Origin of the sequence: Prevotella sp. Sow4_E9_plate, from assembly GCF_052116205.1 — a bacterium.
Taxonomy (GTDB): Bacteria; Bacteroidota; Bacteroidia; order Bacteroidales; family Bacteroidaceae; genus Prevotella.
On record NZ_JBQKLN010000007.1, the window covers coordinates 1 to 115,343 of the forward strand.

Genomic DNA, 115,343 nt, shown 5'->3' on the forward strand with positions numbered 1-115,343 from the left:
CTGTCTTTTTAAACATAGTCATTCTTTTAATTGATGGTGTAAAGATACGAAAAATATTCCAGATAACAGCATAAAGCAGAGATTATTTTCGTGAAATATAAACATTTTAAAAAGTCATTTTTGATAATTCCTCCAAAAGTAACCATCTGATAATCAAATGGGGTTATAGAAAAAAGAACCAAAAACTACTTTTTAAAGTGGACTCAGTTATTTTTCCTTGCCGAACAGCAATTCATAGTCGCGCTGGGCAGCAGGCTTGGTCCATGCTTCCGGTACGAACTTCCAGTTGTTGTTGGCTTTAGCCTCGATAGTGCCCATCTTTTCGATAGCTTCCATCAGGTAGTAGCGCTGGTCGCGCTTGCTGCGGTAGATGATTCGACTGTCCAGACTGTCCTTTGGAATTCCGGCGCCACGAGTGAGAAGCTCTCCGCCACCATTGCCACGATAGCTATTTACGGCTACATTGTACCATTTCTTCTCATCGAAAGGCTGACCGTTGCTCATGCGCAGAATCTTCACCTTCTCTCCGTCTGGCTTCGTAACATCCACCTCATAGTCGATTCCTGCAGCACTGTCAAAGTTGAAGGAGAGATTCTTGAAGCCCAGGCGCTGCTGATCGCCCTTGGTCTGGGTGTCGAGCAGAAGCAGATGATCATCAGGACTCTTCATGGTGTTCACCCAAAGGTCATAACTCATCTCCAGATGCTTGCGAATCTCTTCACCGGTGAGGCGCATCACGTAGAGCTGATTCTCATATTTATAGAGGTTGAACATATCGCTCACGTAGACAGGACCAGCGTTGATGGTGGAATTGAATTGGAGCGGAGCGTTGAAGGAAATGTCAGCCTTGGTCATTTCGAGCTGCAGGTTGAGGATGAAATCATTGAAGGCGCAGCTTCCGAAGAACGATTCACGGCTGTGGATGGTGTTCTTGAAAGTACCAATCTGCTTGCCCACATATTGGTTGATTTCTGCAATCTGAGGCTCGAAAGCCTTCATGAATTCCTCGTCGATAGGACATTTTGTCACATCGGCAAGGTTTCCTACCACTTTCTTGTCAGTCACTACATATTGCTTCTTACCGTTCACCTTCTTCTTGTTGAGGGTCAGAGTAATCTCTGCATCAGCTACGGAGAGGGCGTTATTGGCAGGGTCGAGACAAATAACAGGCTTGCCTTCCACATTGGTAACAGTCTCGTTGCATCGAGTGTGGTCATGACCAAAGAGTACTAGGTCGAAACCTGGCACATCCTTTGCAACTCTGAGCGAAGCATCCTCTTCATATTCAGGGGTAACGATTCCACCGTCCTTACCACTATGGAAGACGCCGATTACCACGTCCGGCTTCTCGTTCTCCAGGATGTGCTTCATCCATTTCCGGGCACTGGTCACCATGTTCTCGAAATGGAGACCGCTCCAGAGATTCTCTGTCAGCCAGTTAGGAATGGCTGGAGTCAGCAAGCCGAGCACGGCAACCTTCACACCCTCGCGGTTCAGGATGATGTAAGGCTTGACGTAAGGCTCTCCAGTCTTGGTGTCGATGATGTTGGCTCCCAAAACAGGGCAGTTCAACTCCTTGATCCATTTGTCGTAAACAGGATGACCGGTCTCAACATCATGGTTACCGAACGCCTGCGCATCATACTTCATATAGTTGACCACATCCGAAGCCACGTTGCGAGCCTGGGTGTTCACATAATTATAATAGTAGCAGGTGGGCTGTCCCTGGAGAATGTCGCCATTCTCCAGGAGAATAACATTGTCCTTATACGTCTTTCGAAGGTCGTTGACGTAGGAAGAAACTCTAGCCAGAGTACCTGCCTTTGGCTTCCGGTTGATGAAATCGTAAGGGAAGAAGGAACCGTGGACGTCACTCGTTTCGATCACTCTCAGTTTTACGGTACGTTGCTGTGCCATAGCGGGTGAGTTGATGGTAAGCGCCAGCAAGAGCGCTGCAAATACTAGTTTCATATTACTAAAAAGTTATTATTACTCTGCAAAAGTACAAAAAAGTTGGCAATTACGGCATACTTTTTGTTGGATAATTCAAAAAATAATTAAAAATAGGAGGTATAAGAATATGGCATTCGTAGATTATTACAAAATTCTTGGTGTTGACAAGAACATTCCTCAGAAGGATGTTCGAGCAGCCTATCGTAAGAGAGCTAAGCAGTTTCATCCTGACTTGCACCCTAACGACCCGAAGGCTAAGGCTAAGTTCCAGGCTTTGAACGAGGCGTATGAGGTGTTGTCAGATCCAGATAAACGTGCCAAATACGATCAGTTTGGCGAGAACTGGAAGAACGCCGGTGGCTTCGGTGGTGGTGGATTTGGTGGCGGCAGTGCCGGTGGCGCTGGCGGCAATCCGTTTGAGGGCTTCGACTTCAGCAGTTTCGGAAGTGGCGGAGGTGGATTCTCCAGCTTCTTCGAAAATCTCTTTGGCGGCGGCCGTTCCCGCAGCAGCCAGGGCGGTGCTGGTTTCGGCGGCTTCGGAGGCGGCGCTGGAACTGGCGGCTTTGGTGGCTTTGGCGGTTTCGGTGGAGCCAATGCCGGTTATGGCGCAGGTGCTGACTTCGGTACTGGCGGTTGCAACGGCGGCTGCGGCGGTCAGCAAGGTGCTCGAACCAACAATGGCGAAATGAACATGAACGTGAACATCGACATGTATACTGCCTTGCTGGGTGGTGAAGGAATCATCACGCTGAGCAACGGTTCGAAGATTAAGTTGAAGATCAAGCCTGAGACTCAGAACGGAACGAAGGTTCGTGTTCGTGGCAAGGGTTACGACCGTGGCGATGGAACCTTCGGTGATCTGATGATCACCTATAATGTGAAGTTGCCAACCGGCTTGAATGACAGACAGAAAGAGTTGCTTCGCCAGATGAAGGACGCAAAGTAGAAGTCAGATGCAATAAACAAAATCACCCTGTAAGGGCAAAAGCTTTAAAATAAGTCATTGAAACTTGAATGCTTTTGTTCTTACAGGGCGTTTTTATTTTCCCATATTTTATTTTCCCATATTTTTTATTGAGCAGGAGTTACCTTCGACATATTGAATGATGAAATCTTCAGGTCAGGAGAAACGGTGCTCGAAATCTTGAACAACTGTTCGTGCTTGGAACCGTCAGTCTTGTCAACCACCTGCTTGGCGGTGAACACTACCTGATATTCATATTCGCTGTCGCCAATCTCACGTTTCTTGATCTGATAATCATTGTTGATGTGCCAGTTCATGTTGGCAACATCCTCCTTATAGAGCTTGTCCATAAAGGTAACGACATCCGATTTCGGTGCAGAATTCTTGCCCAGCAGTGAAGAGAGAATGTCTTCGCAGTTGGCGAGCAACCCATCACCATCATGAGCGTTGATGCTCTGGAAGAACTGGCGATAGAGACTAGAGATAAATTCTTTCTCTTCCGGCTGCAGGTCACGCCCCTTCACTTTCTTCAGGGCATTCTCAGCCTCTTCGATGTGCGAACCGTCTCTGTGGTCATCCAGGTAGGTCTGATAAGCATCAGCCGTATCCGCATTCTTAGCCACATTCCAGTCGATGGAATCAATCTTGTTGATGGCTTCCTGCTTATGAATGCTGTTCGGATATTTCTCCAGATAAGCCTGCAGCGCATCTTTAGAACCGCTTACCACGGCATTGGTCCAGTCCTGATCCGTCTGCTTCAAACGGTCAAGATGGGCTGTAATCGAATCGCGGTGGGCTTCGTCTGCGTCCTTGTAGGTGTCCAGATAACTCTGCAGAACCATCGGGTCAGTACTCTGCATGGCGTATTCGTAAGCTTCCTTCTCCTTGTTCTTGTTGGCATTGTCATAGAAGTAATACAGGATTCCGCAGACGAGAACAGAGAAGATGAGCGAGATGATCAGAATGCTTCTGGTTCCCTTCTTCTTTTCTGGTTCCTTGTTTGCCGGATTCTGCTCGCCTCCGTTTCCGTTAGCTGCCGTTGGGCGTACTGGTGGAGGTGGAGGAGTTGCAGGCATTCCCGGATTTGCCGGTCTTGCTGGCTGCTGCATGGTTTGTCTTGCTGGCTGCTGAACTGGAGCAACCGGTTCCACTGGCTGTGCAGGCTGCACCGGTGCAGAAGGAGCAGGAGAGAATCCGCCTCTGCCACCTACCAATGTCGGATTGGGAGTCTGGCAGTTAGGACACATTTCAAGATAATTGAAATATACCTCTCCGCAGTTAGGGCATTTGGTGATTTTGCCCGCAATCTCTACACCGCAGCTTGGACATGTTGGTGCTTTATCGCTAATTTGGCGTCCACATTCTGGACATTTTATAATTGCCATAGTTTTATTTAAAGTTTATTGATTTACATATTTTAATTTCCAGATATCATTGATTTTCTAACCTCAAGCCCACACTTTTACCCCCTGAAGCTAATCATAAAGTTCAAAGCTCCAAGTTCAAAGTAACGAAGTTCAAAGTCATCGATGTCTGAATCTGATTTCTCTCAGTCTATGCCTTCCCATGAAGCGGCTTTTGTCAACATAACCATTGATTCCGTTCAGTCTGCCTTTACCTGTATACTGCCACATCTCGAAGTCTCTGCCGTCTGCCAATACGGGTTCCCGCTTGGAGTATTGGGCAATCATGAGCTTGTAGCTGTCCAGCTTGCCCAGCAGATAATGGTCGTAGAAGTTGGCTCCAGTATAGATGAGCGGCTTCTGTCTGTAGGCTTTTTCTACCAGATGCAGGAACTTGAACAGCGAGTCGCAGAACTCTTCAGTTTTCAGTCCGCTCTTGGTCTCCACGTCTATCATCGGCAGCAGGTCCTGATCCCCAGGTCGGCATTGTGCCATGAAATTCTCCAGCTGCGTCTGCTGCGGAATCCTGGCGCGGTAGAAGTGGTAGGATCCTACCTTGAGCCCGTACCGGTGAGCCAGGTCAATGTTCTTCTTATACTTGGCGTCTACGTTGGTTCCGCCTTCAGTAGCTTTCAGATAGACATAAGCCATCTTGGAATTATCACCTACAGTTTCCCAAAAGACATTCCCTTGGTAATGGCTGAGGTCAATACCATGTACATGACTGCAGGTATCTTCACATTGCACTTGAGCATGAAGCCCAAGGGTAAAAATAATGGTAATTATTGTTATGATACTTCTTTTCATAACTGCAAAGATACGAAAAACGTCCGATATATGCATCAGACGTGTTCGTTTTTTATATAAATTTATATTTCACTATTCTTCGATTTCCGAAAGTGAACGGAAGAAGTTGTTCATGAAATTGCTCATAGTCTCTATCGGAGCATACTGCAGGAAGCGCATGCTTCGGCGCAGATTCTTGCGCATGGTGCCTCCAGTAGTATGTACGAAGCCGGCATTGTTCTGTTCAAACTGGATGTCCTGATGCTCCGTAATGTTGTAATAGAGCGAGCGCAGCGTATGCTTGTATGCGCCAGGCTCTACGTGGCGAACAAACGGGATTTCGTCCTGTTCAAAGTCAAAGAAGGTGATGAGCACGCTTCCTTCCAGCTGTGCGATGCGCTGGATGCGAAGTTTGGTAAGCCATTTCTCCAGTTTCACGAAGTCTACCTTGTCGCCTTTCGTGCGCAGGTAGTTGCCCAGCTGGATGATTCCCTTCAGATTGATTCCGCTCTTCAGGATGCTGTTCACATTGCCCACGATGATGCGCAGCAGGTAGACGGTTTCTATCGAGGTGTCGATAGCATGGCGTTCGTCATCTTGTATCTTGGTAAGACGGCGATTCAGAAAACTGTTGTTCATGCGAACTTCTCCCTCTGGAATGTCGCTGAGGTTCTTCATCATCTGGGCAATCTTCTGCATCTTGAAGGTTGTCATTGGTTCCAGTTCTTCATCGGTTCCGAAATTCTCGGAACGCAGCTTGATGAAAAGGTTTCTCTGTAAAAAGTTCATATCGCCTGATTTTTAAATGATATTTTTCTGTTTAATAATATCGCTTCGGATAGCGGAAGATGATTGCGAGGAATGCGGCAATACCGATGGCTACCGGATAGTAGAGATAGGGCAGAATGTCCATCGGACTGATTCCTGCCAGACCGGCTGCCAGAAGCATCTGAACTCCGTAAGGAATCATTCCCTGCACCATACACGAGAAGGTGTCGAGGATACTGGCTGCCTTGCGGTTGTCTACGCCAAACTTATCACCTATCTTCTTTGCGATATTTCCTACAGTCAGGATTGCCACCGTGTTGTTGGCTGTGCAGATATTCACCAGCGATACGAGCGCAGCAATGGAGAGTTCGGCTCCACGCTTGCCGTGAACACGGGCGGTAATCTTGTCGATGATATAGTTGATTCCTCCGTTTTCCCGGATGATTTCCAGCATTCCACCTGCCATCATGGCGATAATCACCAGCTCGCCCATGCCCGTGATTCCATTGCCCATTGCCGAGAACCAGCCAAACAAGTCGTAGGAGAGGGGAGAACCGAGATAGTAGCTTGCCACGCCGATGAAGCCACAGAGTATCGTGCCCATTGCCAGAACAGCCATCACGTTCATGCCGGCTATGGCGCAGACGAGTACTAATATATAAGGTAATACCTTGACGTATTCCACGTCTGCAATGTCGGTTGGAGCCTGAAGACCGATTCCCATCACGGCATAGACGCCGAGGATGATGAGGGCTGCAGGACCCACGATGAGCGAATTCACCCTGAACTTATCGCTCATCCGGCAACCTTGCGTTTGGGTTGCCACCACCGTCGTATCAGAGATGAACGAAAGGTTGTCGCCAAAATAGGCGCCACCCACGATGATGGCGGTCATCATACCCACATTGCCGTGCATGGAACTAGCCAGTCCGGCTGCAATAGGAACCAGCGCCACCACCGTTCCTACGCTGGTACCGATGGAGACGGAGATGAAGCAAGCCGCCAGGAAGAGTCCTGGAAGAATCATGCTGGCAGGCAGAACGCTCAGCGCCAGGTTCACGGTGGCGTCTACAGCCCCCATCGCCTTTGCCGATGCTGCGAACGCACCTGCCAGTACGTATATCCACAACATGAGCATCAGGTTGTTGGCACCAGCACCTTTACTGTAGGTATCTACTCGCTTCTTGATGGGCATTCCACCCGAAATCGCCACGGCATAGATACTGGATATCATGAATGCCACGGTGAGCGACAAGCTGGTGTCCTTGTGAGTCGCATCCGTAGAATAGACGGTGAAAACTGCGATGAGGACAATCAGCAGAAATAACGGCGATAGCGCCAGCAAACCTTTTTTATTACTCATGTTTTATATTTAATGTTACAATGTTACTCCATTCTTGAAAATGGAGATTTCGCTGTAGCCGTTCTTCTCATTGCGGGCTTCCTCGCCATTGGCTACGGCGATAATCTTATCGATAAACTTACGTACAAGATCCTTCATCTCAGTACCCTCTACCAGTTCACCAGCATTGAAGTCAATCCAGTTTGGCTTGTTCTTTGCCAGATTGCTGTTGGTAGAAATCTTCATGGTTGGTACGAAGGTGCCGAATGGCGTTCCACGACCGGTGGTGAAGAGTACGAGCTGGCAACCTGCAGAAGCCAGTGCTGTGGCTGCTACGAGGTCATTGCCTGGAGCTGAAAGGAGGTTGAGACCGGTAGTCTCCAGACGATCACCATACTGCAATACGCCGCTGACCGGAGCACGGCCGCACTTCTGTGTACAGCCCAGCGCCTTGTCTTCGAGGGTAGAGATTCCACCAGCCTTATTGCCTGGAGAAGGATTCTCGCCAACTGGTTCACCGTGGCTGAGGAAGTACTCCTTGAAGTCGTTGATGAGGTGAACAGTCTTGTCGAAGAGTTCCTTGTTTTCACAACGGTTCATCAGGATGGTCTCTGCACCAAACATCTCAGGCACCTCGGTGAGGATAGATGTTCCGCCCTGAGCAACCAGCCAGTCAGAGAATTCACCTACCAATGGATTGGCTGTGATTCCGCTGAAGCCGTCAGAACCGCCACACTTCAAACCTACGCGGAGCTTGCTTACCGGCACGTCCTCGCGCTTGTCTTCCTTAGCCTTCTGATAGAGGTCACGGAGCAGCTTCATGCCTTCCTCCAGCTCATCGCCTTCAACCTTTTGTGTTACAAGAAGTTTGATGCGGTCCTTATCGTAGTCGCCAAGCATCTCCATGAAAGCGTCAGCCTGATTGTTCTCACAGCCGAGAGAGAGTACGAGCACAGCGCCAGCATTTGGATGAAGGCAGATGTCTCGCAACACCTTACGGGTGTTCTCATGGTCGCCTGAAAGCTGAGAACAGCCATAGTTATGGTGCCATGCGTGGATGGCGTCGATTCCCTCGCAGTTGGTCTCCTTCTTCAGGAGTTCAACAAGCTTCTCTGCGATTCCGTTCACGCAGCCCACAGTAGGGACCACCCAAATCTCGTTTCTTACACCTACTTCGCCGTTCTTGCGAACGAATCCCTTGAAGGTGCGGTACTCCTGTGCGATGCTCAACTGCTCGTCTACTGGGTTGTAGGTGTACTCCAGAGTTCCGGCAAGATTGGTCTTGAGATTATTCTCGTTCACCCATTCGCCCTGCTTCAGGTCCTTCTTGGCGTGGCCGATTGGATAACCATACTTGATGATGTCCTTTCCTTCGGCAGCATCGTCGATGAGCACCTTATGTCCAGCAGGAGTATCCTGCAACAGGGTGATGGTCTTACCATCTACCTCAATCTCTTCGCCCTTCTTCATTGGGCGCAAGCAAACCACTACCGAGTCGGCAGGGTTAATCTTGATAAAGCTTGATAGTTTCATTCTGTAGTTGTTTTTATATATTTATAATTATGTATATATTCAAATACTTATTTCCTTCAATCAGAATCATTTTAGATTTGCGTTCTGCGATAAAAGTCTACGTTCTCCTTCATCAGCAGCTCGATAGGCATGTAGTTCACGGTGGCCACCTTCTTCTTCAGCACGATTGCCCGGAAGAGGGTGTCTACACAGTAGTAACCCTGCATGTAGGCGTGCTGTGCGATGAGGAACGAGATGCTTCCCTCGCGCAGACAGTGGGCATTCTTCTCCACCATGTCATAGCCCATGATCTGAACATTACGGCGGTTGGTTTTCAGGAGGAAGTCGCCCACGATATGTGCCTTCGATGTCATGGTGATGCAGTGATGCGTATCCGGATGCTCGGCAAAATATCTCTCCAACATCTTCACGTATTCGTTTCGGGTTCCGTTGAGCGGCAGGTCGAGTACCTTGATTTCCACCTGTGGGAAGTGATCGTGCATGTAGTGGCGGAAACCTACCTCTCGGTTGTCCTGCTGCTTGCTGACCACCTTTCCGTCCTTGGTCTGTCTCATCAGCATGATTTCCTTTTCGCCACTGGCAATCATCATCAGCACCTTGGCTGAGAAGAAGCCAGAGCAGAACGAATCCTGACCGAAGAATGAGAGCGGACGCAGGTCGGGCATGTATGAGTCGAGGAGGATGAAGGGGATGCTTTTATGATGCAGCTGTTCGGTCAACTCCCGTGTTACGGCGAGCGAAGACGGAACCACGATGACGCCCTCAGGCTGTGCTTCCAGAATCTCTTTCGACATATCACGGAACGAATCCTCATTGGAGCGCTCGTAAAATCTGATTTCTACGTCGATATGGAAATCGCGGCGCACCTCTTCACACTTCTTTGCACCTTCCTCTATCTCTTCCCAGTAAGCTTCCGATTCGTGCTTAGGGAGGAGCAGATAGAAGGTGTACGATTTGTTGTACGCCAATGCACTGGCGTACATGTTGGGTTGGTAATTCATCTCCTTCAGCGCCTTCTCCACCTTTTCACGGGCAGTCTTGGATACGTTGGGGCGCTCATGGAGAACTCGGTCAACCGTTCCGACGGATACGCCAGCTCTTTCAGCAATATCCTTGATTCTGATTTTTTCGGCCATTGTTTTAAGTATTTATTTTTGAGGAAAGCTTCTCGCGAACATTATTATATAGTAATATGTGCCGGCTGTGCATTTCCATCAATTGATTATTGAACCAAAGCATGTGTGTGCGACCACAGTTCATACTTTCGGGCACAAATATACAATAAAAAAATGAATTGTGCGAATACACAGCTGTTTTTTTGCACAAAAACCAAAAAAAAGTATTGAAAAAAGGAAAAATACGGGTAAAAACGAAAAAAAATCCTTTTTTATTTCGTTATTTGGGAAATTATGGTTATTTTTGCCAACGATATGAGACGGTGACTTAAAACATTGTCAAGATCATGTAATGATGAGTTCCTAGAATTGTCAATTACAAACAAACATAAAAACAATAAATTAAAACTATCAACAATGGCAAAAATTGTAACATTAGGTGAAATTATGCTTCGTTTGTCACCAGAAGGCAACGAGCGCTTCATTCAGAGTGATTCATTCCGCATCATCCCTGGCGGTGGTGAAGCTAACGTAGCTGTCAGCTTGGCTAACTATGGTCACGAGGCTTACTTCGTATCTAAGCTGCCAAAGCACGAGATTGGTCAGATTGCCCTGAATGCTCTCCGTCGCTATGGTGTAAACACTGATTTCATTGCTCGTGGTGGCGACCGTGTTGGTCTTTACTATGCTGAGACTGGTGCTTCTATGCGCCCATCAAAGGTTATCTACGACCGTGCTCACAGCGCTATCGCAGAGGCTGATGCTGCAGATTTCGATTTCGATAAGATCATGGAGGGTGCCCAGTGGTTCCACTGGAGCGGTATTACTCCTGCTATCAGCGACAAGGCTGCTGAGTTGACCAAGTTGGCTTGTGAGGCTGCTAAGCGTCATGGCGTAACTGTTTCTGTTGACCTCAACTTCCGCAAGAAGCTGTGGACTTCAGAGAAGGCTATCTCTGTGATGCGTCCTTTGATGAAGTACGTTGACGTTTGCATCGGTAATGAGGAAGATGCTCAGCTCTGCCTGGGCTTCAAGCCAGATGCTGACGTAGAGGGCGGCAAGACAGATGCTGAGGGTTACTACGGCATCTTCCAGGGTATGATGAAGGAGTTCGGATTCAAGTATGTTGTTTCTACTCTCCGTGAGTCTCTCTCTGCTACACACAACGGCTGGAAGGCTCTTATCTATGACGGCAAGGACTTTTACCAGAGCAAGCACTATGATATCAACCCTATCATCGACCGCGTAGGTGGTGGTGACTCTTTCTCTGGTGGTCTGATCCACGGTCTCCTGACCAAGGAGACTCAGGCAGAGGCATTGGAGTTCGCAGTAGCTGCTTCTGCATTGAAGCACACTATCCCTGGCGACTTCAACCTCGTTTCTGCTGATGAGGTAGAGAGTCTTGCTGGCGGTAACGCTAATGGTCGCGTTCAGCGATAACATTTAACACTTAACATTAAAATAAAAATGGCAAAGTTTAGCAAAATGCAGGTCATGGCAGCCATGAAAGAGACTGGTATGGTTCCTGTATTCTTCAATAAGGACGTTGAAATATGCAAGAACGTAATCAAGGCTTGCTATGAGGGTGGCGTTCGCGTTTTCGAGTTTACTAACCGAGGTGACTTCGCTCACGAGATTTTCGGTGAGTTGGTAAAGTGGGCTGACAAGGCTTGCCCTGAGATGATCTTGGGTGCTGGTACAGTGGTTGACGCTGGTACAGCTTCTCTCTATCTCCAGTTGGGTGCCAACTTCATCGTAGGTCCTAACTTCAACCCTGACATTGCACCAGTCTGCAACCGTCGCCTGGTACCATATTCACCAGGTTGTGGTTCTGTTACAGAAATCAACAATGCTCAGGCAGCAGGTTGCGATGTGACCAAGGTATTCCCTGCAGGTAACGTAGGTGGTCCTTCATTCGTCAAGAATGTGATGGCACCATTGCGTTGGAGCAACATCATGGTAACAGGTGCCGTAGAGCCAACAGAGGAGAATCTTACTCCTTGGATCAAGGCTGGCGTTCTCTGTGTAGGTATGGGCTCTAAGCTCTTCCCTAAGGAGACTGTTGCTGCTGGCGACTGGGCTGCTATCACAGCTAAGTGCCAGGAAGCTCTTGGCTATATTGCCAAGGCTCGCGCTTAATTTTGAAAATCGTTTTTAAATAAAAGTTGTTTGGTTTTTATGCTTATGCATAAAAAGAAATGTCATCTTTATAGCGTCGTCATCAACCTTGTGGTGGTGGCGGCGCTTTTCTTTTCAGCTTGTTCGCCTGCCCATCAGTATGAGGTGGATAAGTTGAACAGCCAATCCTATGCTCTTCACTATCGCAACCTCGACTCTACCAAAGTGCTGGCAAAGAGAGCCTTAGCTCTTTCCGGCGATTATCCTACCGGTTATGCAGAGGCTTGCAACAACCTTGCCTTCGTGGCTATAGCCAAGATGGATTACAAGCTTGCCAAACAGTGGCTCAACCAGGTGGAAGAACGCAGCGACAACCAGATAGAACTCCTTATTGCCGACGTCCAGAATATGCGACTCTGTCAGCGGGAAGCCCGCAACAAGGATTTCTACGCCTATCGTGAGAAAGCGATGCGCCGACTGCGCCGAATAGGCGAGGAGACTGATAACCTTCCTCCTCGTGAATATCAGCGTGCGGTCTATGCCCAGTCAGAGTTTGCGGTTGTGGCTTCCACCTATTTCTATTATGTACAGTTGGAGAAGCCGATGATGCAAGCCCTGAACCAGATAGACCCTGACGCCTTGGAGCAGGACACAGCCCAGTATCTGAACTATCTCTACAATTACGGTTCGGGTGGAGCGATTACCCACGGTACTCAGCACGAGATTCTGCAGGCAGAATTCGATATGCTCATCAGATGCTACATGCTGGCGAGCGGTCCTAATCCTTATCCTTACTGGCAGGCGAATGCCCTTCAAGCTATCAGCGAACATATCCAGGATGAAGACAACCGGGAGTTCCTCATCAGGAACAACCTGCCTGCCTTCCAGTATCTCAACATCGAGCAGATGCCAGCCAACCTGCTTGCCGGCAACTTTGCCCAGCGGGCGCTCAATCTCTTCAGCAGCTATGGCGATGTTTATCAGACGGCAGGAGCCCATCGTACCCTTGCCGAGTGCTATTGGCAAATCAGGGATTACCAGTCGTCGCTCGACTGTCTGAACCATGCGCTCTATGACAACAAGGCTATCTTCCAGGCGCCCGACCTCGTGGCTTCCATCCGCGAGCAGATGAGCCTGGCTTATTCCGCACTCGACGACAAGGTGAAGAGCGACTACAACCGCAACGCCTATCTCGACCTGCAGGAGTCTTCCCGACAGGACCGCCAGCTCGAAGCCCGTGCAGCCCAGCTCGACGATATCGCCACGATTCTCAATGTCATGATCATCGCCGTGATAGCCATGATTGTCATTGCCGTCATCCTGCTCTATGTCTTCGACTATATGAAGCGCAAGAAAGCCAAGGAGGAATCCACGGAAGAACTGCTTAAACCTCTGCATGAACGAATGGAACTTAATGCTCAGAAACATAAAGAATTCCTTGAGAAGTTTGAAGAGGAAACAGAACGCCGTATGGAATTGACGATGAGAGTATCTGCCAACAAGGAACGCAACGTGGAGCAGCGCACCAAAGTGGAGTTTGCCAACTCAAATCTTTCGTATATAAACCGTATGCTGAACGAGGTGACCCGACTCTGCAAGGGTGGTGAAACTGAGGAGGTAAGAAAACAGCGCTACCAGTATATATTGGAATTGGTAGATGTCATTGAAGATTATAACAGTACCCTGACACGCTGGATTCAGATGAAGCAGGGAATGCTGAATCTCCGCATTGAGAGCTTCTCCCTGCAACAGCTCTTCGACATTGTGGAGAAGGGAAAGACGAGCTTCCAGATGAAGGGCATCAGGCTCGTGGTGAAGCCGACGGATGCTGTTTTGAAAGCCGACCGTGCCCTGACGCTCTTCATGATCAATACGATAGCCGACAACGCCAGGAAGTTTACTCCTGCCGGTGGCGAGGTGGTCGTCGAGGCTCAGGTCAAGGCAGAGGATAAGTATGTGGAGATTTCCATCACGGACAACGGAAGGGGTATGGACGAGGAACAGCTGGCTCATGTCTTCGACCGCGCCTATACCGGCGGACATGGTTTCGGACTGATCAACTGCAAGGGAATCATCGAGAAATACAAGAAGACGAGCCGCATGTTTGACAAGTGCGATATTTCTGTACAAAGCAAGGTGGGCAAGGGGAGCCGTTTTGCCTTCCGCCTTCCTGCGGGTCGTATGCTCCTGCTGTCGTTGCTGATAGCCCTGTTCTCATGTCTTCCTTCAGGCAGCGCCTGGGCAAAGATGCAGAAATCTCATGGCTCTCATCATCAGCACAAGCGTACAGCCGTTCAGAAGCCGCTCAATCTGCAGCGAGCCGACCAGTATGCCGACAGCGCCTATTTCAGCAATGTCAACGGTCATTACGAGCGCACGCTTGCCTTCGCCGATTCAGCAAGAGAGTATCTCAACCGCCATTATCTCTCGCTCCGACCTAAGGGAACCTTCCTGATGGTGAAGTATCCCAAGTCGGGAGCCATAGCCGAACTGCAGTGGCTCAGAGACAGTCTGCCAACCGACTACAACGTGATTCTCGATATCCGCAACGAGAGTGCTGTGGCTGCCCTGGCGCTCCACCAGTGGGACCTGTATGCCAGCAACAACAAGGTCTACACCCAGCTCTTCAGGGAGATGAGCGCCGACAATACGCTCGATGAATACGTGCGCACGATGGAGGTTTCCAAGAACTCCAAGAATGTGGCGGTGGTTCTCCTGATACTCCTCCTGCTGCAGCTGCCGCTGGCTTACTATCTGCTGTATTATCGCCACATCCTGCGCTATCGCTTCGCCGTAGACAAGGTGAATACCATCAACCAGATTCTGCTCAGCAGCAGCTCTGACAAGGAAAAGCTGCAGCGAATCAGCGAGATATGGGATGAGAAAACCAGCCGTAGAGCCAACAGCGAACAGCTCAACGAGGTGGTGGTGCGCATCGAGAAAGCGCTGAACGACGGCATTGCAGATGTCCGGAAGGACTACAGCAGACTGGAACTGCTGGAAGATGAAATCCATCGAACGGAATACGAGGGCGACAAGCTGTATGTTGCCAATCAGGTGCTCGACAACTGTCTCTCTGCCCTGAAACACGAAACGATGTATTATCCGTCGCGCATCCGACAGCTCATCGAAACCAATCCCGATGATGTGGAATCGCTACGCGAGCTGATAGAGTATTACAAATCGGTATATACCATGCTGAGTACGCAGGCTATGGAGCAGGCGAAGGGTATGGTAAGGCTGGATTACCACCTGCTGGAGCTTCTTTTCGAAATCCTGATAGCCAATACGAAGAAGTGCGACATCAGAATCGAGACTACGGACGGAAATCCTTATACCGAGGTGTATGTGAAGCAGCATGAGTCGGCTTACGTTTCCCGCCAGATTACCGATTTCTTTTCTTCAACTACCGTGGATGTCAATTATCTCGTGGCAAGACAGATAGCCAGAGAGGTAGGTGATATTACCAACTTGCGCGGCTGCGGTCTCAGTTCCACTGCCGGATCTGACGGCAGTGCTATCATCACGGCTGTCCTGCCTGTAGCGGTCGTTAAGAGAATCGACTTCGAGGGCTTGAAGGAAAGATGGAAACATAAGGTTGAATTAGAAATAACAGAAGTTCAGCATGAGAAAACTCAAGCTGGAGTTGAATAGAAATACTAAAAATAGAATAGAGATATGGAGAATTTTAAAGTGATTATAGTAGAAGATGTGCCACTGGAGCTGAAAGGTACCGAGGGCATCTTCAAGACAGACATTCCTGAGGCAGAAATCATTGGAACTGCCGAAAACGAACCGGCTTACTGGCGACTTATCAAGGCGCAGAAGCCCGACCTCGTGCTGCTCGATCTGGGATTGGGCGGTTCTACCACCATTGGCGTGGAAATCTGCCGCAGCACCAAGCAGCAGTATCCCGACGTGAAGGTGCTCATCTTTACAGGCGAGATCCTCAACGAGAAGCTTTGGGTGGATGCGCTGGATGCCGGATGCGACGGAATCATCCTAAAGAGCGGTGAACTGCTCACCCGTGGTGATGTGGCGAGCTGCATGGGCGGCAAGAAGATGGTCTTCAACCAGCCTATCCTGAAGAAGATTATCGAGCGATTCAAGAAGAGCGTGAACAGCGAGCTGATGCGCCAGGAGGCTCTCATCAATTACGAGATTGATGAATATGACGAGCGTTTTCTGCGCCATCTTGCCCTGGGCTACACCAAGGAGCAGATTACTGGCCTGCGAGGAATGCCTTTCGGCGTGAAGAGTCTGGAGAAGCGCCAGAACGAGCTGGTGCAGAAGCTGTTTCCTGACGGCAACAACGGCAATAGCGTGAATGCCACCCGACTGGTGGTAAGGGCCTGCGAACTGCGCATCCTGGATATTGATAATCTCGTGGCTGACGAGGAGTAGGTCACGAGGGAGATAAGTCATGGGGAATAGGACTATGAGGAATAGGATATCGATTTATCGGAAGTTGACCCGTTTGGGGGCATGGCTGGCTAGCGGATTGCTGGTTGGCCAGTGCGTTCTGGTGCTGGTATCGTGGCTGCAGACGGCTGCGATGCCGGAAACCTTCCCGCGCACGTTGCTCAATGCCGAGGGCATCCGATGGTTCTTCGGACGCTTTACGGAGAATCTGATGCAGCCGATGCTGGTCTGGCTCCTGCTGCTCTGCATCTCGCTGGGGGCACTCTACAGGAGCGGTCTGCTTCATTTCAACGGCAGGGAATATCGCCAGCGGGTAGCCATGCGAGTGGTGTTTTTCGAGTTTCTGCTGTTCGTCTTCGTGATGGTTTGTCTCACGATGGTTCCCCATGCTATATTGCTGAACGTGATGGGTGGCATCTGGGGCAGTAGTTTTACGAAGAGTCTCCTTCCGTACATTTGTTTTGCGGTCATGGTGATGAGTCTCACCTTTGGTGTGGCGAGCAACCGCTTCCGTTCGCTCACGGAGGCTTATGAGGCGTCGTATTTCGGCATCCGCGTCTTTGCTCCGCTCTATCTCCTCTACGTTCTCTCCGTCCAGCTCTACAGTTCCCTGGTTTATCTTTATTTCTAAAAGGACGGGGCTAATATCTCTGTGGAATATGAAAATATCTCTGAGAGATAAATTAATATATCCGTGGAATATAATATTATTTCTGAGAGATAAAATAATATATCCGTGGGATATGATAATATCTCTGTGGAATATGAAAATACAGAACTTTCTCATGTGGTTCAAGAACGGGCTGAAGGCCCAAAAGCTCCTAGCCCAGGGCAGCGCCCTGGGTATAATAACATTTTCAGCAAGGCGCCCTTACAGGGCGACAGGTTTGCGACAATAAAAAACCCAGGGCGATGCCCTGGGCTAGGAGCTTCTGCCCTTTTCAGGGCGTATGGGGAAAACGGGCTCTGCGCCTTTCCCTTCGGCCGATGGCCGTTGGTTCAGGGCGTATGGTAAAACGGGGGTCTTTAAAATATGGGTAAAACGAGCTTCTTTAAACTATGGATAAAAAGGGTAGGGATATGAAAAGCCCTGCAAGAGGTAGCTTGTTGCAGTTCTCTTGCAGGGGATTTTTGTATATAATTGGGCTTACTTGTGAAGTTTTTTCCTAATGATGGTTACTGCTGGCTGTTAATATCTTTGTTTTCATCTTTCCATGTTTCTACGGATGGTTCGAAATTAATTGGCTGCAAAATAGCTTTGCCATCTCTATCATAACCACCACCGAATATCAAGGTGTAGACATAACGCTTGCCTGGCTCCCAAGTAGCACTAAATGGTACATAGAGAGTTTCAAAGCCGTTTTTGCCGAATAGATATGTATTATTCTGCTTGATTCTGCAACTGATTTCAAGATATGTAAGCTTGTCTTTGTTAGCAGCATCTATGTTTTTATCAGAAGGTACCCAAGGTCTTAAGACTTGTGGAACAAATAGCATTGGCTTTGTGAAAACATCAGTACCGGTACTTTTGACGGTTACTTGTCCATCCATTCCAACCGTTAATGTGGAAGCTGTAGGAGGAATTTGAGTCCAGTCTGTTCTTTGAGGCTCCCCTGCAGGAATAGTGAAGCTACCAGCCAATTGGGCATTGTGGAAATTGATTCCGTTAATCTCTACTTCCAATTTGTCATCATTGGTTTTTGCCTTAAACAAAACCTGAGACAAAATATGCTTGAAAGTCAGGTTTACCTTACCGTTAGCTTTTGTCTGTCCCTTGGCAACAGCATACATTACATCAAGATTTTGATGAGTGCTTGATGTGCCATACTCGTCAAAACTATTATACATAATCGTCTGTGAATTATTATTGATTTCCCAAAAATAATGATCTTGCGAATTCTCCTTGGACACTGTTCCTGGACTTACAGCATAAAAATCCAGCGAATAATCTGGCCAATATCGAAGGTCTGAAGGATCATTAGATGTCCAGGCACGGTTCACAGCGTCATACTTGATGTGAACACCATTATGAGCGGAAAGATCATTATCAGTATCATTATTACCCATAAAAGCGTTGCCTTCACCATCAAAGGCATATACCTTGAAGTCCGTTTTTGTGATATCCCCAGAATTAATAATCGTTGCTCTAGATCCCATCTGGCTGCCAACGGTATGGAAGCCGATTGGGGTCTTTTCCTGAACGGTGTCAATGCTTGCGAGCTCGGTGTCCGAGCATCCTGACAGCGATGCCATTACGGCAAAGGCTGCAGTTAATAAATAAATTTTGTTCATAAGATAATTAAATTTACTGAAACATTAAATATATAATTGGTTTATTTTACCTGAAAACTTTCTGAATCGCATATTTTCTAACACTGAATATCCGTGTTTACGTCTGCCCAGTCATCGGCTCCTACGTCAAATCCGGCATCGTCCTTGATGCCTCCGGAATCCTCCGGAATGCCGAAATCAAAGTTCAATACCAGATGAACATTGCCTATATGGCCCTCTACAGGGAAGGAACGGACCTGCTGGGTTACGTCCTGCTCCAGAACATGCAACTTGCCCGTGCGACTCTTGATGTAGAGCTTGAACACATGGGGCTCGGTGCTCTTCTGGCGATAGCCGAAGGTGTAGAAGCCGCCCCTGATCTGACCGTCCTTTACCTCGCCGCCAAACAGCAGGCGCTCGGATGGAAAATCATCGGGCAACTCATCGTTTGCCAACAGCAGCGAACCCGACATTCCAGAAAGACTCGCCCTGATATCAGCCACTCTCTCAAGATGGCGGATGCCATGCACCTCGTAGGTGTATCGGCTCACCTTGTTCTCGGGATAGAGCGTGATGACCAGCTCGTCTTCCTTGCCATTGTCCTTGACCGAAACCGTTTCCAGATAGTAGCCGCACATCCACGGAGGAGTGATGCAGGCATGCTCGCCATCAGGCGTCTGAACGGAGCGGGTATAGGCGGTAAACTGCCAGAAACTGTCAGTATTCTTCCACAGAATGCCGTCGGCATCATAGTTGTAGCTCGCCACGGCATAGTCGTTGACTGGCAACGCTATCGTCCGGCCTTCACCATACGGGAAGTCGAATATCCAGGGATCACCTTTGCCTTGGAGAGGGAAGAAGATGACTCGCATTCCTTCCGGCTTCTCGAAGTCTGCCAGCTGTTCCCATTTCAGCACCACTCTGAGGGAGCGGAACTTGACGGTTTCGGGGAATTTGAGTTCCTTATGCTCGCAGGAAGTCAGGATAAGGGTGAGCAGGAGGATGAAAAATGTAAGGATTCTTCTAATCATCGCCACCTCCTTTCCAGTCTGTGGAATCCATCAGAAAAGAATTTTTCCTTCTGGATTTTCCCTGATTACAGTTCCCTTTGCCCAGGAGCCATACGAGGGATATTTCAGCCTTTGTAGGGCCTATCCATTGCCGTTTCTTCGTGGCTTGCCATACGTATTCACCGTCCTGTGGGAGATATTCGTGGTAGATTCCGCCCCAGTATCCGGCTCCGATAGTGAAATCGATGTTCCATCTTCGGGCGATGGGGAGGGAGTAGCCATATTCGGCTCCCACCACGTAGTTCATCTTGTCCCAGAGCGTGCCACCGGGCTTGCCGCCCATGTAGCCCCTTCCACCGGTTTCGAAATCGTAGGTGAAAATCTGGCCGTACACCCCGACATGATGCCCCGTGAGGGCTTTCCTTCGGGCTGCCTTTCCCAGCCATTTGCGCAAGGCAACATCACCACCGTAGGCTCGCCAGTACCAATGGCTACGGTCGTTGTTCCACCAGCCATACATGGCGTTGGCGGCAACCGTCCATCTCTTGCCGAGGTCGAATTCCACTCCTACGTTGGGAATCAGTAATGCGTCATATATTATGTTCGTCCGTACATCCATATTGAATGGTTTGTTCATCTTCACGGAGTCGTTCTCATGCTTGACATTCTGTGCTGGCGCTCTGCCGCCATATATTAAGAATGTGATGAGGAGAATATAATTGGTTATCCTGTTCATCATAAATTCTGAGAATTGTATATTTTTTACTGTTTTTATTCATTTTCGACTGCAAAGGTAAGAAAAGTTTGTAATATTTCCAAATTGTAATAGTTAATATTTTATAAAGAAAGTAGGATTGTTATTATTTGTTAAAAACGTTGCCTTTTTGGGAACAAAATTAGAGGGAAGTTAAAGGGAAGTTAAAGGGACAAATGTTCTAAGTTTTACGCCAGATAACTATTGTCTCTTAACTTCCCGAACGACCGTAGGGAGTGATAACTTCTTTAACTTCAATCAATTCCCACATATACGCCACTAGAATATTATTTCTTTTCCAGCTCCTGAAGGCTTTCCATTTTCTTGGATTCCAGGAACTCGTAGATGCCGCAGAGATGCTCACGGACGCGGCCGTGGCCGAATTCGTAGACCTTGCTGACAAGACCATCAAGGAAATCACGGTCGTGGCTCACCACGATGAGTGTACCGTCGAAATCCAGAAGCGCCTGCTTCAATACATCCTTCGTCTTCAGGTCGAGATGGTTGGTAGGCTCATCGAGAATCAGCAGGTTCACCGGCTCCAGCAGCAGCTTGAGGATGGCAAGACGGGTGCGCTCGCCACCCGACAACACCTTCACCTTCTTGGTAGAATCCTCGCCACCAAACATGAAGGCACCGAGCAGATCACGAATCTTGTTGCGGATTTCGCCCTTTGCAACATCGTCGATGGTCTGGAATACCGTAAGCTCGCCATCGAGCAGAGATGCCTGATTCTGAGCGAAATAGCCAATCTGGACATTATGTCCCAGCTCCAGTCTGCCTTCGTTCTGAAGCTGGCCCATGATGCATTTCACGAGCGTAGACTTACCCTCTCCGTTTCTTCCCACGAAGGCAATCTTGTCGCCTCGCTCCACGGTGAGGTTCACGCCGCTGAAAATCTGCTTGCCTTCGAACGACATCGCCACATCGCTCATCTGCACCGGATAGTTGCCGCTGCGTGGACTAGGCGGGAACTTGAGTCGCAGACGGCTGGTGTCCTCCTCATCCACCTCGATGAGTTCCAGTTTCTCCAGCATCTTCACGCGGCTCTGTACCTGTAAGGTCTTGGAATAGGTTCCCTTGAAGCGCTCGATGAAGTCCTTGGTCTCGGCTATCATCTTCTGCTGTTCCTCATATTTCTTCATCTGCTGCTCGCGGCGCTCCTTTCTGAGTTCCAGATACTGGCTGTAGGTAGCCTTGTAGTCGTAGATTCTGCCCATGGTCACCTCGATGGTTCTAGTCGTGATATCGTCAACGAATTTGCGGTCGTGGCTGATGACAACCACCGCCTTCGAACTGTTGATGATGAAGTCTTCCAGCCATCCGATAGATTCGATGTCGAGGTGGTTGGTCGGCTCATCGAGGAGCAGTACGTCGGGCGATTTCAGGAGCAGCTTAGCCAGTTCTATACGCATGCGCCATCCACCGGAGAACTCGCTGGTAGGGCGGTTGAAGTCGGAGCGTTCGAAACCCAGTCCGAGCAGCGTCTTCTCCACGTCTTCCTCGAAATGGGTCATATCGATGGCATAGAATTTTTCTGACAGAGAAGATACCTTTTCGATGAGCTGCATGTAGTCATCGCTGTCGTAGTCGGTACGTGTGGTGAGTTCGTTGTTGATGCGGTCGATTTCCGCCTGCATCTCGCGCAGATGGGCGAACGCCTGGCAAGTTTCCTCGAATACGGTGCGTCCGTCTTCGGTCATGAGATGCTGTGGCAGATAGGCGATGACGCAATCTTTCGGAGCCGAGACCGAGCCACGTGTGGCAGTTCTCACGCCTGCGATGATCTTGAGCAGGGTACTCTTTCCTGCGCCATTCTTTCCCATCAGGGCTATACGGTCCTTCTCATTGATCTGGAAGGAAATGTCTTTGAATAGGGTGGTGCCGCCAAATTCTACGGTCAATCCATCAACTGTAATCATATCTTTTTTCTTGTCCTAATGTTTATTTCTTCTGTTGATGCAAGCCATCAATCGGTGATATGATTGATGACCATTCCTGCGATTGCCATGCCGAAAGTGGCGGTGATGTGGCAGAGCGAACCGTTAATCTGCGCCTTTGTTGAGCACCATTCGTGTTCCACGAGTCGCTGGTCGCCAGGAGCATCATATACGGCAGTATCCGTGCCCCGCTCTCCGCTGAGCAGCTTTGCTTTCGGACATAGGCAGGCGCCCGTACCGCAGTCTTTGTTCACGCCCCTGTTCTGCATCGGCTTTTCCTCGCTGAAAACGCATTGGAACTTGCGACGGGGAAACGTCTTGTTCTTCTTGAATTTCTTGCGCAGGGCCCTTGCCAGCGGATCGCCATCCACCTTCCAGAACTCAGCCTTCCTCACCATGAACGGGTCGCTGCGCAGGGCTGCACCCATCGAAGAAATGAAGGTGATTTCCTTCGGAAGGGAAGTGGCACGGAGAATCAGATCTGCCTTGTCCTTCAGCGAGTCGATGGCATCGATGATGAAGTCGTATTCCTCCATGTGGAATTCGTCGGCTGTTTCCGCCTGATATATTTTCTGATAGGCGGTGATGTTGGCATCAGGGTTGATATCCAGCAGGCGCTGGCGCAGTGCATCCACCTTCACCTCGCCGATGGTGCGGCTGGTTGCCATCAGCTGGCGGTTGCAGTTGGTCACGCAGACGCGGTCGCTGTCCACGATGGTGATGTTCCTCACGCCGCTTCTCAGCAGTCCCTCAGCGCACCAAGACCCCACGCCTCCGATACCGAAGATGAGCACTCGTGCCGACTGTAATTTCTCAAGATTATCCTTTCCCAGGAGCAGTTCCGTTCGTCGCTGCATTCCCCGCTCCATTGCTGTTGTTTTATTTCCCATTCAATTGTCTTTTTATTATCTTTCAACCTTGCTTTGCGCAATTCCGGTGCAAAGATACAAATAATAATCCGAAAAGTAATCATCTGGCAGATTTTTTTGTTTCGGAAAATCTTCCTGTTACTCCTCAATCTGGGCGATGCGCCTGATGCTTCCGGTGCGCTGGCTGATGATGAGCGGCACCCGTTCTACCACCACCATGGAAGTATCCAGCCCCAAAGCCTTAGGCTCGTCGATGCCAATCTTGCTGATAATGGCGTAGATGCTCATCAGTAAATTCTGTTGACGATTATCTGAGCTCTCAGGGTAATAAACGCGGTGGATGATGATGAAACGGAAATCGCCCGGAATGCCGTTCTTGCGCAGCGATGGATAGGTGCTTCTCAAATCTACCTTCCTGCTTGCCACAAGATCTTCCACCACCTGGCGCAGATAGAGGCTCACCCTAGGCTCTATGCGGAAGCCAATGTGCATCGTCACGCTGTAGAGGGTGTCGGGAATCAGGGTCTCGCAGTTGTACTCCAGCGTATCAGGTGTGTCAACAAACTCCATGTTGATAAGCCAGTAATGGTCTGCACGTTTCGGCTGCTTGTTGATGATGGAGTAGAGCAGCTTGTCGTCTACGGTGCCTTCCTTGCTGGCGTGGTTTACATAAACCAGATTGGAAGCGTACTTGGGAATGCTCTCATCGGCCTTGATGTCGGAGATAATCTGATAATAATCATTCAGTGGCTTGGTGCTGATATAATGTCGGCGTATCTTCATGGCTCTCACCCACACATACATCATCAGGAAGAGGATTCCGCCTATGAGCATCGTACACCATCCTCCTGCGAGGAATTTTGACAGATTGGCTGCCAGGAAGATGGCTTCGATGGTGCAGTAAGCGCCCATAAACAGCATTGTGAAAATCCGCGCCACGCCCCTGCTGTGGAGGTAGAAACCGAGCAGCAGGGTGGTCATCAGCATGGTGATGGTGATGGCGAGACCGTAGGCTGCCTCCATGTGCGAGGAGTCGCGGAAGAGCAGGATGATGAACACCACGCCGATGTACATGGCGAGGTTGATCATCGGAATATAGAGCTGCCCCTTTAAATGGGTAGGATGCTTGATTCGCATGCGCGGCCAGAAGTGAAGGTTCATGGCTTCGCTCAGTATGGAGAAGGTTCCGCTGATGAGTGCCTGGCTCGCCACGATTGCCGCACCCGTGGCCATGATGATGGCGAAGAACAGCATGCTCTGCGGCATGATGGCAAAGAACGGATTCACGGCCATTGATGTATCCACATGATTGAGCACCCACGCACCCTGACCCAGATAGTTGAGAATGAGCATGGTCTTCACAAAGCCCCAGCTGATGGCGATATTCTTCCTGCCGCAATGACCCAGGTCGGAATAGAGAGCCTCGGCACCGGTGGTACAGAGAAATACGGCGCCCAGAATCAGGAACCACTCCGGCGATCTTGCCAGAAGCATGGCTGCATAATAGGGGTTGAACGCCTTCAGTATCAAGGGATAAGAGGTGATGCTGAACGCTCCCGTTACGCCCAGCAGCAGGAACCATAGCAGCATGAAGACACCAAACGACTTGCCAATGCTCTCTGTGCCAAAGCGTTGCACAAAGAAGATGATGGTGATGATGCCCAGTGTGATGGGGATGACTGGCAGGTGGGGACTGATGCTTTCGAGTCCTTCGATGGCTGTGGTCACGGTGATGGCAGGGGTGATGATTCCATCAGCCAGCAGTGTACTTGCTCCGATGATGGCAAGAATGTAAATCCACTTTCTCTTCATCTTGCGCAGCAGGGCGTAGAGGGCGAGGATGCCACCTTCGCCATTGTTGTCGGCGCGCAGCGCCACGCATACGTATTTGATGGTGGTCTGCAGGGTGAGTGTCCAGATGATGCAGGACAGTGCACCCAGGATGGTGCTTTCGCTGATGGTTTCGCCTGTATGCAGGATGGCCTTCATCACATAGAGGGGTGATGTTCCGATGTCTCCGAACACGATGCCCAGTGTGACGAGCAGCCCAAGGAAGCCTACCCGATGCGTGTTGCAGGCTACTGAACTTACTGTTTTTTCACTCATGTTACTTCTCTTTTTTTTTAAAATATTATCCTTTAAAATATTATCCTTTTGATTATAAATTTTGGTGCAAAGGTATAGCCATGCGAGATAATAATCGATTTATTTAACAAGAATTATCCAATTTAACATCTGATGAAGGTTATCACATGTACCCCCGTCAGGAAAATACAAAACCGGCTGATTTTTAGTGATGAGCCTAAAATCAGCCGGCTTTCAGAATGGAGAGGATATTAAGGACCTAAATTTACATGCAGATCGTTACTGCTATTACATGCAGCACATTACTGCTATTACATGCAGCTCGTTACTCCGAGCGATGCGGCTACTGCCGTTACGATTGACAACAAGATCTGAATGATTGTCTTCCAAGTTTCACGCTTCATTTTCATTTCATTAGTGATTATTTATTAGTGATTAACTGAACTTTCGCATATGGGGAAGTTAAGTGAAGTTAGGGAAGTTAGAAGGAACGACCGTAGGGAGTGATAACTTCTTTAACTTCAATCAATTCCCTCACTTGCGAAACTCGAATTTATTAGTGATTAATTCAGTTTCAGTACCTGAGCAAAGCCCCCGAAGGGGCTATGCCTAGAAGCCTACGTCACCACTATCGGTGTTACCGCCACCGCCTTCCTGGGTTCCGCCGCCTTCCTGAGAGCCGCCGCCCTCTTGAGTGCCGCCGCCACCCTGAGTGGTATCACCGGAGCCTGAGCCTCCGCCAGGAGTACCGGAGGTTCCGCCTCCTTCGCCGGCAACATACTCATCGTATGCCACGATCTTGGTGAGCTTCTTGAGCTCGGCATTACTCCAGTTCTTGGTATTTCTCACAATCAGGTGAACCCCCTGCACGCTTGCAGCCGTCACCTTCTCTCTGGTTTCCTCACCGCGCGAGGTCATACCGATGGAGAACAGGCCGAGGTCTGAGAGTCTCACGCTCTTGCCGTCGAGAATCAGCTCCTTCAGGCAGTCGAGGGTATCCATCAGCACTCCGTGGATGGTGCCTCGGCTGTAAGGCGAATTGTGTTCAGAGATGTGAGTTACGAAGTCCTCGAAGTTCATCTCTCGGTCGCTCACTGCAGTAGCATACCAGAGTTTCTTACCAGCGTTCTCACCACTTTGTGGGGTACGCATTACTTTACGATACTTACTAGTTCCAAGTCCCATAATCAATTAATTTTTAAAGGGGTTAATAATTCAGTTTTCAGTTCGTTCATCGGGCTGGCGCCTATCCCTCAGAACGTCCATGCAGTTGTCATATACCTGCATTTCGCCTGTCTTTCAACAGTGGAGCAGTCATCTCTTAACAACGGTGCAAAGAAAGTGCAAACGAGCGCAGAGTCAAGCTTGCTTGAACTATGCCGAGTGCAGCCTTTCTTCTAATGACAATGCAAAGATACGAAGATTTTCTGTATCTACCAAATTTTTGCATGTGATAAGGAGCGATTTTCAGCAACTTACGATTTGAAACTTAGTTAAAGAAATCAAACTCTATGTTTTGTGGGGCGCATCTCTATGTTTTGTGGCACAGAAAACTATGTTTTACCATATAAATCAGCATATTGCAAAGTAATACCCGTTTTCGGGAAACGTATTCAGTATTCAGTTATTCAGTTTTTTCGCTGTTGTTACAATTCTCTGTATAGATAGTATATTATATATATATATAAATATATATATATAATATAAAATAATTACTTACAATTTATAACTACAAAAAGGGTTACTATCGCGAAAAAAACTGAATAACTGAATACTGAATAACCTTTTAGGTACCATACGCCCTGGGTATCAAGGCAGCATAAGGGGAAGTATAATAGAGGAATGGAGCAGAAGATGACGAGAAAATTCCTGGATGAAATATCCCCTTTACTGAAGGTAGTACTAGTACGCGTACGTAGTACGTACTAGGTAAATATAAAAATATATTCGTATCTTTGCACCCGTAGTCAGACAACTAAAGTCTGGTTGCGGGCGTTTTTTGTTTATAGGAATCCGGTGCCGTTCCTGAAACAGAAATTTGGCGAATATCTCGCAGTCCAACCCTTTAACATTAAGAAAAATCGTGAGCGTAAGTTGTTTTGCAAGTGGGTCAAGGATTTTATCCAGCCTGTGATGGAGGACAAGGACAGCTCACCTATACCCAGGCTGAGATGGTGCGTCTGCAGGACGAAAATGTCGACGGAGCTGACGGAAAGCAAGGTGGAAAGGTGTTCAGTATTCAGTTATTCAGTTTTAAGAAGCTGTTATTTCGTTCCGACGGACTCGACCTGAGAGTTTTTAGCGTTTAATGGTTTGGAAACACTTAACATTCAGACTAATGGAAATAGTATTAAAGCGTATAGCTAAAAAAGAACTTATACATAGGCAGACTCTATCTGTTGGGCGTGCCGAATTTCGAGGGCATGGTGGTGGACTCCCGCATCTGACAGCATCAACTCATCAACGTCATGGAAGCGGCTCGCGACAGAGGCGAAAGTATCTGGATCACGATAATCTAGAAAAGATTATCTGGTGATAGCAAACAAAAGGAGGGTGTACCATTCAGAATGACACACCCTCAACATTTATACTTATCTGTTTGTTATCTCAAAGAAAATTACTTCTTGTTGATAGCGAGGTCGATAGCTACAGCGATAGCTACTGTAGCACCTACCATAGGGTTGTTACCCATACCGAGGAAGCCCATCATCTCTACGTGAGCAGGAACTGAAGAAGAACCTGCGAACTGAGCGTCTGAGTGCATACGACCCATTGTATCAGTCATACCGTAAGAAGCAGGACCTGCAGCCATGTTATCTGGGTGCAATGTACGACCTGTACCACCACCAGAAGCTACTGAGAAGTATGGCTTACCAGCAGCCACACGCTCCTTCTTGTATGTACCAGCTACTGGGTGCTGGAAACGTGTAGGATTGGTAGAGTTACCAGTGATAGATACGTCTACATCCTCGCTCCAGTTGATAGCAACACCCTCGCGAACGTCGTCAGCGCCGTAGCAGTTAACCTTAGCACGTGGACCGTCGCTGTAAGCGATGCGGTTAACAACCTTCAACTCACCTGTGTAGTAATCAAACTTTGTCTGAACGTATGTGAAACCGTTGATGCGGCTGATGATCTGAGCAGCATCCTTACCAAGACCGTTCAAGATAACGCGCAATGGGTTCTTGCGAACCTTGTTAGCCATCTCAGCAATCTTGATAGCACCCTCAGCAGCAGCGAAAGACTCGTGACCAGCCAAGAAAGCGAAGCACTGAGTCTCCTCACGGAGCAAACGAGCAGCCAAGTTACCGTGACCGAGACCAACCTTGCGGTCGTCAGCTACAGAACCAGGGATGCAGAAAGCCTGCAAACCGATACCGATAGCCTCAGCTGCATCAGCAGCAGTCTTAACACCTTTCTTGATAGCGATAGCAGCACCAGCTACATACGCCCACTTAGCGTTCTCGAAGCAGATACGCTGAGTATCTTCACACATCTGATAAGGGTCAACACCTGCGTCCTCGCAGATTTGATTAGCCTCTTCCAAGCTCTGAATACCGTTAGCATTAAGAGCAGCAAGAACCTGCTTCTCGCGACGTTCCTGACTTTCGTAACTTACTTTTCTAATCATATCTGTATCTCCTTATTATTCTTTACGTGGATCAATAGCTTTAACAACACCCTGCTCAGCAGTCGTACGACCGTAGCTACCTGTGAACTTCTTGACAGCCTCGTTAGCGTCCATACCGTTCTTGATAGCTTCCATCATCTTGCCGAGGTGAACATACTCGTAACCACAAACCTGGCTGTCCTTGTCGAGGAACTGCTTTGTGATGTAACCCTCTGTCAACTCGAGGTAACGTGTACCCTTAGCTACAGTACCATAGAGAGTACCTGTCTGTGAACGAAGACCCTTACCCAAGTCCTCAAGACCTGCACCGATAACGAGACCGCCCTCAGAGAAAGCGCTCTGGCTACGACCGTAAACAATCTGGAGGAAGAGCTCGCGCATAGCTGTATTGATAGCATCGCAAACGAGGTCAGTGTTCAAAGCCTCAAGAATAGTCTTGCCTGGGAGAATCTCAGAAGCCATAGCAGCTGAGTGAGTCATACCAGTACAACCGATGGTCTCAACAAGAGCTTCCTGGATAACGCCTTCCTTGATGTTCAAAGAGAGCTTGCAAGCACCCTGCTGAGGAGCACACCAACCCACACCGTGAGTATAACCAGAGATGTCTTTGATCTCTTTTGCCTGAATCCATTTTCCCTCTTCAGGAATTGGAGCTGGTCCGTGGTTAGGACCCTTAGCGACAACGCACATGTTGTCTACTTCTTTAGAATAGATCATATTCGCTAAATTTTATATTAATGAATATATATAAGTATAAATCCTTATAGTAATTTCACTTTGTTTGCTGAAACATCTGTCTTACGACATGATTTCCGACCACAAAAGTACAAAAAAAATCCGGAAAATACCTAAAAATGAGTATTCTTTTTAACTCTTTAACCTAATATTTAGATTTTTTCTTGGGTTTATGCACAATTTCATGTATCTTTGCAAACCAAAAATAGCAATTTTTGTAGATTATGATCGAAGTTAAGATAAAGGATGCCGTGCTTCAGCAGGCTGCCGAAGCGGGCATGGACGATTTTGTGACGGCGTTTGTAGATGCCATCCGGGAGGCGATAGGCGGGGAGCTTACTGCCCAGAACATGGCTGAGCTGAACAGCGACCAGATTACGCTCCTGGCGTGGGACACCCTGCATGAGGAGATGATGGATGGGGGCATGATACAGCTCATCCACAACGGCTATGGCGCCTTCCTATGGAAGAATCCTACGGACAAGGCGTTCCGCAACTGGGGGCTGGTGGAGCTGTCGAAGCTCATCAAGAAGAGCCATTTCCTATATAAGAGCCATCATGAGGACATCGAGGGCGAGATGAGCGATGAGGAATTCATGGCGCTCTACGAGAAGTTTCCGGAATTTGATGATTTCGACGATGAATTCGTTGAAAATGAGGAGGAATGGACCAGCAGGGTGGCGTTCTACATCGATGAGCATATCGAGAACTTCGGAACGATAGTTTAATTGTTTAGTGTTTAATGATTACTTTTTAATTATTCATTATTCATTATAAATTATACATTATTATATATATATGAACAAGCAAGAACAGGAACTCCGAAAGAAGAGTCCGATACAGATACGCAACAAGAAGGCTTCGTTCGAATACTTCTTCGTTGACACCTATACCGCGGGCATCGTGCTCACGGGTACTGAGATTAAGTCTATCCGCGGTGGTAAGGCATCGCTGGTAGACTGTTACTGCGATTTCTATCAGGGCGAGCTCTGGGTGAAGGGAATGAACATCTCTCCCTACTTCTACGGCTCGTTCGGCAACCACGAGGCGCGCAGAGACCGCAAGCTGCTCCTTACCAAGCGCGAACTGCGCCGACTGGAAGAGGACAGCAAGCAGCCGGGCTTCACCATCGTCCCTACGCTCATCTTCATCGATGACAAGGGCCGTGCCAAGGTGGATATCGCCCTCTGTAAGGGTAAGAAGGAGTATGACAAGCGTCAGACTCTGAAGGAGAAAGAGGACAGAAGAGAAATGGATAGAGCCATTAAGCACTTTTAAGACTTTGAACGTTGAGATTTGAACGTTGAACTTTATGAAATGCATCTTTTAATGATGTTAGTCATTTCGGGCGGTTCTTTTCTCGATGTTTAAATACTCTTCATTATTTAAGTTTTTAGGATAATATGACAAATCATAAAGTTCAAAGTTCAAAGTTCAAAGCTCAATGTGAAAAGAAGATTCTGATTCTTGACGGTGCCATGGGTACGGAGATTCAGAAATATAATCTGACCGAGGATGACTTCCGAGGTGAGCGGTTCCGTGATGTACCGGGAATGATGAAGGGCAACAACGACATGCTCAACATCACCCGACCTGATGTCATCTCGGACATCTACCGACGCTACCTGGAGGCTGGCGCCGATATCATCACAGCCAATACCTTCTCGTGCCAGCGCATCTCGCAGGCGGATTATCACCTGGAAGACTGCGCCCGCGAGATGGCGTTCGAGGGCGCACGACTGGCGCGCATCGAATGTGATAAGTTTTCTACACCCGACAAGCCACGCTTCGTTGCCGGAGACGTGGGACCAACCAACAAGACTTGCTCCATGAGTCCGGACGTCAGCAACCCTGCCGCCCGCGAGATTACATACGATGAACTCTTCACCGATGTCTGCGAACAGGTGGATGGTCTCATAGAGGGTGGCGCGGACGTGATTCTCATCGAAACCATCTTTGATACGCTCAACTGCAAGGCGATGATTGATGCTGCCATCACCATGATGAAGAAGCATGGGGTGGAGCTGCCTATCATGATCAGTCTGACGGTGAGCGACCTGGCTGGAAGAACCCTGAGCGGTCAGACGGTGGATGCTTTCCTAGCCTCGCTCTCGCCTTATCCTATCTTCTCCGTGGGCATGAACTGCGCCTTCGGTGCGTCTCAGATGAAGCCGTTTATCGAGCATCTTGCCAAGGTGGCACCTTATTATATCAGTGCCCATCCTAATGCCGGCCTGCCTAACGAAATGGGCGAATATGACGAGACGGCTGAGTCGATGGCTCCGAAAATCGCCGAATTCATCGATGAAGGCATCGTGAACATCATCGGCGGCTGCTGTGGCACAAGTCCCGAATTCATCGCTCATTATGCCCGGTTGGCTGAAGGAAAGAAGCCGCATCAGGTGGTGGAGAAGCCTAAGTATATGTGGCTCTCGGGACTGGACCTCCTGCAGGTGGATGACTCCGTTCATCTGCCGGTGGACGCCAGCAGGTTCGTGAACGTGGGTGAGCGCTGTAACGTGGCTGGTAGCAGGAAGTTCCTGCGTTTGATTAATGAAAAAGGTTATGAGGAAGCCATCGGTATCGCACGCAAGCAGGTGGCTGACGGAGCTGCCGTGGTAGACGTCAATATGGACGACGGACTGCTGGATGCGAAGGCTGAGATGGTGAACTTCCTCAATATGATAGCGGCTGAGCCGGAGATAGCCAAGGTTCCGGTGATGATTGACTCCTCTAAATGGGAGGTGATCCTGGCTGGACTGAAATGCTGTCAGGGCAAGTGCATCGTCAATTCCATCTCGCTGAAGGAGGGTGAGGAGGTATTTCTCTCGCATGCCAGGGACGTGATGCGATATGGCGCTGCCGTGGTGGTGATGTGCTTCGATGAAGTGGGTCAGGCAACTACCTTTGAGCGCCGCATCGAGATAGCCGAGCGTGCTTACCGACTGCTGGTGGACAAGCTGGGCATGAATCCGCTCGACATCATCTTTGACCCTAACGTACTCGCCATCGCTACGGGTATGGAGGAACACGACAACTATGCCGTGGAATTCATCCGTGCCACCGAGTGGATTCATCAGAATCTGCCTGGGGCCCACGTGAGCGGTGGAGTCAGCAACCTCTCGTTCTCGTTCCGTGGCAATACCTATATCCGTGAAGCCATCCATTGCGTCTTCCTGCATCACGCCCAGAAAGTGGGCATGGACTTCGGTATCGTAAATGCCAAAGCCAGAATGGATTATGACAAGATACCTAAAGAACAGCTTGAACTCATCGAGGACGTGGTGCTGAACCGCAGAAAGGGTGCTGCCGATGACCTTATCGAGCTGGCTGCCGAAATCAAGGCGAAGGCAGATGCTGCCAAGGCAGCTGCCAAGGCTGGCGGTGCTCCGGTGAAGAAACCGGCGGCTCCGGAATGGAGAAAACAGCCTGTAGAAGAGCGGTTGAAGTATGCGCTGCAGAAGGGCATCACCGAGTTCCTGCAGCCGGATATCGACGAGGCTCTGCAGAAATATCCGCATGCCGTGAACGTTATCGAGGGTCCGCTGATGGACGGTATGAACCTTGTTGGCGAACTCTTCGGCAGGGGCGAAATGTTCCTGCCTCAGGTTGTGAAGACCGCACGTACGATGAAATCGGCGGTTTCTATCCTCCAGCCTCATATCGAGGCAGAGAAACAGGGTGGCAGCACCTCGGCTGGCAAGATACTGATGGCTACGGTGAAGGGCGACGTCCACGACATCGGCAAGAACATCGTATGCGTGGTGATGTCGTGCAACAACTTCGAAATCATCGACCTGGGCGTCATGGTTCCTGCAGAACAGATCGTGAAGAAGGCGATAGAGGAAAAGGTGGATGCCATAGGACTGAGCGGCCTGATTACGCCATCGCTCGAGGAGATGGTTCATGTGGCGAAGGAAATGCAGAAGGCGGGGCTTCGTATCCCTATCATGGTGGGTGGAGCCACGACGAGCGAGCTTCATGTGGCGCTGAAGATAGCCCCGGTTTACGACGGTCCGGTTATCTGGGTGAAGGATGCTTCGCTCAATGCCGGCATCTGCACCCGTTTCCTCAACGAGACCGAATGCCCTAAGTTCGTGGCAGAGCTGGATGAGCGCTATGAGCGCCTCCGCAACGAATATCACGAGCAGCAGGCCAAGATAGCATCGCTTGAAGAAGCAAGAAAGAACAAGCTGGAGCTGTTCTAAAAGATAAGAATACAAATGTTTTTAGGATAATTATGATCAAGACAGTTATTTTTGATATGGGTGGCGTTATCATCACCCTCGACGAGAATAAGGCAGGCAAACGTTTTGTTGAGTTGGGAATGAAGGAGTTTGCCGAGAAGATGGACCCCTACAAGCAGGTGGGCTTGAACGGCCAGCTGGAAGAGGGAAAAATCTCTGAAGAAGAATATCGCCGGATGGTGAGCGAAAAGCTGGGCAGAGAGGTGAGCTTCGAAGAGCTGCAGCACTGCTGGCTGGGCTATATGAAAGAGGTGCCAGCCCGCAATCTCATGGCGCTCAGAAAACTGAAGGAGCAGGGCTATCGCGTGGTGCTCCTCAGCAATACCAATCCCTACGTATCGGCTTGGGTAGACAGCGAGGCGTTCTCCGGCGACGGTCATCCTATCGGTGACTATTTTGATGCGATGTATCGCAGCTATGAGGTGAAATACATGAAGCCGGACGAGAACTTCTTCCGCTATGTGCTGGGGCAGGAGAAGACGATGCCCGAGGAATGTCTCTTCATCGATGACGGTCCACGTAACTGCTGCGCTGCCTCGGAACTGGGCTTGTTCACCTATTGTCCGCAGAACGGGGAAGACTGGTGCGACAAGATCTACGATTATCTGAAGTAACGTTTTGGGTATCGAATTGATGTAACAGTTTATGGTGATTATTTGCAGTCCGATTGCAAATAATTACCATTTTATTTTGCATTCTGCAATAAATGATGTACTTTTGCATTCGCAAATTTAAAATAACAAGACAATGGTTAAGAAAAAGAGATGGCATTGCTTGCCTGGACAGCCTCTTACTGAGCTCGACAAGCAGGTGATGTTTTGGGAAAATAAGGGTAAGCTGGTTCCTACCCGTGACTTGATTAAGACTCCTGAGCAGATTGAGGGCATCCGCAAGAGCGGTGTCGTCAATACCGGTTGTCTCGACGCTGTAGCCGAGATCATCCGTCCGGGTATCAATACACAGGAAATCGATGACCTTTGCATGCAGTACTGCAAGGATCATGATGCGATTCCTGCCTGCCTCAACTATGAAGGCTATCCTAAGAGCGTATGTACTTCTATCAACGAGGTGGTTTGCCATGGTATTCCTAAGGAAGAGGATGTGCTCGAAGAGGGCGACATCATCAATGTGGACATGACTACCATCGTGGACGGTTACTATGCTGATGCCAGCCGTATGTTTATCGTAGGCGGCAAGACTACTCCTGAGAAGGAGCAGCTGGTGCGCGTGGCTAAGGAGTGTCTGGAGATTGGTATGGAGGCTGCCAAGCCTTACAGCTTCGTAGGCGACATCGGCCATGCCATCGAGAAGCATTGCAGGAAGTATGGTTATGGCGTGGTTCGTGATCTTTGCGGTCACGGTGTAGGTTGCAAGTTCCATGAGGAACCTGAAGTGCTCCACTATGGTCATCGCGGTACCGGCATGCTGCTTGTTCCAGGTATGGTATTCACTATTGAGCCAATGATCAATATGGGAACCTGGCAGGTGTTCATCGATGCTGACGATCCATACGGATGGGAGGTTATCACCGGTGACGAGAAACCATCTGCACAGTGGGAGCATACCCTCGTGATGACAGAGACCGGTGTGGAGATTCTTACACATTAAAACAAGGGGCATGAGCCCGATAGAATTATGGAAGAAAAAAAGGATATATATATATTAGGTATAGAGAGCAGCTGCGACGATACCTCTGCCGCAGTGCTCAAGAACGGAGTATTGCTGAGCAATGTGACCGCTTCCCAGGAAGTTCACAGAGCTTACGGCGGTGTGGTACCTGAGCTGGCTTCACGCGCTCATCAGCAGAATGTGGTTCCTGTCGTAGACCAGGCCATCGCCCGTGCCGGCATCACGAAGGAAGATCTTTCTGCCGTAGCCTTCACCCGTGGTCCGGGATTGATGGGTTCGCTCCTCGTGGGTGTGAGCTTTGCCAAGGGTTTCGCCCGTTCGCTCAATATTCCAATGATTGACGTGAACCACCTGCAGGGTCATGTGATGGCGCATTTCATCAAGGAGAGCGATGACGACCAGAGTGCTCCTCCATTCCCATTCATCTGCCTCCTCGTGAGCGGTGGAAATTCGCAGATTGTGAAGGTGAACGCCTACAACGACATGGAAGTGCTCGGACAGACCATCGATGATGCGGCTGGCGAGGCTATCGACAAGTGTGCCAAGGTGCTGGAGTGGGGCTATCCGGGTGGTCCTATCGTAGACAAGTATGCCCGCCAGGGTAATCCGAAGGCTTTCAGCTTCTCTGAACCTCACATCCCTGGCTTGAACTACAGTTTCTCCGGCTTCAAGACCAGTTTCCTCTACAGTCTGCGCAAGTGGGTGGCTGCGGATCCTGACTTCGTAGAGAAGAACAAGTTCGACCTGGCTGCAAGCATCGAGTTTACCATCGTGGATATCCTGATGAAGAAGCTCCGCATGGCTGTGAAGCAGACGGGCATCAAGCATGTGGCTGTGGCTGGTGGCGTAAGTGCCAACAACGGTCTCCGCAATGCCTTCCGCGATCATGCCAAGCGCTTTGGCTGGACCATCTATATCCCTAAGTTCAGCTATACCACCGATAATGCGGCGATGATTGGCTGCGTGGGCACTTTCAAGTATCGTGACGGTGAGTTCGCTACCATCGATTTGCCGGCTTATTCAAAAGTAACGTTTAAGTAAGTTATACATTATATATTTGTATTTAGAATGGAATTTGAAACAAAGATATTGAGTAAGGGCATTCAGGAGATGCTCTACAACAGTGACAAGACAGTGGGTACAGCAGAGAGCTGCACAGGTGGTCGTATCGCCGAGGCAATCATCTCAGTACCAGGTGCCAGCAATTACTTCAAGGGTGGCGTAGTAAGCTATACCAACGAGGTGAAGGAGAATCTCCTGGGCGTGAGCCATGAGGTGCTGGAGGAGCAGACTGCCGTTTGCGAGGAAGTGGCTAGAGAGATGGTGCTGGGTACCATCAAGACCCTGAATGTAGACTTCGCCATTTCAGCCACAGGTTGCGCTGGTCCTACCGGTGGTACTCCAGCCATTCCAGTGGGAACTATCTATGTAGGTTATGGCAACAAGGATGACGTTCGCGTGGTAAAACTCACCGAAGATTTCGGACGGGACATCAACCTTGCAATTGCCACAAATACAGCGCTTAAGGGCATGCTGGATTTCCTCAAGGAACATGCAGAAGAACTGAAAAAAGAGGCATAAATTGCTAATTTTGGCAGATAAAGTATTAATAATCCTTAAAAGACACCGTTCTTTTAGGGATTATTTTGTTATTACCGAATTATTTTGTAATTTTGCACTCTGTTTGGAATAGGTAATAATTAACGAATTAGAAAATTAAAGATAGAAATGTCTAAGATTTGTCAAATTACAGGTAAGAAGGCACAGTTAGGTTGTAATGTGTCTCACTCAAAGCACCGTACAAAGAGAAGCTTTGACGTTAACCTCTTCAGCAAGAAATTCTACTATGTAGAGGAGGGTTGCTGGATTAGCCTCAAGATCAGTGCTGCTGGTCTTCGTCTTATTAACAAAGTAGGTCTTGACGCTGCACTTAATCAGGCAGTGAAGAAGGGCTATGTAGATTGGAAGGACATTAAAGTTATAGGAGAATAAATATCATGGCAAAGAAAGCAAAAGGTAATAGAGTACAGGTTATCCTCGAGTGCACTGAACATAAGAACAGTGGTATGCCAGGTACAAGTCGTTACGTGACTACTAAGAATCGTAAGAACACTCCTGAGCGTCTTGAGTTGATGAAGTACAACCCAATCCTTAAGAAGATGACTCTTCACAAGGAGATTAAGTAAGCTAGCTTACAAGTTTATAAACAATTTTATCAATTTTAATAGACTATGGCAAAGAAAGCGGTCGCTACCCTCCACGAAGGTAACATGGATGGTCGCGCATATACAAAGGTTATCAAGATGGTTAAGAGCCCTAAGACTGGTGCTTATGTTTTCGATGAGAAGATGGTACCTAACGAGGCTGTTAAGGATTTCTTCAAGGACTAATCTCAAGCTATTGAGTATTCAGTTCATCTGAAGAAGATATAAAATTTAAAAAGGATTGCATTCTTCATCATGAAGTTTGCAATCCTTTTTTTTTGTTTCCTATATTCTTGTTTCTATTTCTTCTTTACTCCTCTTACTGCTTCGCTTTCCAGCGGGTTCTCAGGCCAGAAATGCTTCGGATATCGGCGCTTGAGCTCCTTGCGCACTTCGAAGTAGGTTCCTTCCCAGAAACTGTGGAGATCCTGAGTCAACTGCACCGGCTTGAATCCAGGTGAAAGCAACTCCATCAGCAGCGGCTGCTTGCCATCATTCACCGTCGGCGTCTCTGTCATTCCGAAGCATTCCTGCAGACGCACACTCAGAACAGGGGCTTCTGCGCCCTGGCGGTAGTCGATGCGGATGTTGCTGCCCGAAGGAACACGGAGGTGGGTAGGGGCGAGGCGCTCTATCTCCTGCTGAACATCGTATGGGATGAGTGCCCACAAGGCTTCCTCAAGATTGATTTTCTTCATCTCGCTGATGCTGGTCCTCACGCGCCCTGCATCCTCCAGATAGAAAGGGAGCCAGTCGGCAGCGGTCGATAGGAGTTTTTCTGTTGAAAGGTCGGGTATCTCCAATTCGGGATGCCATTCGCTCACCTTCGCTACACGTCGCTGCAGGCGCTGTACGCTTTCGTTCCAGTCGAACATGCTGAGTCCGTCTTTTCTGGCTGCGGTACAGATGATATCGATGATCTGCTGCTTATCCGCATTCTGAATCGGCTTGCTGTCAATCACCAGCTTGCCTATGCGTTGTTCCATCTGCATCTTCACCATTCCTGCTTTACTGTCCCAGGAGATGTTTTCAACCTCCGTAAATGGCAGGTCTCTGACAGCGACGGGAGCGCAGAGGAAAACTTTTCCTTTGCCACCGGCATCGTTACCGGAAGCAGATTTACCGGAAACAGATTTGCCGGATGCAGATTCGTTGCAGCTGGCAGAATTGAGCGAAGCGATGGCTATCCATTCCTGTGCAGACATCGCATCAGACTTGTCGATGAAGACCGTATTGCCGTTTGCCATGCGAAAATTGCCAATATTATCCACCGCCCTGGCGATGCGCTCCGGATAAGCCTGGGCTATCAGACTGCCCACTTCCTCAGCATCTATCTCTCCATTATCTTCCTTGATTCTAAGCATTCTGCGGTATTCCTGCGCAATCTGTGCGATGCGGTTCCATCTTCCCAGATTCGATTTCCTGCGCTGCGAACGAAGGATGGAGATTCTTAAGGCGATATCCGTATCAGAAGATTCGCTCATCGGGTCTTTCTCTTCCAATAGCGCTGCAATATCGCAGGCCAAAGCTGCAGAATTTCTGTTCAGCATCATGCGGGCAATGCGTGGATGACAGGGTAGGGATGCCATTTCCTTGCCAAGAGCTGTGATGCTTCCATCTTCCCGAATGGCTCTGAGAGAAACGAGTAAACTCTTTGCTGACAGCAGATTAGCGGTAGGTGGCTGAGTGAACCAGGGTAGGGATTCAGGGTTGTTTTCTCCAAAGGCAGCAATATCCAGAACCATTGAAGCGAGATCTGCATCTTCTATTTCCGGACGGCGCTGATCTTCCATCAGATGTTCTGAGGTCTGCGTCCAGAGACGGTAGCAGATACCTTCAGCTACTCGTCCGGCACGACCTCTTCGCTGGGTAGCCATATCCTTGCTGATTCGTACAGTCTTCAGCTGGCTGAGTCCGGTTCGGTTATCATAGACCAGCTTTCTGCAGAGTCCGGAATCAACCACGATTCTCACGCCCTCAATAGTAAGCGAAGTTTCGGCGATAGGGGTTGCAAGAACGATTTTTCGGCTTCCTTCCTGTGAGGGAGCAATGGCGCTTCGCTGCTTCTCCGGCGAGAGATTGCCGTAAAGCGGATAGACGGTTGTGGCTGCCCACATATTATCAGCAGAAGAATCATCAGCCTTGGCTATTATCCCGTTTAACATTTCTTCGCATTTCAGGATTTCTCCCTGGCCAGGAAGAAACGCCAGAATATCGCCTTGATGATCGTGATGGGCCCTGACAATCGTGGCAACCATCTCCTGAACCATATCGTATGTGTTGACATCATCGGCTGCATAGACGGTTTCTACCGGAAACATCTTACCTTGGCTTTCTATGAGTGGTGCCCGGAGCGTTTGGCAAATGGCGGTTGTATCAATCGTTGCAGACATGATAACCAACTTTAAATCCGGTCGGATAATCTCCTGAGCTTGTCGGGTCAAGGCAAGCGCCAGATCTGAATTGATACTTCGCTCATGAAATTCGTCAAAGATGACGATGCTGACGCCATCCAACGTGGGATCATTCACCAGCATACGCGTGAGGATTCCTTCAGTGAGAACTTCGATGCGAGTATCTTTAGACGTCTTATTTTCGAAGCGTACGCGATAGCCAACCGTCTTGCCAACAGATTCGCCCAAAATACTGGCCATTCGTTCAGCTATCTGACGAGCAGCCAGCCGGCGCGGTTCCAACATGAGAATCTTGCCATTGCATGCGTTGAGAATGGTAAGTGGCAGCAAGGTTGATTTGCCGGCACCAGGTGGTGCAGTAATGACGAGATTGGATGATTCCGCCAATTTCTGATTGACTGCATCGGCAATCTGGTATGCAGGCAAATTTCCTGCCTGACTGAAAAGTCTATCAGTGTTCATATCGTTTATACTAATCTAAAATTACATTCTGCAAAGGTACAAAGAAATCCGTAAATAACATATTGGTTTTGTTTTTTTTATTACTTTATATTATCTCTATCTTGAAATATTAACGTGTATTATGATAAATAGACGTTTTCGGAAAGTATAATTTGCATAAAATAATTTGGTCAATACAAAATAATATTGTACTTTTGCGTTCGTAATAAACATATAAGCGTTGACAATAAAAATAAAGAGAATAAGATTATGAAATTCATAGGAATTATACCAGCAAGATACGCCTCTACGCGTTTCCCTGGCAAGCCGCTCGCCATGTTGGGTGGCAAGCCAGTTATACAGCATGTTTATGAAAAAGTGGCTGCAGTACTGGAAGAAGCATACGTTGCCACTGACGACGAACGCATCTTCAAGGCTGTTGAAGCATTTGGCGGCAAGGCTGTCATGACCCGCACCGACCATAAGAGCGGTACCGACCGCATCGAAGAAGCTATCGAGAAGATTGGCGGCGACTGGGACGTTATCGTAAACGTTCAGGGAGATGAACCTTTTGTTGCTAAGAGTCAGCTGGATACCATCTGTCATTGCTTCGACGACCCAACCACTCAGATTGCTACATTGGGCAAGGCTTTCACCTCGATGGAAGCTGTTGAGAATCCAAATAGTCCAAAGATTGCTGTCAGCAATCAGGGCTTTGCTCTCTACTTCTCGCGCAGTGTAATTCCTTACGTTCGTGGCAAGGAACGCAAGGATTGGCTTAGCCATTTCCCTTATCTCAAGCACCTGGGCATCTATGCCTATCGCAAGGATGTGCTCAGAGAAGTGACCCAGTTGCCACAGAGTTCGCTGGAGATTGCGGAGAGTCTGGAGCAGCTCAGATGGTTGCAGAACGGCTATAAGATTAAGGTGGGAACTACAGACGTAGAGACCGTAGGTATCGATACCCCGGAAGACTTGCAGAGAGCAGAGGAATTTCTCAAGGAGCAGGCGGAATAAAACAATATTACCTATTATATAATAGGTTAAGTATCAAGTATATAAATAGTCAGGTAAAGTATCAAGGCAATGAACAAGATAGAGTCTATCGTCAGGAAATTCATCATCCACCACAATCTTTTTAAAAGTCGTGGCAGATATATAGTTGCCCTATCAGGTGGAGCCGACAGCGTGGCGTTGCTCTTTATCTTGCAACAACTGGGAGTGAGCGTAAGCGCTGCCCATTGCAATTTTCATCTGCGTGGTGAAGAGAGCGAGCGCGATGAACAATTCTGCGTCAATCTTTGCGAAAGGCTCGGAATAACGTTGCATCGCATTCATTTCGATACTCAGTTTTACGCCTGTCAGCACAAAGTGAGCATCGAGATGGCTGCCCGCGACCTGCGTTATCGATATTTTGCCCAACTGGCTAAGGATATTGAAGCCGATGGCATCTGTGTGGCTCATCACCGGGATGACAACGTAGAAACAGTTATTCTTAACCTGCTCAGAGGCAGTGGCGTGGATGGACTGGCTGGCATTGCTCCCAAGAATGGAAACATCCTTCGCCCCCTACTCTGCATCAGCCGTCAGGATATTCTAGACTATCTCCAGTTGCAAGGGCAGGATTATGTAACCGATTCTACCAATCTGGAGGATGATGCTCTGCGCAACAGAATCCGCCATCACGTGATTCCATTACTCGAAACAATCAATCCGGCTGCCAAGGAGAACATCGACCAGACTGCAAAATATCTGAGGCAGGCGAAAACGATGCTGGAGGGATTGATGAATCATGATAGAGCTGATGCAGGTGTTGTCAAGGATTCTTGCAATGAAGGATCGGCAGATGAGCATGTGATTTGCCTGCAGAAGCAACCTATTATGAAAGCTTCTTCCCCTGAATTCATGCTTCATAGCGAACTGGGAAAATATGGTTTTCATGGTGATGTGATTGATGATATTTATGAGAGTCTGGTTGCCAAGGACGGTGGCGTGGGAAAGCTCTGGAAGAATGGCAGTTATATGGTTGCCATCGATAGAAATCAATTGTTGGTTACGGCTTTGGCTGATTTGGATACCATTCAGAGTGAACGCCCGTTCCGCTTGCCGGAAGAAGGTAATTACAACTTAGGAAAAAGCTTGAAGATAAAACTTCATTGCTATCCACGGACTGCTGACTTCACTCCAAGCAAGAGAAGTCTGCTGGTGACGCTTGATGCAGATAAAGTAAGCTTTCCACTTACCTATCGCCTATGCGAAAAGGGGGACCGGTTCTACCCTTTCGGTATGAAAGGAAGTAAATTGGTAAGCGATTATCTTACCGACCGCAAACGGAATGTGGTACAGAAGATGGGGCAACATGTCATTACCGACAGCCAGGGCGAAATCGTATGGCTGGTAGGTGAAAGAACTTCTGACAGGAGCAAGATAACAGATCAAACCCAAAAAATTTTGGAAATAGAACTTGTGCAGAATAATGAAAAACAATAGAATCAAGGGCTTCAGCATTGCTGGAGCCCTGTTGGTAGTCATATTAGCAGCGCTGGGATATTGGATATATTATTGTCTCAATCCCAGCAGAGAGAGAGTAATGGCGGCAAGAGCCACTATCAAGGCTTATTCGCATTACGAACTGAGACAAGACGGCAAGCTGGTCTTATGCTTTGATGAGGATACGGTAAGCCTGGCAGCCAACTTTATGAACCGATGGACTCTCATACCTTCGTGTGGGGGCAGACTGGCTGCTGCATACAATAGCAGCATCAGTAAAAGCTGCTATCAGAAGGTGGATGCAGATACTCTCCTGAAAGAAAAAGTTGATTCGCTTGATAGCGTATATACTGACTCAAAATGGAAGGTTGGAGAGTTGAATTATTATTTACATTCTCACTCCGTTCAAGACCTCGGATATAACCCAATAAGCGGCTATACTCAGCGGGAAATCATCTTACGAGATTCTGCAAGAAAAATGCTTGATTCACTGAAACAAATCCGAAAGAAAGGACATGTGAAACTGGTGCGCTGCATAAGTTACAAGGCGTTTTTCAGGCAGGCTGACGGCAAGTGGGCAAGCGAATCTTGTGAACTTTTGAAAGCCATGGACGGCAGGAATACGGCTGGTCTTCATCTCTTCCGGTTAACTTCAGAAACGACTCCGGATGGTGTTGCCGCACTCTCTCCTCGCCTTGCCTCATCGCTTGCCAAGACACATGGAACAACCCTTCGCCGTTCTATCAACTATAAGCTGAAACCGGATTCGCTCGGCTACTATGAAGGGGCGTTTGACAGTCTTTATCAAGCAAACGGATATGGCAGATGGCAGGCGTATGACGGAACTTATTATGAAGGTGAATGGCAGAATGGAGTCCGACAAGGCTGGGGATTCAGCATCGCTCCAAGAAAGCCACTTCGTGTAGGTGAATGGAAAAATGACAGATATAAAGGAGAGCGACTGGTCTATACTTCCGAGCGTATCTATGGTATCGACATCTCCAAATATCAACATGGAAAAGGAAGAAAGAAATATCCAATCAACTGGGACCGTCTGCGCATCACGCATCTGGGCAGACTGAGTAAGAAAACGGTATCAGGAGCAGTCAACTTCCCTATCCGTTACATCTATATCAAGAGTACGGAAGGTGCCTCGCTATTGAATCCCTATTACAGGAAGGACTACCTGGCAGCCAAGGCTCATGGATTCAAGGTTGGCAGTTATCACTTCTTCAGTACAATTTCGCCAGCAGCCCAGCAGGCGCATTATTTTCTGAAGCACAGCTATATACGCAAAGGCGACTTTCCACCAGTGCTGGATGTGGAGCCTCTGCCCAGCCAGATCAGAAAAATGGGTGGTGCAGGTGTGCTCTTCAGCCGGGTAAGAACATGGCTAAGAATCGTGGAGAGAGCTACGGGTACCAAGCCGATACTCTACATCAGTCAGATATTCGTAAACCGCTATCTATCAATGGCTCCGGATCTTAAACATAACTATCTGGTATGGATAGCAAGGTATGGAGAATATAAGCCCGACATTCATCTTGTTTACTGGCAACTCTGTCCAGATGGACGTGTGGCTGGCATCAGAGGCGAGGTAGATATCAATGTTTTTAATGGCTATAAAGACGCCTTTATGAAATTCTCTCAGAATGAGACAGTTAAATAATTATGTTAAAGTAAGTTATTAAAAGTAACAACGTATCGATTTTTTTGCTATATTCGCACTTAAATGGGTGTAACTAAAAGAAAATATAGCAGATATGAGACAACTTAAGATACAGAAAAGTATAACAAATCGTAATAGTGAGGCGCTCGACAAGTATCTTGTTGAGATAGGTCGTGCGCCCATGATTTCTATCGATGAGGAAATAGAACTGGCTCAGATTATCCGTAAGGGAGGTAGAGCTGGCGAAAGAGCTAAGAATAGATTGGTAGAAGCCAACCTGCGCTTTGTGGTGTCTGTAGCTAAACAATACCAGCATCAGGGATTGACACTTACCGACCTGATTGATGAAGGAAACATCGGACTTATCAAGGCGGCTGAACGATTTGATGAAACGAGAGGTTTTAAGTTTATATCCTATGCGGTATGGTGGGTTCGTCAGAGTATTTTGCAGGCTATAGCTGAACAGAGTCGTATCGTCAGACTGCCTCTCAACCAGGTAGGTTCACTGAATAAGGTAAATCAGGAAATCAACAAGTTCGAACAGGAGAATCTGCGTAAGCCAAGCGTGCAGGAAATTTCAGATAGAACGGGTGTTGACGAAGACAAGATAGCCCAGAGCATGATGGCGAGTGGTCATCATGTAAGTATTGATGCCCCATTCGGATCTGATGATGACGATAATGCCATGGTTGACGTGATGTCGAGTGGTGATGATAGCCGTACAGACAAAGGCGTTGATCATGAAAGTATGGCTCAGGAATTGAGAGCTGTTCTTGATAAGGTCTTGAAGGAAAGAGAACGCAAAATCCTGTGTGCATGCTATGGCATCGGAGAAACCGAAAAGGGTTTGGAAGAGATTGGCGACAAGATGGGATTAACGCGTGAACGTGTTCGCCAAATACGCGAAAAAAGCATTACAAAGTTGCGTGAATCCGGAAATATAAAAATTCTTGCAAAATATCTAGGTTAAAATTTGGATATTTGCGCAGATATAGTTAACTTTGCAATCGGGTACAGACTGTTCTGTTCCCGATTTTTTTATTTGTATGAAGAAATATCTATTATGCCTCTTGTTCTTCACGCTGCTGCCTTGTTGGGCTTGTGCCAGAAGATCGTCACCGAAAGACGCCTATGCTGATTCGGTGATGCATTTGATATTTCGATATGCCCAGACGGTGGATACTACAGGTAGAGCAGCTCATACCTCTTGCGCATATACAAAATTCCAACTTCGTACAAATCGGCGTAATGCCCTGCTCATGCTTGTTCCAACCATGTATGCTGTGGCTCACGGAGGTGGAAGAAAGTTCATCAGCGAGTATTACAACCGGATGAGTCATGATGCTAATGGTCAGTTGATAAACAAGCGCATTCTTGGCATCAGTACCATTCCGCACAGGAGTCGAACGATGGAACAGGCGTTGAGATACATGACTCCAAATGTGTATGAAGAAAATCTCTTTCAGGAGAACATCCTCTCCCCTTTCCATCGGTCCAATCGGATATATTACAAGTATTCGGTCACTCCTCTCCCCTTTGGCATGGCTCAGGTTTACGCTTATCCAAGAATCAGGAATACGCAGACGGTACTTACCAGGGCGATTGTTGACAGCAAGACCGGAAAAATCAGTATGGTTGATTTTGAAGGTGAATATGATATGACCCGCTTCTTCATCTCTGTGAAGATGGGAGCGGAAGGCTTTAAGTCGCTGGTTCCAAAAAGATGTGATATGAGAGCAAATTTCCGGTTCCTTGGCAATAAGATTGTTGGAAGGTATGTTACGGTATATGATTTGCCCGATTTACAGGCTGATTCGCTCAAGCAATTATCTGATACGGCTATCATGGCAAGAGTGAGACCGGAGGAATTAAACCTGGACGAAGAGAGTCTTTATCAATCTTACTACAAGAATAAGAACATCAAGAATACTTTAGCTCATAAGGAAAATGATTTTGTAAAAAATGTGCTTTGGGATATGGTAGGCGATAATATGCTGAACCGTATTTCTCAAGATTTCGGTAAGGAAAATCAGGGCTATTTCAAGCTGAGTCCTATCTTTAATCCGCTCTATATGGGCTACTCTGAACGCAAGGGATTGGTATATAAGTTCGACCTGAGAACGCAATATGCTTTCGATCACAACTTTCTGCTCAGTTTGCAATTCAAGGGCGGATATAGTATGCGACAGCATCGTTTCTATTTCCGCTTGCCTTTTATCTTTAGATATAACAACCTTCATGAAGGTTATCTCAAGGCAGAAATGGGTAATGGTAACCATATCACAACCAATCTGGTGGCACGGAAGTTTGTTGATATGGATACACCGACAGATACCATCAGCAATTATGAGTTCAAGAACGATTATCTGAAGATAACCAACCATTGGCGTTTCAACCAGCATCTGGCATTTGAAGTGGGTCTGGTTAACCATAAGCGTCTGGCTGTAAATCCGACGTTTTATACATCCCACGGCTATCCTTCATGCTATAAGTCGTCCGCCCCAGCCATTGGCATACAATGGTCGCCTAAAGGGAAGCGTGGCCCCGTTCTCACTCTGGACTATGAACGTGGTATCAAGGGTCTGTTTGGCTCCAATATCGAATATGAACGGGTAGAAATGGATGCTCAGAGTATTTTCTATTCCTCCCGTCGCCGCTCCTACTCGCTTAGAGTGGGTACGGGCTTCTATACCAAAAAAGGCGATCATTGGGATTTTGTAGACTACACAAATTTCCATGACAATAACATACCAGGAGGCTGGAATGATGACTGGAGCGGAGAGTTCGAACTGCTCAGTTCTCAATGGTATAATGCCAGCGATTATTACGCCCGCACCAATTTTACATACGAAGCGCCGATGCTGGCAGTGGCATGGGTTCCGCTGATAGGAAGATTCATAGAGAAGGAAAGGCTATACATCAGTTCCCTTGTTGTCCGTCATCTGCATCCTTATTCGGAATTAGGATATGGAGTTACTACCCGACTGATGACTTTGGGTGTCTTCGCAGCATTCCATAATGCTTCATTTGATGGTATCGGTTGCCGCTTCGGCTTCGAACTGTTCAGAAATTGGTAAACTGTTTAAAACTTAAAAATAAGATAAAATTCAACGTTATATATGAATTCACAATTAACTGTATATAAGGCAAGTGCAGGATCGGGCAAGACCTTCACTCTCGCCAAAGAATACATGACTCTCGTGATAGAGAATCCGATGGCTTATCGCACCATTCTCGCTGTGACCTTTACCAACAAGGCAACAGAAGAGATGAAGATGCGTATATTGAGTCAGCTCTATGGTATTGCGCAGGGACTGGAAGAATCGAATGGCTATCTTGAGCAAATCAAGATTGCCTTGCCCCATCTTTCAGAAGGAATAATAAGAAAGAATGCAGCAGAAGCCCTGAGACTCCTCTTGCATAACTACAATTACTTCCGCGTACAGACCATTGATACTTTTTTTCAGGGGGTATTGCGTAATCTGGCTCGAGAACTGGATCTCACAGCTAATCTGCGTATTGGATTGAACGATTATCAGGTAGAACAGCAGGCTGTGGATGAACTGATAGAAAGTTTAACCAGTACTGACCGTCTACTCTTCTGGATCTTGGATTACATTCAGGAAAGTATTGACGATGATAGAAGTTGGAATGTAATAGGCCCCATCAAGAAATTTGGTGAGAATATCTTCAAGGATTACTATAAGGAAAATTCTGATGCTCTGAATCAGTGCATGTCAAAGGAAGGATTCTTCAAGGAATTTACTGCCAAGATGAAAGAAATCAGAAGCCAGGCAAGAGAGAAGCTGCAGGAGATTGCCGCAACTTTCTTTGATAGTCTTGAAGAAGGTGGATATACTGCTGATGATCTGGCTGGAAAAACCAGGGGAATCTGGAGCTATTTCAATAAGTTGAAGAATGGCAAATATGATGAAGATGACTTGATAAACGCCACCTTCCATAAATGTTATGAAAGTCCGGAGGCTTGGGTCAAGAAAAGCGATGTAAAGGAACAGTCACCTCTGTTTATGTTTGTATCTGATAAGCTTTATCCTATCTTGAAATTCTCGGAAGAGAAAAGACCGGAATGGGTGAAGGACTACAAGAGCGCTACCCTTACGATGAAGCATCTCAACCAGTTGCGCCTGCTGGGTAGCATCGACCAGAAAGTGAGAGAACTGAACCAGATAGCCAACCGTTTCCTGTTGAGTGATACTCAGACTCTGCTTCATGCTTTGGTTGAAGACAGCGACTCGCCTTTTATCTTTGAAAAGATAGGAACTCAACTTGATCATGTGATGATAGATGAGTTCCAGGACACCAGTACCATACAATGGCAGAATTTCAAGGTTCTGCTGGAGGAAACCATGAGCAGGGAAAATGCGGGAAATCTCATCGTGGGAGACGTAAAGCAGAGTATCTATAGATGGAGATCGGGTGATTGGCGATTACTCAATAATATCGAGAATGAGTTTGGTGGAACCAAGTCGCTCGAAATGAAAACTCTTGATACCAATTATCGCTCAGACCGCAACATCATCGCCTTCAATAATGCTTTCTTTGTAGAAGCAGCCAAGCAGGAGTGTGAGTTGCTGAAAGACTCTAACCAGGAACAGGTAAAACAATTGGTAAATGCTTATGCCGATGTTTGTCAGAAAGTACCAGAGAAGAAGGGCAAAAAGGGATATGTAGAAGTGCAGTTGCTTGGAGGAGAAGACATCACGGAAAGCATGATGAAGCAGTCGCTGGAAATAGCAACTGAGCTCACGGCTATGGGTGTTCCAGCTAATAAGATTGCCATTCTGGTGCGCAGCAATAAAGCCATTCAGGATATTGCTGCCTATTTTATGGAGAATTCAGATTTTCTGATGGTCTCAGATGAGGCTTTCCGACTGGATGCTTCCCAAGCTGTTTCTACCCTCATTGTGGCATTGCGCCTCATGGCTTGTCCGGATGATGCCATTGCAAAGGCTACCCTCGCCAAATATGCAATCAAGTATCTGAGGGATCCTCATTTGGTTGAAACATTATTGGAACAGCGTTCTACCTTGCTGGAAAAACCGCTCTTTGAGCTTACGGAGATTCTTTATGCTACCTTGGGGATGAATAAGGTAAAGGATATGAAGAAACAAAGCGCTTATGTCTGTGCTTTCTATGACAAGATGAACGAATATCTGGTAGACAACAGCAGCGATATAGATGCCTTTCTCAAGGAATGGGACAATACCATTCATGAGAAAAGTATTCATTGTGATGGAATTAACGGAATCAGACTTATCACCATCCATAAGAGTAAAGGATTGGAATTTGATTATGTAATCATGCCTTTCTGCGACTGGAAACTGGAAAAAATGAATACTATCTGGTGTGAGCCACAGGAGGAACCATTCAATGAACTGCCCCTCGTACCGGTAGACTTCAATGCAAAAGCCATGATGCAATCCATCTATGAGGGGGATTATCATCATGAGCATCTCCAGAATGTTGTTGACAATCTAAATCTGCTTTATGTTGCCTTTACCCGTGCCAGCCATAGTCTGTTTGTATTGGGTAAGCGAGGCAATCAGAACAGTCGCGCATACTTGATAGAATCGGTTCTTCAGAATGTAGCCAGGAATTTGGAGAGTACTGGGGTTCCTGTAGAATTATCGGGAATAGGATCTGAGTCTTCTGAAGATATCAACTTCTCTTACGGTGAACTCATCGTAGAAGAAGAAAATCACGAAGAGAAGAAAGAATCGGAGAACGTCTTCATGAAAGATGAGAAACCGACAGATATCGTACTTTGTGCTAATCCGGATTTGCCGGAATTCAAGCAGAGTAATAAGAGTCGCGACTTTGTAGAGGGTGATGAAGCTGAAGAACAGCAGAAGTTCTACATCAAAATGGGTACGGTATTGCATAGCATTTTTTCTACTATCAAGACTTCAGCCGATGTAGAAAGTGCCCTCAAACAATTGGAAATAGATGGTATTCTCTACGATGACAACGTATCCAATGAAAGATTGGAAAAGATGATTAAGCAGCGCCTTGCCTCTCCTCAGGTAAAAGACTGGTTCTCTGACCGCTGGAGAGTATTGAACGAATGCTCTATCGTGAAATATGTGGATGGAAAAGCTGTTAAGTTCCGACCAGACCGAGTGATGAGAGACGAGAATGAAACGATAGTTGTTGACTTCAAGTTTGGTAAACCAAAGGAAGAACATCAGGAACAGGTTCGTGGATATATGAACTTGTTGCGTGAAATGGGATACCAGAATATCACCGGTTATCTTTGGTATGTTTATCCCAACAAGGTCGTTGAAGTAAGATAATAATTTTGACAAAATAAGTTTTTGATACTCAAAACTAGAAATAAAAGTAAAGCTATGGTACCATTTCTTAAATCAGTAGCAAGAGATTTGAGAGAGAAATATGGCAGGGACATGAGCGACATCGTTGTCGTCTTCCCTAACAAACGTGCCTCTCTCTTTCTGGATACCTATCTTGCAGAAATTGAACATGAGGCTATATGGTCTCCTTCATATATAACTATCAGTGAATTGTTCCGACAGAACAGTCCACTGAAGGTTGCTGACCCTATCAAGCTGGTATGCGATTTGCATAAATCATTTGTGAAATGTACTGAGATTGATGAAACTCTTGACCATTTTTACGGTTGGGGTCAGATGCTCATTACCGATTTTGACGATATTGATAAAAATATGGCAGATGCGCAACTGGTGTTCTCCAACTTAAAAGATATTCATGAGCTTGATGATATCTCCTATCTGACTGATGATCAGAAAAAGATGATTCAGAGGTTCTTCAGTAATTTTTCGGAAGACCACAATTCGGAATTGAAAAAGCGATTTCTCCAATTATGGAGTCATTTCCTCGATATCTACAACGATTTCAACAGTCGTCTCGCTCAGCAGGGGCTTGCCTATGAAGGTGCGCTTTATCGCCAGGTAGTGACTGATGAAAATCTCAAATTTGAACACAAGAAGTATGTTTTCGTCGGCTTTAATATGTTGCAGAAGGTAGAGATGCAATTATGCTACAGGTTGATGAAAGAAGAAAAGGCTGTCTTCTATTGGGATTATGACAAGGCTTATATGGATAACAACCATGAAGCGGGTCATTATATTCGCCAGAATCTGAAGTATTTTCCGAACGAACTTGACGCCGATTCTGACAAAAGCAAGCTGGAAGCAAATGAAAACGGAAACGAGTCTGGTCAATCTGCGGAGAACATATATAATAATTTATCCAGGAAGAAGAGAATCAACTATTTTTCTGCTCCAACAGAGAATGTTCAGGCTAGATTCGTACATACCTGGCTAAAAGAGAACGGGTTGTGCAAGGAGACTGGCAATGTGGCTATTGTTCTTGCTGACGAAAGCTTACTCCCTACTGTTTTACATTCTCTCCCAAAGGAGGTAGAACATGTGAATATAACAATCGGATATCCTTTGCAGCAGACGCCTTTCTACAGTCTGATTCAGCAGCTTATCCAATTGCAGGGCATCGGGCATCCTAAGGCTAGCAATACTTATCGCCTGCATCAGGTTCTTGCCACCCTGCGCCATCCTTATGCCCGTTATATTTCGCAGCTCAACCTACAGGTTATCGAGCAGTTGGAATCAAGGAAGACGTTCTATCCAGATAGAAGTACACTCATCATGAATGAGGATGAAGGACTCGCCATATTGTTCAGAGATATAGATAAGGTTGAGAATCTTGATGAGTATAATATGGGATTGCTAAACTATCTGATAGATATCCTCAAACAGATTGGCTATAACACGAAGCAGCAGAATGTGGACCAGCTTTTCCAGGAGTCTCTTTTCCGTTCTTATACTGTAATCAATCGTCTGAGAGGACTTGTAGAAAGTGGCGATTTAAAGGTTGATACAATAACCTTGGAGCGCTTGATTCTGCAATTGTTCCAGACAACCAGCATCCCATTTCATGGCGAACCAGCTGTAGGTATTCAGATTATGGGAGTCTTGGAAACCCGAAATCTCGATTTCGATTATATGCTAGTCTTATCATGTAATGAAGGAAAGTGGCCAAAGGGTGTCAACGATGCTTCGTTTATACCTTATTCTATAAGAAAAGCTTACGGGTTGACGACCATTGACAATAAAGTAGCTATCTCTGCATACTATTTCTATCGCATGATACAGCGTTGCCAACATTTGACATTCACCTATAATAATGCTACAGAAGAAGGACAGACTGGCGAAATGAGTCGCTTTATGTTGCAGTTGATGATAGAAGGAAAGAATACTGTACACCGTCATTCATTCAAACTCGGTCAGACTCCTTGTCGCGATGAATATAAAGAAGTAGATAAGACAGAAACAATATGGGAAAAACTGAATGAACATTGGAAAATATCTCCTACTTTCATCAATACTTACATGAGATGCGAAAAGCGTTTCTACTATAGATATATAGAGAAACTGGAAGAGCCAGATCTCATTGATGAAGACGAGATAGACAACCGGATATTCGGAAATATATTCCATCGTGCCGCCCAACTTATATACCTGCAGTTTGCCCCAAAATCTGCAGTCAAGCTGGATAAGGATGGTAAGGAACAGCTCATCCACCCTATCATCATCACAAAGGCCGATTTTGAGAATGCCATTAAAAACGAAGCCTTGATTTATCGTATAGTAGATCAGGCTTTCCGTGAAGAGCTGTTCAAGGTTAGCAGTAATGGTTATCAGCCAAAGTATAATGGACTGCAACTTATCAACAGAGAGGTGATAGCCAATTATCTGAAGCAGTTATTGGTTATAGATTGTCGTCAGGCACCATTTACTGTTATCGGTTTGGAGATACCGATAGAAACAAGGTTTGTCCTGCCTACTTCCTGTGGTGATAAGAATATTACCCTATCAGGATTTATCGACAGGTTGGATTCCGTTGCAGCAAATGGCAAACCAGGATTGGAAAATATGGCAGAGAAGATTCGTGTCATCGACTATAAAACAGGTAGAGCACCCGTTTCTCATCCTGCTGAAATTGCAGAGGTGTTCAATCCGGAGATGCTGCGCAAGCATACTGACTACTATCTGCAGACCATCCTCTATGCCTTGATTGTAAGTCAGTCCACTTCTCTCAATCCAGCTAAGGACCCGGTATCGCCAGGACTTCTTTTTATTCAGAATGCAAGAGCAGAAGATTACGATCCGACGCTGAAACTTGGCAGAGGTAGTTATATAGAGAATGTAGCAGATTATAAGGATGAATTTTGGGAGGGTATCATGAAAATCCTCTCTGATATATTCAATAAAGAATTGCCTTTCCGCCCAACCGCTGATAAAGAAAGATGTGCTGCATGTCCTTATGCTGGTCTTTGTAAGTAAGAATATGGAAAAAGGATACTTTTTGAATAAAAAACGGAGAAAAATTTGTAAGATTCAATTTTTCTCTGTATTTTTGCAGAAAAGAAACCTTCTTTTGAAGAGAAGGACTTGTTGTTACTAAAAAATGAATATATTATGACAGAAAAAGAATGCAATATATTGGTTAGTGAAAACCAGAACTACGTAAAGGCTGTCGCCAATCAGTTCCGTGGTAAGGGAATGGAATTTGATGATTTGGTGAGCGAAGGAACGCTTGCCATGATTACCGCAGCACAGAAGTTTGATGCTTCCCGTGGTACCAGATTTGTTTCATATGCAGCTCCTTTCATCCGACAAGCCATGCAGGAGGCTGTTGATAAGCAGACGGCACTTTATCGGATACCAAAAGATCAGAAGAAGTATGCACCTCGCAATGCCAGCAAGGCTGTGTCTATCGACCAGCCAATAAGCGAGGGAAATCCATACACACTTCTTGATATATTGGTGAATCAGGATGTGAATATGGCTGATGATAATGTAGCTTTCCAGCAAATGCTGAAAGATTTGGATAATTGTGTGGATTTGCTTGATGAGCGTGAAAAAGAAGTGGTTCGCAAGTTCTATGGACTTGGAATTCATCATGAGACATTAGCTGAAATTGCTGATGATATGAGTTTGAAACGAGAACGGGTTCGTCAAATCAGAGACAAGGCCATACGTAAGATTTCTAAAAATGCAAGCAGCAAGGTGCTGAAACATTTCTTGAGAAAATAATGGATACAAAAACTCCTAGCCTTTCCGGGTTATACCCAGGGGCTAGGAGTTTTCTGTTTCTATTGCTTTGCTTTCTCGTATTTCGCTTTCTGGTTCAATCGATACTGACGAGGAGTTATGCCCATGCGCTTGTAGAAGTTTGCATAGAAACTCTGACGGGTACTGAAACCAGCCATTTCTGCAATGTCTTCTACACTCATTTTGGCATATCGCTTGTCAGTAAGCAATGACATTGCATCGTTTACACGATAGTCGTTTACAAGTTCAGAATAGTTCTTGTGGAATCTTGTTGCACAAACAGCAGAAATGTAGCGGGAATTTGTTCCCAAATCCTCTGCAAGTCTGCGTGAATTGTATGCAGGATCCTTGTACTTTTGTTCTGAAACCAACATACGCAAGATGTCATCGTGGAGGCGGTCTTTAGTCTCCTCGCTCAACAAGGTTTGATACCTTGCCATCTTTTCTTTTTTAGGTTGAATGTTATATTTAGCCATATCTGTAATAAATTTGATACAACAAAGTTAGTAAATATATTTTGATTTACCAAATTTTTTTCCATTTTTTTAAAAAAAAGAAGAGAAAATTATTGTTTATGTGAAATAAAATGGCTAATTTTGCATTCGTATACATCTTTTTATATAGAAAATGTTACGCAAGTTAATATACAAATAAATGAAATTTAGGATATGAAACAGATATTGTCATTCATAAAAACATACGTTATTCTGGTGATATTGTTCGTGGTGCAGAAGCCTCTTTTTCTTCTTTTGGAAAAGTCTTCTACAGCTCCTCAAACAATAAATATTTGGGACTATATGCCTCAGGTAATCTGGCATGGGTTGTCGCTTGATTTAGGAATGGCAGGTTATCTCTCTGTTATTCCCGGTTTATTGCTTCTGGTGTCTATCTGGATTCGGAAGAAACTGGTTTACCCTATCCTGAATATTTATTTCGGTATTGTCGCCTTCATGGGGGCATTCCTTTTTGCACTGAACTTAGGACTTTATCCGTATTGGAATTTTCCTCTGGACAGTACACCGCTTTTCTATTTTTTCACTTCGCCTAAAGACGCCTTGGCTAGTGTAAGTTTCCTTTACATCATCCTGGCATTTTTAGCAATTCTTATTTCTGCTATAGGTGTATGGTTTATACTTCGTGTTACCATTAAGAAGAAAACTTATCGCAGCAGATATACGAGTTATGGATTCGGTGATTGCCGTGGTGGACACCGTTCCTCTTATGATAGCGATATAGAGCGTCATCGCCTTCGTTCATCGCTCATTCTGTTAGTGCTCACAGCATTGCTTTTCCTTCCTATCCGTGGTGGAGTTACAGTGTCGACGAATAATACAGGCAAGGCTTATTTTTGTCAGGATGCATTTCTTAATCATGCAGCTGTCAATCCTATGTTCAGTCTGTTTGAGTCGCTTTCGCATCAGGAAGATTTTGCAGCTCAATATCGCTATATGGATAATGCTGAGGCTGACAAGCTTTTCAAAGAGCTTGTCAGTTCCAGTGATGTTAATACCTACCCTCTTCTCAATGAAGAGGCAAGAAAGACGGGAAATCCCGACATTTTGATTGTCATCATGGAGAGTTTTGCCAACGACATCATGCCGTCTATGGGCAAGGTGATGAATGTAGCAGTCCAGCTCGATTCAATTGCGCAGAAGAGCATCCTCTTTACGCGTTTCTATGCCAACAGCTTCCGAACAGACAGAGGATTGGTTTCCATTCTGAGTGGTTATCCGGCACAGCCAACAATGAGCATCATGCGCTACCCTGCCAAGACTGCCCAGCTTCCTTCTATAGCCCGTTCTTTAGCTGAGGCTAAGAATTATCGGAATGCTTATTATTATGGTGGTGATGTTGATTTTGCCAACCAGCGTTCTTATCTTGTTTCGCAAGGATATCAGAAGATAATATCTGATGCTGATTTCCCGATTGAAGATAAGCTGAGCAAATGGGGAGTGCACGATCATATTGTGGCTGAAAAGTTGCTGGCTGATTTGAAAAAGGAACAGCATGTAAAGCATCCTATGTTGCGCATCTTCCAGACATCCAGCAGTCATGAGCCGTTTGACGTGCCATATAGCCGGTTGAAGGACAAGCGTCTGAATGCTTTTGCCTATACAGACAGCGTGATAGGTCATCTTATGAGAGAATATAGCAAACTTCCTAGATGGAAGAATACATTGGTAGTATTGGTTCCTGATCATGTGGGTGGTTATAAAGAACATCTTGATAATTTTGACAGATCACGTTATCAGATACCGCTTATCCTGACAGGTGGTGCTATTGCCCGCCCTATGAAGGTGGCACTTGTAGGCTCACAGAACGATATTGCAGCAACTCTTCTCGGACAGCTGGGTGTGAAGCATCAGGATTTCCTGTTCAGCAAGAACATGATGAGCGATGCAACGCCTAAGTTTGCCTTCTTTGATGTGCCGGATGCATTTGGTATGGTTTCTGAAGACAATTCAATCATCTATGACAACAAGACACAGAAGATAGTGTATGATCAAGGTAGAAAAGGATATAATTTAAAGCGCGGACAGGCTTATTTGCAGAAGCTGTATGATGATATAGCAAGCAAAAAATAGAATAAAATCAGTAAGATAAAGAAAGAAAAATGATAGAATTCATTCAACAATTAGAACACATTGATATGCAGATTTTTCTGTTTTTCAATGGCTTTCATAGTGACTTTTGGGATTATTTCATGTTGATTTTTTCCGATCGTTTCGTGTGGGTTCCGTTTTATGCAAGCTTTCTCTTTGTCATGGTCAGAAGCTTTCCTGTCAAGGTTGTGCTTACCACTCTGATAGTAATAACACTCATCATTGCGCTCTGTGATCAGACAGCCTCAGGTCTGTTGAAGCCTATGATAGGAAGAATGCGCCCGAGCAATCCCGACAATCCGATTTCCCCGATGGTTCATATTGTTCAGGGGTATCGTGGTGGAGCCTATGGATTTCCCTCATCCCATGCAGCCAATGCATGGGGAATGGCTTTTTTTGCGAGGCATCTTGTACGGAGAAGTAAACTGACTCTGTTTCTCTGTCTTTGGGCGCTGATAACCTGCTACTCCAGAATGTATCTGGGAGTGCATTATTTTGGCGATGTGTTGGTAGGAACAGTCATCGGTTTCATCTATGCTACACTCTGCTATTATGTCTTCCAGCATTTCCTCAGGAAATATACGGATAGCTTCAAGCCAACGAATTACCTGCGCTTTTCCTATGTACCAATCTTGACTGGGCTGGTATCTATATGGATTATCATCTGTGCGAGTGGGATACTGATGATGTACGGTATAAACATAAGATAAGTCTATGACTCTGTCTGGGAACGACAAAATTTATTTATAAACATATAATTAATATAAGGATTATGAAAAAAATGACATTTATGGCCATTGCCATGGGACTGTTTGCATTCACAGCATGCCAGCAGACAAAGAAGGAAGCTCCAGCAGCTGAACCTGTTGTAGAAGTAATCACAGATTCTGCTACTCAGCAGAAGGTTGCCGGTGAATACAAGAGCGCTGATGGTAAGCGTATCATTACTATCAATAGCGACTTTACCGTAAAGACAACCGGTCTTGACAAGGACTTTTTCAAGTGGGAGTTCATGGTTAAGCCAGAGAATTCTACAGTCAATATCAATCTTGTCCGTAAAGGTTTGGATGCAGAGGTTAAGGATCAGGCTGTTATTGATGCAGAAGAGGGCTCTCTTTTGTTGAAGAATGAGACTTTCCGTAAGGCAGCTGAGACCAAGTAAAGCGATAGAATTCACTTTACAGAATGATATAAAAAGCAAAGCACCTCCACTTCACAGTGGGGGTGCTTCTATTTAAAGTATTAGCATTCTTTAAGGTAAAAAGATTGTATTCAGGATAACGGTTGCAAAGGTAGCTGTTTTACACGAGAAAAACAAATATTTTTATATGTTTAAGAACATGTTTTAGAATATTCCATACTGATATTATAAATAATGTTTAGATAATTTCCGTACTTGCAATTAAATTTGTATCTTTGCACCAAAAATAACAATATAATAAATAAGATATATGGCAATTAATGAGGAAAAGAAGCTTGAAGAGAAGAAAAGTCTTTCTTTCGTCGAGCAATTAGTTGAGGAAGATCTCAAGGAAGGTAAGAATGGTGGAAGAATACAAACCCGTTTCCCGCCAGAACCAAATGGCTATCTTCATATTGGTCATGCCAAGGCCATCTGTATGGACTTTGGTGTTGCAGAGAAATATAATGGAGTATGTAATCTCCGTTTCGATGACACCAATCCTAGTAAGGAGAACAATGAATATGTAGAAAATATTCTTCAGGATATTCAGTGGCTTGGCTTTAAGTGGGGTAATATATATTATGCTTCCGATTATTTTGAGAAGTTGTGGGAGTTTGCTGTCTGGATGATCAAGAAAGGTCATGCTTATATCGACGAGCAGACTGCTGAGCAGATTGCTGAGCAGAAGGGTACTCCTACTTCTCCTGGTACTGCCAGTCCTTACCGTGACCGTCCTATCGAAGAGAACCTTGCTCTTTTTGAGAAGATGAATACACCTGAGGCTGCGGAAGGAAGTATGGTGCTGCGTGCCAAGCTCGATATGGCTAACCCTAACATGCACTTCCGTGACCCTATCATGTATCGTATCATTCATACTCCTCATCATCGCACAGGCACTAAGTGGAATGCTTATCCAATGTACGATTTTGCTCATGGACAGAGTGACTACTTTGAGGGTGTAACCCACTCTATCTGTACTTTGGAGTTTGTTCCTCACCGTCCTCTCTACGATAAGTTTATAGACTTCTTGAAGGAAAAGGATGGCACAGACAATGTTTTGAATGATAACCGTCCACGTCAGATTGAGTTCAACAGATTGAACCTTACCTATACTGTAATGAGTAAGCGTAAGCTTCATACATTGGTGGATGAGCATCTGGTAAACGGTTGGGATGATCCTCGTATGCCTACACTTTGCGGAATGCGCCGTCGTGGTTATTCTCCTGAGAGCATCCGCATGTTCATCGACAGTATCGGTTATACCAAGTTTGACGCCCTTAATGATATGGCTCTCCTGGAGGCTTCTGTACGTGAGGACTTGAACAAGAAAGCTTGTCGTGTAAGTGCTGTGCTTGACCCGGTTAAGCTTGTCATCACCAACTATCCTGAGGGTGAGAGCGAGGAGATGGAGGCTATCAATAATCCTGAGAATGAGGCTGATGGCTCACATACCATTACTTTCTCAAAGAATCTCTGGATTGAGCGTGCTGACTTTATGGAAGATGCTCCAAAGAAGTTCTTCCGTATGACTCCTGGTAAGGAAGTTCGTTTGAAGAACGCTTACATCGTGAAGTGTACAGGCTGTACCAAGGATGAGAATGGCGTTATCACTGAGATTCAGGCTGAGTACGATCCTATCAGCAAGAGCGGTATGGAAGGTGCTAACCGCAAGGTGAAGGGTACACTCCATTGGGTATCTGCTGACCATTGCGTAAAGGCTGAGGTTCGTGAATATGACCGACTCTTTGCCATCGAGAATCCTTCTGCTGATGAGCGCGACTTCCGTGAGCTGCTCAATCCGGAAAGTTTCCACGATTACAAGAACTGCTATGTTGAGGAGTATGCTGCCGGCAAGAAGCCTGGTGAATATCTCCAGTTCCAGCGCATCGGTTACTTCATGGCTGATCTTGACAGCACAGCAGAAAAACCTGTATTTAACAAGACTGTTGGCTTAAAGGACACTTGGGCTAAGCAGAATAAATAACAGAACTTTCGCATGTGGGGAAGTTAGGGAAGTTAGGGAAGTTAAGGGACAAATGTCCTACGTTTTACGCAAGATAACTATTGTCTCTTAACTTCCCGAACGACCGAAGGGAGTGATAACTTCTTTAACTTCTGAACTTGCGAAACAAGAATAGATTATATTAGGATAATGAATACAGCAGATCTTTTTCTTTGGATTCTAGATAATTTGAGCTATTGGGTGGTTGCACTGTTCATGGCTATCGAAAGTTCGTTCATTCCTTTTCCTTCTGAGGTTGTTGTTCCGCCAGCAGCGTGGAAGGCGATGGATCCAAACAGTGGAATGTCATTCCTTCTGGTCATTGTTTTTGCAACTGTCGGTGCAGACCTCGGTGCGTTGATTAATTACTATTTGGCAAAATGGGTGGGTCGCCCTATCATCTATCGTTTTGCAGATAGCCGCCTGGGACACATGTGCCTGATTGACCGCAAGAAGGTTGAAGTGGCAGAAGAGTATTTCCGCAAGCATGGTGCTGCCTCTACCATATTTGGTCGTTTAGTGCCTGCTGTCCGTCAGCTTATCAGTATTCCTGCCGGTCTGGCAGGTATGCATGTAGGCAAATTCCTGCTCTATACCACAATAGGTGCAGGTGTATGGAATACGGTTCTGGCTACCATCGGATGGGGTATTTATAAGTATACTGATTATAAGACCACACAGGATGTTTATCAGCAGGCCTTGAAATACAGCCATGAGTTGGGCTATATCATCCTGGGCTTGGCTGTGATAGTAGTAGCTTTCCTTGTCTATAAAGGAATGAAGAAAAAATAATTTCAATATACTGAAACGAAGAAGCGGGAGCGCCATATATCCATGACGCCCCCGCTTTTTTTATGATTTAAAGCTTGCAACAAGCTTCTTACCAGGAATACTGATAGTCTTGCCGGTTTTAAAACGGTCGAATCCTTCACCGTACACACCAATAACGGCACTTTGACTTACGAATGCTGCAGGGTCTATTTCATCGATGAGACGGAATATTTTCTGCGATTCACGCTGTCGGGCCAACACAAAGAGCATGTGTACATCCTTGCCGCTATAGCATCCATGACCATCCATGATAGTACATCCTCTATCGGCTGCAGTATTGATGGCTGCACTCAGTTCCAGATATTTATCTGAAATGATGAAGAACTGTACCGAGCGGCGAAGTGTGTTGACAATATGGTCTACACAAATCGATACCACAAAAAGACAGACATAGCCATAGATGACCTGTTCCCAAGATTGAAGAACAAAATAAGAACTGGTAATGATGCAGAGGTCACAAATCATGATAGCATGCCCCAATGAAATGTTCCAGTACTTGTTGATCATGGCGGCTACCGTATCACTACCTCCCGTAGAACCATTGGCTGAAAGTCCAAGTCCAGCACTGCTTCCCATGAAGAATGCACCGATAACCGTTGCCATGAAGGGTTGGTCGTGCAGTAGAGGAGTCATTCCCACGGTCTGGGTCTCAATAATGCGCGAGGTAATGGCAAAGATAGCCACTCCATAAATGGTTTTAAGGCAGAATTGATAGCCTAAGATACGAAAGGCAATAATCAGCAGGAAAACATTGAGTGCGAAGTAGGATACAGATACCGGAATGCCGAATCCCCAGCACAGGATGGAAGCGATACCTCCTACTCCACCCATCGTAATATGGTTTGGAAGCAGGAAAATGTTAAGACCGATACTCCCCTCAATCATTGCCAATGCAATAATCATGTAATCACGGATTTCGTGAATTTTACTTTTTCTAGTCATATATAATTATGTATATTTTGATTTCGTGTGCAAAGTTACTGCTTTTTAGAGACAACACAAAATAAAAAAAACAAAAAAATCGATAAAAAGCATGGCTATATCAATATATTTTTATAATTTTGCAGAAGGTAGCTATCAGTCGCTATCAACAGAACATATACTAGTAATTAGAAAAATCAATCTTGTCTATGGCAGTTATTTCAGAAAACATCAGTCAATGGCCATGTCTTAGTGATGGTCTTCACTACAATTGGTTGGTCGATTATGCGGCTTTCAGTGCCTTTGGTACCTTTGAACTTTCGCCAGAGGAATGGGAGAAGCGTGAACTTATAGTCAATTTTAAAGGAAACTCTGAGTTGACGACAGAAATAGATCATCAGCAAGCTTTAAAAAAGGCTATTGATATGGTTGTATCCTTTCTTAAAGATGTTTTGGGCAATGAAAGTTCATCCATTACGCTTGTCTGTATTCCTGCCTCATTGAAAAAGCACACAGAGCGTCGTTTCCATAGCTTCAGTGAACAGGTTTGCGCACAGACCGGACTTCAGAATGCTTACGATGCCTTTAGCTATACGACAGAGAAAGATGAGGATGGCGATGAAACAGATACGCTTCATATTGATGAGTCTTTCTTTAAAGGGAAGAAGGTTTTGCTGTTTGATGACATGATAGCCACAGGTGGTTCCATTTCCCGATTTGCAGAAAAGCTCAAGGCAATGGGTGCTTCCGTGATAGGCGCATTGGCTTTAGGTAAAAAGATTTCTGATGGTTATGATCAGAAAATATAAATCATTCACGAAGTCAAAGCTAGCCTCAGGTCACCCCGTCAAAGAGTACATTGAAGAAAATTAGGATAAAGAATCAGGGATGGATACACCTTAATAACAGGTGAAATCCATCCCCTTTTCTTTCTATAAGATAATCATACTTAGATTATCGTGATCCATACGGCTTCTCCCTGCTCCTGCGCCTCAGTGATGCGCTTCATCAGGCGGCCCAACCAGATGCGGGAGTTCACCACCATGCCCGGATACTTGTTCTCGCCTACCAGGATGCAGCCCTGTGTATCATCGGGATAATTGCCGGCATGGATGCGGATTCCCTCAAAGTCGGGGACGCCCTGCAGATAGGGCAACCACTTACGGAAACGGGGCGAAAGGGTGATGACTACACGGTATGAACCCTCGGGGATGGCAGTGTGTCCCGGTACTTTCTTCGACTTGCAGCCGCTCTTGCGCCCATTCCTGAAATTCACTTCCTCCGGACTCAAGGGAATGCCCTTCAGATTACGCCATGCAGGCTCCAGAGTGTCGCAGAAGTAATGATGGGCATCCTGCAACCCTTGGTCAAATGAGTTGCGAAACTGACGTTTATCAGCAGTCGTTCTGCTGAAATCCTTGCGCGAGTCTACCTCTTCTTCCTTCAGAAGATAAAGATGACCTATAGTGTAGGTATTCATCTTAGCTATGCGTTTTAATACTATCTCCATAGAATTACGATTTTTTAAGCAGATAACTTCTTTTATATTGCACCTTGCGGAAAATCAAACTGTCAGTGTCAGTGTCAGCAGAATCATCCTTCAGCAACTTCACAACATACCCACGGGATACCCACTGATAAACAGCATCCATCGTACGCTTGCGGTTGTCATCAAAGCCTTGCTCCCTGCGCAGTTTGGCATAGTCCTTGAGCGAGAATTCATCAGGCAACAACTCCAGAAGGTTCTTCGGACCATGAGGTGCAGTCTTTGGCAAACTATCCTGATCTCTATCCGCATCATAAATCATCTGTCCAAATAATTTTAACTTACAGTAGAGGTCATAACGCTCACCCCAACGCACGAAATCCTCGATAGACTTCTCCCATTTCATACCATTTGCCACATATAGTATACAAGCTTTCAGATAAGCGATGACATTGGCTCTGAACGAAAGATTTTCGAAAACCACATCCTGAGAAAGACGGGCAAACTGGGCGTTCTCATCCAGCAGCTTCTGAGCCAGTTTCAGCGCTTCAGGACATTCCACCAAACCTCTTGCCTTCACAAGATTGTCGATGTAGGGTTTCAACTGTTCGTCAAACGCTGCATCATAAGTGCCGTAAACGGGGAGTTCTGAGCCGCAGGGACGGCGGTCGATGGTGCAGAACGAGATGCGGCTGATAGGGCCATCCGTCACCACCCTTTTGAAATAGTCACGACATTTCTTTGGCGTGCAGCAAGCGTTCCAGTTGAAGCGCACCTTCACCGTCTCAGTGACGCTCTGGGTGCTCACTCGGTCCTGTCCGTAATTGCCCAGGTCGAAAGCCAGTTCCATGATGCGGAAGTGCTGGTTGGTCTTGCCCTTTAGTGCATCGAAGAGGTTCAGCTCGTTCACCTTCGAGTAGAGGAAATGATTCTCAGCCTCCTTCATGCGAAGCACGAAAGCCGGGTTCGTCATATCAATATTAACTTCTTGGATAATAAGACCTTGAGGTCGTTCTCTTCTATCTTTATTTGACCCCTTTCTGTTGCACTCATCTTTCCATGCTCGCTCTCTTTCACGCTGTTCTGCATCCCGCTTCCTGATATCAGCCATGATGTGGTTGATGGGCTGCGTAATGGCTTCCTTTCCACTTCCGGTAGGAGCACACAAGATGGAAGAAATCGTTGCTTCATGTTCTACATTGTCAAGATAGCGGAATCGGGTTTCACAAAGATGCGATGCCAGTGGCGGAAAGACTGCCTGCGATACAGCTGGCTTATAGATGTTCGGAGTCTTTGAAATCAGGAGTTTGATGAGCTTGGGTATTCTTCTAGGCATCTGATGAATCTGATAAAAGTAAGATTCCGGATTATTGATGTCACCAAAGTCACTATCATCATAATTGCCTGCCATCTGCTTTACTTCGTCATTACGCACCAGCTGGATGGCTTTGCTAACCACACTTGGCATACGGAAGCTCTGCTTTCTGCTGCAGGCGCTGTCCACGGTGGTAAAGGCTCTCTTCTTCTCCTCCCCGAAGGTTGGAATCACCTGCTTGATCCAGGCTGCATTATCGTCACAGATGTAGCGCAGATAGCACGCCAGTGTAAAGATAAATGTGTTTCTGGATCCATGCTGCGGTTCACCGCCCAGCAACTCTATCAGCTTCGCTACAAGCGATGAGTAAGGGATGCCCTGATACTCGTTGGGGAAGATTTGTGCGGATTCCACGCCATCAGCATTCTGAGGAACTCCAGCAGCGCTGAGATGACCAGCATCAGCACCATTGCTATTAGCAGGTTGGGCAGGCTGAACAGCAGAGCCAGAAGAAACAGCACGATGGCTGTCAGTGCCCGAAAGTCGATTGTCTTGAACATTTTTACTTTGAACTTTGAGATTTGAACTTTGAACTTTATGATTACCATTGCCGCCAGCCGCCTCGCCAGAAGAAGCCTCGCCAGCCTCAGTCTTGCCGCCAGAAGCCTCGCCAGCAGCAGCCCCGTCAGCCTCAGTCTTGCCGCCAGCACCCTCGCCAGCAGGCTTTCTATCCTTAAACAGCTCCTCCTCATTGATGAAGAGGATATAATCCTGAGGAACGATGAACGAAGGGCGCGCCAAGTCCTTCACGCAAACATCATATTCCTCGTCTTCCAGCTTCTCCGACATCCATTTCTGCGCCTCTGCCAGCGACATGCCGTCTGGAATCACAAACACCAGCCGGAGGCCTTCTCCGGAAGGCGTCACATGGATGAGAACAATGAGGTCGAGAACAGCCTTGTCAAGACTTTTCTTCTTCTCCTCCCACCATCCTCTAGGGTTCGTTATATGATCCTTGTCATAGATGGAAAGCCCGCTGGGGATGGCTCCCTTGTTCGTTCTCCGACCATCCTTGAAGGTGGCATGAGGCGTCAGGATAGGCAGACGTTTCTTCAGCTGCGATTTCAAGGTTTCAAAATCCTCCTTGCTCATCTCGCCTCTGCGTCTGCTCTCCAGAGCATCCTCTATCTGTGCGCAGACATCCTTCACCACTTTGCTCTGAATGGCCTTGTGGAAAAGCTCGGGAGTGCAAACCTGCACTGCCCTGCTCATCACGCTATCTGATATTCCGAAACTCATAGGCTAACAATTTTTAGTTACAAACTCGCCAGCAATCTCACTCTCCTCGCCGATAACCCTGGCTGGCACCACATCGGTTTCACGGCGGCTGATGCAAAGATGCATTCTGACATCTTCCTCACCCACGCTGGCACATCCATGTGCCAAACGGATAAACTTACGCTGCTTGCGCTTCTCGCTATTGTTGCTGAAAGCGTTGAAGTTGCCCTCCTTGGGGCTGATGAGAGCGATAGAGCCTCTCTTGCGCTTGCCGCTGGCAACAAGTGCCTTATACACGGCATCTGAAATCTGAATTTTGATATACATAGTATTCCAATCTTAAAACGTTGAAAAATATTCACTAATCACTAACAGCTAATCACTATTAAAACGGTTGAAACTGCTCGAAATCTACGATACTGGTCTCGCCATAATAGCGGCCATTATACTCTCTCACGCTGTGACGAAGCCCGATGGCGAGAACATCACCCTCCTGCGCTGTAAACTTGTCTACACCCTCGCCAAAGAGTCGGGCTACATAACGGTCGGGATGCACTGCATTCTGCATACTCTCCACTACCACCTCACGTGATTTCCAGGCATTGCCAGTCTGCTGGCTCGTGCCACTCTGAATGTCAAGAAGCTTGACAACTTTCATTTTCTCCATAATCTTGTACTTTTTAAGAAATTAAACACTTATTCGTCTTTCGGATTTTCGTCGTTGATAAGAAGAGCTCGCTTGGTGATTCTCACCTCAAAAGGAAATGCAAAATCCTCATCTTCGATTTTCAGCACACTACTTCGAACGAAATATCTATACAATTCTTTGTCCTTCATGAGCGGCTCCACATATTGATGAATCCACTTATAGACGAATTTCATTTCAGAAGTCTGAATGAGCTGCAAATCTTTCAGCAGCTGTCCATCCACGCAGCATATTCTGCGGTTACAACATATCGGACCTTTAGCAGAACGCTTACCCCTTTGTTTCTTGCAGTGACAGAAGTTGAATTTGGAATCAACATTTTCAATCTCTTCTGTAACATAGAAAATCTTCAGTTCCCCTTCTGAATCTGCCATCGCATCGAACGTTTCGGATGGGGTCAGATTAAACAGCCGCATGATGTCTGCAAGGGGATAATATAGCTTGCCGTCTATCATGACCACTCTCAGAGTAGAATAACTGCGATGTCTGAATACAAATGCTTCTCGCGCCATTTTTTATTACATTTATTTTATGTTGGGGCTGCCACCATTAGCCAGATTCCATATCCCGGAAGTGGTTCGAAACATCCGGAAAAAGAAACGCCCCGCAACCAGACTTTATCATCTGATTGCGAGGCAAAGATACCGCGAAAATTCGAATAATATGTAAAAAAAATACCTCCATACATCGTTTGGTGTATGAAGGTATATGAAGTTTTCTACTTGGTATATGAAGTATGGTATATGAAGGTATACCTAGTAAGTTGCAAACCATGCAGACCGGAACTCTTCCCGGCATTGCATCCGGTTATCATTGTCTTTCTGCAGAAAAGCATCTATCAGCGTATCTCTCCATCTGATATACCCCTCAGCCTGTCTGTCTTGGCCGGATATCTTCTCCTCTGTCCATTCATCCAAAGGAATATTCTTCAGACTGTCGAGCACCACAGACCCCTTGAAGTTTTCCGTTTTCCACTTCCAGCCATAAACGGCTTTTACCCATCTTATGAAATCAGCCTGAGAAGCATCTGTGAATTTATAACGTTTAAAAAACTTCCACACGACAAACCAATGAGCAATACGCACTTCCCCATTCTGGTCTTCCATTGAAATCAGACGATACAAAGCCTGCTTCACCTCCTCTATTTTCAGTGAAGGATGAAACTTCTTGTCAATCTCAACTTTAGGAAGGCTGACCATACGGCCTGCAGTACTGGCAGCATCGTTTTCTGCACGCTGCTCTGACACAGTCTTGCCTATCAGGTTGACAGGCGATACCGTCTGGCTATCCTCTCCATTTCCCGATAAATTTACATTGACCGTACCAAAGATATTCTGCTGTGCAACATATTCGTAGTAGGTAGCACCGCGACAAACAATCACCTTATTCCCGCTCATGATTTACCTCCTTTGTGTTTTTATATTGTGTTCAGAACCAGGCAGCAACTTCCTTTCATTCTCAAGTGGATGAATATTCTGCTGATCAACGTGTTCGTAATATACCCCGTCTTTTCCAACAATCACTGTTGTTTTCTTATCATCCCCCTGTTCTTTCAAAGCCTTTTCGCGACGGGAAGAAATTCCCCAAATCATGTTTCTCAATTCACCAGATATGGCATCATTACTATTGAAACAATAATCCACTATGTGTTTTAAAACATTCTCACACATGGATTTCTGAGTCTCATCTTTAACCATCTTTAAATCAGAAGCATACTCAACACCACAGGAAATCATCTTTTTGGCAATTTCCTCTTGTGCCTTATGAATGGCATCCTCCTCTTTTTTCATTTGAGCAGTAGCCGTTTTCCTTTTGGCATTTCCAGTCTTGCGCTTCGTAGTATTCTTTTTCTTCTCCAGTTCCGTACAGGAAGAAAACAGGTCATCATCAGCCCCTGCTGGGTATGAAGACAACTCCTTTGAGTCTTTTTCTGGACTCAGGAACTCTCCTGCCATGATTCGCTTGGAGAGATCATTGTAAATATCGTCAGTAATTAACATTTTATTTTCTATTTAAGTTTATTGTTTTTAAAAAAGACAATCTTCTGGAAAATCATAAGGCTGTGGTCTGAGTGATTCTTCCTTTGACCATTTTAAAAAAGCCAGTTGTTCTTCCTTTGTCTGATATAATCTCAGCTGACACTTATAATCATTCAAACTATAGTGGCGAACAACCTTTACCCATAAATCCCCTGAAAAGTATTGCGGAGACAGAGGATGTGGGCGCAAATCTGTATGATAACGATAAGGCCATTTTTCTATGATACCAGGCAGGTCGAATAAAAAAGCATAACGTTCATACTCCTCAGAATGAAGTAAATCTTCATCAGGTTCATTTGCAGCTCTGAGTTCACTTCTAAAGTCATCCAGGAAAAGAATCATTTCATTACTTTTACTCTCTTGCAGGGTCAATATTGCATAAACCATCCATTTGATAAGCATTAGTTCCCTATAGGGGCATTTAACATTTTTTTCTTTATGGTACCTTTTATAATCTTCTAACCATATTTCCCTAATTTTTGTATCAATATCGTCATCAAAATTCGTCTCATCCACGGCTTCTGAATTAAAAAGGCAGGCGGCAACATAATAGGCGGCATTGAATGCAGGAAGCGAATTCTTCATTCTATACTTACCAGCTTTATGACCAGTCATAAATATCTGCTTCAGCAAAGCGTCGAGCGATGCTGGATTCTTGGTGTCAAAGTCTTGTAGACTCAATCTTTCTCCATAATATAGGCTATGGAACCATTCAAACGGATTTTTCATTTTGTTTATTTTTAAAGTTTATAAAATTGCAAAAGCCCACCTGGAGAGAGCGTTCACTCTGCCAGGCGGGGCTTGCGTTCTTGTTTGTTAGTTTAATATCTCGCAATGAGATAACTTTCTAGATCTCAGATATTTAAAATATCAGAAAGCTGTCAAGTTTGTATTTCTGCTCCAAAGGTACAATTTATTTCTGAAACTCACAAGCTTTTTTGAAAAAATATATATACCGCATACCTAGATTTTTATGCAGGAAAAATACTTGGTTTACTGACACTGACACTGACAGTTCAAAATTCCGCAGGTAGTAAAAGAGTAAGAAAAGAAGTTATATTTATATATATAATATATTATATATATAAATATAAAATAATTCTAACTACTTTCCACTCATCAAGTGCTACTAGCGGAAAATCGAACTGTCAGTGTCAGTGTCAGTAACTCTATGCTTCTCAACCCCTAACTCTATGCTTTCTGCCCCACAAAAATATGAGTTAGGTTTATTAACATTTGTTTTTTTTGAGTTTTGCTAAAAACGCCCCCAAAACGATACATCAAATTTGGAGGTATCGAAAAAAAGTTGTATCTTTGCATTGTCATTAGAAGAAAGGCTGCACTCGGCATAGTTCAAGCAAGCTTGACTCTGCGCTCGTTTGCACTTTCTTTGCACCGTTGTTAAGAGATAACTGCTCCACTGTTGAAAGACAGGCGAAATGCAGGTATATGACAACTGCATGGACGTTCTGAGGGATAGGCGCCAGCCCGATGAACGAACTGAAAACTGAATTATTAACCCCTTTAAAAATTAATTGATTATGGGACTTGGAACTAGTAAGTATCGTAAAGTAATGCGTACCCCACAAAGTGGTGAGAACGCTGGTAAGAAACTCTGGTATGCTACTGCAGTGAGCGACCGAGAGATGAACTTCGAGGACTTCGTAACTCACATCTCTGAACACAATTCGCCTTACAGCCGAGGCACCATCCACGGAGTGCTGATGGATACCCTCGACTGCCTGAAGGAGCTGATTCTCGACGGCAAGAGCGTGAGACTCTCCGACCTCGGCCTGTTCTCCATCGGTATGACCTCGCGCGGTGAGGAAACCAGAGAGAAGGTGACGGCTGCAAGCGTGCAGGGGGTTCACCTGATTGTGAGAAATACCAAGAACTGGAGTAATGCCGAGCTCAAGAAGCTCACCAAGATCGTGGCATACGATGAGTATGTAGCCGGCGAAGGAGGCGGAACCTCCGGTACTCCTGGCGGAGGCTCAGGCTCCGGTGATACCACTCAGGGTGGCGGCGGCACTCAAGAAGGCGGCGGCTCTCAGGAAGGCGGCGGAACCCAGGAAGGCGGTGGCGGTAACACCGATAGTGGTGACGTAGGCTTCTAGGCATAGCCCCTTCGGGGGCTTTGCTCAGGTACTGAAACTGAATTAATCACTAATAAATTCGAGTTTCGCAAGTGATGGAATTGATTGAAGTTAAAGAAGTTATCACTCCCTACGGTCGTTCCTTCTAACTTCCCTAACTTCACTTAACTTCCCCATATGCGAAAGTTCAGTTAATCACTAATAAATAATCACTAATGAAATGAAAATGAAGCGTGAAACTTGGAAGACAATCATTCAGATCTTGTTGTCAATCGTAACGGCAGTAGCCGCATCGCTCGGAGTAACGAGCTGCATGTAATAGCAGTAATGTGCTGCATGTAATAGCAGTCATGTGCTGCATGTAATAGCTGTAACGAACTGCATGTAAATTTAGGTTCTTAATATCCTCTCCATTCTGAAAGCCCTCTCCTGTTTCCCCATGTTCAGGAGAGGGCTTTTGCAGGGGCAAACGAAAAAATATCATTTCCTTTTAAGGTATGCCGTGATGGCAAACCAGATATAGGCTACCAATAATACATAGCCGATATAATATAAAGTAAGCACACTGAAGATGATGTAATCCATGGCGCAGACACTAGCCAATCCGCCCAGATACAAGACTCCTTCGCCCCATGGCAACCGATGATACACCTCATCTACGCAAGCCAGTCCTACTATGACAACAGCCCATACAGCAGCAAGGAAGACTCCCAGGATGCGGGGTACGGCAAAAGGATTGAGCGTGGGATGGAAATAGAAATGTCGCCATGTTTCCGGTTCGAAGGTCTGAATGGTGGCATAGAATGCAGCTGAGATTGCTACCAGTATGACCAGTGCCGTAGGATATGGAGAATCTATATCATTGTAATGCACTATATAGATGTTGCTGCAGCTCACCTTGCGTATCAGGTAAGCTATGGCTATCACAACTATAATGACCATGAAAATCAGTAAATGCTCATTACTGAATGTCATGATAAACTCAGATATCGGGTCGGCAGGAACAACCTGTTGCAGCATTTTCGATTCCCGTGTCCAGCCGAATGTATTATCTTCTGTTGCAAGCTGAACCCATACGGAATCAATGGAATCCTTTGGAACCATACGGATATCCGTTACTACCAACAGCATGTCTTTCTTTACTGCAAAAGAATCTACCGGCAATTCACTCATCAGTTCCTCAGGCTGTTGCTTGACAAGTACGAGTGAATCCTTGAATACCATAAAGTTGAATTTATTGGTATAATGGTGCGTCGTAGAAAAGGAAATGGAATCCAGCTGCTTGTTGCTATATTCAATGAGTGCAGCATGCTGCTGATGAGAATTATAACGATGATAGCAGCTACTGAGCATCATTGTGATGCCCAGTAACAGTAAGATGTATATGTGTTTCATTCTCATCATTTTCTATCGTTTATGAATTTAGTCAGAATATATGTTCATCTGACAAACGTTGCACGCAAATTCCAGTCTGAACCTTCTGCCATCGCCCAACTCCAGATAAAGCGGTTCTTTCCATGTTGGCTTCCTGCCACCACGCTTTACGCAATAGCCAAGGGAGTAGCGGATGCAATGGCGACACTGCATGATGAGGCAATCGTCAGTCTTCGTGCCTTGAATGGAGGTCTTGCTTAATTCGAAGGCATTCTCCGTATGATTCAGCCCATGCTGCTTGTAAAACTCATGTGCACTCTTGTTGGCAATGTTGTAGAGATAACCAAATTTGCCATATTCCCTCTGCCAGACTTTCACTTTGTTATCTCCTTCCGCATTACTCAGATGGCAGGAAACAGTCTTTGCTTCTGATGAAATATCAGCATTCTTTTCGATGTCTTCCATCAGATTTCTGCGCAACTCAGTCAGTACGCTGCTCGGAATGAAATAGTTGTCAGCCTGGTTCTTTATCTCCACTTTCCTGCACTCATAGATGGTACCGCCAAGCTTACTGAGCTGTCTGACGATATTATCATGCTGAGGCTTTTGAGCCGGATTGTGTTCAAAAGCCACAATACCCTTGCCCAGATAGTTGGAATCATCAGAACCCCATCCTATTCCCTGTTCTCTGATATATTGCGCTTCGGCAGAGAATCCGCAGTGACCATCCTCATCATACAGACTGAACGTAATCCTGACAGGAATCTTTCTTTCTGCCGTTTTTCCTGCGAGAATCTTTTCAAAAGCCTGGTCATTGTTACGGTACAAGCCCATTCCCGGACGTAAGTTCATCGGCATTTTCAATGGGTACAGACGGTTGCCCTGTGCACGGTTCACGCGGAAACCTTCCAATTCGTGCTCATCATTGATGAAGCACAAGCCATCACCATTGGTAAAACTGGCGATACTGGCTACATTGAAACTGTTGCCACGGATTTCCTTGACCTTGCCTACAAACTCGCCGATTGCCTTCGGAGTATCGAAACTTGCAATATCCGGCTGGCGTCCTTTCAGGAAATAGTTTGTAAAACCACGATTGAATGTCTTCTTTAAATTGGCTTCAAATTCATATCGTGGACGTCCAAAAGACGGGCGTGCATACTTCTGGGGATGTTTCCTGCAGATTTCATCAAGGCGCTGGCTATAGGCTGAAACAACGTTCTTGACATAACCTGCATCCTTCAATCTTCCTTCTATCTTGAATGAGCAGGCACCCGCATCAGCCAAAGCCTCCAGATTGTCGATTTGGCACATATCCTTTAAGGAAAGGAGATGACGCTGATGTTCTATTTCCTTGTTGTCCGCATCCAGCAAGTTGAACTTCATGCGGCAGAACTGGGCGCATTCGCCACGGTTGGCTGAGCGGCCAAAGCACCTCTCGGAAGCATAGCATACGCCGGAATAGCTTACGCATAATGCACCGTGAACAAACACCTCCAGGTCCATATCCGGAACAGCCTGATGTATGTCGGAGATTTCCTTAACGGACAGTTCTCTTGCCAGGACAGCACGGTTGAATCCCAGAGCCTGAAGCCATTTTACCTTTTCAGCACTTCGCGTATCGCATTGTGTACTAGAGTGTAATTCCCTTGTCCAGGTGAAGTCTACAGCTGAAGGACCCTTACCCTGCAATGCATACAATACTCCCATGTCTTGCAACAGGAGAGCATCAACGCCAGCCTCCTGCAAGTCACGGATCATATCCAGCGTATCATTGAGCTCAGAATCATAAATGATGGTATTGACAGTAACATGCACCCTTGCCTGATATTGATGGGCATAGCGGCATAGCTGTCTGATATCATCCAGAGAATTGCCGGCTGCAGCACGTGCGCCAAATCTTGGTGCACCGATATAAACAGCATCTGCACCATGGTCAATGGCTGCAATTCCACATTCAAGATTCCTGGCTGGTGCCAAAAGTTCCAGTGTTCTCATTATCTATATCTTCTTAAACTTTAGCTTACTTGATATCATCAATATTGTATGGTGTCTCCTGGTAAACGTAATAGTTGATCCAATTGCTGTAAAAGAGATTGGCATGGGCACGCCATGTTACCAATGGTGCCTGCATCGGGTCATCATTATAATAATAATTCTTCGGCAAGTCAACATCATCACGTTTTCCCATATCCCGTTTATACTCCTTGTCAAGCGTATTTGGGGCATATTCCAGATGACCGGTAACAAAAAACTCTCTTCCACCTCGTGCCATCACGATACTGACTCCACTTTCCTGTGATTCGGCAATAATATCGAGTCCCGGAACCTTGATGATATCCTCACGGCGCACTTCAGTATGGCGACTATGCGGCATGTTGAAATAATCATCGAATCCGCGGAAAATAGGAAGAGTAGAATCAAGCGGCTTCTGTGGAAATATACCAAACATCTTTTTATCCAGCTGATATTTTGGAACTCCATAGAAATGGTATAATCCAGCCTGAGCACCCCAACAGATATACAATGTTGATGTAACGTGGGTGCGTGCCCAATCGAATATTTCCGTGATTTCCTTCCAATACTGCACATCTTCATACTCCATGGTCTCGATAGGTGCACCAGTTACAATCATGCCATCAAACTTCTGTTTAGACAATTCCTGGAAGTCCTTATAGAACATCATCATGTGTTCTATAGGTGTATTCTTTGGAGTATGACTCTTCAGTTTCATGAAATAAACTTCCAACTGGAGTGGCGTATTGGAGAGCAGACGTACAAGGTCTGTTTCCGTTGTAATCTTAAGTGGCATCAAATTGAGCACACAAATCTTCAATGGACGAATTTCCTGGCTATGAGCACGGCTTTCATCCATGACAAATATATTTTCATGCTTCAGCAATTCTATTGCAGGAAGCTTATCTGGTAGTCTTAATGGCATATTCTGTTTTTCCCTTTCTTTTTAATTTGGTGCAAAGTTACTAATTTTAGGCGATTTAAACAAAAAAAGGATGCTAAATTTCTATAGCATCCTTTAATTAATTACGATTTATTCATTTTACCAAAGTTCCAGACGCTCATTCTTAGGAATGAACATCTTGTCGCCCTGCTTTACACCGAATGCCTCATACCAGGCATCAATGTGAGGAAGAGCACCATCTACACGCCACTTGCCAAGCGCATGAGGATCGTTCTTCACACGGTTGCGAATCTCCTTCTCGGTGATGTTCTGACCCCATACACCTGCGTAAGCAAGGAAGAAGCGCTGATCAGCAGTAAAGCCATCCTTGTTCTTCAAAGGCTTCTTGGCTGTCGCATTCTTGAATGCATTGAAGGATACCATCAAACCTCCGTGGTCGGCAAGGTTCTCACCCAATGTAAAGCGACCGTTGGCATTCAGGTCTGGCAATACCTTGATGTTGCTGAAGAAATCAGCATACATATCGGCACGCTTGTTGAAGCCCTCTGCATCAGCAGCGGTCCACCAATCCTTCAAGTTACCGCTGGCATCATACTGGCGACCCTGATCGTCGAATCCGTGAGTCATCTCATGACCAATCACTACACCAATAGCACCATAGTTGAATGCCGCGTCTGCCTTGGCATCAAAGAATGGATACTGAAGGATACCTGCAGGGAAGCAGATCTCATTGGTGGTAGGATTATAGTAAGCATTCACAGTCTGTGGAGTCATATACCACTCATCTCTGTTGACTGGCTTACCAGCCTTCTCAGCAATCTCCTTATTGTTGCGGAACTGACGGCAGGCCATCACGTTCTCATAGAAACTCTTGGATGGGTCGATGGTAAGCTTGCTATAGTCGGTCCACTGGTTAGGATAACCAATCTTGACATAGAACTTATCGAGCTTATTGTGGGCAGCAGCCTTGGTCTCTGCACTCATCCACTTCTGAGCATCGATACGCTGACCGAGACTCACCTGGAGATTCTTGACCAAAGTCTCCATCATCTTCTTGGATGACTCAGGGAAGAACTTCTTGCAGTAGATTCTGCCGAGTGCCTCACCCATCTGAGCATCTACCTGAGAGGTAGCACGCTTCCACAATGGATGGTCTTCCTTTCTGCCACTCATGGTCTTGCCGAAGAAATCGAAGTTTGCCTCACGGATCTCATCGGTGAGATAAGCAGAAGAGCTGCCGATGACACTCCACTCCATCAATGCCTTCAAGGTCTCAGCATCCTCAGCAGCAGTAATCTTGTCGTAACCAGCCATGAATGCAGGCTGACCCACAATCATCTCCTGGATATATTCACTCTTGATGCCCTCGCCGTTAGCCAATGCCTCGAGAGGGATGTTTGGATAATTCTCCTTGAACTGCTTCAGGCTCATCTTGTTGTAGTTAGCCTGTGGGTCACGGAGTTCGGTACGGCTCTTGGAGATAGTAGCAAGACTGGTCTCGTGGAGGAATACCTTCTGTGCCTTCTTGGCTGCATCGGCAGCAGAGAAGCCATAGAGCTGGAACATCTTTGCCACGTAGGTCTTGAAAGCCTCACGGATAGCTACGGTAGCAGCATCGTTGTTGAGGTAATAATCCTTGGAACCGAGAGTCAAGCCACCCTGCATCACATTGTAAATGTTCATGGTAACGTTCTTCTCGTCAGCACCGAAACCGGTACCGAAACCTACGCCCAAGCCCTGCATGGCATACTTCACCTGCAGTTTCTGGAGCTCAGCCTTGTTCTTGGCAGCTGCAATCTCGTCGAGGAGAGGCTTTACAGGAGCAATGCCCTCCTTGTTGCGGCGGTCGATATCGAGCGCCAACTTGTAGAAGTCGGAAAGCTTCTGCTCGATGGTTCCAGCCTTGTAGGTCTTCTTCTTGAGCTCATCAAGGATAGAGTTGATACGCTTGTTGTTGTTCTCAGCCAACTGATCGAAACTACCATAACGGCTGTAGGCAGCAGGCAGCGGATTGTTCTTCTGCCAGCCACCGGTAGCAAACTGATAGAAATCATCAGCAGGCTTTGCTGTCTTGTCAAGATTGCTCAAGACAAGTCCCGACTTGTTCTGGGCATCAGCAGCCAAAGGCATGGCTGCGAGCATCATCATCGGAAGGATAAACTTCATTTTCATTTTCTCGTTATTTATTATTGATTTAATTATTCAAGTTTTGAAAGTTCAGGAGTTAAAGAAGTTAAAGGAGTTATCGCTCCCTACGGTCGCTGAGGAGTTAAGGCATTAGTCTTTTTGGCGTAGTTTTTAAGCTGCAAGACATACGCCTTAACTCCTTAACTCCTTTAACTTCCTGATATGCGAAAGTTCAGTTAACTATAAATTCTTGATTTCCTCCAGCTCTTCTGAAAGCATCATCCAGTTCTCGTTTTCCTCATCCAGGCTCTTCATCAGCTCGGTATATTCGGTAACGAGTTCCATATTCGTAGCGTTCTCAGGCTTCATCAGGAGGGCATCAATCTCAGCCTTGCGGGTTTCGAGCTTTTCAATCTTCGTCTCGCATTCCTTCACCGCCTTCTCAGCCTTGCGAATCTTCTTCTGCTGCTCCTTGTGCTCGGCATAGCTGAGCTTGCCGGAGGATGCCTCGGAAGAATCTGCAGATGATGATGAAGATGAAGAAGATGATGGAGATGAAGAAGATGATGGAGATCCGGCAGATGACATATTCTGACTTACGCCCTGACTGGCCAGCGCCTGACTGATGCTCTCGGCATTGTGGGCACGGAGATAATCGTAGATACCGCCCAGATGCTCACGTACCTTACCACCGGCAAACTCATATACCTTATCTACCAGTCCGTCGAGGAACTCACGGTCGTGGCTCACGATGATAGCGGTGCCGTCGAATGCCTTGATGGCTTCCTTCAACACATCCTTCGACTGCATGTCGAGATGGTTGGTAGGCTCATCGAGAATCAGGAGATTCACCGGTTCGAGCAGGAGCTTGATCATCGCCAGACGACTGCGCTCTCCTCCACTCAACACCTTGACATACTTCTCGGAAGTTTCGCCACCAAACATAAAGGCACCCAGCAGATCGTTCACCTTGAGACGCATCTCGCCGGTAGCCACATTGTCGATGGTCTGGAAGATGGTAAGCTTCTCGTCGAGCAGCTGTGCCTGGTTCTGTGCGAAATAACCAATCTGCACGTTATGACCTATCTTGAGATTGCCCGTAAAAGGAATCTCACCCATGATACACTTCACCAGAGTAGATTTACCCTCGCCGTTCTTACCTACGAATGCCACTTTCTCGCCACGCTTGATGGTAAGGGTCACATGGTCGAAGACGGTATGATCGCCATAATCCTTTCTCACCTCATCGCAGATGACAGGATAATCGCCGCTGCGGAGACAAGGAGGGAACTTGAGATGCATCTGCTTGGTATCCACCTCGTCCACCTCGATAGGAACGATTTTCTCCAACTGCTTGATGCGGCTCTGCACCTGTACAGCCTTGGTTGGCTTATAGCGGAATCGCTCGATGAAGTCCTTGATATCGGCTATTTCCTTCTGCTGGTTTTCGTAAGCGCGGAGCTGCTGCTCACGGCGCTCGGCACGAAGAACCACATACTCATCGTATTTCACCTTGTAATCCTCTACCCTTCCGCAGGTAATCTCCAGGGTGCGGTTGGTTACATTATTGATAAAGGCACGGTCGTGACTTACCAGCACCACCGCCTTGGCACTCTGAGCCAGGAACTGCTCCAGCCACTGGATACTCTCGATATCGAGGTGGTTGGTAGGCTCATCGAGGAGGAGCACATCCGGCTTCTGGAGCAGGATCTTTGCCAGCTCGATACGCATACGCCATCCACCGGAGAACTCCCGGGTAGGACGGTCGAAATCTTCACGGGTGAAACCCAGACCGCTCAGGGTTCGCTCTATCTCAGCCTCGTAGTTTTCACCGCCCATCATCATGTAGCGCTCGTGCTCCTGGGTGAACTTCTCCACCAGCTGGGCATAGCTCTCGCTCTCGTAGTCGGTGCGGTCGGCCATTTCCTGCTGCATCTTGTCGAGGCGCGCCTTCATCTCGGTATTGTGGGCGAAAGCCTTGCGGGTTTCCTGCTTCACGGTGGTATCATCCTGCAGTTTCATCACCTGAGGAAGATAGCCGATAGAGGTTTCATTAGGGATAGCCACCACACCGGAGGTTGGCTTCTGCAAGCCACAGAGAATCTTCAGCATCGTAGATTTGCCGGCACCGTTCTTACCTACCAGGGCAATGCGGTCGCGGTCGTTGATTACGAAGCTTACATCATTGAAAAGTGGCTTTACGCCAAACTCTACTTTCAGTCCTTCTACTGAAATCATACTATTTTACTTTGAACTTTGAATTTTGAACTTTGAACTTTGAACTTTATGATTAGCAGTTCTGTTATTGCTCTGACTTCTTCTCCTTACGGAATGAGCAGGGAGGAATCTCCATAGCTCAGGAAGCGGAAATCATGAGAGAGGGCATAATCATATACCTTCTTCCAATCACCATGCAGGAAGGCACTCACCAGGAGAAGCAGGGTGCTCTGAGGCTGATGGAAATTGGTTACCAGCATCTTCACTATCTTATAGGTATAACCTGGAGCGATGATGATCTGTGTGCTGGAATGCAAGGCTTCCAATCCGTTGCGGTCGAGATAATCGACGATTGCCTGGATAGCCTGCACCGGACTGATGCCATCCACCAGATTGCCATCTGCCGACAACTCGTATGGATCCCACTGTTTTACATGCAGGTCCTCTTCACTTGCCTCAGGATGCTTGATGAGATGCACTCCCATATAGTAGAGACTCTCGATGGTGCGCACGCTGGTGGTTCCCACGGCGATGACCTGGCACTCGTGCTTGATGAGCTTCTCCAGACTGCGACGATGAACCACGATATATTCGGTATGCATCTGATGACCTTCTATCTCAAGACTCTTCACCGGCTTGAAGGTTCCCGCTCCTACATGAAGGGTTACCTCTTCACGGTCGATGCCATGCGCATCCAAGTCCTGGAGCACCTCATCGGTGAAATGCAGACCGGCTGTTGGGGCAGCCACGCTACCCTTGATCTTGGAATATACAGTCTGATAAGTGGTCTTGTCACTTTCTTCTGTCTTGCGGTTCAGATAAGGAGGGATAGGCAACTCTCCCACTACCTCGAGAATCTCGGCAAAGGAAACATGCTCGTTGTCCCAGTCGAAATCCACCCAATAGTTGGTGCCACCACCCTTGGCTACCATCTCTGAAGCCTCTACACTGAGGGCATCTCCACGGCGCATGGTAGCAGAGAGAGTAAGCTGATGCCCCTTAATCTCGAAGTCTCGCTTCAGGCTTCCCTCTTTCCATTTCTTCAGGTTACCAATCATACAGAGCCATGAGCAGTGACCCGATGTCTGGAACATCAGCTCATAGTCGGTAGGTGCAGCAGGTTCCATCAGGAACACCTCGATGAGTGCTCCCGTCTCCTTGCGGAAATGCATGCGCGCCTGGATTACCTTGGTATTATTGAATACCATCATGGCACCCTTTGGCAGATAGTCGGGAAGATGGAAGAACACATCGTCGCTTACCTCGCCATGCTTATAGACCAGCAGTTTACTGTGGTCGCGCTGTGAGATAGGAAACTTGGCGATGCGCTCATCAGGCAAATCGTAATTATAATCGCTTATCTTAATATGTTTTGTATCCATTATGTTTTATTATCGAATTCTTTTATGTAGAGTTTATTAAACGATACCAGCCATGACAACACTTCTTGTCACTACATATACTAATGTGAGCATTAAAATGACCATTGCCTTATCGATATCGTCATGATCATATCCTGTACTTGTATACTGGTTGGAGATATAATTAATCTTTGGAGAAATCCGAAGATAAATCTTGTAATAAAGCAGATAGACCAGAATGCCTACGATGATACCGATAATCATGCCGCAAAGAATATCTGAAGGGTAATGTACACCTAGATATAATCGCGTCCAACAGTTTATGAGAGACCATATTACCAGTGTTATCGTGAGCAATTTACTACGGATAAGTAAGGAGAAGAAAACAGCCAGCGACATCGTATTGGCAGCATGTGCAGAGCAGAAGCTATAACCCTTCAGACGGATATTGTCCACAACCTGCACCATATACTTGAATGTAGGATCATTTGAAGGTCTCCATCTCTCAGCCAGCTGTTTGATGATGCCGTCAACCAGTCCATCAGCAAATAGAACGCAGAAGATTGCGCTTCCCACCACCAGGGCTATCTGCCCCATCGTCTCATTGTTGCGCATAACAACAAAAAAGAGCATGACGTAGAGTGGTATCCACGTCAGGCCCGATGTTAATATCTGTACCATCTGGTCAAGCATGATGTTGTCGCTACCATTGAAGATGCTCAACACCTGCATGTCCATGTCTTGTATTTTACTGAAATCCATTATATTTCTTCTATATGTTTGGTTTCTATCCAACCTTCTCTGCCATCAGCAACACGAATGCCTCGCCATCCATTTATTGTCTTGTCGGTAATATCCACCCGGGTTCCTTCATGCAGGACAAACAAGTCAGCACTTTGTTTGGCAGGTGTCTTCTTGATATTTACCGATGGTTCCATAATGATGGCACCCGTCCTGTTTATCAGAACCTGTTTCTGCTGATAGGCAAACAGATTACTTATCAGGAAGGAAATCAGGAAGAATAAGCCTCCGAAAAATCCTATCTTGCGCATGAAGAGCTGAGGTCCAAAGAGATAAACCAATACGAGTATCAACGCCATGATGATACTGAAGATTCCAATCTTTGCCCAATTGTCTACACTCGTGTAGTTGACAAGCATCCTGTACCATGTGACGAAGAACATTTCTGATGCCGGTGTAATCTTGTCAATGGTCTTGCTTCTTGCAAACTGGAGATTGAAATTGATGTCCTCATCTCCCGGGGCGTATAAGTGAGCACGCTCATAGTTGAGCACAGCCTTCGTGATATTGTCTGTACGGAAATAAGCATTGCCGAGATTATAATAGATGGCAGCAGATGCCCTAGTCTTCAATATCTCCTCGTAATCACGAATAGCTTGCTGATAATTACCTTTCTGATACTCTGTATCTGCATTCTGTTTGGTGATGGCACTAGCCTCAAGAGTGAAGCCAAGCATCATTGCCAGAAGCATGATGAGGGAATATCCGTTGCGATTGGTCTTGCGCTTCTTACGTGCCATATTGATTGCATTCTCTATTTCCATGATTCCTGTTATTGCAGCATTGAATGTATGATTCATATTACCCACTGAATCGCCTGGTGCATAACGCTCGAATTCACACTCATCAATAGCTGTAGTAAACTTCTTGATGGTATCTTCGTCTACGTTGTGAGAAATCATTTTCTCGCGGATATTTTCACGATTCAGCTTTTCTACAGGTATATTCAGTTTGTAACTGATATATCCCCATAAAGCACGTAATACTTCATCATAAAACTCTCCCTGTTTGTGCTTTACCATCAAGAGATGAGCTTTCTTCAAGCGCTTGGTTGCCATCTTCTTTGCCTTGTTGGAGCGCATCTTGACGATGTCGGCATTTTCCATAGCTCTGCGATGGAAGATGATAATCAATGCGATGAAAGCAAGCAGAGGAATCAACAGACAGATCCAATAGCTTGCGCTGCCATAAAACATGTCGTTGATGTTCTGGTGACAGTCTTTGCCGAGCTTCAGGGTATGAATGTCCTTGTCTTTGTTGAAATCAGCACCTTCATTGCTGTTACTTGAGCCGTCACCCTTATCAACCTTGATGGTGAATGGTTGAGTCTTGATGGTCTTATACCTGGATGATGATGTATCATAATAGGTAAATTCGATGGCTGGTATGGTATACTGACCTTGATTGCGAGGTACCGCAAGGAAGTCGTAAATCATATTGCCCTCCAGACCATTGGCAGTAAGTCGGGTTTTGTCTGTTATTTTTGCATCATACTGATCGAAGTCTTTCGGGAATTCGATAATAGGCTGTTTCAGCAGCTTCAGATTTCCGATACCTCCTACAACCACACGTATATTGATGGGTTCGCCGGCTTTTACTTCTTTCTTGTCTATAGTGGCAGAAATATTAAACTTACCTACTCCACCTGAGAAATCAGCAGGACGTTGCGGTAATGGGTCAACCGAAATGGTAATACCCGGAGCCTTGATATCCTTGTGAACCTCAATATAACCGGAACCTCCATTAAAGAAAGCTTCCATAGGATCAATATTACGGTTTTGCTGGACAACGATTCCCTTGAAATTGATGGAAGGTATTTCCAGCTTTCCTGTCATCTGTGGATACATGACGTATTGACTCCAGGTCACGCATTTGTATGGTCGGCCGTTGACCATCTCTGTATGGAACTGCTTCTGTTGAGGAAGCGGAACTTCCTGAGTATGAAAACCTTTCAAATCAGGCATCTTACCCTCCAATTGGGTAAGTTCAACCAAAGTATAAACCTTATAAGTCAGCAAGATAGGTTCTTGTTCTGTGACATGTTTCTTGTTGGCAGAAACCTTGATGAAGAGGTCGCTGCCAGAAATGCTGGAACCAGCCTGTCGCATATGAGGTTCATCATTATCATTTCTTCCATGCATCTTGGTAGAACCATTAGGATTACGGGCAGCCTGTCCGGTAACATTAATCTTAACAGCGCGGGATGCCAGTTTCTTTCCCCCTACAAGGACCTGGGAAGAACCGATGGTGAAAACACCATTCTTGGCTGCATAAAGCGTATAAGTAATCGTTACGGAAGAAGATGATGATGTATGTCCGTTTATCATCTGATAACTGGACTGTTGCGATGTGTATGGACCAGCAATGACCTCCAGCCCGTTCGGCACGTTTCCCATGCGGAATTCCTCCACGTCGCGTGCATTGATGGTATACGCAACACGGAAGTTTTCACCTGCCGCTACATGGGATGGAGCCGATACTTTCAGGTGTTGGGCAACAGCATTTATGCTGGCGCTCATCAGTATCATCAAGATGATAGTAAACCTACCTATATGTTTCATATTTATTATCTAATTACAAATTATATTCTTTATCTTACAAATGAATATCTAAAGAGACAGAGCTACCAGTTTTTGTCATATACCTTTCGGCGTGGCTGGCTCATTGCCTTCTGCATCTTGCGCTTCGTAGCTTTCTCTTGCTGGATAGCAGCGTTCAAGAGCTGTTCGGCATTGTCGCGACTCATTTTTTCCTGATTCTGCTTGTTCTTGTCAGAATTATTCTTGTCCTGATTCTTGTTTTGCTTATCTTTGTTTTGGTCGTTCTTATTTTGCCCGTCCTTATTTTTGTTCTTGTCGTTCTTCTTGTCCTTGTTTTTATCGTTTTTATTCTTGTCCTTATTGTTCTTGTTATTTTGATTCTGCTGGTTGTTCTTGAGCAACTTTTTGCAGAGGGCAAGATTATAACGAGTCTCATTGTCTTGAGGGTTGCATCTTAAAGCCATCTTGTAATACTCGATGGCCTGTGCATATTCCCGGTGGTTTTGCATCACTACTCCCATATTGTGATAGCTCTTGGAGCGGCGGAAGATATTGCTCTCCAATTGTGCAGCATTACCAAACTGAACCATTGCCAGTGAATCTTTCTGCTGCGCCAGCAAGGCACAGCCAAGGTTATATATCGCCTGTGGATTCTTCTGATTCTTGGAGATAGCCTTGCGATATTGGGTCTCAGCAGCTGCCCACTTCTGGGACTTGAAAGCCCTGTTTCCCTGGCGTATCAAGTTGCGGTCGGTTTGTGCGTCAGCGTTTGTCCCACCTCCCAACAGAAAAGCTACCGTTACTATTATATAATGTATATAATGTATATAGTTCATATCTTATATCATTTCTTCAAATCTTTCTTAAAGAACTTGATGTTCCTAAGCATCGGATTCTTCACTTCCATCATGCAGACCTCAACGAGGAGCAAGAGTATAATCAAGATTCCTACAGCCTGGAACTGTTCGTCATAAGCACTGTAGATGACACTGGTCATATCCCCTTTCTGCAATTTTGCCAAGTCATCGTTGAGCGCTTTTTCTACATCGCTAGTATTATCTACATGGATATACTGTCCTTTGCCAGCCTGTGCCAATTCGTGGCACATCTGCTCATTCAAGGCGGTCATTACCGTATTGCCGGCATTATCTGTCAGATAAGAGCCGTCTCCCATAGGGATTGGAGCACCCTTGGCGTTACCGATACCCAGGATAAACACGTTGATGCCTTTCTTGTTGGCCATCTGGGCTGCATCCTGAGCACCCACCTCATGGTTCTCACCATCAGTTATCACGATGATAGCCCTACCGATGTTTTCCTGCTGGGTGAAACTCTTTGAGGCAAGACTGATAGCCTGGGCTATGTTGGTGCCTTGAGTTTGTATCAAGCTTGGCGAAATGTTCTGCAGGAACATCTTGGCAGAAACATAGTCGCTGGTGATAGGCAACTGCACGAAGGCATCGCCAGCAAAGACGATAAGACCAATCTTGTCGTTGCTGAAGTTATCTACCAGATTCTCTATCAGCATCTTGCTCTTGTCTAGACGGGATGGAGCCACATCTTCTGCCAGCATGGAATTGGAAATGTCCAGACAGATCATAGTCTCGATTCCGTTGCGCTTGTCGTGAGAAACCTTGCTACCCATCTGCGGTCGCGCCACCATCACGATAAGTAATGCCAGGGCTGCAAGCATCAGCACGAATTTCACCGTTGGGCGGTATTTGGATATGTCGGGCATCAGCTGTTTGAGCAACTCAGGGTCTCCCAGTCTTCTCAGTTTTGCCCTTCTTTTTCTCCAACCGATAAAGCGTACCAGTATGAGTACCGGGATTATCCATAGAAGCCAGAGAAATATAGGATCTTCAAATCTTAACATTGTTCTATATATTTATGGTATTCTTCTGAGCCAAGTAATGCGCAGCAAAATCTCCAGGAGCAATACCAGGAGTGCTGCCAAGGCAAAAGGCTGATAAGCCTCATAGCGTTTGGCATAATGCTTCACATTGAATTTTGACTTCTCCAGTTTGTCGATATCTTGATAAATCTTCTTCAACTCCGCATTGTTGGTAGCACGATAGAAGTTACCGTCTGTGGTTTGCGCAATGTCGCGCAGGGTCTGCGTGTCAATTTCTACTGGAATATTGACATATTGCACACCACCAGCTACTGGCATTGGGTATGGAGCCACCTTGTTGGTTCCCACGCCGATGGTATAAACACGGATGCCATAGCTCTTGGCAATTTCTGCAGCAGTCATAGGCGATATGTCGCCCATGTTGTTACTGCCATCCGTCAAGAGAATCACCACCTTGCTCTTAGACTTGGAATCCTTCAATCGGCTTACTGCATTTGCCAAACCCATACCTACAGCAGTACCATCATCGATGAGTCCGCGTGCGGCAATGTCAGTTCTTGTATCTTGCAACAGGCGCAGCAGACTGGCATGATCGGTAGTCATTGGACATTGGGTGAATGCTTCACCTGCAAAGATGGTCAAGCCGATATTGTCGGTAGGACGACCTGAGATAAACTCATTTGCCACATCCTTAGCCGCTTCCATTCGGTTTGGCTTCAGGTCTTCAGCAAGCATGGAGGTTGATACGTCCATAGCAAGCATGATGTCAATTCCCTCCACAGTCTTGTTGTCCCAAGAATGATGAGTCTGTGGGCGAGCCATGGCACACACAATGAGCACAAAGGCGATGCATCTCAGTACCATAGGCAGATGGATGAGTCGCACTCGAAGACTCTTTGGCGCATACTGATACATTCGGGTATCGCTCATGCGCATAGTTGGCTCACTTTTCTTTCTCCCAAGAAAATACCATAAGATATAAGGTATCAGCAACAGGAGTAGCAGAAAATATGCTTTACTTGCAAATTCCATTTCTTATAACATTTATAGTTTGCATCACTCTGATGATTTTGTCTATCAGTGATGGTTTTACATCAACAGCATGACAACTTGATAGATGATATAGCCTAAGATAGCAACAGCGCTGAAGCCTCCTATCCAAAGCAGCGTTTTGATGAAGCGGCGTTGCTGCTGAGACTTCTGGTCCTCGCTGCTGAGCGTAGGCACAATTTTCTCTTCCTTAGGCAGCTCATTGGTCTTCGTCTGGTCGATGAAGTTAATTGCATTTACCAGGTTGGCATCATTTTCATTCATCGGAATCTCGTATTTGGCGAACTTGACGAGGTCGGCTGTTGAGAAGAGCATTCTCAATTCGTCAATCATCTTCTGATCGCCAGAAGCACGCAGGTTCTCAATGATTTCAGTACTGGTCATCTCCATGGCATTGAAACCAAACCGATTTACTATATATTCACGCAGCGCATTGGTAAGGTGAGTATAGTACTCCTTCTGTGTTTCCTGGTTCGATGTACTGTGATGCTGTTTGATGTAGTTAATCTCTTTCAATGCCTTCTCATGGGCAGGCACACGTTTGATGATACGGATGCGGGCAATGATAGGCTTATTCTTCTTCAATCGGTTGCGCAGATAGAGCATTGCTCCACAGACGATTAACAGCAGAAAGCTCAACCAAAAGGCGAAGCTCCACTCACTCCAGAGGAAGGGATTCTCCTGCACCGTCTTGGGAGGATAGAACTGATTGGGATGAACCGTATCCACGGGTACTGTGAGCACCTTCAGCGCCAATGGGTTGCCGTGGCAGTTCTTACCGTCTATCTTCACATTGAGTGCCGGGATGGCATACACCTTCTCATCAAAAGATGTGATGGTATAGTCGCGGCTTACCACCATCTGGTTGTCACCTAGATGCATGGTGTCACCCTTGCTCTGCTCCACCACCTCAACACCTGGAACTATCTGGACCTGAGGCTTGAAGAATGGCATCACCACCTTGGCACCCTTTCGGGCTGTAGCCTTAAGGTGCAGGATGGTCTGCTGTCCGATAAGCATCTGCAAAGAATCGATGCGCTGTTCCACTGTCTGGCTGAAAGCCAAACCAGAACAGCCCATAAGAGCCATTGTCAATATGATATTCTTAATTTTCAACATTGTTGCTTTACTTTGAACTTTGAGCTTTGAACTTTAAACTTTATGATTAGTAAAGCCGTAGAATTCTTCACTCTTCACTCAATTTAACCTCTTTGTTTGAACAGTGCCAGGAGCGACTTCGAAAAGTCCTCATTGGTTGCGACTGATGTCCAATCCACCTTGCTTTTGGCAAAGAGCTGGCGCAAGTTGTCCTGGCGTCGGAACCAGTTCTGTGCATGAGCCACTCTCAACTTTTTGGAACTGGTGTCGATATACATCTCATGCCCTGTCTCTGCATCCATTACTTTCAGCAATCCTACGTCAGGCAACTGTTTGGCTCTCGGGTCATATACCTGAATGCCCACCACATCATGTTTCTGGTTGGCAATCTGCAAGGCATGCTGATAATCCTTCTGGTCGTAAAAGTCACTGATGAGGAAAGCCGTACAGTGACGTTTCATCACGCGTGTGAAGTATTCCAAGGCACAGCCGATGTTGGTACGCTGGCTCTGAGGGTGGAAGTCGAGCATTTCTCTGATGATATAAAGAATATGCTTTCTACCCTTCTTAGGTGGAATGTATTTCTCTATTCTGTCGGAAAAGAAGATGACACCTATCTTGTCGTTGTTCTGGATGGCACTGAAAGCCAAGGTGGCAGCTATCTCGGTTGCAAGGTCGCGCTTCATCTGGCGCATCGTACCAAAGTCGAGCGAGCCACTCACATCCACCATCAACATCACGGTAAGCTCTCGTTCCTCTTCGAACACCTTGACGAAAGGACGATGAAAACGTGCCGTGACATTCCAGTCGATATCTCTCACGTCGTCACCATACTGGTATTCGCGCACCTCGGCAAAGGCCATACCCCTGCCCTTGAAGGCAGAATGGTACTGACCGGCAAAGATGTTCTGGCTCAATCCGCGAGTCTTGATCTCAATCTTCCGAACTTTCTTTAAGATATCTTGTGTATCCAACTTATTACTTTGAACTTATTTACTTTGAACTTTGAACTCCTTTACATTGAGCTTTGAACTTTGAACTTTGAACTTTATGATTAGCTAAGCAAATGAATTCTTCACTCTTCGTTCTTCACTCTTCACTTCCTTCATCAAGGCACTTCCACCTTGTTGATGATACGGCTTACGATTTCCTCGCTGGTCACTTCGCTAGCCTCAGCCTCGTAGGAGAGACCGATACGATGGCGGAGCACATCGTGAGCCACAGCACGAACATCTTCAGGAATCACGTAACCACGGTGCTTGATGAAAGCATAGGCGCGGGCAGCCTTGGCAAGGGAAATGCTGGCACGAGGACTACCGCCGAAGGTAATCATGTCCTTCAGGTCGCCCAAACCATAACGGTCAGGATAACGGGTAGCGAAGACGATGTCGGCTATATACTGCTCAATCTTCTCATCGATATACACCTCGTTCACGATGCTGCGGGCCTTCAGGATTTCTTCTGCTGTAGTTACTGGAGTAACCGTTGGCAGACCGCCCTGAATATTCTCACGGATGATGAGCTTTTCTTCCTCGATAGTTGGATAGTCAATGATGACCTTGAGAAGGAAACGGTCCACCTGAGCTTCAGGAAGCTGATAGGTTCCCTCCTGTTCTACCGGGTTCTGTGTTGCCATTACCAGGAACGGATTTGGCAATTTAAATGTCTGTTCGCCGATAGTAACCTGATGTTCCTGCATTGCCTCGAGCAAAGCACTCTGTACTTTGGCTGGAGCACGGTTGATTTCATCAGCCAGAACAAAGTTGGCGAACACCGGACCACGCTTTACATGGAAGGTTTCGTCTTTCTGAGAATAAATCTGTGTTCCCACCACGTCGGCAGGCAACAAATCTGGTGTAAACTGTATGCGGCTATAGTCTGCACTTACTAACTGTGACAATGTTTTGATTGCGAGAGTCTTCGCCAAACCAGGCACACCTTCAAGCAAGATGTGGCCGTCAGAGAGAAGACCGATGAGAAGACAGTCAACAAGGTGCTTCTGACCTACGATGACCTTGTTCATGCCCATTACCAAATTGGTAACAAACTGACTCTGTTGTTCAATCCGGATGTTCAACTCACGGATATCAATAGCTTCTGCCATAATTCTTATAATATTATTTTACGTTTTATTCTACTTTTTACGATGAATTAGGGTGCATATCTACACCCTCCCTCTTAAATCAAACGCAAAAGTACTGAATTATGGGGACAAAAGCGAATAATGCTAACTAAATAATATTAAAAATGTTTCACAAAAGCTATTTTTAGAAACTTTTAATGAAACCCTTCCTATATATGGAATCTTTCTTTCAATAAAATGTCATATTTAGGAAGGGCTGGATGATATAAGAAACCTTAGCGATTACGATGTTTCATATACCAGGGATGTACGACGAAATTATACAGGACAAGTGACAGACCTGTAAATATCATGCCTGGAATAAGCACTTCGTGAACGGTTGGGTTGAAGATGACGTTATTGACACCCGGAACTTGCTTGTAAGCATTTTCCAAAAACATAAAACCTATCGCAATACCTAATGATAGCCCAAATTCCCATGCCAGAAAGAAGGAACTGGTACTGGTGCCGCGCTGACAATGCTTGGCCAGCTTGATGTAGAAAAGCAGAAATCTGCTACCGATCACACCTATTCCCATACCTAGCAGCAAAGGCACAAGCACCTCTACGGCAAAGTCCTGGTCGTTTAATGAAACGAACTCGGCTGCTCCCATTAATACCAAGCCCACGAGAGCCTGACTCTTCAAGTCGGCATCGGCAAAGACATATTTCTCTGCAACAATAGCCATCAGCAGTCCTAACAGAAACATCAGGTAAACCGTCTGGTTATGAGGAATGGCAAAATACATTCCTGCGCCTATCAATATGAGTACAATATTGATGAACAGCGGGATGCCTTGTGGCAGGAAGAAACGGTCGTAACTGAAAAGCGGCAAGTGCTCAGAGGGAGCCTTGAAGGGGAACTTTACCAGCGATACAAGTACGAAAGCTCCAAGAGCCAACAGGGAAGCTACCGGAAAGATAAGGTGCATGTCTGAAAAATCATCAACAAGCCAAGCGATAATTGGTCCCGTGGCAATAGATAGTCGGGCGAACCAGGAGGTGATATAATTCGCCTCGGTGCGCTGGAAAGACTCGCAAGTGTCAATTACCAACGTGCTGGTCAGGGCCATTTGTGCCAGTCCTAAGAATGCGCCCTGTACTACTCGTGTTGCTACCAGAACTCCAAAGCCGAACTTGATGTTCCAGAAGGTCTCCAGATAATAGAGTGCAACGAGACTGATTGCCACGCAACAGATAGAAACCAGACATACTCTGTTACGGCGATAGCGTTGCAGGAGATAGGAACAGAAGCCACCCAGAAGGAATAAACCAAATCCGTAAGCACCTACTACAACTCCTATCTGCCAGTGACGATAACCTTCAATGGTCATAAAATAAGGTATGCCGATGATGAGCATGCAGACACTCGTCATCAGAAGCAGGTTGGCAAAACAGAGTCTCCAGAAGTCCCGATGCCATAATTTAATATGTATGGGCGTGTTTTGTGTATCCATAACCAAAAACTTTATGAACTATATGACGCAAAAATGTAGAGAGGAGGCTTAATAGCTCTCCTCTATGCTTGGATATTCTGTACTCTTAACGGCGTCGATGTATGCCTTCACACCCTTCTGCATCTCCTCGCCTACCTGGGCAAAGTGGCGCAGGAACTTTGGCTTGAAGCCTTGGGTCATACCAAGAGCATCAGCATAGACCAGAACCTGTCCGTTGCAACCGTTGCCGGCTCCGATACCGATAGTTACGGCTTTCACCTGTCGTGTTACTTCAGCCGCCAATTTAGCTGGAACCTTTTCCAGGACAATGGCGAATACGCCAGCCTTATCAAGAGCGATAGCATCGCTGATGAGCTTCTGAGCCTCAGCCTCATCCTTGGCACGGATACCATAACCACCAAACTTGTTGACGCTCTGTGGAGTGAGTCCAAGATGACCATGCACAGGAATACCGGCGTCTACCAGAGCCTTGACAGTATCAGCAATTTCGATGCCGCCCTCCAGCTTGAGTGCGTCTACTCCTGTCTCCTTCATCATGCGGCAAGCATTGCGAAAAGCCTCTTCCTTGCTGATCTGATAGCTGCCGAAAGGCATATCGCATACCACGAAGGCATGCTTGCAGGCACGAGCCACGCTACGGGCATGGTAAATCATCTGGTCAACAGTAATTGGCAAAGTATCTGCATTTCCAGCCATTACATTGCTGGCAGAATCGCCAATCAGGATGCTGTCGATGCCAGCGGCATCCAGAATGCCTGCAGTCGTAAAGTCGTAAGCTGTAAGCATTGTAACCTTCTCGCCTGCTGCTTTCATTTCAGCAAACGTCTTTGTTGTAATTTTCTTTTTGTCAGTAGATAAATATCCCATGATTATTATATTATCTTTTTCTGTATTTATTACTTCTTGATTACTTCTTGTTTTCTTCTACAACTTTCACTAAGTCGGCAAATGTAAAGCCAGAGTAATCGGCAATTACATAGTCGCTATATGGCTCAATCGACTCCTTGGAATTGGTAGTGGAAAGTCCGAGGGTGAATGCACCTGCAGCACGTACAGCCTTCAAGCCGTTGAAGCTGTCTTCCAGTCCTACGCACTCTTCCGGCTTGGCATCAAAGCATGCTGCGCCCTTCAGGTAGCAGTCCGGATCCGGTTTGCTCTTGGCGAAGTCTTCGCTGGTCAATACACGGTCAAAGTAGCCTTTGAATTCCGGGTGCTGTCTGTAGACATTCTGCATCTTCTGAACGTTGCTACTCGTTACTACAGCGCACTTTACACCATTCTGCTTCAAGTCTTTGATGAAGTCTTCGAAGCCAGTGATGTAAGGGTACGACATATTCTTCTCAAATTCATTGAGACGAGTAGTAATCTTATCCTGTTCTGACTTTGCATCGGTATAACCTTTGATATGAGCAAAAACAGAATCTTCAGAGAAGTACTTATCATAAATCTGTACTAATGTCTGTCCTTTGATGCGGTACTCGAAATCTGGGATTTCCGGATGATATTCACGTCCAATCATACCCCAGAAGATGGAATACTGTGATTCGGTTTCGAACACTACGCCATCCAGGTCAAATAATGCAGCCTTTATCATATTAACTATTCTATAATATCTGTTATGTTTTACTATCTAATTGAGTCGAACAAGCAGTTTTATGCATTTTTCTGCTCTACAACATCTTTTTTCGGATGCAAAGGTACACATTTTTTTAATAAGTTGGGACCAAAATCTAAATAAATATATAAAAAAAGCTATATAATTTTGTTTTGTCCACTAATTGCGTTAACTTTGCACCTTAATATATTAAAAGATTCACTTAAATAAGTAATATAAACGAAAGATAATAGAAGGATGAACATCATAGAGAAATATTTCACCCATCTTACTGATGAGCAGAAAAAGCAGATAGCAGCGCTCGATGAGCTGTATCGCGACTGGAACAACAAGATCAATGTCATCAGCCGTAAGGATATTGACAACCTTTATGAGCACCATGTGCTTCATTCCATGGCAATAGCCAAGGCCATCAATTTCCGTCCTGGTACAGAGATTCTTGACTTCGGATGTGGTGGCGGTTTCCCGGGTATTCCGCTTGCCATTCTCTTCCCAGAATGCCAATTCAAGCTCATCGATGGAACCGGCAAGAAGATTCGCGTGTGCAATGAGGTGGCTTCTGCCATCGGCTTGAAAAATCTTGTGGCTGAGCACTTGCGTGGTGAGGATGAGAAAGGAAAGTATGATTTCGTGGTAAGCCGTGCTGTGATGCAGTTGCCTGACCTGATGAAAATCATCAAGAAGAATTTCAAGAAGAAGGGGCAGAACGCTCTGCCTAATGGCTTGATTTGCCTGAAGGGCGGCAATCTGCAGGAAGAGCTCAAGGATTACCGCAATGTGGCAGAAATCACTCCGCTTAGCACCTTCTTCGAGGAAGAATGGTTCAAGCAAGACAAGCAGCTTATCTATGTTCCGGCGTAGAAGTGAAGAGTGAAGAACGAAGAGTGAAGAGTGAAGAGTGAAGAGTGAAGAATTCAATAGCCTTTACTAATCATAAAGTTCAATGTTCAAAGCGCAAAGTTCAAAGTAAAGGAGCGCAAAGTTCAAAATAAAGGAATTCAATGTTCAAAGTAAATAAAGTAAAATGTTACATATAGAAAGATTTCAAGTCAACATGTTGCAGGAGAACTGCTATGTTGTAAGTGATGAGACCAAGGAATGCGTCATCATCGACTGTGGAGCGTTCTATCCTGAAGAGCGCAATGCCATCACCCAATATATCCGTAAGAACGAACTGAAGCCGGTTCATCTGCTCGTTACCCATGGCCATCTTGACCACAACTTCGGCAACGACACCATCTATAAGGAGTTTGGCTTGAAGCCGGAAGTGGCTCAGGGCGATGAGAAGCTGATGAAGGGGCTGGCCCATCAGGCAGAGACCTTCTATCAGATGCAGCTGGATACGAAGTTCCCTCCTATCGGTCATTTCTTCGAGGAAGATGAAATCATCAAGTTCGGCAGCCATGAGTTCAAGGTTATTGAGACTCCTGGTCATAGCAACGGTTCCGTCACTTTCTATTGCGAGGCTGAGCATGTTGCGTTTACCGGCGATACCCTCTTCAAGAGTTCTATCGGCCGTACCGATTTCCCTGGTGGCAGTATGTTCCGAATCATCAACAGCCTGCGCCATCTGGGTATGCTCCCTGATGAAACCAAGGTGCTTCCTGGTCATGGCGATGCTACCAGCATTGGAGAGGAACTGGCGCACAATCCTTACATGGACCGATAATTTTAACCAGAGAATCAGAAATTGAAAAAGAATAATACAGAGAAGATCATTCTTGGAATTGACCCGGGAACCAACGTGATGGGCTATGGTGTGATACGCATCATGGGCAATAAGGCTGAGTTGGTGGTGATGGGTGTCATCGACATGCGCAAGGAGAAAGATCCCTATCTGCGACTCGGCAAGATATTCGAGCGGGTTACAGGCATCATCGATTCTTATCTCCCTGACGAGATGGCGATTGAGGCTCCCTTCTTTGGAAAGAACGTGCAGTCGATGCTCAAACTTGGTAGAGCTCAGGGAGTTGCCATCGCTGCTGCCATCCATCACGATGTGCCCATCCATGAATATGCTCCTCTGAAAATCAAGATGGCAATTACCGGACAGGGACAGGCATCCAAGGAACAGGTGGCTGCGATGCTGCAACGCATGCTCAACATCAAGGAGGATGAAATGCCGAAGTTCATGGATGCTACCGATGCACTGGGCGCTGCCTACTGCCATTTCCTGCAAATGGGCAGACCGGAGATCAGCGACAAGCATTATAGCAGCTGGAAGGACTTTGCACAGAAAAACCAGTCGCGCATTGGCGGCACCAACGGCATGACTGGGCCACAAGCCAAACTTCTGGCTGCCATCAATCGCACAACACATAAATAAAAATATAAGAGAGATGCAAAAGATTATTAGCATTAAGGATGGCGTGACTCGTATGCCGGAATGGCGTATGGCCGAGCCTGTAAACTTTGAGTCCTGCGAAGGTGAACATATCGCCATCGTTGGACCAAATGGTGGTGGAAAGTCGATGTTTGTTGACATCATTGTCGGCAGACACCCTCTGTTAATGCACGACCCTGATTATGATTTCTCACCTAGCACCAAAAAGATGGTGAGCGACAACATCAAGTATATCACCTTCCGTGATACCTATGGTGGCGACAACGACCGCACATATTTCCTCCAGCAGAGATGGAACCAGCTGGAAATAGATGAGAACACTCCGATTGTGAAGGATAAGCTGGAAGAGGCCTACAACATGGCGGGCAAAGATACTCCGGAGCGACGCAATTTGCAGAAGCATATCTATGAACTCTTCCACATGGAGCATCTGCTCGACAAATACACTATCCTCCTGAGCAGCGGCGAGCTGCGCAAGTTCAAGCTGGCTTCTACCCTCTTCTCAGAACCACGCGTCCTCATCATGGACAATCCGTTCATCGGACTCGATGCCGATACCCGCGACCAGCTGAAGGAACTCCTCAAGACTTTGGCACAGGAGCATGCCCTGCAGATTATCCTCGTATTGAGCAAGAGCGATGACATTCCTGACTTTATCACCCACGTAGTGGAAGTAAAGGACATGAAGGTTATGCCGAAGTTGGCCAAGGAAGAGTATCTGGCTCAGCGCACTCCAGTCCCAAGCCGGATGTTGAGTGATGAGCTAGAACAGGAAATCATCAATCTGCCGTATAGTGACCGTGAGTATAAGAGCCAGGAAGTGGTCAAGATGAACAAGGTTCGCATTCAATATGGCGAGCGCATCATCTTGAAGGATCTGGACTGGACCGTGAACAATGGTGAGCGTTGGGCGCTGAGCGGACAAAACGGAGCCGGAAAGAGTACCTTGCTGAGTCTGGTATGTGCAGACAACCCTCAGAGTTATGCCTGCAACATCGCCCTCTTCGGTAATCCTCGTGGCTGCGGCGAGAGTATCTGGGACATCAAGAAGCATATCGGTTATGTTTCTCCTGAGCTCCACCGCTCATACCAGCGCGACCTCCCTGCCATCAGAATCGTGGCAAGTGGCTTGATGGATTCCGTAGGACTTTACGTAAAGCCGAAGGATGAAGATATGGATAAGTGCCGCTTCTGGATGAAGGTGTTTGGACTGGAAGGATTGGAGGAGCGTGGCTTCCTGAAACTCTCAAGCGGTGAGCAGCGTCTGGTTCTTCTGGCTCGTGCCTTCGTGAAAGATCCGGAACTTCTTATCCTCGACGAACCTTTGCACGGTCTTGATAATTACAATCGCCGTCTGGTTAAGGACGTCATCGAAGCTTTTTGCAAGCGAAACAATAAGACCATGATCATGGTTACGCATTACAAGGAAGAACTTCCTGCATGTATCGACCATAGCATTTTCCTCATGCGTCATGCATGATGAATATCCACTTCTGTGCTCTTGCCTATACGGGTAAGAGCGCAGAAGGCATATAATGAGGACTTGGCATTACACCTTATTATATTAATAAACGAGTTTCTTTCCGTTAATGAAAGTTAACTTTAACAAAGTATTCGGTAATATTTTTCTATGTTCGGAAAATATTCATTACCTTTGCAGATAATTAAGAAAAGAGTTATGCCATGATGGCTCAGTTGGTAGAGCAACGCATTCGTAATGCGTGGGTCGCGGGTTCGAGTCCCGCTCGTGGCTCTCTTGTCATTATGTACGATAAGCTAATTCAAGCGAGATTAGCACATCGGTAGTGCACGGGCTTCCCAAGCCTGTGAGGCGGGTTCGACTCCCGTATCTCGCTCGTTCATCTTTCCAGAAGTTATGGAAAGATTTTTTTGTAAAGTTTCGTAAACCTTTACGCACGTTTTTTCAACATTTCCGATATAATGTACCGATTTTTTTTATACCTTTGCATCAGATTTCAGAAAGATAACAATATTGATTAAAGAAATAGATATGACATCTGGGATGGAACTAATAGTAAAACGAATAACAAACATAATAACAAATCATGAAAGAGCTTAAAGCATTAAACAAGCGCACTGCTCCTAAGAGCGTCGCTCCAGAGAAAATTATTCAGTTTGGTGAAGGTAACTTCCTCCGTGCATTCGTTGATTGGATTGTATGGAATATGAATAAGAAAACTGACTTCAACGGTTCTGTTGTTGTCGTTCAGCCATTGCCTGGCGGTATGGTAGACTGGTTGAACGGTCAGGATTGCCTCTATCACGTGAACCTTCAGGGCAAAGAGAACGGTCAGGCTGTCAACACATTGGAGCGTATCGACGTTATCAGCCGTGCATTGAACCCATATTCTCAGAACCAGGCTTTCATGGCTTTGGCTGAGCAGCCAGAGATGCGTTTCATCATCTCTAACACAACTGAGGCTGGTATTGCATTCGATGATTCCTGCAAGTTCACAGATGCTCCAGCTGCTTCTTACCCAGGTAAGTTGGTTCAGTTGCTGTTCCAACGCTACAAGTTCTTCGAGGGCGACCCAACCAAGGGTATGATTTTGATGCCTTGCGAGCTGATCTTCTTGAACGGTCACCACTTGAAGGAGTGCATCTATCAGTATATCGAGCTTTGGAAGGAAGACATGGGTGCTGACTACGAGGGCTTCAAGGAGTGGTTCACCAACCACTGCTATGTTTGCGCTACACTCGTAGACCGTATCGTTCCTGGCTTCCCACGCGACACCATCAAGGAAATCCAGCAGAAGGTTTGCTACAAGGATAACCTCGTAGTAAAGGCTGAGAGCTTCCACCTCTGGGTAATCGAGAAGGCTGAGAACATGACTGTAGAGCAGATGCAGGAAGAGTTCCCTGCTCACAAGGCTGGTCTCCACGTTCTCATCACAGACAACGAGAAGCCATACCACGAGCGTAAGGTTACTCTCCTGAATGGCCCTCACACAGTATTGAGCCCTGTTACATACCTCAGCGGTGTGAACATCGTTCGCGATGCTTGCGAGCACCCAGTATTGGGCAAGTACATCCACAAGGTACAGTTCGAAGAATTGATGCAGACATTGAACCTCCCTATGGACGAGCTTCAGAAGTTCGCTTCTGACGTATTGGAGCGCTTCGAGAACCCATTCGTTGACCACCAGGTAACCAGCATCATGCTGAACTCATTCCCTAAGTTCGAGACTCGCGACCTCCCAGGCGTAAAGATCTACTTGGAGCGTAAGGGTGAGTTGCCACAGGGATTGGTATTCGGTCTTGCTGCCATCATCACTTACTATAAGGGTGGTGTTCGTGAGGACGGTGCTCCTATCCAGCCAAACGACGACCAGAAGATCATGGACAAGCTCACAGAGCTTTGGGCTACTGGCGACACCCAGAAGGTAGCAGAAGGCGTACTCGGCTTCGACTACATCTGGCATGAGAACCTGAACGAGACAGTTCCAGGCTTGACAGAGTTGGTTAAGAAGGACCTCGACCTCATTCAGGAGAAGGGTATGTTGGAGGCTGTGAAGACTATCCTCTAATCTTCAATTGACTAATATAAGGTAAAAAGATATGTAATAGAGTCCGGTAAGATGAAGTGATGCTTCATTCTTGCCGGACTTATTTTGTTGAAGGTGAAAAAGTCACTCGTCACTCGTCACTTTTAATTTTTTGAGATATTGTCTTATTGTTAAAAAGAAGATATCATATTAATATATATATTATATTTCTTATATAATAATGTACGCGCGAACATTAATATATATATAATTATTATAATCTTTTATTCTTAAGGCTTATCAACCTACTTTTGGAAAAAGAGGAAAAAACAAAAAGTGACGAGTGACGAGTGACTTTATCACTTTTTGTGGAAGAAGGATACTGCTCATCTGCCAGCTGCCGATGGAGCTGAAAATACGTGGCGACGCAGCCGGAACTACGTCGGGACGTAGAGGTTGCTACGTCGGGACGCAGTTGAGACTACGTCAGGACGTATTTTTGTCTATCTCTCCATGCTGTTGGACAAGGCATGAAAGACCCGTTGATTTACGACAGATACAGCCAGTAAATAGCAAAGAGAACGGCAATCATGATGACGCCTACTGCCATTTTAATCATGCAGGTGGCTACCTTTTTCAGAATAAACAGGCCCACCACCAGGACTACTAGCGCAAAAGCATAATAAAGGAAATTATCCATTGCGTCCCTCCTTTCTGAATGGTTTGTGGTTTGCATGATTTGGCTTATTGCCAGCATCATAAGGCTTATTGTCTTCCTTCATGGCTCTGATGAACTCATTAGGAATTGGAGTTTCAAACTCCATTGGCTGATGAGTCACCGGATGATAGAAGCAGAGCACATAAGCATGCAGGCAAAGACGGCCGCATGGGTCATCACCGTTTCCGTACTTGATGTCGCCACAGATAGGATGGCCCATATCTGCTGTATGTACACGAATCTGGTTCTTTCTACCCGTCTCCAGCTTATATTCTACCAGGGAATGCTCGGTAGTGCGCTGCAATGTATGAAAGTGGGTTACTGCATATTTGCCGCCATTGTCTGTTTCGCTGGCATAAGTAATATATGCCTTGTTGTCCTTCAACCAGTTGGCAACGGTTCCCTCGTCTTCCTCCATCTCTCCGGAAACCAGGGCAACGTATCGGCGGTCGTATACGTTGTGGTGCCAGTCATCCTCCAGCGCAAGCTCGGTCTGCTTGTCCTTGGCGTAAATCATCAATCCCGAAGTGTCACGGTCAAGACGGTGAACTACGTGAGCCTGGCAGTTCTGGCGGGTCTTGTGGAAGTAATCATCCAGTACGGTCTTTACGTTGAGCGTAGAATGTCCGGCAGCCATACTGAGGATGCCCACGTTCTTTTCAACCACGATGACGTAGCGGTCTTCATAAACAATCTTGATGTATCTGCTCTTGAAAACCTCCTGGTTCTTCTTGGTCTTGCTTACGCTCACCTTCATGCCAGGTTTCAGAGCATAGTCGAACTGGGTGATGGTCTTGCCATCCACCTTGATTCCTCTACCCTGCAGCGTCTGCTTCACCTTGGTCTTGCTGGGACCCTTTACGTTCTCCATCAGCCATTCCAACAACTGCGCCGGCTTCTCCACCTTGTAGTGGTCATATTCATTCGGATTGCCATAGCCGTAAGCATTGTTGGTATGCTTATTAAAATAGCCTTTATTATTTTGTTGTTTCATTTTCAATTTGCTGTTTCGTGTTATTTATATCTATTTGTTCTTAACACATATTCAACGGTATTGGGATATCGTTGATGCCTTTTAGCATGCAAAAGTAAGACTTTTCTGCAAAATGACAAAAAAGAGCTGTGTTTTTAACTAAAAAAAAGCAACTTTTACCAATAAATCATTGATATACAAATATTTTTTCGTAACTTTGCACACAAATTAAAGATAAATTCAGAAAAAGATATTTAGTAAACAAGAATGATAACAGTACAAAATCTTGCAATTCAATTCGGTAAGCGAGTGCTTTACAAAGATGTAAACCTCAAGTTCACACATGGTAATATTTATGGCGTAATCGGTGCCAACGGTGCTGGTAAGTCTACCCTCCTCCGTGCCATCAGTGGCGATTTGGAGCCAAACAAGGGTACAGTAGAAATGGGACCAGGAGAGCGTCTTTCCGTTTTGGAGCAGGACCACTTCAAGTATGACGAGTTCCGCGTGATGGACACCGTTCTGATGGGTCATCAGCCATTGTGGGAGAACATGAAGGAGCGCGAGCGCCTCTATGCAAAACCAGAGATGACAGAAGAGGATGGTAACCTCGCTGCTGAGCTGGAACTTAAGTTCGCAGAGATGAACGGTTGGGAAGCTGAGAGTAATGCTGCCCAGTTGCTTCAGAACCTTGGCGTGAAGGAAGATCGTCACGATAAGCTCGTTGGTGAGCTTTCTAATACAGAGAAGGTACGCGTGATGCTGGCGAAGGCTCTCTTCGGTAATCCTGACAACCTCCTCCTCGATGAGCCTACCAACGACCTCGACCTCGACACCGTAGAGTGGTTGGAGGAATATCTCAGCAACATCGAGCAGACAGTTCTCGTGGTTTCTCACGACCGTCACTTCCTCGATGCTGTCAGCACACAGACCGTGGATATCGACTTCGGTAAGGTAACCATGTTTGCCGGCAACTACTCTTTCTGGTACGAGAGTTCTCAGTTGGCTCTCCGTCAGGCTCAGAACCAGAAGATGAAGGCTGAGGAGAAGAAGAAGCAGTTGGAGGAGTTCATCCGCCGATTCTCTGCCAATGTAGCTAAGAGTAAGCAGACCACATCCCGCAAGAAGATGCTGGAGAAGCTGAACGTAGAGGAGATTCGTCCTTCTAGCCGTAAGTATCCAGGAATCATCTTCCAAATGGATCGTGAACCAGGTAACCAGATTCTGGAGGTTGAAGGCCTGAAGGCTTGCGATGAGGACGGAACAGTTCTCTTCGACAATGTAAACTTCAACATCGAGAAGGGCGAGAAGGTGGTATTCCTCTCTCACAACCCTAAGGCTATGACCGCTCTCTTCGAGATTATCAACGGCAACCGCAAGGCTGACGCAGGTGATTACAAGTGGGGCGTTACCATCACAACAGCTTATCTCCCACTCGACAACACCGAGTTCTTCCAGAGCGACATGAACCTCGTAGACTGGTTGAGCCAGTATGGTCCTGGCAATGAGGTGGCAATGAAGGGTTATTTGGGAAGAATGCTCTTCAGCGGCGAGGAAGTACTGAAGAAGGTAAACGTACTCTCCGGAGGTGAGAAGATGAGATGTATGATTGCCCGCATGCAGTTGCAGAATGCAAACTGTCTGATTCTCGATACTCCAACCAACCACTTGGACTTGGAGAGTATCCAGGCATTCAACAACAACCTGGTAGGTTTCAAGGGCAATATCCTTTTTGCCAGCCACGACCATGAGTTCATCAATACCGTGGCTAACCGTATTATCGAGCTCACCCCATCAGGAACCATCGATAAGCTGATGTCTTACGATGAGTACATCTATGATGAGGCTATCAAGGAGCAGAAAGCTAAGATGTACGGTCTGCAGTAATAGAAAATACACCTAAATGAGATAAGTGCCAATTCGATGAGAGTCGAGTTGGCACGCTTTTTGTCAAAACAACCATAAAAAGGAATAATCATGTTTAAAAAATTTAAGACTATGTCAAAAGAAAAGAAGATTAATATAGAGGACGGTAACGCTAAGGAACAGGTTCTCAACGAGAATGCTGAGCAGAACGATACTCAGAATAATGAAGAGCCTAAGGCTGAAGAGACAAATACAGAGGATGCTGACAATAAGGCGGCAGATGCTGACAGTAAGACTGACAATACTGACAATGCGGCAGAATCTGAAGAAGCAGATCCATTGGCAAAGGCTCAGCAGGAAGTAGAAGAATTGAAAAAGCAACTGCTCTATAAGACTGCAGAATTTGAGAATTACCGCAAGCGCACCCTGAAAGAGAAGGCTGATCTGATTCTCAACGGTGGTGAGAAGACTATTGCTGCCATTCTTCCAATTCTTGATGACTTCGAGCGTGCCATCGCAGACAAGAGCGAGGATCCTAAGGCTATCAAGGAAGGTGTTCAGATGATTTTCAACAAGTTCATCAAGACTCTTGAAGGTCTCGGAGTAAAGAAGATTGAGACTGCTGACAAGGATTTCGACGTAGATTTCCATGAGGCAATCGCTATGGTGCCAGGAATGGGTGACGACAAGAAGGGCAAGGTTATCGACTGCGTGCAGACCGGCTATACCCTCAACGACAAGGTAATCCGTCACGCTAAGGTTGCTGTAGGCCAATAAGTCTAATGAAGAATTACGATCAGGAATAAAGAAATAAAAATCCATATTTAACAAATGGCAAAGAGAGACTATTACGAGGTGCTTGGCGTTGATAAGCAGGCATCTGAAGACGAAATAAAGAAGGCTTACCGCAAGATAGCCATCAAATATCATCCAGACCGCAACCCTGGAAACAAGGAGGCTGAAGAAAAGTTCAAGGAGGCTGCAGAGGCATACGAGGTTCTTCATGATCCTCAGAAGCGTCAGCAGTATGATCAGTTCGGATTCGACGGTCCGCAAGGCGGTTTCGGTGGATTCGGTGGTGGAGCCAGCATGGATATGAATGACATCTTCTCTATGTTCGGCGATATCTTTGGAGGTCACGGTGGATTCGGTGGCGGATTCGGCGGTTTTGGCGGCAGCGCCCAGCCACAGCAGTACCAGGGAAGAGATTTGCGAGTACAGGCAAAGCTTACATTGGAAGAGGCTTTTGCGGGTTGCACCAAGAAGTTCAAGATTCGTAAAGACGTAACATGTTCTGCTTGCCATGGCACAGGATGCGAAGGCGGCTCACAGCAGGAGACTTGTCCTACCTGTCATGGTACGGGTTACACAGTCCGTACCGTGCGCTCTATGTTTGGAACCATGCAGACTCAGGCTGCATGTCCTACATGTGGCGGCGAGGGTCACGTGATCAAAAACAAGTGTAAGGCTTGTGGTGGTGAAGGCATTGTTGCTGGCGAAGAAGTTGTAGAAATCAATATTCCTGCAGGTGTGGATGACGGAATGGTCGTTACCGTACCAGGTAAGGGAGGCGCCGGTAAGCACAATGGCGTCAACGGCGACCTTCAGGTTATCGTACGCGTAGAAAAGAGCGATGTCTTCGAACGTAAAGACAAGGACCTCTACTATAATCTCGTACTCGACTTCTCTACAGCTGTTCTTGGCGGTGAAGTGGAAATCCCTACATTGGAGGGAAAGACTACCATCAAGATAGAACCAGGAACCCAGCCAGGTAAGCAGGTTCGCCTGCGTGGTAAAGGTATGCCTGCCATCAAGGGATATGGTTATGGACGAGGCGACATCATCGTGAACATTACCGTCTACATTCCTAAGACCCTCAACAAGGAAGAGAAGGAATTGGTGAAGAAGTTCAAGGAATGCGAGAACTTCCAGGCAGACAATGCCACCAAGAAGTCAATCTTTGACAGCATCAAGAATCTGTTCAACAAATAGATTCCTGAAGATTCTATGGATGAAATCTCATAAAAGATAAAAGTAACAGGCAATCCTGATTATTGGCTCAATGCCAGTATTGGGATTGCCACTTTTTGTACCTACACATTTATAATATATAAGAAATGAATTATCAAGAAACGACAGAATATCTCTTCAATAGTACTCCGGTGTTTGAAAAAATTGGTGCCAAGGCATATAAGCCTGGTCTGCAGACTACCCATGAGCTGGACGAGCACTTCGGTCATCCTCATCGTCAATATAAGACTATACATATTGCCGGCACCAACGGCAAGGGTTCCTGCTCTCATACGATAGCAGCCATCCTTCAAAGCCAGGGTTACAAGGTGGGATTATACACATCCCCTCATCTTGTTGATTTCCGCGAGCGCATCCGTGTGAACGGAGAATGCCTGCCGGAACAGTATGTCATCGACTTTGTAGAAGAGAACCGTGCTTTCTTCGAACCTCTTCATCCGTCTTTCTTCGAGCTGACCACGGCCATGGCATTCAAGTACTTTGCCGAGCAGAAAGTAGACTATGCGGTAATCGAAGTAGGACTTGGAGGAAGACTTGACTGTACCAATATCATCACTCCGGTTCTTTCTGTCATTACCAATATCAGTTTTGACCATACCCAGTTTCTGGGAAACACCCTGGCAGAGATAGCTGGCGAGAAGGCAGGAATCATAAAGCCTGACGTGCCTGTAGTTATCGGTGAATACATCGAAGAGACCCGTCCTGTTTTTGAGAAGGTTGCCGGAGAACGCCATTCTCCTATTCTCTTTGCACAGGATGAAGACACGGCTATGGAGGTAGATATGGAACTGAAAGGTTCCTATCAAGAACGTAACAGAAAGACCATTCTTGCAGCACTCAACGTCTTGCGACAGACGATGACCATCAGCGACGAAGCAATCAGAAACGGTTTCGGGCATGTATGTGAGCTGACAGGGTTGCGAGGTAGATGGGAGAAGCTGGGAGAAGCACCGCTTGTCATCTGTGATACGGGTCACAATCTTGCGGGATGGAAGTATCTTGCCACCCAGATTAATGATGTTGACGCTCAGGTCAAGCACATCGTTTTTGGAATGGTGGACGACAAAGATGTTGAGCACGTATTACAACTTCTGAGAGATAAGCTCAAAAATGGGGTAAAATTCTATTGGACGCAGCCTTCTACCAAAAGAGCCATTCCTGTGGAGAAATTGCGAGACACTGCATTAAAGTATAACTTGCATGGTGAGATGTATCATTCTGTAAAAGAAGCATATATGACTGCGAAAGCAAATGCAAAAAATGATGATTTTGTCTTCGTTGGAGGTTCAAGTTATGTAGTCGCTGATTTGCTCTCCTAAAAATTTTTAGTTTTTTTAAATCAAATAATTGCTAAATATTTTGTCATATTCATTTTTTTTTAGTTACTTTGCAGTAGATTACTTTAGAACATAAAGTAGAGTAACTAAAAAAAGATATATTATGAATACAGAACCAGTTAACAAGTGTGGTTTGAAAAGAGAAGATTTTCAGACCACAGTAAATGGAAAGAAGACTGATCTCTTCGTGTTGAGAAACAATCAGGGCAATGAGATTGCAGTGACTAACTACGGTGGTGCTGTTGTTGCTATCATGATGCCAGATAAGGACGGCAACTATGCTAACCTCATCGAGGGTCACGACAACATACAGGATGTCATCAACTCACCTGAGCCTTTCTTGAGCGTCCTCATCGGTCGTTACGGAAATCGTATCAAGGAGGGTAGATTTACCCTTCATGGCAAGGAGTATCAGTTGGCATGCAACGATGGAAAGAACCATTTGCATGGAGGTCCTACCGGATTCCACGCCCACGTTTGGGATGCAACCCGTATGAGTGACAATGCAGTTGTCTTGAAGTACACCAGCCCATACGGCGAGGAAGGCTTCTCTGGAGAATTGACTGTTTGGGTAGCTTACACCTTGACAGACGACAATGAGTTCGTCATCAAGTATCAGGCTACAACTAACAAGATGACCATCTGCAACTTGACTCATCACGCATTCTTCGCAATCCAGGGTATTGCAAATCCTACCCCAACTATTGACAACATCATCTGTGAGGTGAATGCAGACTACTACCTCCCTATCGATAAGGAGTCTATCCCAACAGGTGAAATCCTGAAGGTAGAGGGTACACCTTTCGATTTCCGCACTCCAAAGCCAATCGGCCAGGACATTGATGCCGACAACGAGCAGATCAAGAATGGTCAGGGTTACGATCACAACTATGTTTTAAACAAGAAGGAAGAGGGCGAGTTGAGCTTTGCTGCCCGCATTAAGGACCCTGTTAGCTGCCGTACCATGGAGGTTTATACCACAGAACCAGGTTTGCAGATGTATACAGGTAACTTCCTGGCAGGCATCAAGGGTCAGCATGGTGCAACATTCCCACGCCGCAGCGCAGTTTGCTTCGAGGCACAGAAGTTCCCAGACACACCAAATCATCCATACTTCCCAAGTTGCAGATTGAACCCTGGTGAGACATACACACAGAAGACAATCTATAAGTTTGGCGTAGACAAATAAAATCAGATTAAACCATATAGGAGTTGCTGCCTCTAAGTGCACAATGCTGGGGCAGCCGCTCCTTTTTGCGGTTAAATTAACCAGTGAACAATCATATGGTAACAACCAGCAATACAAGCAAATAACAAATATAACAATAACAAATATCAACTATCAAGATTAAACAATGGAACAAAAAAGTGTAAATAACAACGGTCGTGTCATTGCCATCATCACGATGTGTTTTATCTTTGCAATGATCTCGTTTGTAACTAACATGGGAGCACCTTTTGGCAACATCTGGGGCTTCAAGTACTCTTGGGCAGCCATGATGGGTAACTTCATGAACTTTGCCGCTTACCTCTTCATGGGTATTCCTGCCGGCAAGATGATTGAAAGCAAGGGTTACAAGAAGACAGCATTGATCGCACTCGCTGTCGGTACAATCGGTTTGATGATTCAGTACTTGTCAAGTATCTTCGGTGACGACATTCCAGTATTTAACCTCAGCTCTGGTGCCGTTTGCCTCAACCTTATCATTTATCTGTTGGGTGCTTTCATCTGCGGTTTCTGCGTATGTATGCTTAACACCGTGGTAAACCCAATGTTGAACTTGCTCGGTGGCGGTGGTAACCGCGGTAACCAGCTCATTCAGATTGGTGGTACATTGAACTCTTTGAGTGGTACTCTTACCCCATTGTTGGCAGGTGTACTCGTAGGTACAGTTACAGCTAATACAAGTATGAGCGACGTTGCTCCTCTCCTCTTCATCGGTATGGCGGTGTTCATTGCAGCCTTCTTCATCATCTGGTTTGTTGCTATTCCTGAGCCAAACATCAAGAAGGAGAACGTACAGTACGATCACAGTCCTTGGTCATTCCGTCACTGCGTACTCGGTGTCATCGGTATTTTCTTCTATGTAGGTGTTGAGATTGGTATTCCTGCTCAGCTTATTTTCTACATCAGTAGCATGGACTTCACAGGTGCTGCTTCTGTAGGTGGTGCTTTCGCAGCAGTTTACTGGTTGCTCATGATGTGCGGCCGATTCCTCAGCTCATTTATCAGCGGTGCAGTTTCTACCAAGACACAGATGACAATAGTATCAACAGTAGCTATACTCCTGTTGCTCACAGCCATTTTCTTGCCAGAAACCAACACATTGAACTTCTCTTTGGCTGGTGATTCTGAGATTGCAAACCTTCTCAAGCTCGACGACCACGGTACTGGTCTTGTAGCATTTACTATCCCTACCAAGTGCGTACTCATCGCTATCTGCGGTTTGTGTACTTCTATCATGTGGGGTGGAATCTTCAACCTTGCTGTTGAGGGTCTCGGCAAATACACAGCTCAGGCATCAGGTATCTTCATGATGATGGTAGTTGGTGGTGGCGTAATGCCTCTCATCCAGGACGCTGTTGCTAAGGCTGCTGGTCCTATCGCATCTTATTGGGTTATCATCGCCATGATTGCATACATTCTCTTCTACGCCCTCGTTGGTTGCAAGAATGTAAACAAGGACATTCCAGTAGAGTAATAATGAAACATCTTATTCCCGGGTGAAGCAAAACTTGATTTATCCGGGAACAACTAGTTTATAATCAAATCTTTAATAATAACTTTTAAACAACAACAATTATGGATATCGAAAAAGTAAGAAGCCGTTTCATCAAGCACTTTGATGGCAAAACAGGTAACATCTATATGTCACCAGGTCGTATTAACCTGATTGGCGAGCACACAGATTATAATGGTGGATTCGTATTCCCAGGTGCAGTAGATAAGGGTATTATGGCTGAGATCCGTCCTAACGGAACAGAGACAGTGATGCTCTACTCTATCGACTTGAAGGACCGTGTAGAGTTCAAGGTAAACGACCCAGAGGGTCCTCGCGCATCTTGGGCACGCTACATCTACGGTATCTGCCAGGAGATGAAGGCGCTGGGTGTTGATGTAAAGGGCTTCAATGCAGCATTCTATGGCGATGTGCCTCTCGGTGCAGGTATGTCTTCTTCAGCTGCTCTTGAGAGCTGCTTCGCTTTCGCCTTGAACGATCTCTTCGGTGACAACAAGGTTTCTAAGTGGGATCTCGTTCTCGCTGGTCAGGCTACTGAGCACAAGTACGTAGGTGTTAACTGCGGTATTATGGACCAGTTTGCTTCTGTATTCGGCAAGGAGGGCAAGTTGATGCGTCTCGACTGCAACAGCCGTGAGTTTGAGTACTTCCCATTCGAGCCTAAGGGCTACAAGCTCTGTCTGGTTAACTCTAAGGTTAAGCACGAGTTGGCTGGTTCACCATACAACGACCGTCGTAACTCTTGCGAGAACGTGGTTAAGCACATCGCTGCCAAGCATCCAGAGGCAAAGTTCGAGACTCTCCGCGATTGCACATGGGAGCAGCTGGAAGAGGTTCGCGCAGAGGTAGGCGAAGAGGATTACAGCCGCGCCCACTTCGTATTGGGCGAGAAGGACCGCGTATTGGCAGTCTGCGATGCTCTTGAGAAGGGTGACTACGAGACTGTAGGCCAGAAGATGTATGAGACCCACCACGGTTTGAGCAAGGAATACGAGGTAAGCTGCGAGGAGCTCGACTTCTTGAACGATGTTGCCAAGGAGAACGGTGTTACTGGTAGCCGTATCATGGGTGGTGGCTTCGGTGGCTGCACCATCAACTTGGTTAAGGACGACATCTATGACAAGTTCGTAGAGGATGTTACAGCTAAGTTCACAGCTAAGTATGGTCATGCTCCTGAAATTTACCCAGTAGTTATCTCTGAGGGTTCTCACAAGGTTTGCTAATATACATATTATATAATATAAAGGAACTGCAGTTAGTGTTGGCTAGCTGCAGTTTTTTTTGCCCAAATTTAGCCAAAAGCAGGCGTAATCATGCAAATAGTGTTAAAAACACACTTTAGAATGAAAAAAGTTAGGGAAAACTATTGCCGTTTCAAAATAAAATTGTAATTTTACACCCAAAATAAAGTAAACAATTAAAAACAGCCTAAAAATGAGTACATTTAAGACCCTTTTCATGGGAGTAGGTTTTGCGGCAATCGCTACCCTCTCTGCTTGTTCATCAAGCAGCAACGCTAGTCTTACACAGTCTGGTTTGAATCCTGCAGATTTCGATTCAACCGTATTGGGAAAGAAGACTGAGTTAGTAACCCTCAAGAATGCCAACGGCATGGAGGTATGTCTCACCAACTATGGTGGGCGTGTGGTTTCAATCTCTGTCCCAGACAAGGACGGCAAGCCAACTGATGTAGTTCTTGGTTATGACAATATCCATCAGTATGCAGATACGCTTAACTCTCCTTCTGATTATGGTTCATCAGTAGGTCGTTACGCTAACCGCATCAAGGATGCCAAGCTTTCACTTGCAGGTTCTACCTATCAGTTGAAGGCAAATGATAATGGCAACTGCCTGCATGGTGGTGGTGCTACAGGATGGTTGAACCAGGTTTACGACATTACAGAGAAGAACGACTCATCCGTTACCTTCACTATCAATGCGAAGGATGGCGAGAATGGTTTCCCTGGCAACGTAACAGCAACAGCTAAATATACAGTCAAGAGTGACAACACACTCGACATCGAGTTTGGCGCTACAACAGACAAAGAGACCGTTGTCAATATGACCAACCACAGTTACTTCAACTTGAATGGCGATCCATCTAAGGAAGGTTTCGATCAGGTAATGTACATCAATGCAGATAAGTTCACTCCTGCAGATTCACTTTACATCCCAACTGGTGAAATCAAGAGTGTCGAGGGAACCCCTATGGATTTCCGTAAACCTGCAGAAATCGGCAAGAAGGTAGATTATAACTTTGACCAGATTAAGAATGCCACAGGTTACGACCACAACTGGTGTTTGAACACATATAAGAATGGTAAGGGCGATGACAAAACAGTTTGCGCAAGCCTCTACTCACCAAAGAGCGGTATCCTTCTTGAAGTATTTACCAACGAGCCAGGCATTCAGGTTTACACCGGTAACTTCCAAGGCACAGGTATTGCCTGCAAGCATGGCATCAAGTATCCTAAACACGTAAGCGTTTGCTTCGAGAGCCAGAAATATCCTGATTCTCCAACCAAGATTGCTCAGGGTGTAAAGGATTGGACAGATGCCACATTGAAGCCAGGAGAGAAATACAATTCTCACCTCGCTTACAAATTCAGCGTTAAAAAGTAAGCGTAAGTTAGTTTAAAAGTTAGCGAACCGGCGGATAAAGTCCGCTGGAACAGCTAACATCCAACAAGAAGTTTTCGCAATGACAAAAAAACGAAATGTGCTGGATAAGAAACTAACATAATAAGCATCCAATAAAAGAAAAGAATAAACAAATAATAATAAACAAACAATCTTATAGTAATTATGAATTGGAATTCAACAGAATTCGTATGGCTTGATTGGGCTATACTCGCCATTGGTGTTATCGGCGTAATTTGGGCTGTTTGGCACGCAATCGTGAAAGACAGAAAGGCTCAGAAAGGTGAAGACTCTTCTGCCTACCTCTTCGGTAAGGGTGAGCCATGGTATGTAATCGGTATGGCTATCTTTGCTGCCAACATTGGTTCTGAGCACCTCGTTGGTTTGGCTGGTACAGGTGCCAAGAGTGGTGTCGGTATGGCACACTGGGAGATGCAGGGCTGGATGATCCTCATCTTGGGTTGGCTGTTCGTACCTTTCTACCAGTTGCTCATCAACAAGATGGGTAAAATCATCACCATGCCTGACTTCCTGAAGTTCCGCTATACCCAGCGCACAGGTTCATGGCTCTCTATCATCACCCTCGTAGCTTACATCCTTACAAAGGTGAGCGTTACAGCCCTTACAGGTGGTATCTTCTTCGAATATCTTTGGGGCTTGAACTTCTGGGCTGGTGCTATCGGTCTGATTATCCTCACCACCATCTTCACCGTATTCGGTGGTATGAAGGGTGTGATGACATTGTCAACTATCCAGACACCTATCCTCGTCATCGGTTCTTTCCTCGTACTCTTCCTCGGTCTCTCTACCCTCGGCGGTGGCAGCATCGCTGCTGGTTGGGCCGACATGATGGATTACTGCGGCAAGTTGAACAACGGCTACGGTACAACCCACATGTTCCACTGGGAGGCAGGTGATTCTATGTATCAGGAGTATCCTGGTTTCGTAGTATTGATCGGTGCAACCATCATCGGTTTCTGGTACTGGTGTACTGACCAGCACATCGTTCAGCGTGTACTCGGTCAGGTTCCTGGCGAGAGCAACGTAGAGGTTATGAAGCGTGCCCGCCGCGGTACTATCGCAGCCGGTTTCTTCAAGGTACTCCCTTGCTTCATGTTCCTCATCCCAGGTATGATTGCAGCAGCCTTGGCTCAGAAGGGTGCCATCCAGATGAACGAGACTGATGCAGCCTTCGCCATCATGGTAAAGACCGTTCTTCCTGCAGGTATCAAGGGTATCGTAACCATCGGTTTCATCTGCGCACTCGTTGCTTCATTGGCAGCATTCTTCAATAGCTGTGCTACCCTCTTCACCGAGGACTTCTACAAGCCATTGAAGAAGGGCATGTCTGAGGCTCACTACGTACTCGTTGGCCGTATCGCTACCGTAGTAGTTGTAGTTCTCGGTTTCGCATGGTTGCCAATCATGATGAAGATGGATACATTGTACAATTATCTCCAGGGTATACAGTCACTTCTGGCTCCAGCCATGGTAGCCGTATTTGCAATGGGTATCTTCTTCAAGAAGATTACTCCAAAGGCAGGTGAATATACCATGATTACAGGTTTCCTCATCGGTATGCTCCGCCTCGTTACCAACGTCATCACTGATACAGGTAAGGCTACAATGGATGGTGCATTCTGGGATTACACCGCATGGTTCTGGCAGACCAACTGGCTTGTATTCGAGTGCTGGTTGCTCGTATTCCTCATCATCTTCATGGTAGTAATAAGCTGCTTCACTCCAGCTCCAAGCAAGGAGCAGGTAGAGGCAATCACCTTCACATCAGACTTCAAGAAGTCTATCCGTGAGAGTTGGAGTGCCTTCGATATTATCGGTACCCTCGTCGTAATCGGCCTCTGCGCTGCATTCTACGCATACTTCTGGTAAAATATTATTCACGTCAGGAGTAAGAAGTGAGGAGTCTAGAATTTTCTCAAAGATCAGACAAAACTGTTTCCGTTGAAAAATCCGCGATCCTTTCTTCTCCTTCTTACTCCTTGATTTTCCTCTCGAAGCTGCTCTATGAAGAGCAAGCAAAAGAACACGACAAGACATACATTGAATCATTACATCAAAACAGCAGAAAGGCCATGACCCAGTTTTATAATGAATACTCCAAAGTATTTGTATCCGTCGATTGTATCATTTTCGGTTTCGACGGTAGTAACCTCCAGGTACTGATAGGCAAACGCAAGATGGACCCGGGAAGAGGCGAATGGTCACTCTATGGTGGTTTCGTTGGTTCAACAGAAAATCTCGAAGATGCAGCTAACAGAGTCATCCTGGAACTTACTGGAATGAAAGACCTCTATATAAGACAAGTAGGAGCTTTCGGCCGCATCGACCGTGACCCAGGTGAGCGAGTGATCTCTATCGCCTATTGCACTCTCATCAATGTGAAAGACTATGATGACAGCCTCCGTGTAGAACACGGATTGGAATGGGTTAGTCTGAACGAACTTCCAGAACTATACTCAGACCACAAACTCATGATCCGCAACGCTATCGCACAGATACGCCGCCGCATCAATCATGAGCCATTAAGCTTCAAACTCCTCCCAGACCTCTTTACGCTGACACAGCTTCAGCATGTATTCGAGGCAGTAATAGGCGAAGAGATTGATAAGCGCAACTTCCGCAAACGCGTGAAGGATATCGACTTCATCGAGAAAACAGAACTCATCGATAAAGTCAACTCGAAACGAGGCGCCGCCCTCTACCGCTTCAACAAGAAAGCATACGAGGAAGACCCATCGTTCAACTTGAAATAGAATAAACAACTTAAAACAAAAAATATTATGTTAGAAGAATTAAAAGAAAAAGTGTTCAAGGCAAACCTTGATCTCGTTAAGCACAACCTCGTGCTCTTTACATGGGGTAACGTGAGTGGCATCGACCGCGAGAAAGGTCTGGTTGTCATCAAACCATCAGGCGTCGATTATGACACCATGAAGGCTAGCGATATGGTAGTAGTAGACTTGGAAACAGGTAAGGTAGTAGAAGGCGATCTGAATCCATCATCTGATACACCAACCCACTTGGTTCTCTACCACGCATTCCCAGAGTTGGGTGGCGTAGTTCATACTCACTCTACTTATGCTACCGCTTGGGCACAGGCTGGCTTGGACATCCCTAATATTGGTACAACTCATGCTGATTACTTCCACGATTGCATCCCTTGCACTGATGCGATGACAGAGGATATGATGGCTGAATATGAGCACAACACAGGTGTTGTCATCGTTGACCGTTTCAAGAAAG

94 protein-coding genes, 2 tRNA genes and 2 pseudogenes (1 of these 98 running past the window's edge) are annotated in these 115,343 nt (G+C 46.2%); 51 read left to right on the forward strand and 47 right to left on the reverse strand.

What is annotated here, in order from left to right:
• Positions 1-207: 207 nt before the first annotated feature.
• Entirely contained in the window at positions 208-1,971 is a 1,764-nt protein-coding gene (locus ACTQ53_RS04150; RefSeq protein ID WP_441932169.1) for a bifunctional metallophosphatase/5'-nucleotidase, read from the reverse strand.
• A gap of 109 nt (positions 1,972-2,080) precedes the next feature.
• On the opposite strand from ACTQ53_RS04150, the gene ACTQ53_RS04155 reads away from it, so the two are divergent.
• Positions 2,081-2,899: a DnaJ domain-containing protein gene (locus ACTQ53_RS04155; RefSeq protein WP_217761218.1), complete on the forward strand. Its 819-nt coding sequence runs from the start codon at positions 2,081-2,083 to the stop codon at positions 2,897-2,899.
• Between the two features lie 125 nt (positions 2,900-3,024).
• On the opposite strand, the gene ACTQ53_RS04160 is transcribed toward ACTQ53_RS04155, so the two are convergent.
• The 6 genes from ACTQ53_RS04160 to ACTQ53_RS04185 form a co-directional block, all read right to left on the reverse strand.
• Entirely contained in the window at positions 3,025-4,302 is a 1,278-nt protein-coding gene (locus ACTQ53_RS04160; RefSeq protein WP_294970497.1) for a double zinc ribbon domain-containing protein, read from the reverse strand.
• Between the two features lie 138 nt (positions 4,303-4,440).
• A complete protein-coding gene (locus ACTQ53_RS04165; protein WP_153126117.1) occupies positions 4,441-5,127 on the reverse strand; it encodes a glycoside hydrolase family 25 protein in 687 nt (228 codons plus the stop codon).
• 72 nt (positions 5,128-5,199) lie between these two features.
• Positions 5,200-5,895 (reverse strand): hypothetical protein, encoded by a 696-nt coding sequence (locus ACTQ53_RS04170; protein WP_295346452.1) that lies wholly within the window; start codon positions 5,893-5,895, stop codon positions 5,200-5,202.
• A 31-nt stretch (positions 5,896-5,926) separates the two neighbouring features.
• Positions 5,927-7,237 (reverse strand): Na+/H+ antiporter NhaC family protein, encoded by a 1,311-nt coding sequence (locus ACTQ53_RS04175; protein WP_294970503.1) that lies wholly within the window; start codon positions 7,235-7,237, stop codon positions 5,927-5,929.
• Positions 7,238-7,252: 15 nt separating this feature from the next.
• On the reverse strand, positions 7,253-8,749 hold the full coding sequence (locus ACTQ53_RS04180; protein WP_441932173.1) for a UxaA family hydrolase: 1,497 nt from the start codon (positions 8,747-8,749) through the stop codon (positions 7,253-7,255).
• 71 nt (positions 8,750-8,820) lie between these two features.
• The gene (locus ACTQ53_RS04185) at positions 8,821-9,885 is read right to left on the reverse strand and encodes a LacI family DNA-binding transcriptional regulator (protein ID WP_441932175.1); all 1,065 of its coding nucleotides are present in this window, start codon (positions 9,883-9,885) and stop codon (positions 8,821-8,823) included.
• A 396-nt stretch (positions 9,886-10,281) separates the two neighbouring features.
• Between ACTQ53_RS04185 and ACTQ53_RS04190 the strand changes: the two genes are divergently transcribed.
• Genes ACTQ53_RS04190 through ACTQ53_RS04210 form a run of 5 tightly spaced genes read left to right on the forward strand, consistent with a single transcriptional unit; the run spans position 10,282 to position 17,035 of the window.
• Positions 10,282-11,304: a sugar kinase gene (locus tag ACTQ53_RS04190; protein ID WP_294970509.1), complete on the forward strand. Its 1,023-nt coding sequence runs from the start codon at positions 10,282-10,284 to the stop codon at positions 11,302-11,304.
• Positions 11,305-11,331: 27 nt separating this feature from the next.
• Complete coding sequence (locus tag ACTQ53_RS04195; RefSeq protein ID WP_006846600.1) at positions 11,332-12,003, forward strand: bifunctional 4-hydroxy-2-oxoglutarate aldolase/2-dehydro-3-deoxy-phosphogluconate aldolase; 672 nt, start codon at positions 11,332-11,334, stop codon at positions 12,001-12,003.
• Positions 12,004-12,048: 45 nt separating this feature from the next.
• Complete coding sequence (locus ACTQ53_RS04200; RefSeq protein ID WP_441932177.1) at positions 12,049-15,636, forward strand: DUF5112 domain-containing protein; 3,588 nt, start codon at positions 12,049-12,051, stop codon at positions 15,634-15,636.
• 24 nt (positions 15,637-15,660) lie between these two features.
• Complete coding sequence (locus ACTQ53_RS04205) at positions 15,661-16,386, forward strand: DUF5932 domain-containing protein (protein ID WP_153126131.1); 726 nt, start codon at positions 15,661-15,663, stop codon at positions 16,384-16,386.
• Between the two features lie 34 nt (positions 16,387-16,420).
• Positions 16,421-17,035 (forward strand): ABC transporter substrate-binding protein, encoded by a 615-nt coding sequence (locus ACTQ53_RS04210; protein ID WP_153126133.1) that lies wholly within the window; start codon positions 16,421-16,423, stop codon positions 17,033-17,035.
• Between the two features lie 545 nt (positions 17,036-17,580).
• On the opposite strand, the gene ACTQ53_RS04215 is transcribed toward ACTQ53_RS04210, so the two are convergent.
• The 8 genes and pseudogenes from ACTQ53_RS04215 to ACTQ53_RS04250 form a co-directional block, all read right to left on the reverse strand.
• Positions 17,581-18,696, reverse strand: coding sequence for a fimbrillin family protein (locus ACTQ53_RS04215; protein ID WP_441932178.1), 1,116 nt, complete (start codon positions 18,694-18,696; stop codon positions 17,581-17,583).
• 77 nt (positions 18,697-18,773) lie between these two features.
• Positions 18,774-19,706 carry a DUF5119 domain-containing protein gene (locus ACTQ53_RS04220; protein ID WP_441932179.1) on the reverse strand — a complete coding sequence of 311 codons (933 nt, stop codon included), beginning with the start codon at positions 19,704-19,706 and terminating at the stop codon, positions 18,774-18,776.
• A pseudogene (locus ACTQ53_RS04225) lies at positions 19,699-20,298 on the reverse strand (DUF3575 domain-containing protein); the annotation flags it as partial. The gene ACTQ53_RS04220 and the pseudogene ACTQ53_RS04225, both read right to left, overlap by 8 nt.
• A gap of 428 nt (positions 20,299-20,726) precedes the next feature.
• A complete protein-coding gene (locus ACTQ53_RS04230; RefSeq protein ID WP_441932180.1) occupies positions 20,727-22,361 on the reverse strand; it encodes an ABC-F family ATP-binding cassette domain-containing protein in 1,635 nt (544 codons plus the stop codon).
• A gap of 47 nt (positions 22,362-22,408) precedes the next feature.
• Entirely contained in the window at positions 22,409-23,269 is an 861-nt protein-coding gene (locus ACTQ53_RS04235) for a tRNA threonylcarbamoyladenosine dehydratase (RefSeq protein WP_441932181.1), read from the reverse strand.
• A 117-nt stretch (positions 23,270-23,386) separates the two neighbouring features.
• A complete protein-coding gene (locus ACTQ53_RS04240; RefSeq protein WP_441932182.1) occupies positions 23,387-25,354 on the reverse strand; it encodes a KUP/HAK/KT family potassium transporter in 1,968 nt (655 codons plus the stop codon).
• 290 nt (positions 25,355-25,644) lie between these two features.
• The gene (locus tag ACTQ53_RS04245) at positions 25,645-25,743 is read right to left on the reverse strand and encodes a smalltalk protein (protein WP_441932183.1); all 99 of its coding nucleotides are present in this window, start codon (positions 25,741-25,743) and stop codon (positions 25,645-25,647) included.
• Between the two features lie 199 nt (positions 25,744-25,942).
• Positions 25,943-26,518 carry an HU family DNA-binding protein gene (locus ACTQ53_RS04250; RefSeq protein WP_441932184.1) on the reverse strand — a complete coding sequence of 192 codons (576 nt, stop codon included), beginning with the start codon at positions 26,516-26,518 and terminating at the stop codon, positions 25,943-25,945.
• A gap of 920 nt (positions 26,519-27,438) precedes the next feature.
• On the opposite strand from ACTQ53_RS04250, the gene ACTQ53_RS04255 reads away from it, so the two are divergent.
• Positions 27,439-27,642 (forward strand): hypothetical protein, encoded by a 204-nt coding sequence (locus ACTQ53_RS04255; protein WP_441932185.1) that lies wholly within the window; start codon positions 27,439-27,441, stop codon positions 27,640-27,642.
• A 308-nt stretch (positions 27,643-27,950) separates the two neighbouring features.
• On the opposite strand, the gene ACTQ53_RS04260 is transcribed toward ACTQ53_RS04255, so the two are convergent.
• Both ACTQ53_RS04260 and ACTQ53_RS04265 read right to left on the reverse strand, forming a co-directional pair.
• Positions 27,951-28,964: a GGGtGRT protein gene (locus ACTQ53_RS04260; RefSeq protein ID WP_295023261.1), complete on the reverse strand. Its 1,014-nt coding sequence runs from the start codon at positions 28,962-28,964 to the stop codon at positions 27,951-27,953.
• A gap of 15 nt (positions 28,965-28,979) precedes the next feature.
• The gene (locus tag ACTQ53_RS04265; RefSeq protein ID WP_006849036.1) at positions 28,980-29,681 is read right to left on the reverse strand and encodes an iron-sulfur cluster assembly scaffold protein; all 702 of its coding nucleotides are present in this window, start codon (positions 29,679-29,681) and stop codon (positions 28,980-28,982) included.
• Positions 29,682-29,923: 242 nt separating this feature from the next.
• Between ACTQ53_RS04265 and ACTQ53_RS04270 the strand changes: the two genes are divergently transcribed.
• The 10 genes from ACTQ53_RS04270 to ACTQ53_RS04315 all read left to right on the forward strand — a co-directional run bounded on the left by ACTQ53_RS04270 (position 29,924) and on the right by ACTQ53_RS04315 (position 37,965).
• On the forward strand, positions 29,924-30,427 hold the full coding sequence (locus ACTQ53_RS04270) for a DMP19 family protein (protein ID WP_441932186.1): 504 nt from the start codon (positions 29,924-29,926) through the stop codon (positions 30,425-30,427).
• Positions 30,428-30,497: 70 nt separating this feature from the next.
• On the forward strand, positions 30,498-30,977 hold the full coding sequence (gene smpB / locus ACTQ53_RS04275) for an SsrA-binding protein SmpB (RefSeq protein WP_153126182.1): 480 nt from the start codon (positions 30,498-30,500) through the stop codon (positions 30,975-30,977).
• A 125-nt stretch (positions 30,978-31,102) separates the two neighbouring features.
• On the forward strand, positions 31,103-33,907 hold the full coding sequence (metH, locus tag ACTQ53_RS04280; RefSeq protein ID WP_441932188.1) for a methionine synthase: 2,805 nt from the start codon (positions 31,103-31,105) through the stop codon (positions 33,905-33,907).
• A gap of 32 nt (positions 33,908-33,939) precedes the next feature.
• Positions 33,940-34,560, forward strand: coding sequence for an HAD family hydrolase (locus tag ACTQ53_RS04285; protein WP_217761486.1), 621 nt, complete (start codon positions 33,940-33,942; stop codon positions 34,558-34,560).
• A gap of 133 nt (positions 34,561-34,693) precedes the next feature.
• Complete coding sequence (map, locus tag ACTQ53_RS04290) at positions 34,694-35,554, forward strand: type I methionyl aminopeptidase (protein ID WP_441932189.1); 861 nt, start codon at positions 34,694-34,696, stop codon at positions 35,552-35,554.
• Between the two features lie 27 nt (positions 35,555-35,581).
• Positions 35,582-36,616, forward strand: a complete 1,035-nt coding sequence (gene tsaD / locus ACTQ53_RS04295; protein ID WP_153126174.1) for a tRNA (adenosine(37)-N6)-threonylcarbamoyltransferase complex transferase subunit TsaD — start codon at positions 35,582-35,584, stop codon at positions 36,614-36,616.
• A 27-nt stretch (positions 36,617-36,643) separates the two neighbouring features.
• Positions 36,644-37,156 (forward strand): CinA family protein, encoded by a 513-nt coding sequence (locus tag ACTQ53_RS04300; protein ID WP_294971280.1) that lies wholly within the window; start codon positions 36,644-36,646, stop codon positions 37,154-37,156.
• A 147-nt stretch (positions 37,157-37,303) separates the two neighbouring features.
• Positions 37,304-37,567, forward strand: a complete 264-nt coding sequence (gene rpmB, locus ACTQ53_RS04305) for a 50S ribosomal protein L28 (protein ID WP_006849044.1) — start codon at positions 37,304-37,306, stop codon at positions 37,565-37,567.
• Between the two features lie 5 nt (positions 37,568-37,572).
• Positions 37,573-37,761, forward strand: a complete 189-nt coding sequence (gene rpmG, locus ACTQ53_RS04310) for a 50S ribosomal protein L33 (protein WP_006849045.1) — start codon at positions 37,573-37,575, stop codon at positions 37,759-37,761.
• Between the two features lie 45 nt (positions 37,762-37,806).
• Positions 37,807-37,965 carry a DUF4295 domain-containing protein gene (locus tag ACTQ53_RS04315; protein ID WP_006849046.1) on the forward strand — a complete coding sequence of 53 codons (159 nt, stop codon included), beginning with the start codon at positions 37,807-37,809 and terminating at the stop codon, positions 37,963-37,965.
• Positions 37,966-38,078: 113 nt separating this feature from the next.
• On the opposite strand, the gene hrpB is transcribed toward ACTQ53_RS04315, so the two are convergent.
• Positions 38,079-40,655 carry an ATP-dependent helicase HrpB gene (gene hrpB, locus ACTQ53_RS04320; RefSeq protein ID WP_441932190.1) on the reverse strand — a complete coding sequence of 859 codons (2,577 nt, stop codon included), beginning with the start codon at positions 40,653-40,655 and terminating at the stop codon, positions 38,079-38,081.
• Between the two features lie 249 nt (positions 40,656-40,904).
• Here hrpB and kdsB point away from each other — a divergent pair, with 249 nt between their 5' ends.
• From kdsB to ACTQ53_RS04360, 8 genes are all read left to right on the forward strand, one after another.
• Positions 40,905-41,651: a 3-deoxy-manno-octulosonate cytidylyltransferase gene (gene kdsB, locus ACTQ53_RS04325; protein ID WP_295348237.1), complete on the forward strand. Its 747-nt coding sequence runs from the start codon at positions 40,905-40,907 to the stop codon at positions 41,649-41,651.
• Between the two features lie 69 nt (positions 41,652-41,720).
• On the forward strand, positions 41,721-43,124 hold the full coding sequence (gene tilS, locus ACTQ53_RS04330; protein WP_441932191.1) for a tRNA lysidine(34) synthetase TilS: 1,404 nt from the start codon (positions 41,721-41,723) through the stop codon (positions 43,122-43,124).
• Positions 43,111-44,793, forward strand: a complete 1,683-nt coding sequence (locus ACTQ53_RS04335) for a GH25 family lysozyme (RefSeq protein WP_441932192.1) — start codon at positions 43,111-43,113, stop codon at positions 44,791-44,793. The genes tilS and ACTQ53_RS04335 overlap by 14 nt, the downstream gene beginning before the upstream one ends.
• A gap of 94 nt (positions 44,794-44,887) precedes the next feature.
• Positions 44,888-45,763 (forward strand): sigma-70 family RNA polymerase sigma factor, encoded by an 876-nt coding sequence (locus ACTQ53_RS04340; protein ID WP_217761489.1) that lies wholly within the window; start codon positions 44,888-44,890, stop codon positions 45,761-45,763.
• A gap of 76 nt (positions 45,764-45,839) precedes the next feature.
• Positions 45,840-47,870, forward strand: coding sequence for a DUF5686 family protein (locus tag ACTQ53_RS04345; RefSeq protein WP_441932194.1), 2,031 nt, complete (start codon positions 45,840-45,842; stop codon positions 47,868-47,870).
• A gap of 42 nt (positions 47,871-47,912) precedes the next feature.
• Positions 47,913-51,107 carry a UvrD-helicase domain-containing protein gene (locus ACTQ53_RS04350; protein ID WP_441932195.1) on the forward strand — a complete coding sequence of 1,065 codons (3,195 nt, stop codon included), beginning with the start codon at positions 47,913-47,915 and terminating at the stop codon, positions 51,105-51,107.
• Positions 51,108-51,161: 54 nt separating this feature from the next.
• Positions 51,162-54,155 carry a PD-(D/E)XK nuclease family protein gene (locus ACTQ53_RS04355; RefSeq protein ID WP_441932197.1) on the forward strand — a complete coding sequence of 998 codons (2,994 nt, stop codon included), beginning with the start codon at positions 51,162-51,164 and terminating at the stop codon, positions 54,153-54,155.
• A 135-nt stretch (positions 54,156-54,290) separates the two neighbouring features.
• A complete protein-coding gene (locus ACTQ53_RS04360; protein ID WP_441932198.1) occupies positions 54,291-54,908 on the forward strand; it encodes a sigma-70 family RNA polymerase sigma factor in 618 nt (205 codons plus the stop codon).
• A gap of 59 nt (positions 54,909-54,967) precedes the next feature.
• Here ACTQ53_RS04360 and ACTQ53_RS04365 read toward each other — a convergent pair whose 3' ends face one another.
• The gene (locus ACTQ53_RS04365) at positions 54,968-55,402 is read right to left on the reverse strand and encodes a helix-turn-helix domain-containing protein (RefSeq protein WP_153126155.1); all 435 of its coding nucleotides are present in this window, start codon (positions 55,400-55,402) and stop codon (positions 54,968-54,970) included.
• A 192-nt stretch (positions 55,403-55,594) separates the two neighbouring features.
• On the opposite strand from ACTQ53_RS04365, the gene ACTQ53_RS04370 reads away from it, so the two are divergent.
• The 5 genes from ACTQ53_RS04370 to ACTQ53_RS04390 all read left to right on the forward strand — a co-directional run bounded on the left by ACTQ53_RS04370 (position 55,595) and on the right by ACTQ53_RS04390 (position 61,506).
• A complete protein-coding gene (locus ACTQ53_RS04370) occupies positions 55,595-57,511 on the forward strand; it encodes an LTA synthase family protein (RefSeq protein ID WP_441932199.1) in 1,917 nt (638 codons plus the stop codon).
• 119 nt (positions 57,512-57,630) lie between these two features.
• Positions 57,631-58,239: a phosphatase PAP2 family protein gene (locus ACTQ53_RS04375; protein ID WP_294972007.1), complete on the forward strand. Its 609-nt coding sequence runs from the start codon at positions 57,631-57,633 to the stop codon at positions 58,237-58,239.
• 62 nt (positions 58,240-58,301) lie between these two features.
• Positions 58,302-58,691 carry a hypothetical protein gene (locus ACTQ53_RS04380; protein WP_153126149.1) on the forward strand — a complete coding sequence of 130 codons (390 nt, stop codon included), beginning with the start codon at positions 58,302-58,304 and terminating at the stop codon, positions 58,689-58,691.
• 289 nt (positions 58,692-58,980) lie between these two features.
• A complete protein-coding gene (locus ACTQ53_RS04385; protein ID WP_295348259.1) occupies positions 58,981-60,696 on the forward strand; it encodes a glutamine--tRNA ligase/YqeY domain fusion protein in 1,716 nt (571 codons plus the stop codon).
• Positions 60,697-60,864: 168 nt separating this feature from the next.
• Positions 60,865-61,506, forward strand: coding sequence for a DedA family protein (locus tag ACTQ53_RS04390; protein WP_441932201.1), 642 nt, complete (start codon positions 60,865-60,867; stop codon positions 61,504-61,506).
• Between the two features lie 60 nt (positions 61,507-61,566).
• Here the strand turns inward: ACTQ53_RS04390 and ACTQ53_RS04395 are convergent, their stop codons facing one another.
• The gene (locus ACTQ53_RS04395; RefSeq protein WP_441932202.1) at positions 61,567-62,487 is read right to left on the reverse strand and encodes a YitT family protein; all 921 of its coding nucleotides are present in this window, start codon (positions 62,485-62,487) and stop codon (positions 61,567-61,569) included.
• 188 nt (positions 62,488-62,675) lie between these two features.
• Between ACTQ53_RS04395 and ACTQ53_RS04400 the strand changes: the two genes are divergently transcribed.
• Positions 62,676-63,275: a phosphoribosyltransferase family protein gene (locus ACTQ53_RS04400; RefSeq protein WP_294972480.1), complete on the forward strand. Its 600-nt coding sequence runs from the start codon at positions 62,676-62,678 to the stop codon at positions 63,273-63,275.
• A gap of 140 nt (positions 63,276-63,415) precedes the next feature.
• Here the strand turns inward: ACTQ53_RS04400 and ACTQ53_RS04405 are convergent, their stop codons facing one another.
• The 8 genes from ACTQ53_RS04405 to ACTQ53_RS04440 all read right to left on the reverse strand — a co-directional run bounded on the left by ACTQ53_RS04405 (position 63,416) and on the right by ACTQ53_RS04440 (position 70,019).
• Positions 63,416-63,976, reverse strand: coding sequence for a DUF5675 family protein (locus ACTQ53_RS04405; protein WP_441932204.1), 561 nt, complete (start codon positions 63,974-63,976; stop codon positions 63,416-63,418).
• 4 nt (positions 63,977-63,980) lie between these two features.
• Positions 63,981-66,566 (reverse strand): BT4734/BF3469 family protein, encoded by a 2,586-nt coding sequence (locus ACTQ53_RS04410; RefSeq protein ID WP_441932205.1) that lies wholly within the window; start codon positions 66,564-66,566, stop codon positions 63,981-63,983.
• Positions 66,567-66,569: 3 nt separating this feature from the next.
• On the reverse strand, positions 66,570-66,872 hold the full coding sequence (locus ACTQ53_RS04415) for a cell division topological specificity factor (RefSeq protein ID WP_441932206.1): 303 nt from the start codon (positions 66,870-66,872) through the stop codon (positions 66,570-66,572).
• A gap of 58 nt (positions 66,873-66,930) precedes the next feature.
• A complete protein-coding gene (locus ACTQ53_RS04420; RefSeq protein ID WP_441932208.1) occupies positions 66,931-67,212 on the reverse strand; it encodes a DUF3127 domain-containing protein in 282 nt (93 codons plus the stop codon).
• A 29-nt stretch (positions 67,213-67,241) separates the two neighbouring features.
• Positions 67,242-67,763: a hypothetical protein gene (locus ACTQ53_RS04425; protein WP_441932209.1), complete on the reverse strand. Its 522-nt coding sequence runs from the start codon at positions 67,761-67,763 to the stop codon at positions 67,242-67,244.
• Positions 67,764-68,006: 243 nt separating this feature from the next.
• Positions 68,007-68,648 (reverse strand): hypothetical protein, encoded by a 642-nt coding sequence (locus ACTQ53_RS04430; protein ID WP_441932211.1) that lies wholly within the window; start codon positions 68,646-68,648, stop codon positions 68,007-68,009.
• A 3-nt stretch (positions 68,649-68,651) separates the two neighbouring features.
• Positions 68,652-69,251, reverse strand: coding sequence for a hypothetical protein (locus tag ACTQ53_RS04435; protein WP_441932212.1), 600 nt, complete (start codon positions 69,249-69,251; stop codon positions 68,652-68,654).
• A gap of 27 nt (positions 69,252-69,278) precedes the next feature.
• Positions 69,279-70,019: a hypothetical protein gene (locus ACTQ53_RS04440; protein WP_441932213.1), complete on the reverse strand. Its 741-nt coding sequence runs from the start codon at positions 70,017-70,019 to the stop codon at positions 69,279-69,281.
• 812 nt (positions 70,020-70,831) lie between these two features.
• Between ACTQ53_RS04440 and ACTQ53_RS04445 the strand changes: the two genes are divergently transcribed.
• Complete coding sequence (locus ACTQ53_RS04445) at positions 70,832-71,407, forward strand: HU family DNA-binding protein (RefSeq protein WP_441932184.1); 576 nt, start codon at positions 70,832-70,834, stop codon at positions 71,405-71,407.
• Positions 71,408-71,612: 205 nt separating this feature from the next.
• Entirely contained in the window at positions 71,613-71,705 is a 93-nt protein-coding gene (locus tag ACTQ53_RS04450) for a smalltalk protein (protein ID WP_153121823.1), read from the forward strand.
• 161 nt (positions 71,706-71,866) lie between these two features.
• On the opposite strand, the gene ACTQ53_RS04455 is transcribed toward ACTQ53_RS04450, so the two are convergent.
• The 17 genes from ACTQ53_RS04455 to ACTQ53_RS04535 all read right to left on the reverse strand — a co-directional run bounded on the left by ACTQ53_RS04455 (position 71,867) and on the right by ACTQ53_RS04535 (position 93,902).
• Positions 71,867-72,790 (reverse strand): zinc ribbon domain-containing protein, encoded by a 924-nt coding sequence (locus ACTQ53_RS04455; RefSeq protein WP_294967623.1) that lies wholly within the window; start codon positions 72,788-72,790, stop codon positions 71,867-71,869.
• An 18-nt stretch (positions 72,791-72,808) separates the two neighbouring features.
• The gene (locus tag ACTQ53_RS04460) at positions 72,809-74,758 is read right to left on the reverse strand and encodes a peptidase U32 family protein (protein WP_441932214.1); all 1,950 of its coding nucleotides are present in this window, start codon (positions 74,756-74,758) and stop codon (positions 72,809-72,811) included.
• Between the two features lie 25 nt (positions 74,759-74,783).
• A complete protein-coding gene (metA, locus tag ACTQ53_RS04465) occupies positions 74,784-75,701 on the reverse strand; it encodes a homoserine O-acetyltransferase MetA (RefSeq protein ID WP_293628777.1) in 918 nt (305 codons plus the stop codon).
• A gap of 117 nt (positions 75,702-75,818) precedes the next feature.
• Entirely contained in the window at positions 75,819-77,852 is a 2,034-nt protein-coding gene (locus ACTQ53_RS04470) for a M13 family metallopeptidase (RefSeq protein WP_441932216.1), read from the reverse strand.
• Between the two features lie 195 nt (positions 77,853-78,047).
• Complete coding sequence (locus ACTQ53_RS04475; protein WP_441932217.1) at positions 78,048-80,045, reverse strand: ABC-F family ATP-binding cassette domain-containing protein; 1,998 nt, start codon at positions 80,043-80,045, stop codon at positions 78,048-78,050.
• A gap of 86 nt (positions 80,046-80,131) precedes the next feature.
• Complete coding sequence (locus ACTQ53_RS04480) at positions 80,132-81,406, reverse strand: S-adenosylmethionine:tRNA ribosyltransferase-isomerase (protein WP_441191720.1); 1,275 nt, start codon at positions 81,404-81,406, stop codon at positions 80,132-80,134.
• Between the two features lie 36 nt (positions 81,407-81,442).
• Positions 81,443-82,147: a phosphatase PAP2 family protein gene (locus ACTQ53_RS04485; protein WP_441932218.1), complete on the reverse strand. Its 705-nt coding sequence runs from the start codon at positions 82,145-82,147 to the stop codon at positions 81,443-81,445.
• Complete coding sequence (locus tag ACTQ53_RS04490) at positions 82,147-84,747, reverse strand: BatD family protein (RefSeq protein WP_441932219.1); 2,601 nt, start codon at positions 84,745-84,747, stop codon at positions 82,147-82,149. Before ACTQ53_RS04490 ends, ACTQ53_RS04485 begins: the two co-directional genes overlap by 1 nt.
• Positions 84,748-84,809: 62 nt before the next feature.
• The gene (locus tag ACTQ53_RS04495) at positions 84,810-85,562 is read right to left on the reverse strand and encodes a tetratricopeptide repeat protein (RefSeq protein ID WP_441932220.1); all 753 of its coding nucleotides are present in this window, start codon (positions 85,560-85,562) and stop codon (positions 84,810-84,812) included.
• 8 nt (positions 85,563-85,570) lie between these two features.
• The gene (locus ACTQ53_RS04500; protein WP_441932222.1) at positions 85,571-86,602 is read right to left on the reverse strand and encodes a VWA domain-containing protein; all 1,032 of its coding nucleotides are present in this window, start codon (positions 86,600-86,602) and stop codon (positions 85,571-85,573) included.
• Between the two features lie 12 nt (positions 86,603-86,614).
• Positions 86,615-87,613 carry a vWA domain-containing protein gene (locus ACTQ53_RS04505; RefSeq protein WP_153121812.1) on the reverse strand — a complete coding sequence of 333 codons (999 nt, stop codon included), beginning with the start codon at positions 87,611-87,613 and terminating at the stop codon, positions 86,615-86,617.
• Between the two features lie 57 nt (positions 87,614-87,670).
• Complete coding sequence (locus ACTQ53_RS04510; protein ID WP_441932225.1) at positions 87,671-88,750, reverse strand: hypothetical protein; 1,080 nt, start codon at positions 88,748-88,750, stop codon at positions 87,671-87,673.
• An 83-nt stretch (positions 88,751-88,833) separates the two neighbouring features.
• A complete protein-coding gene (locus ACTQ53_RS04515; protein ID WP_218416869.1) occupies positions 88,834-89,703 on the reverse strand; it encodes a DUF58 domain-containing protein in 870 nt (289 codons plus the stop codon).
• A gap of 134 nt (positions 89,704-89,837) precedes the next feature.
• On the reverse strand, positions 89,838-90,833 hold the full coding sequence (locus tag ACTQ53_RS04520) for an AAA family ATPase (RefSeq protein ID WP_441932227.1): 996 nt from the start codon (positions 90,831-90,833) through the stop codon (positions 89,838-89,840).
• A 254-nt stretch (positions 90,834-91,087) separates the two neighbouring features.
• On the reverse strand, positions 91,088-92,308 hold the full coding sequence (locus ACTQ53_RS04525; RefSeq protein WP_294967603.1) for an MFS transporter: 1,221 nt from the start codon (positions 92,306-92,308) through the stop codon (positions 91,088-91,090).
• Between the two features lie 48 nt (positions 92,309-92,356).
• A complete protein-coding gene (gene panB / locus ACTQ53_RS04530; RefSeq protein ID WP_441932230.1) occupies positions 92,357-93,175 on the reverse strand; it encodes a 3-methyl-2-oxobutanoate hydroxymethyltransferase in 819 nt (272 codons plus the stop codon).
• A gap of 40 nt (positions 93,176-93,215) precedes the next feature.
• Positions 93,216-93,902 (reverse strand): HAD family hydrolase, encoded by a 687-nt coding sequence (locus ACTQ53_RS04535; RefSeq protein WP_217759788.1) that lies wholly within the window; start codon positions 93,900-93,902, stop codon positions 93,216-93,218.
• Positions 93,903-94,160: 258 nt separating this feature from the next.
• On the opposite strand from ACTQ53_RS04535, the gene rsmG reads away from it, so the two are divergent.
• The 7 genes from rsmG to ACTQ53_RS04570 all read left to right on the forward strand — a co-directional run bounded on the left by rsmG (position 94,161) and on the right by ACTQ53_RS04570 (position 99,815).
• Positions 94,161-94,784 carry a 16S rRNA (guanine(527)-N(7))-methyltransferase RsmG gene (gene rsmG, locus ACTQ53_RS04540; RefSeq protein ID WP_153121805.1) on the forward strand — a complete coding sequence of 208 codons (624 nt, stop codon included), beginning with the start codon at positions 94,161-94,163 and terminating at the stop codon, positions 94,782-94,784.
• A 163-nt stretch (positions 94,785-94,947) separates the two neighbouring features.
• Entirely contained in the window at positions 94,948-95,592 is a 645-nt protein-coding gene (locus ACTQ53_RS04545) for an MBL fold metallo-hydrolase (protein ID WP_153121804.1), read from the forward strand.
• A 21-nt stretch (positions 95,593-95,613) separates the two neighbouring features.
• The gene (gene ruvC / locus ACTQ53_RS04550; RefSeq protein WP_194256801.1) at positions 95,614-96,249 is read left to right on the forward strand and encodes a crossover junction endodeoxyribonuclease RuvC; all 636 of its coding nucleotides are present in this window, start codon (positions 95,614-95,616) and stop codon (positions 96,247-96,249) included.
• Between the two features lie 13 nt (positions 96,250-96,262).
• Positions 96,263-97,747 carry an ATP-binding cassette domain-containing protein gene (locus ACTQ53_RS04555; RefSeq protein WP_441932233.1) on the forward strand — a complete coding sequence of 495 codons (1,485 nt, stop codon included), beginning with the start codon at positions 96,263-96,265 and terminating at the stop codon, positions 97,745-97,747.
• A 200-nt stretch (positions 97,748-97,947) separates the two neighbouring features.
• Positions 97,948-98,020: transfer RNA gene (locus tag ACTQ53_RS04560), tRNA-Thr, on the forward strand.
• A gap of 32 nt (positions 98,021-98,052) precedes the next feature.
• Positions 98,053-98,123, forward strand: a tRNA-Gly gene (locus tag ACTQ53_RS04565).
• A gap of 210 nt (positions 98,124-98,333) precedes the next feature.
• Entirely contained in the window at positions 98,334-99,815 is a 1,482-nt protein-coding gene (locus ACTQ53_RS04570; protein ID WP_441932235.1) for a tagaturonate reductase, read from the forward strand.
• A gap of 505 nt (positions 99,816-100,320) precedes the next feature.
• On the opposite strand, the gene ACTQ53_RS04575 is transcribed toward ACTQ53_RS04570, so the two are convergent.
• On the reverse strand, positions 100,321-100,473 hold the full coding sequence (locus ACTQ53_RS04575) for a sulfate transporter (RefSeq protein ID WP_153121800.1): 153 nt from the start codon (positions 100,471-100,473) through the stop codon (positions 100,321-100,323).
• 76 nt (positions 100,474-100,549) lie between these two features.
• Positions 100,550-101,485: pseudogene (locus ACTQ53_RS04580) on the reverse strand (RluA family pseudouridine synthase); the annotation flags it as partial.
• A 246-nt stretch (positions 101,486-101,731) separates the two neighbouring features.
• Here ACTQ53_RS04580 and ACTQ53_RS04585 point away from each other — a divergent pair.
• From ACTQ53_RS04585 to ACTQ53_RS04635, 11 genes are all read left to right on the forward strand, one after another.
• The gene (locus ACTQ53_RS04585) at positions 101,732-103,351 is read left to right on the forward strand and encodes an ATP-binding cassette domain-containing protein (protein ID WP_294967588.1); all 1,620 of its coding nucleotides are present in this window, start codon (positions 101,732-101,734) and stop codon (positions 103,349-103,351) included.
• 111 nt (positions 103,352-103,462) lie between these two features.
• Positions 103,463-104,107 (forward strand): nucleotide exchange factor GrpE, encoded by a 645-nt coding sequence (locus tag ACTQ53_RS04590; protein ID WP_294967587.1) that lies wholly within the window; start codon positions 103,463-103,465, stop codon positions 104,105-104,107.
• 54 nt (positions 104,108-104,161) lie between these two features.
• Positions 104,162-105,322 (forward strand): molecular chaperone DnaJ, encoded by a 1,161-nt coding sequence (gene dnaJ, locus ACTQ53_RS04595; protein ID WP_294967585.1) that lies wholly within the window; start codon positions 104,162-104,164, stop codon positions 105,320-105,322.
• Positions 105,323-105,447: 125 nt separating this feature from the next.
• On the forward strand, positions 105,448-106,680 hold the full coding sequence (locus tag ACTQ53_RS04600) for a bifunctional folylpolyglutamate synthase/dihydrofolate synthase (RefSeq protein WP_441932238.1): 1,233 nt from the start codon (positions 105,448-105,450) through the stop codon (positions 106,678-106,680).
• Between the two features lie 121 nt (positions 106,681-106,801).
• Positions 106,802-107,887 (forward strand): aldose epimerase family protein, encoded by a 1,086-nt coding sequence (locus tag ACTQ53_RS04605; RefSeq protein WP_153121795.1) that lies wholly within the window; start codon positions 106,802-106,804, stop codon positions 107,885-107,887.
• A 166-nt stretch (positions 107,888-108,053) separates the two neighbouring features.
• Positions 108,054-109,400: an MFS transporter gene (locus ACTQ53_RS04610; protein WP_153121794.1), complete on the forward strand. Its 1,347-nt coding sequence runs from the start codon at positions 108,054-108,056 to the stop codon at positions 109,398-109,400.
• A 101-nt stretch (positions 109,401-109,501) separates the two neighbouring features.
• Positions 109,502-110,662: a galactokinase gene (gene galK / locus ACTQ53_RS04615; RefSeq protein WP_153121793.1), complete on the forward strand. Its 1,161-nt coding sequence runs from the start codon at positions 109,502-109,504 to the stop codon at positions 110,660-110,662.
• A 211-nt stretch (positions 110,663-110,873) separates the two neighbouring features.
• Positions 110,874-112,061 carry an aldose epimerase family protein gene (locus tag ACTQ53_RS04620; RefSeq protein WP_294967581.1) on the forward strand — a complete coding sequence of 396 codons (1,188 nt, stop codon included), beginning with the start codon at positions 110,874-110,876 and terminating at the stop codon, positions 112,059-112,061.
• A 183-nt stretch (positions 112,062-112,244) separates the two neighbouring features.
• On the forward strand, positions 112,245-113,969 hold the full coding sequence (locus ACTQ53_RS04625) for a sodium:solute symporter (RefSeq protein ID WP_294967580.1): 1,725 nt from the start codon (positions 112,245-112,247) through the stop codon (positions 113,967-113,969).
• 203 nt (positions 113,970-114,172) lie between these two features.
• Positions 114,173-114,853, forward strand: coding sequence for an NUDIX hydrolase (locus tag ACTQ53_RS04630; protein ID WP_294967579.1), 681 nt, complete (start codon positions 114,173-114,175; stop codon positions 114,851-114,853).
• A 27-nt stretch (positions 114,854-114,880) separates the two neighbouring features.
• On the forward strand, positions 114,881-115,343 hold the 5' portion of the coding sequence (locus ACTQ53_RS04635; RefSeq protein ID WP_441932242.1) for an L-ribulose-5-phosphate 4-epimerase. The gene runs 236 nt beyond the window's last position; 463 of the gene's 699 nt are visible here — the first part of the coding sequence; it begins with the start codon at positions 114,881-114,883; its stop codon lies beyond the right edge, outside the window.

What these genes read in the sequence shown, in the direction of transcription:
- ACTQ53_RS04455 (WP_294967623.1), bottom strand. Translation starts at nt 72,790, where the DNA reads ATGATGAGAATGAAACACATATACATCTTACTGTTACTGGGCATCACA.
- ACTQ53_RS04185 (WP_441932175.1), bottom strand. Translation starts at nt 9,885, where the DNA reads ATGGCCGAAAAAATCAGAATCAAGGATATTGCTGAAAGAGCTGGCGTA.
- ACTQ53_RS04575 (WP_153121800.1), bottom strand. Translation starts at nt 100,473, where the DNA reads ATGGATAATTTCCTTTATTATGCTTTTGCGCTAGTAGTCCTGGTGGTG.
- ACTQ53_RS04475 (WP_441932217.1), bottom strand. Translation starts at nt 80,045, where the DNA reads ATGATTTCAGTAGAAGGACTGAAAGTAGAGTTTGGCGTAAAGCCACTT.
- ACTQ53_RS04495 (WP_441932220.1), bottom strand. Translation starts at nt 85,562, where the DNA reads ATGAACTATATACATTATATACATTATATAATAGTAACGGTAGCTTTT.
- ACTQ53_RS04605 (WP_153121795.1), top strand. Translation starts at nt 106,802, where the DNA reads ATGAATACAGAACCAGTTAACAAGTGTGGTTTGAAAAGAGAAGATTTT.
- ACTQ53_RS04430 (WP_441932211.1), bottom strand. Translation starts at nt 68,648, where the DNA reads ATGAGCGGGAATAAGGTGATTGTTTGTCGCGGTGCTACCTACTACGAA.
- ACTQ53_RS04200 (WP_441932177.1), top strand. Translation starts at nt 12,049, where the DNA reads ATGCATAAAAAGAAATGTCATCTTTATAGCGTCGTCATCAACCTTGTG.
- rpmB (WP_006849044.1), top strand. Translation starts at nt 37,304, where the DNA reads ATGTCTAAGATTTGTCAAATTACAGGTAAGAAGGCACAGTTAGGTTGT.
- metH (WP_441932188.1), top strand. Translation starts at nt 31,103, where the DNA reads ATGACAAATCATAAAGTTCAAAGTTCAAAGTTCAAAGCTCAATGTGAA.
- ACTQ53_RS04490 (WP_441932219.1), bottom strand. Translation starts at nt 84,747, where the DNA reads ATGAAACATATAGGTAGGTTTACTATCATCTTGATGATACTGATGAGC.
- ACTQ53_RS04440 (WP_441932213.1), bottom strand. Translation starts at nt 70,019, where the DNA reads ATGAAAAATCCGTTTGAATGGTTCCATAGCCTATATTATGGAGAAAGA.
- ACTQ53_RS04365 (WP_153126155.1), bottom strand. Translation starts at nt 55,402, where the DNA reads ATGGCTAAATATAACATTCAACCTAAAAAAGAAAAGATGGCAAGGTAT.
- ACTQ53_RS04590 (WP_294967587.1), top strand. Translation starts at nt 103,463, where the DNA reads ATGTCAAAAGAAAAGAAGATTAATATAGAGGACGGTAACGCTAAGGAA.
- ACTQ53_RS04520 (WP_441932227.1), bottom strand. Translation starts at nt 90,833, where the DNA reads ATGGCAGAAGCTATTGATATCCGTGAGTTGAACATCCGGATTGAACAA.
- ACTQ53_RS04160 (WP_294970497.1), bottom strand. Translation starts at nt 4,302, where the DNA reads ATGGCAATTATAAAATGTCCAGAATGTGGACGCCAAATTAGCGATAAA.
- ACTQ53_RS04400 (WP_294972480.1), top strand. Translation starts at nt 62,676, where the DNA reads ATGGCAGTTATTTCAGAAAACATCAGTCAATGGCCATGTCTTAGTGAT.
- ACTQ53_RS04180 (WP_441932173.1), bottom strand. Translation starts at nt 8,749, where the DNA reads ATGAAACTATCAAGCTTTATCAAGATTAACCCTGCCGACTCGGTAGTG.
- ACTQ53_RS04585 (WP_294967588.1), top strand. Translation starts at nt 101,732, where the DNA reads ATGATAACAGTACAAAATCTTGCAATTCAATTCGGTAAGCGAGTGCTT.
- ACTQ53_RS04405 (WP_441932204.1), bottom strand. Translation starts at nt 63,976, where the DNA reads ATGGAGATAGTATTAAAACGCATAGCTAAGATGAATACCTACACTATA.
- ACTQ53_RS04250 (WP_441932184.1), bottom strand. Translation starts at nt 26,518, where the DNA reads ATGGGACTTGGAACTAGTAAGTATCGTAAAGTAATGCGTACCCCACAA.
- map (WP_441932189.1), top strand. Translation starts at nt 34,694, where the DNA reads ATGGTTAAGAAAAAGAGATGGCATTGCTTGCCTGGACAGCCTCTTACT.
- ACTQ53_RS04340 (WP_217761489.1), top strand. Translation starts at nt 44,888, where the DNA reads ATGAGACAACTTAAGATACAGAAAAGTATAACAAATCGTAATAGTGAG.
- ACTQ53_RS04395 (WP_441932202.1), bottom strand. Translation starts at nt 62,487, where the DNA reads ATGACTAGAAAAAGTAAAATTCACGAAATCCGTGATTACATGATTATT.
- rpmG (WP_006849045.1), top strand. Translation starts at nt 37,573, where the DNA reads ATGGCAAAGAAAGCAAAAGGTAATAGAGTACAGGTTATCCTCGAGTGC.
- ACTQ53_RS04245 (WP_441932183.1), bottom strand. Translation starts at nt 25,743, where the DNA reads ATGAAAATGAAGCGTGAAACTTGGAAGACAATCATTCAGATCTTGTTG.
- ACTQ53_RS04300 (WP_294971280.1), top strand. Translation starts at nt 36,644, where the DNA reads ATGGAATTTGAAACAAAGATATTGAGTAAGGGCATTCAGGAGATGCTC.
- ACTQ53_RS04210 (WP_153126133.1), top strand. Translation starts at nt 16,421, where the DNA reads ATGAGGAATAGGATATCGATTTATCGGAAGTTGACCCGTTTGGGGGCA.
- metA (WP_293628777.1), bottom strand. Translation starts at nt 75,701, where the DNA reads ATGCCATTAAGACTACCAGATAAGCTTCCTGCAATAGAATTGCTGAAG.
- ACTQ53_RS04545 (WP_153121804.1), top strand. Translation starts at nt 94,948, where the DNA reads ATGTTACATATAGAAAGATTTCAAGTCAACATGTTGCAGGAGAACTGC.
- ACTQ53_RS04260 (WP_295023261.1), bottom strand. Translation starts at nt 28,964, where the DNA reads ATGATTAGAAAAGTAAGTTACGAAAGTCAGGAACGTCGCGAGAAGCAG.
- ACTQ53_RS04620 (WP_294967581.1), top strand. Translation starts at nt 110,874, where the DNA reads ATGAGTACATTTAAGACCCTTTTCATGGGAGTAGGTTTTGCGGCAATC.
- ACTQ53_RS04600 (WP_441932238.1), top strand. Translation starts at nt 105,448, where the DNA reads ATGAATTATCAAGAAACGACAGAATATCTCTTCAATAGTACTCCGGTG.
- ACTQ53_RS04460 (WP_441932214.1), bottom strand. Translation starts at nt 74,758, where the DNA reads ATGAGAACACTGGAACTTTTGGCACCAGCCAGGAATCTTGAATGTGGA.
- ACTQ53_RS04350 (WP_441932195.1), top strand. Translation starts at nt 47,913, where the DNA reads ATGAATTCACAATTAACTGTATATAAGGCAAGTGCAGGATCGGGCAAG.
- ACTQ53_RS04470 (WP_441932216.1), bottom strand. Translation starts at nt 77,852, where the DNA reads ATGAAAATGAAGTTTATCCTTCCGATGATGATGCTCGCAGCCATGCCT.
- ACTQ53_RS04170 (WP_295346452.1), bottom strand. Translation starts at nt 5,895, where the DNA reads ATGAACTTTTTACAGAGAAACCTTTTCATCAAGCTGCGTTCCGAGAAT.
- ACTQ53_RS04390 (WP_441932201.1), top strand. Translation starts at nt 60,865, where the DNA reads ATGAATACAGCAGATCTTTTTCTTTGGATTCTAGATAATTTGAGCTAT.
- ACTQ53_RS04375 (WP_294972007.1), top strand. Translation starts at nt 57,631, where the DNA reads ATGTTGATTTTTTCCGATCGTTTCGTGTGGGTTCCGTTTTATGCAAGC.
- ACTQ53_RS04165 (WP_153126117.1), bottom strand. Translation starts at nt 5,127, where the DNA reads ATGAAAAGAAGTATCATAACAATAATTACCATTATTTTTACCCTTGGG.
- ACTQ53_RS04385 (WP_295348259.1), top strand. Translation starts at nt 58,981, where the DNA reads ATGGCAATTAATGAGGAAAAGAAGCTTGAAGAGAAGAAAAGTCTTTCT.
- ACTQ53_RS04410 (WP_441932205.1), bottom strand. Translation starts at nt 66,566, where the DNA reads ATGAGTTTCGGAATATCAGATAGCGTGATGAGCAGGGCAGTGCAGGTT.
- ACTQ53_RS04570 (WP_441932235.1), top strand. Translation starts at nt 98,334, where the DNA reads ATGAAAGAGCTTAAAGCATTAAACAAGCGCACTGCTCCTAAGAGCGTC.
- ACTQ53_RS04215 (WP_441932178.1), bottom strand. Translation starts at nt 18,696, where the DNA reads ATGAACAAAATTTATTTATTAACTGCAGCCTTTGCCGTAATGGCATCG.
- ACTQ53_RS04480 (WP_441191720.1), bottom strand. Translation starts at nt 81,406, where the DNA reads ATGGATACAAAACATATTAAGATAAGCGATTATAATTACGATTTGCCT.
- smpB (WP_153126182.1), top strand. Translation starts at nt 30,498, where the DNA reads ATGAACAAGCAAGAACAGGAACTCCGAAAGAAGAGTCCGATACAGATA.
- ACTQ53_RS04610 (WP_153121794.1), top strand. Translation starts at nt 108,054, where the DNA reads ATGGAACAAAAAAGTGTAAATAACAACGGTCGTGTCATTGCCATCATC.
- ACTQ53_RS04630 (WP_294967579.1), top strand. Translation starts at nt 114,173, where the DNA reads ATGACCCAGTTTTATAATGAATACTCCAAAGTATTTGTATCCGTCGAT.
- ACTQ53_RS04415 (WP_441932206.1), bottom strand. Translation starts at nt 66,872, where the DNA reads ATGTATATCAAAATTCAGATTTCAGATGCCGTGTATAAGGCACTTGTT.
- ACTQ53_RS04505 (WP_153121812.1), bottom strand. Translation starts at nt 87,613, where the DNA reads ATGGAATTTGCAAGTAAAGCATATTTTCTGCTACTCCTGTTGCTGATA.
- ACTQ53_RS04420 (WP_441932208.1), bottom strand. Translation starts at nt 67,212, where the DNA reads ATGGAGAAAATGAAAGTTGTCAAGCTTCTTGACATTCAGAGTGGCACG.
- ACTQ53_RS04270 (WP_441932186.1), top strand. Translation starts at nt 29,924, where the DNA reads ATGATCGAAGTTAAGATAAAGGATGCCGTGCTTCAGCAGGCTGCCGAA.
- ACTQ53_RS04285 (WP_217761486.1), top strand. Translation starts at nt 33,940, where the DNA reads ATGATCAAGACAGTTATTTTTGATATGGGTGGCGTTATCATCACCCTC.
- ACTQ53_RS04360 (WP_441932198.1), top strand. Translation starts at nt 54,291, where the DNA reads ATGACAGAAAAAGAATGCAATATATTGGTTAGTGAAAACCAGAACTAC.
- ACTQ53_RS04510 (WP_441932225.1), bottom strand. Translation starts at nt 88,750, where the DNA reads ATGTTGAAAATTAAGAATATCATATTGACAATGGCTCTTATGGGCTGT.
- ACTQ53_RS04555 (WP_441932233.1), top strand. Translation starts at nt 96,263, where the DNA reads ATGCAAAAGATTATTAGCATTAAGGATGGCGTGACTCGTATGCCGGAA.
- ACTQ53_RS04335 (WP_441932192.1), top strand. Translation starts at nt 43,111, where the DNA reads ATGAAAAACAATAGAATCAAGGGCTTCAGCATTGCTGGAGCCCTGTTG.
- ACTQ53_RS04175 (WP_294970503.1), bottom strand. Translation starts at nt 7,237, where the DNA reads ATGAGTAATAAAAAAGGTTTGCTGGCGCTATCGCCGTTATTTCTGCTG.
- ACTQ53_RS04220 (WP_441932179.1), bottom strand. Translation starts at nt 19,706, where the DNA reads ATGATTAGAAGAATCCTTACATTTTTCATCCTCCTGCTCACCCTTATC.
- ACTQ53_RS04500 (WP_441932222.1), bottom strand. Translation starts at nt 86,602, where the DNA reads ATGTTAAGATTTGAAGATCCTATATTTCTCTGGCTTCTATGGATAATC.
- ACTQ53_RS04205 (WP_153126131.1), top strand. Translation starts at nt 15,661, where the DNA reads ATGGAGAATTTTAAAGTGATTATAGTAGAAGATGTGCCACTGGAGCTG.
- ACTQ53_RS04235 (WP_441932181.1), bottom strand. Translation starts at nt 23,269, where the DNA reads ATGGGAAATAAAACAACAGCAATGGAGCGGGGAATGCAGCGACGAACG.
- ACTQ53_RS04380 (WP_153126149.1), top strand. Translation starts at nt 58,302, where the DNA reads ATGAAAAAAATGACATTTATGGCCATTGCCATGGGACTGTTTGCATTC.
- panB (WP_441932230.1), bottom strand. Translation starts at nt 93,175, where the DNA reads ATGGGATATTTATCTACTGACAAAAAGAAAATTACAACAAAGACGTTT.
- dnaJ (WP_294967585.1), top strand. Translation starts at nt 104,162, where the DNA reads ATGGCAAAGAGAGACTATTACGAGGTGCTTGGCGTTGATAAGCAGGCA.
- ACTQ53_RS04355 (WP_441932197.1), top strand. Translation starts at nt 51,162, where the DNA reads ATGGTACCATTTCTTAAATCAGTAGCAAGAGATTTGAGAGAGAAATAT.
- ACTQ53_RS04230 (WP_441932180.1), bottom strand. Translation starts at nt 22,361, where the DNA reads ATGATTACAGTTGATGGATTGACCGTAGAATTTGGCGGCACCACCCTA.
- ACTQ53_RS04625 (WP_294967580.1), top strand. Translation starts at nt 112,245, where the DNA reads ATGAATTGGAATTCAACAGAATTCGTATGGCTTGATTGGGCTATACTC.
- rsmG (WP_153121805.1), top strand. Translation starts at nt 94,161, where the DNA reads ATGAACATCATAGAGAAATATTTCACCCATCTTACTGATGAGCAGAAA.
- ACTQ53_RS04485 (WP_441932218.1), bottom strand. Translation starts at nt 82,147, where the DNA reads ATGGATTTCAGTAAAATACAAGACATGGACATGCAGGTGTTGAGCATC.
- ACTQ53_RS04240 (WP_441932182.1), bottom strand. Translation starts at nt 25,354, where the DNA reads ATGAGTGAAAAAACAGTAAGTTCAGTAGCCTGCAACACGCATCGGGTA.
- ACTQ53_RS04525 (WP_294967603.1), bottom strand. Translation starts at nt 92,308, where the DNA reads ATGGATACACAAAACACGCCCATACATATTAAATTATGGCATCGGGAC.
- ACTQ53_RS04195 (WP_006846600.1), top strand. Translation starts at nt 11,332, where the DNA reads ATGGCAAAGTTTAGCAAAATGCAGGTCATGGCAGCCATGAAAGAGACT.
- ACTQ53_RS04370 (WP_441932199.1), top strand. Translation starts at nt 55,595, where the DNA reads ATGAAACAGATATTGTCATTCATAAAAACATACGTTATTCTGGTGATA.
- hrpB (WP_441932190.1), bottom strand. Translation starts at nt 40,655, where the DNA reads ATGAACACTGATAGACTTTTCAGTCAGGCAGGAAATTTGCCTGCATAC.
- ACTQ53_RS04450 (WP_153121823.1), top strand. Translation starts at nt 71,613, where the DNA reads ATGAAGCGTGAAACTTGGAAGACAATCATTCAGATCTTGTTGTCAATC.
- galK (WP_153121793.1), top strand. Translation starts at nt 109,502, where the DNA reads ATGGATATCGAAAAAGTAAGAAGCCGTTTCATCAAGCACTTTGATGGC.
- ACTQ53_RS04190 (WP_294970509.1), top strand. Translation starts at nt 10,282, where the DNA reads ATGGCAAAAATTGTAACATTAGGTGAAATTATGCTTCGTTTGTCACCA.
- ACTQ53_RS04345 (WP_441932194.1), top strand. Translation starts at nt 45,840, where the DNA reads ATGAAGAAATATCTATTATGCCTCTTGTTCTTCACGCTGCTGCCTTGT.
- ACTQ53_RS04435 (WP_441932212.1), bottom strand. Translation starts at nt 69,251, where the DNA reads ATGTTAATTACTGACGATATTTACAATGATCTCTCCAAGCGAATCATG.
- ACTQ53_RS04535 (WP_217759788.1), bottom strand. Translation starts at nt 93,902, where the DNA reads ATGATAAAGGCTGCATTATTTGACCTGGATGGCGTAGTGTTCGAAACC.
- ACTQ53_RS04445 (WP_441932184.1), top strand. Translation starts at nt 70,832, where the DNA reads ATGGGACTTGGAACTAGTAAGTATCGTAAAGTAATGCGTACCCCACAA.
- ACTQ53_RS04155 (WP_217761218.1), top strand. Translation starts at nt 2,081, where the DNA reads ATGGCATTCGTAGATTATTACAAAATTCTTGGTGTTGACAAGAACATT.
- tsaD (WP_153126174.1), top strand. Translation starts at nt 35,582, where the DNA reads ATGGAAGAAAAAAAGGATATATATATATTAGGTATAGAGAGCAGCTGC.
- ACTQ53_RS04265 (WP_006849036.1), bottom strand. Translation starts at nt 29,681, where the DNA reads ATGATCTATTCTAAAGAAGTAGACAACATGTGCGTTGTCGCTAAGGGT.
- ACTQ53_RS04150 (WP_441932169.1), bottom strand. Translation starts at nt 1,971, where the DNA reads ATGAAACTAGTATTTGCAGCGCTCTTGCTGGCGCTTACCATCAACTCA.
- ACTQ53_RS04425 (WP_441932209.1), bottom strand. Translation starts at nt 67,763, where the DNA reads ATGGCGCGAGAAGCATTTGTATTCAGACATCGCAGTTATTCTACTCTG.
- tilS (WP_441932191.1), top strand. Translation starts at nt 41,721, where the DNA reads ATGAACAAGATAGAGTCTATCGTCAGGAAATTCATCATCCACCACAAT.
- ACTQ53_RS04315 (WP_006849046.1), top strand. Translation starts at nt 37,807, where the DNA reads ATGGCAAAGAAAGCGGTCGCTACCCTCCACGAAGGTAACATGGATGGT.
- kdsB (WP_295348237.1), top strand. Translation starts at nt 40,905, where the DNA reads ATGAAATTCATAGGAATTATACCAGCAAGATACGCCTCTACGCGTTTC.